The following is a 115,343-nucleotide window of genomic DNA, read 5'->3' as shown; positions in this document are numbered from 1 at the left end:
AAGAAAAAACCATAAGTGGGGCGTTTAAAACGCCCTTTAAAACGGTATGGCAAGTAGAGAAAAACGACAATCCAATAGGTGTGTTTCGTTCTAAAATAGGTTTTAAACCCACATTGCTTTTTGAAAGTAGTAAAGGTGATACATTAAAATTTCAATCGAGACTTTTTTCTAGAAGCGTAAAAGTGACAGATGGACATGATGAATTAATGCAAACAAAGTCTGTACACTTTAAATTAGCATCACGACACGACATATATATTGAAGGTGAAACGTATCATCCGGCAATGTTAATTATGTTGTTTCAAGTATTTTACGAATTTCAAGAACAACAACGAAAAAACTCAAACTAGAACTTATTATATTTATTCCGACAGTGATTTTCATTGCCGGTATTTTTATCTGTTTTTAGTGATTTTAAGTGTAAATATATATATATATTTACATATGTCAACTTGTGGTAAACTATAGAGACAGTGTAATCAACATGATTTTGGGGGTGAGTATTTGAGCGTATTTTGGAAATTAGGATGGTTTTTTAAACAACAAAAAAGAAGTTATATTGTCGGTTTATTTACGTTGTTATTAATCGCATTAATTGAAATTGTACCACCGCAAATCATTGGTAAAACAATAGATCAAATGACAACAAATAAGTTAACCCCTAAATTATTAATAACTTATCTTATTATCCTAACTATAGTAGCGATATTAACGTATGTATTAAGATATGTATGGAGATTATCTATTTTTGGAACGAGCCAAAAGTTAGGGCAGATCTTGAGAACCTATTTGTATGAAAAATATACAGCTATGAGTGCGATGTTTTTCCAAAATAGACGCACGGGTGATTTAATGGCACATGCAACTAACGATATAAGAGCAGTGCAAAATGTTGCAGGTGCGGGTATTCTCATGATTGCTGATTCATTGATTAGTGGAGGTACCGTTGTGATTACTATGGCTACGACGGTAAGTTGGAAACTGACCTTAATTGCACTCATGCCATTACCTTTTATGGTTTTATTAACAAGTTACTATGGTTCACTTTTAAGTAAAGGATTTAAAAAAGCACAAGCTGCATTTAGTAAATTGAATGATAAAACGCAGGAAAGTGTTGCAGGTATTAAAGTGACTAAAACCTTTGGTTATGAAACAAGTGATCAAGCTGATTTTAATACACTCAGTGATGATGTTGTAGCGAAAAATTTAAAAGTATCGAAAATAGATGCTTTATTTGATCCTACGATAACATTGGTAATTGGTACAAGTTACTTCTTAGCAATTGCATTTGGTGCACAAATGGTATTTCAAAATGAGATAACGCTAGGACAACTTATCACCTTTACTACGTATTTAGGCATGCTCGTGTGGCCATTATTAGCACTAGGTTTATTTTTTAATATTGTGCAGAGAGCCAAAGCTTCTTATGAACGTATTGATGAAATTGAAAACTTACCAAACGATATAGAAACCACTTATAAAATCGACGCGCCTCCAACTGGTGACATTATATTTAATATAGCGCAGTTTAATTTCCCGGGTAATGATGAACAAGGACTTTATGATGTTCATTTTTCAGTTGAGCAGGGAACGACACTTGGTATTGTAGGACGTACAGGTTCTGGAAAAAGTGCGTTAATACGCTTACTATTGAGAGAATTTGATACTAAAAGACCACAAGATATCACTTATGGAGGCTATCCAGTACGAGATTATAATGTGAAGCATTTAAGAGCTCAATTTGGCTATGTGCCACAAGAACACTTCTTATTCTCTACTACAATACGTAACAATATCGCATTTAGTAATGAGGCAGTTGATGATGAAACAGTTTATGAAGCGAGCCGGTTAAGTCATATTCATGATGATATCATGGATTTCCCCAATAGCTATCATACTGTAGTTGGTGAACGCGGTGTTTCTTTATCTGGTGGTCAAAAACAACGTGTGTCAATTGCACGGGCGTTGTTAGTAGACCCAGAAGTCCTTATATTGGATGATTCATTATCAGCTGTGGATGCGCAGACAGAAGAAGCTATTTTAGCTAATTTAGAAAGTGTTAGAAATGGTAAAACAAATATCATTACTGCACATCGCATGAGTGCTGTAAAACATGCAGACTTCATTATTGTATTGGATGAAGGAACAATCGTTGAAAGTGGGACACATACTTCACTAATAGAGAAAAAAGGTTGGTATTATGAAACGTATCAAGCCCAAGCTTTACAAGATAAGTTATCACGTAACTTAGAGGATCTTACGAAAAGGGGCGATGAAAATGACTGAACGTACTAACTTAACTGCAAAGGACCAAGGGAGTGCATTAATTCGGTTGTTTAAATATACGTTACCTTATAAAGGTACGATCACGTTAGCCTTTATCATGCTTATCTTATCCACTGTGGCAAGTATGATGACGCCATATATGGTTAAGATATTTATTGATGATTATTTAACGTCACGCCATTTTCCAAAAGATACTATGATTTGGTTGATTGTTATATTTTTAGGTATACAAATCATAGGTGCTATCACACTTTACTTTAGTCAGTATATGTTTCAATATTTGGCTTTTAAGGTAATACAACAATTGCGTATTGACGCTTTTAATAAATTAGGAAAATTAGGAATGAAGTATTTCGATAAAGTGCCTGGGGGCAGTATTGTATCAAGATTAACGAATGATACAGAAACAATTGTGGATATGATCATTGGCGTGTTTTCTACTTTTATCATGGCATTGTTTATGATGATTGCAAGTTATATCATGATGTTTATTTTGGACGTAAAATTGGCATTAATTGCACTTGTGTTTTTACCTATTATTTTTATAATATTAGCAACGTATAGAAAATATTCTGCTTTTCTTTTTACAAAAACGAGACAAAGATTATCTGATTTGAATTCTAAATTAGCAGAATCTATTGAAGGTATGAGAATTATTCAAGCATTTAATCAAGAGAAACGATTAAATAAAGAGTTCAACAAAATTAATGATGAACATTATGATTATATGTTGAAGACAGTAAAGCTTGATAGTTTATTATTACGTCCTGCAATCAGTTCTATATCGGTTTTTGCAGTGGTTATGATTCTTGGTTATTTTGGTGTTATTAGTTTTACTACCGGCATCACGGCGGGGGTTGTATTTGCATTTGTACAATATATGGAACGCTTTTTTGAACCTATTAATCAAGTGAGCCAGAATTTAAATATCTTACAACAAGCACTTGTATCAGCTAGCAGAGTATTTGCACTTATTGATGATGACACATATGAACCACAACAGCATGAAATTAATACACGCAAAATTAAGGAAGGGAAAATTGCATTTAAACATGTTAGCTTTAGTTACGATGGTGAAACAGATGTATTGAAAGATATCACATTTACTGCCAATCCAGGTGAGATGGTGGCGTTGGTTGGCCATACCGGCTCTGGAAAGAGTTCTATCATTAACTTGTTTATGCGTTTTTATGAATTTAATCGAGGTGACATAGAAGTGGATGGCAATTCGATTAAGACCATACCTAAATCTGAATTAAAAGAGAAGATAGGTTTAGTTTTACAAGATGCATTTATATTTTACGGTACAATCACATCTAATATTAAGTTATACCATCCTACAATGACATTTGAACAAGTGAAAACTGCAGCAGAATTTGTACATGCTAATCACTTTATTGAGAAATTGCCTGAGCAATATAATCATAAGGTGATAGAAAAAGGGAGTGCCTTTTCTAGCGGTGAAAGGCAATTAATTGCCTTCGCGAGAACAATTGCTACGAATCCTAAAATATTAATCTTAGATGAAGCAACTGCAAATATAGATTCAGAAACAGAAGAACAAATACAAAAATCATTAAATGAAATGCGTAAAGGGCGAACAACTTTAGCAATTGCACATAGATTATCTACAATACAAGATGCTGATCAAATTCTTGTATTAAATCGTGGAGAAATAGTAGAAAGTGGCACGCATAATCAATTGATTGCGCAACACGGTATATATCATAATATGTATTTACTACAAAATGGATGAGAAAGGGGCGGGAGTATGAAATCAAATTTTGATTTCATACTCCCGCCCCTACAAGGTTGACTAGAAAAAGGACGACGAGAACTGAAGCTCATCCATAAAGAACTACTAGCCTTCATAAATGAAGAAGTAGTTCCTTAATAACTTGAAATAAGTGTATTTAAATGTCAGCCAGCTACTGTGAAATATCTAATTGAAAGTTTTTTATGCTTAACCTGCATAAACATCTTGATAATCTGAATTTTTTTCAATTACTGCTTTAGCAAATGGACAAGATGCAGTCACTTTTAAATTATTATCACGTGCATAATCTATAACTGCTTTAACTAATTTTGAACCAATACCTTGTCCGCCAAATTCTTCTGGAACACCAGTATGATCGATATCAATTTGATTATCACCCTGTTGTTGAAAAGTAATTTGCGCTTGTGGATTATTTTCGTCATCACCAATATAAAATTTGTTTGTACCTTGTTTAATATCAGCCATTTTTATCACTCCTATTATAAATGTATTACTTACTAAATATCACGTTTTACCAAATGTTAAACAATTTACAGTATTAATTAACATATAAGTGATAAAGTTAAATATAGAAATATATAATGATTAAGCGAAAACCATTGAAAAATAGGTAAAATAAGTTTATAGTTTTAACGGAACAATTTCGATTTGGAGGAGCGTTTTTTTGAAAAAAAGTATACTGTTGATACTAACATGTGTATGCACTGTGTTACTCAGTGCGTGCGGTGATATTAATAAAGAAGAAAAAAAAGACGTCAGTTCTAATAATAAACTGAAAGTATATACGACTGCATTTGCATTCAAAAGTTTTACCGAACAAATCGGTGGCAAATATGTGGAAGCAAAATCTATTTATCCGCCCGGTGCTGATATGCACTCATTTGAGCCTACGCAAAAAGAAATGATTAATATTGCCAAAGGTGATTTATTTATTTATTCAAGTGAAGCTATGGACCCAGTCGCAAAAACAATTACGCGTTCTATCAATAATGACAATTTAAAATTGCCCTTAGCAAAAAATTTGAGCGAAGATGACTTTAATGCTAATCATGATCATGAAGAAAAAGCGCATAAACACGGGGAAGTAGATCATGAACATGACCATGAAGAAAAAGCGCACGAACACGAAGATCATGACCATGGCAAGAATGATCCTCATGTATGGCTTGATCCAGAGATGAACAAAAAATTCGCAAAAGAAATCAGAGATGATTTAGCGAAAAAAGATCCTAAACACCAAGATTATTATGACAAAAATTATCAAAAATTAGTTGAAGATATTGAAGATATTGATAAGCGAATGAAATCTATTACCAAAGATATGAAACGGAATAAAGTAGTGATTTCACATGATTCTATCGGTTATTTAGCTAACAGATATGGTTTTGAACAAGTGGGTGTCAGCGGGATGAACAATGAAGAACCAAGCCAAAGAGATTTAATGGATATTGTTAAAAATATTAATGCTACAGGACAACCCTACGTTTTATATGAACAAAATATTTCTTCTAAAGTAACGGATGTCATTCAGAAGGAATCTGATACGACGCCGTTAAGTTTCCATAATATGGCAACCTTATCTAAATCCGAAGCGGATAAAGATCATATGTCATATCAATCATTAATGAGGAAAAACATAAAATCATTGGATAAAGCTTTAAACGAGTAAAAAATCAAAGTTCAAAAGCCACGAAAGAATGCTGTTTAATCGCATTTTTTCATGGCTTTTTTAATATTATTATTTAAGTCTGAATAATAATATTAATCATATCTTATATAAGATACAGTGGTATTATAATATTCATCAAGGCCATGAATACCATCAGCGCCACCTATACCAGATTCTCTCCATCCTGCATGGAAACCATTGACGACTTCTTCAGCTTCACAGTTAGCATAAACTTCACCAAATTTAAGTCGCTCTGTAGCAGTCATAATTTCTTTTAAATCTTCAGAAAAAATAAATGACGATAATCCGGCATTTGTATCGTTTGCTTGTTCAATGGCGTCTTCAAATTCATTATATGTCACAATCGGTATAACAGGACCGAAAATTTCTTCTTTAAATGCACTATCTTCTGGATTAACTTTATCTAAAATAGTTGGTTCATAAAAATAGCCAGCGCCATCAACTTTATGTCCGCCTGTAATTAAGTCAGCACCATTTTTTATAGCATCTTGTACTTTGTCATTAATGCTATCAAGTTGTTGCTGATTAATAATAGCACCATAGTCCGTGTCCGCATTGAATGGGTCGCCAACTTTAAGTTGTTCCATCTTAACTTTTAATTTATTGATAAATGTATCATGGATCGCTTCGTGTACAAAAATACGTTCTGGACATGTACACACTTGACCAGCATTGTTTACTCTTGCTGTAACGATATAGTCAACAGCTTTATCTAAATTAGCATTTGCAGTGACGAGTGCAGGGGCATTACCACCAAGTTCTAAATTAACTTTTTTAACAGTACTAGCACTTTCAGTATAAACAGATTTACCCGCACGCATACTACCAGTAAGAGAGATTAATTGAATGTCAGGATGTTGTGCCAATTGAGTACCAACTGTTTCGCCTTTACCTGGTAGGATTTGTACAAGGCCCGCAGGTATTGTAGATTCGCGAATAAGTTCTGCAAGTTTAAGTGTAATTAAAGAAGTTGCTTCACTTGGCTTAATCACTACCGAACAGCCAGTAACGATAGCTGGTATGACTTTTCTCATTAATACCATAATTGGCGCATTCCAAGGGACAATCCCAGCAGTAACACCGATTGGCTTTTTCGTTAGTAAAATAGTTTCGTTTTCACGACTGTTTTGTAAAACCTCACCTTTATTACTCATACTTAAACTTGTCATATAATCGATGAACTGAATAGCTTTATCAATTTCACCCTTAGCTGATGCAAGTGTTTTACCTTGTTCTTTAACGTATAATTCTGCCAACGTGTCTTTATTTTGTTCCAATAATGGAATTAATAATTTTACATGATCAGCACGCGTGGGTTCAGGTACTTTTTCCCATTCTAACTGAGCGTGTTTTGATTTTTCTACTGCATCATTAACTTCTGACTCTGTTGCAAATGAGATTGTATCTATTAATTCTTCCGTAGCAGGGTTAATTACGGCCGCTGTGTCAGTTGATTTACTTTCGATAAATTCATTATTAATAAATAATTTGTTCAATTATGACACCTCCATATAATACCTTCTACCACTAAATAGTTGTTAAAAACGAAAACAAGAGAAATAATATTGTTTTGTATAAGCATTAACGTGATATTTTAATTTACTTTTGGAGTGAAATTAAGCGTTAAAATTAAATCGGAAAATAGGCCTTTTATATATCAGTATATTTTTTATACTTATTTGTTGACTATGTAAACGAGAGGTGGTATATTTATCTCGAATTCGAAATAAAATGAAAGTTGGTGACGTAATGGACCGTACAAAATCATCATTAAATGCATTCATTGGATTAAACCGAACAGTAGACTTTTTGGAACAAATTGTAAGAACAGACGTCCAACGTTATGGCTTAAATCTGACAGAATTTGAAGTAATGGAATTATTGTATAACAAAGGTGATCAACCGATACAACGTATCGGACAGAGAGTATTAATTGCTAGCAGCAGTATCACATATGTTGTAGATAAATTAGAAGAAAAAGGTTTTGTAATCAGAATACGTAATGAACGAGATAAACGTGTTATCAATGCTTCGCTCACCGATCAAGGACGTGCAATGATGGATGATATATTTCCAGAACATGCAACAACGTTAACATCAACATTCTCGGTACTTACGGATGAAGAAATGGCAATGTTACAACAAGCTTTGAAAAAAATAAGTGCTCAATCCACAGTAGTGTAGTAGCACTTTTAAATTTTATTTAAAATTACTACGAAATCGAGATAATATATAAATAAGGAGTTTTATTATGACAAACAATCAATTATTAGGTATCCACCATGTAACTGCAATCACAGATGATGCAGAAAGAAACTATAAATTTTTCACAGAAGTATTAGGTATGAGACTTGTTAAAAAAACAGTAAATCAAGATGACATATATACGTATCACACATTTTTTGCAGATGATGTAGGTTCACCAGGAACAGATATGACATTTTTCGATTTTCCTAATGTACCAAAAGGTACTGGTGGAACAAATTCAATTTCACGCGCATCATTTAGAGTGCCGAATGATGCAGCGCTTGAATATTATGAACAACGCTTTAATGATTTTGAAATAAAACATGATGGCATACAAACACTATTTGGTACAAAAGTATTACCCTTTGAAGAAGTGGATGGCCAAAGATACCAACTTGTATCAGATGAAAATAATTCAGGTGTTGCACCGGGTACGCCATGGAAAAATGGTCCAGTACCAACAGACAAAGCTATTTATGGATTGGGACCAATTGAAATGACAGTAAGTTATTTTGAAGATTTCATCAAAATATTAGGACAAGTCTTTGGCATGAAAGTCAAACATGAAGAACATAACGTTGCAATATTAGAAGTTGGAGAAGGTGGCAATGGTGGACAAGTAATCTTAAGAAAAGATGCTGAAGGACCAGCATCGCGTCAAGGCTATGGTGAAGTACATCACGTGTCATTTAGATTAAAAAATCATGAAGCAATTGAGCAGTGGATGGAAAAATATAAAGAATTAGGTATAGGTAATTCTGGCTTAGTAGATAGATTCTATTTTGAAGCTTTATACGCACGTATTGGTCATATATTAATTGAAGTATCTACAGATGGGCCAGGTTTCATGGGAGATGAGCCATATGAAACACTTGGAGAAAGTCTAGCATTGCCACCATTTTTAGAAGAACAACGTGAATATATTGAATCAGAAATCAAACCATTTAACACAAAACGATAAACCACTCGCATTAAAACGTGTATAGGTAAATAAGAAGGGGGAGAAAATATGGAAGCAATTCAACACATTCACCATATTTCAGCAATTGTAGGTAATCCAGAAGAAAATATTCAGTTTTATAGAGACATCTTAAATTTAAAATTAATTAAAAAGACAGTGAATTTTGATGATCCATCTACGTATCATTTATATTTCTCAAATGGTAACGTCGATAATGGAACGATATTAACATTTTTCAATTGGCCAAATGCACATAAAGGTCGCATTGGAGCAGGACAAGTAGAAAGAATTGCGTTTAGAATTCCAAAAGATGCTATCGCAGCTTGGGAACAACATTTGCAAGAAAATGATATAAACGTACAAAGAACACAGTTATTCGATAAAGAAACGTTAGAGTTTGATGATATACATGGTTTGCCATTAGCTCTTGTAGAAGGCGAAGCAAGTGTAGGCAATGACCAAGATATTATGGGGTTTCATGGTGTGACGATGTTGTCGATAGATCCAACGGCTACTGCACGCACTTTAACAAATGATATGGGATTGTCTAAAGTAAGTGAAAACGATGATTATGTCCATATTGAAACAGCTGGTGATTGGCAACATCATGTCATGATTAAGAAAGTCCCTCCGGAAGAAAATGTACGTTGGGGTGTTAGCATTGTACATCACATTGCTTGGTCTGTACCTACAGACAAAGACCATCGTGGTTGGCAAGTGAAGATGATAGGTAAAGGCTATCATGTAACAGATGTTAAAGATCGCAATTATTTTAATGCAGTTTACATGAAAGAACATGGTGGCATCATTTTTGAATTTGCGACAGAGGGCCCAGGGTTCACTGTTGATGAACGATTTGAGGAACTTGGTACAGATTTGATGTTACCACCTCAGTATAAAGATAAAAGAGAAGAACTTTTACGCCATTTACCTCCAATAAGAATATAGTAACTTAGGATAGTGGTAATTTTGACAAAGTTGAATGAATATAATACACCAATTAAAGGAGATGTCGATATATGGAACACATTTTTAAAGAAGGCGAAGCAAACGCACCTACATTTATTTTATTACATGGTACAGGCGGAGATGAAAAAGATTTGTTACCTTTAGGGGAAGTCTTAAATTCTAATTATAATGTATTAAGTATTAGAGGAGAAGTTTCTGAGAATGGTATGAATCGTTACTTTAAACGTCTTGGAGAAGGAAAATACGATATCGAAGATTTAGAATATAGAACAGAGCGCTTAATTACATTTTTAAAAGAAGCGGCTGATAAATATAACTTTGATTTAGCTGAGGCAGTACCAGTAGGATTTTCAAATGGGTCAAATATTGCGATTAGCATGATGTTACATGATGCTATTACATTTAAAAAAGCATTGTTATATGCACCACTTTATCCAGTAGATTTAGTGAACAATAAAGATTTAAGCGGTGTAGATGTATTACTTTCTATGGGGGAAAACGATCCAATCGTTTCTGTAGAGGCTAGTAAGAATGTAATTGATATTTTTGAAAGCCGTGGGGCAAATGTAACGCAAGTTTGGGTGAACAGTCACGAATTGACTCAATCAGGCATTCAAGCAGGTCAAACAGTATTAAATCAATAATATAGAATAGTAAAAGCTGTTCAACATTAAAATAACAACAAGTATTAGAAGACATAAACTTCATGTGTGCAATACGATGCATGTGACTGTTTATGTCTTATTTTATCTGTTGATAAAAGTAAGTATGTTAAAAAATATAAAAAAGAAGAGGGTGGGACAGAGAATTTCGACTTTATTGGTATTTTTTGTGCACGTTTTTCATGGGTACAAGCTCAGCCTATAGTCTTCCAAGCGCAATATTTCCGCTAGAGTCGGCACAAATCACTGCTCTTATTTTAAGCTATTATGTGTTAAAAGACTATTTGAACACATAATATTAAACACAAAAAACAAAGTAAACGTTATAACGTTTACTTTGTTTACGTTCTGAAATGAAATGATTTTCTTTCGGAATATAGATAACCAATTATGCGTTATTCGGGTTTGTTTTTAAGTATTCCTTTAATAAATATTGGAATTAATAGAATGAAGCCGAAAATACCCATGATAGGGAATACTTTGCCTATCAATTCGATAAAGCCAATAAAAGTTGTAGCAAAAGTAATGATTGCCATTATAATAATTAAAATGTAATACGGTTTACTATAAGGCTCAGTAAATCGTGAGGCGAATGCATACATTAACCCTACAACTGTGTTATAAATAACTAAAATCATAACGATAGCCATAAACACACCAATAAAAGGAGAAATATGATTTGCTAATAATAATGATGGAAGTGCAACGCCTGTAATTTGAGCAAATTCTGTAACCATACCAAGGTTGAGCATTAGCAATAAGAAAGTGATGATAATACCACCAAAAATACCGCCCCAAATAGTTGATTTCTCAAATTTTAATCGTCCTCCCATTACTGAAAGGAAACTAAAAGCAGCAGCAATTTGTAAACTACCGTAATTGATTGCATCGAACCACCACCAGTTGTCTGTGCGGCCTTCACTGTTTGCATAGTCATGAGCAGCCTCAAAATTAAATTGGCCTGTTGAAAAATAATATATTGCAATAATCGTTACAATTAAGACTAAGAAGGGGGTAACCATACCTAATACAGTAATTAAGCGATCAAATTTTAAAAATAACGTTAATAAAATAACTAAAATTAATAAAAATGAGCTAAGACTATATGGAATATCAAAGCTTTCGTTAATTGTAGATACGCCACCTGCAGTCATAATCATTGCTAATGCAAATAAAAATAATGTTAATATGATATCAAATATCGTAGCAATTGTGCGAGGTAAGTAAAATTTAATCGGTTCTGTATGATTATGTGAACGTAGACGATAACCTGTGTTTAGTACAAAAACACCGCCAACAGTAACAATCAAGCCAGTAATAAAAACACCATAAACACTAAAATTACCGTTACTTGTAAAAAATTGAAAAATTTCTTGCCCTGTAGCAAAGCCAGCACCAACTACAACACCGACAAATGCAAAAGCAACAATAATAATTTCTTTTAATTTATTCATATTGTTTTAAATCCTTTCATGACAATTCATTACCTGAATGAGGTTATGTTATATAAAAAACATCACAATAGTTCATTCTACCTTAAAGGAGAAGAGAAATAAATAGGGAGGTTTATTTGGTGTAGACATATGTGTGTCCGGAATGTACTCATTGAGAGATTTCGGAATAAAGATACGAAGAAAGTGAAATAGGTGTGGGTATATAGTGAAGTTCATTTTAGTGCGTTAGACTAAAAATTTTGATAGTATGTTTTTCTATTAATGAATTTTGAAAAAAGTACAAAAATTGTTTGATATTAAAAATAGAGAGAGGGAGTTATGTGACTTTACTAAACTTACCGTTAATGTTGCTCATCGTTATATTTTTAGCGCTTGGGATTTTCAGTCAGTGGTTTGCTACCAAAATTAAATGGCCATCGATTGTTGTCATGGCTATCGTAGGGTTACTTGTAGGACCAATATTTGGTCTGATTAATCCGCAAGAAAGTTTAGGACAAGAAGTGTTCAGTCCGTTGGTATCATTAGCTGTAGCGATTATTTTATTCGAAGGAAGTAGTAATTTAGACTTTCGTGAATTAAAAGGTATTTCCAAGGCAGTGATGCGTATCATTACTATGGGAGCTATGATTGCTTGGATCTTAGGTTCAATTGCCTTACATTATGTATTGGGATTCTCATGGGCAATTTCACTCGTCTTAGGTGGTTTGTTTTTAATAACGGGGCCTACTGTAATTCAACCGTTATTAAAACAAGCTAAAGTTCGGAAAAGTGTAGATTCAATATTAAGATGGGAAAGTATCATACTTGATCCTATTGGACCTATGTTAGCGCTCGGTGCATTTTATGTGTTTCAAATATTTGAACAGGGCTTTGAATTGCAAATTATATTGAGTTTTGTCTTACGCTTCTTAGTAGCTGTGGTCATCGGTTTTGGCGCATCATACTTATTTATGTGGCTGATTAAACGTGATTTAATCCCTCAAAATCTCATGCCACCGATTCAATTAGTTTTTATTTTATTAATATTTGCTATTTGTGACGAAATTTTACCGGAATCTGGATTACTAGCAGTTACAATTTTCGGTTTAATGATGGCACGAATGAAACGCCACGATTTAATATTCAAAGAATCTGATCATTTTATTGAGAACACATCATCAATCATGATTTCAACTGTCTTTATTTTAATTACATCTTCTTTAACATTAGAAGTATTAAAAAGTGTCATGTCGTGGAAATTATTTATTTTCTGCGCAATTATGATTATTTTAATTAGACCAATTTCAATCATACTGGCTACTATAAATACAGAAATTTCAAAACGTGAACGCGCTATGGTATCTATGATGGCACCCCGTGGTATTGTAGTACTTACTGTTGCTCAGTTTTTTGGTGGTTTATTTGTAGAGAAAGGTACACCGATGGCTGAATTCATCACTCCAGTTACATTTGGATTAGTCTTTATTACCGTAGTGATTTATGGTTTTAGTTTCTTGCCATTGAGTAAAGTTATGAGACTTTCAAGTACAGAACCTCCTGGTGTAATCATTGTAGGGGAAAGTGAATTTTCTTTTCATCTCGGTGCAAAATTGAGAGAACATAACATCCCAGTTATGGCATTTAATTTATTTAGAAATACGTCCCAACGATCACAAGATTTAGATTTTGAAATTTTTGAAGGCAATTTACTGTCTAGTAATGATCGTATTTATGCAGATATGACCCGTTACAATAAATGTTTGCTTATGACGCAGTCATTTGTATTTAATAGTCTAGCATTTAATGAATTAGTTCCAGAATTTGGTTTGAAAAATGTAGATATGATGCCCGTATCATTTAGTGATGAACATGCACGAAGTAATGTGGATGGGCCAATCAAAAATCATATTCTTTTTGATTGGAATTTTACATCACGTTGGTTTAACCGTTTTATTAAAGATCACAATATTATAGAAATACCAGTATCTTGTAAAGGTGAGTTAACTGAAAATGACATGCTACTTTATCATATTAGTGATGACAAAGTCGTAACATTTAAACGTGGTAATAATAATCCTGTAGAATCAGAAAAAGGGATGATTGGTTATTTGAAAGACGCTTATTTATATCAAAATATATAGAAAAAATCCATTTGCGCAATGATTTATTGTTAGCAAATGGATTTTTTATGCATTTATTTAATTGTTTTAATTTACGAAGCGGTCATGCATTAACTCTTTCAAGATATCAATTTTTTCTTGAATGGTTTGGCCTGAATTTGTGTCACGAATCTTTTTACGCTGTAATTCCTTATCTACAACGCGACGAATCGAAAGTTCGTCAGCACCGTTAAGCAAAACATGCTTTTTCGAATTAAAATGTTTATGGGCCACAAGTTGCATACCGAATGAGTTATAAAGTAAGGTATAGCCCGCGATGCCAGTTGTTGATTGATAAGCTTTTGAGAAGCCGCCGTCGATTACAATCATTTTACCTTCTGCTTTAATTGGATTTTCACCATCAATTTCTTTTACAGGGGTATGTCCGTTGATAATATGGCCTTGTTCTGGATCTAATCCAAAGTCTTTCAGCATTTTTTTACACATATTTACATCTTCACGTAAATAATAATAATGGTTTTTAGCTTCTTTATGTGCTGATTTATCACTAATAAAGTAACGTTCGAAAGTTGTCATTGCCCGTTTACCAAATAATGAAGAATATTTACCAGTCCATAAATACCAAACGAGATCAGTTGCTAAGTCATCTTCGATTTCTTTATTATCGAATGCTTTTCTGACATGAGTTTCAAAGTAGTCTAATAGATTTCGACCATAACGCTTTTCACCGTCTATAGTCATAGATTCCATTTCACCATTTTCATCTACAGGAATGCAACCATGGATAAGTAAATTGCCGTTATATGGCAAATAGAGCTTACCTTTTTGCATTAAGAAAGTCATATGACGTTTTAATTTTTCTGATTGTTGAACAGATAATAATAAATTGTTCATCACTTCTTCTTCTTCTTCAAGTAGTTTATTAGGGTCTTCGGGATCGATTGTTTGGAAACAAGTGTTTTCTAACGTGTAAGTATTGCCGTACAATGTAGCTTCATTTTTTGCATAGTCGATACTTTCTAACACTAAACGCGCTTCCATTTCGAATGCTGGGCGACGTTTAATAATAGGCGCTTCTAATTTAAACTGTAAGATTGCGATAGCTTGGTGTATTTTCGTAATTTGTTCTAATTCTGCTTGGGTTAAATCTTGAGGATTTTTAGGTTGAAACGCCGTATTATTACCGTCGTAGTACTTTTCAGCAAGTGTTAATAATGGACGCAAATTAATACCATAGGCATCTTCAACGATATCTAAGTTATTGTAACGTGCGCAAATACGTAGTAAATTGGCTAAACAAACCTTAGAACCAGCATATGCTCCAATCCATAAAACGTCATGATTACCCCATTGAATATCTACTGAAGGATAATCAATAAGTGTTTCCAAAATTTTATCTGGTTGAGGTCCGCGGTCATAAATATCACCCACAACATGTAAATGATTAACTACTAAATGTTGGATGGTAAATGATAAACCAATGATTAAATCATCAGATTGTTCAAGCTCTATGATTTGATTGATCAATGTTTCGTAATAGGAATGTTTATTATTGTATTTATTACTTTTATACAGTAATTCTTCAATAATAAAGACGTAGTTTTTAGGCAGTGATTTACGCAATTTTGTACGTGTGTATTTTGATGATGCATATGTAATCAATTTAATTAAACGATTAATTGTCGTTACATACCACTCATCTAATTCGGCTTTAGAAGAAAAATTATTTTTTACTAATTTTAATTTTTCTTCTGGGTAGTATACGAGAGAAGAAAACTCATTAATTTCTTTACGTGTTAAAGTATCTTGAAAAATGTCATTAATCTTTGAGAGTACATTCCCTGAGCCATTGCGTAACACATGTTGGAAAGCATGGAACTCACCATGCAAGTCACTGACGAAGTGTTCTGTACCTTTAGGAAGCTCTAAAATAGATTCTAAATTAATGATTTCCGTAGCTAATTCTTCTTTTGAATTGAATTGCTCTGAAAGTAAATCTAAATATCTGTCTTTAACGCTTTTATCCGTTGTTTTACACATGATTTATGTCACTCCAGTTGTATGATTTTCGTAATGTTTTGTATTATAATTATGTAAAACGCTTTCATTATATAGTTTTTATTGTAGCATTAATTTGAATTATTATGTCCATTTCTTATTATATTATTAACTGTACATAAATTCTAAAGAACGGCTTAATAAAGTATAAATGATAGCAAATATATACATGATTTTATTAATAGAAAAGGGCGGTTATCAAGAGGAATAATGTAAAAAAACATGTTACTCAAATATAGTAAAAATGATATTTATATAAAAGTTGTGGAAAACATACATTTTTGTGAATTGTAAAAGAAGATTAAAATCACTAAAAGAGAAAAAGTACACTTTAAATTTAAATCGTTTAAAATGCTTATATACCAGCATTCAAAGTGTCATAAAGCCCTTTTAATAAAAAAACAGCAAAAAAAGTTTCTAATAAGTGGTTTAAAATCCCTCTAATTTTTGTATAATGAATGCATGTGACAAAATCATATAACAAAAGGGAGTTTGTTCAATGTTTACATTGGGAGCATCATTACAGAGTCAAGTAGACCCGAACTGGCAAACGTATATTATGCTGATTGCTTATTTCATTGTTTTATTAGGCATAGGTTACTATGGATTTAAACAATCGACAGGCAATGTTAGTGAATATATGTTGGGCGGCAGAAACATTGGTCCATATGTAACAGCATTATCCGCAGGTGCATCCGACATGAGTGGTTGGATGATTATGGGACTACCTGGGGAAGTTTATACTACTGGGCTATCAGCAGCGTGGTTAGCGATTGGTCTAACTATAGGCGCATACATAAACTATATTGTTGTAGCACCACGTCTCCGTGTATATACAGAGAAAGCTGGGGATGCGATTACGCTACCAGATTTCTTTAAAAATAGATTAGATGATAAATCTAACTCTATTAAAATAATTGCTGGGGCAATTATTGTCGTATTCTTTACGCTTTATACTCATTCTGGAATGGTTTCAGGTGGGGTATTATTTGAAAGTGCATTTGGTATGAACTATCACTTAGGTATGCTAATAGTAGCAGTTATTGTTATTGCATATACATTCTTCGGTGGTTATTTAGCCGTATCATTAACAGACTTTTTCCAAGGGGTCGTTATGATTATCGCTATGGTAATGGTACCAATTGTAGCTATGATGCAATTAAGTGGACTTGATACAATATCACAAGCAGCAACATTAAAACCTACGAACTTGGATTTATTTAAAGGAACAACAGCAGTAGGTATTATTTCATTCTTTGCTTGGGGCTTAGGTTATTTCGGTCAGCCTCACATTATTGTACGTTTTATGTCTATCAAATCAATCAAACAATTACCAACTGCAAGACGTTTTGGCATCGGTTGGATGGCAATCAGCTTATTAGGTGCTGTAGGCGTCGGCCTTACAGGTATCACATTTATCAATCAAAGTGGTACTGAAATACAAGATCCTGAAACACTATTCATTTTAATGGGACAAATTTTATTCCATCCGCTTGTTGGCGGGTTCTTACTCGCTGCTATTTTAGCCGCAATTATGAGTACAATATCTTCACAGTTGTTAGTGACATCTAGTTCGTTAACAGAAGATTTTTATAAATTATTCCGTGGTGAGAAAGCAGCTAAGGAACATCAAAAAGAATTTGTTATGGTGGGACGTTTATCAGTAATCGTTGTAGCACTTATATCACTTTGGATTGCTTGGACACCAAATGACACAATTTTAGGTCTTGTAGGTAATGCATGGGCAGGTTTTGGTGCAGCATTTGGACCACTTGTACTATTGTCATTATATTGGAAAGGCTTAAGTCGTACTGGTGCAGTAAGTGGTATGTTATCAGGGGCAATTGTAGTAGTTATATGGATTGCGTTTGTTAAACCACTTGGTGAAATTAATGATTTCTTTAATTTATATGAAATCGTTCCAGGTTTCTTAACAAGTTTAATTGTAACGGTTGTAGTAAGTAAATTCACTAAAAAACCTGACATTGATATTGAAGCTGATTTAGCAGATGTACGTCAAACTGTTAACGATGCTAAAAAGAAAAAATAAGACATAATTTAAATAAGGGGTTTAAATTATGACAGTAAAATTAAACAAATAAACTAATGCTTTTATAGTGATTATGAAATCATTCATTTAGTTTAAAGCGGGAGAAATTATAAATTATAAAAGACTAACTTCAAAGGGGGAGTTAGTCTTTTTTTGTTGATTCATTTGGTTTTAAAATAGGATGAATTAAATTTTAAAAAATAAGTATCTTATCTTTTTATGAAAATGATATTTAGCTATGCTAATGAACACTATTTTTTTGGAATAATCTATATAAAATGTAAATAGCTGCGATGAAGATGATAACGTACATCACATACGAGTAAGTATGTAAACCACTCATTAGAGTGTCCCAACTGCCACTTAAAGCTTTACCTAAGTATATTAAGGCAAAGTTCCAAATTGTCGTACCGATTAAAGAAAGAATCGTAAATGATGCAACATTCATTCGATTGATGCCAGCAGGGATTGTGATAAGTACACGCAATACAGGTATAAATCGACACACAAATACGGCAATCGCACCATATTTTTTAAACCAATCATTCGCGCGTTCGATATCTTTTCCTTTAAGTTTAATCCACTTACCATATTTGTCTACGAATTTGTATAGTCGTGTTTCCGACACAAGTCTACTTATGTAATAAAGTATGAGTAAACCAATGAGTGATGCTATAGTAGAAATCGTAAATAATAGAGGCAGTGATAATTCAGATTTAACAGACATTAAACCTGCGAACGTTAAAATGATTTCTGATGGTATAAAAGGAAGTACGTTTTCTAATAATATTAAAATTGCAATGGCGGTGTATCCCCAAGTACTAATGAAATTTGTAAGTATTTGTTCCATAATTGAAAATCTAGCTCCTTTATAAGTAGACTTGCTATAACTATAAACGGATAATAATACTTTTTTATTATAAGCTAATTGTGATAAATGTACATAAAAAAGGTATAGGACTTTTGGATGAACTCATGGAGGATATCGACGAACTACTAAGTCCGTTATTAGCAAGCGTGATAATCGACATAGTTGAAAAAGAAAAGTATAATGTTTAGGATATTTAGTTTTAGGAAATTAATAAAGACAATGACTACCCAGGAGGAGAAAATATGGTTACCATAAATGCAATTATGAAAGTTGATCCATCGAAGCGTGAGCAGTATTTAGCACTAGTAGAACCGCTTGTATTAGGAGCTAATAAAGAAGAGGGTTCATTGTATTATGAGCATTTTGAACGCACAGATGAGCCTAATACATTTGCCTTTATAGAACAATATGAGAATGAAGAAGCTGTAGAAGTACACAATAATACAGAACATTTTAAAAATTTTTTCAAAGAAGTTACGCAATACTTGATTACAAAACCAGATATTAATGTTTTACAAACTAAATAAAGCACCATTTCAAAATAAAAATCTAAACTCACATAATTTGGTGAGTTTAGATTTTTATTATTTTTTATGAGATTAATGAAAACAGTGCGCTGTTTTCACATCGTATAATGGTGTATAATTTTATATTGAAAGCAACTATAATAAAATTACCCCTATTTTTAAAAGTGCATAATATATATTTTTGTAAGGAGAGAAGCAATAATGTTGTACCAACACGGAACCCTAGGTACGCTGATGGCAGGCTTGTTAGAAGGTACTGCTACGATTGACGAGATTTTAGAACATGGTGATTTAGGTATAGGAACACTAACTGGTTCTGATGGTGAAGTTATTATATTAGACGGTATCGCATATCATGCCAATGAATATGGTGAGTTTAAACAATTAGATGGTCACGAAATGACACCATTCTCTACTGTTACACCATTCAAAGTGGATAAACAATTTGATGTTCGATATATCACTGACTCTGAAGCGGTGTTGAATGAAGTTCAACACCAAGCGGCAAGTAATAATATATTTATAGCTGTTAAAATTACCGGCAAATTTGAAATGGTCCATGTCAGAATGATGCCGAAACAAGAAAGACCTTATACAAAATTAATAGAATCAGCTAAAAGACAACCTGAATATACGCAAGAACAATTGCATGGTACGATTGTAGGATTTTACTCTCCACAATTATTTCATGGCGTAGCTGCAGGAGGATTTCATTTACATTTTGTTGATAGTAATAAAACGTTTGGTGGTCATGTCTTAGACTTTGAACTTAATAGTGGTTCAGTAGAACTTAGCAATATAGCAACACTAGAACAACACTTTCCTGTGAATAATGATGAATTTTTAGAAACAGATATCGATTATTCAAGCGTTCATGAAGACATTAAAGAAGCAGAATAAAGTACTGGAGGTTATAAACCCTTTCATCATACAAACAATGAAAGGGTTTATAATAAATTGACTTTGATATTGTTTAATCAAATACGCCAAAATATTTTTAGAAAAGTGTTAAAATGGTAAAGTGATGTTTTAAGTTGAACATATGTAATTTTTACGATAAAAAATATTGAATTAAATATTGAATTGTTAGTAAGCTGAGATTAATAGGCTGCATGTGTTTACGACCTAATACGTTATTATTTAATAACGTATTTTTATATGTGCTTTTTGAATACTTAATTTGTAAAGGCCACACTTATTAAAATAAAAAAATAAAATATTAAAGGAGATGAATACCAACATTGATTAAATATTTAAAGTCACTTGTTCGATTTAATTCCATGAAAATCGATGTTGCTAAAGGATTAAGACAAGCTATATTAATGTTTATCCCACTCATTATTGGTTATTTAATGGGTCATCTTGCTACAGGATTATTAATATCTACTGGTACTTTAGCACACATATATGTATTTGGTGGATCATCTAAATCAAAACTTCGTATAGTATTTTTCTCATCAATAGGATTATCCATAGCAATGATATTAGGTACGCTCACGGTAAATCAACCACTTATTTTTGGCGTATTACTACTTATTGTTGCAGTGGTCCCGTATTATATATTCAGTTCATTAAACATCCCAGGGCCTTCATCAACATTCTTTATTGTCGCATTCAGTTTACCAATCAACTTGCCTGTAGCGCCAGAAGAAGCTTTATATAGAGGGGGAGCTATGTTTGTTGGTGGTTTATTAGCAACATTAATTGTTACTATTATTATAATAACCTCTAAAGAATCTGCAGAGTCAAAAGCTATCAAAAATGATTATAATATCATTAAACAACTTATCTATAATTTTGATGACTCGAAAGCATTCGCTAAAGCTTCACAATTCGCAGTGACTGCTTTTAGAAATTCAGACACTCAGCTGATTACTTCCAGTACTGCCAAATCTAAAGAGTCACCCGAATTTCAACGTTTGCTGTTACTTCATAATACGGCACAAGGTATTCATTCAGAATTATTAGAGCTGAATGAAAAAAATACACGTCCATTACCTAAAGAAATCAAAGAAATGGCAGATTTTGTAATTAAACTTGTATACTCAGAAGGTAATTTTAAAAAACAATGGACAAAAATAGTGGAAATTGACGACCAATATCAAAATCTAATTGATAATATATTCAAAGTAGATGCAATTATGAATGCAGGTAACGAACGAGTGGAACATGAAATTGATATTCGTGTTCCTATATACGGACACCGCATGTTAAGGAATTTAACGCTGGATTCATTTGTTTTTAGAAATACATTACGCTATACAGTTATTATGGCTATTTCAATTTTTATAGCGCTTATGTTTGGTTTTGAAAAAGCATATTGGATTCCTTTAAGTACACATACAGTACTATTAGGTTCAACAACGCTACATAGTTTTGAGCGTGCTGGGTCTAGGAGTCTTGGTACAATTATAGGCGTGCTTGTATTATCTCTTGTTTTATTATCTACGCCACCGTTGCCAATTGCGATTCTCTTGTTAGCTGCAGCAGCAGGTGTGACAGAGGTATTTGTGGGTGCTAACTATTCATTTGCAGTTATTTTTATAACGATTCAAGTGATCTTGTTGAATGGTATAGCAGCAAACCACTTAACAATTTTAATTGCATTGCCACGTGTGATTGATGTAATTGTTGGTATTGCAATTGCAGTTATTTGTTTACTAGTAATAGGCAGAAAGACAGCTTCATCTATGCTACCAGCAACACTTGCAGACGTTGCAAGAGACGAGGCCATATTATTCCATTACTTGTTTGCAAGTAGTAAATATTCATCACGAGAACAAGATAAACAAGAAATGCTTCAGTTAAGTGTGAAACTCAATAACATGAAGCAAGTATATAACAGTGCAAATGGGGAACTGTTTAGTAATAAGATGGTCATACAGTATTATTATCCGAGTATTTATGCTCTAGAAGAAATTAGCTTTATGCTTACGAGGGCTTTGAGTAATGAAGCAAGGTATCATATAGATGATGAAACAATGGGCGAATACTTACTTATTTTTGAAAATATAGCTAAACATTTTGAAAGAGGTTCGCATATTAAAGTTCAAGAAGTCCCAGAACTACCACAGTATATGCACATTAAAACATCATTGATGAGTATTCAAAATAATTGTATGAATGCTAGGCAAAAAGTAAAGTTAGCACAAGTTTAAAAAGCAAGCCAACCTTAGATGTATGAAATTACAGGTTGGCTTGCTTTTTTTATTTGTTTTAAGGCGTCAAACAAGCTTTTTAAGTGAGATCGGGAGTCTGACGTTTGTCTGAGGTGAGACTATCCCTAGTGATTTTATTTAGTTTCGCCTTCTTGTTTTGCTTTCTTTTCTTCTTCTTGTTTTTTCTCTTCAATATCTTTCTTAGCTTCAGTTCTTTTCTGCTCTTGCTGTTTTTCTTGATCTACCATTTTTTTATAACGTTCTTTTTGTCTAAAACCATAGGTACTTTCTAATATGAGTTCTTCATTGTTCAAACCAGCGCCAATTGCACCGGCAACTGTTGATATAGAAGTAGCAAACCAAGCCAGATTTATATAAGTGATTAACGTTGCGGAACCACCCATTTGTAAAGTTTGGCCTAAATAGCCTGAAGGTAATACTACAAGAGTAGCAATTAAGAATAAAAAGAATAATATTATATAATAAATTATAAGTGAAACAGTTAACGTTAGTACTGTCGTCAAATTATATAACATTGTAACTCTTTTATTTCTACTTTCTTTTTTTGATTCCCATAAATGGTGAGCTACAATAATCCAAAACATCATACCCAAAATGGCGACTACCATCATAAGTAACATGCGCCAAGATGAATAAACATAACTTAAATTCCACATCGTAGTAAAAACGATACCGAAAGCGCCAGTAGTGAATGCGATTGCTACGACATTACTTAAGCTACTCAACATATTTAATGGGTTATTTGCAAATGTCATACCACTGATTAAACGAAAAGAACCTTTTGTATTAGATGAAACAAAATAATGTGTATGTTTGGAATTGGTGTCTTCCAAATATTCTGTTCGCGATTTTAAAGTTGAAAGTGGAAATTGTGATTTTAATTTTTCTTGACTAGGTTTATCGTTGTTATTATTTTTTTGTAAGTCTTGGGAATGCGCCATGCTCACAGTTTCGATAATTCCAACAATAGATTTTTGTATACGTTTTTGAACTGGTCGCCAGCCATAGGAGGGAATGGAAATTAAACTAGCACCATTACTTTTATTAATATCAAAAGCGATAACATTATTATCTTTAATAATCGGGAGGTCAGTAAGTCCTATGGTGTATTGCCAATTATTATTATTTTGGTAGTTAGCGATTTTCTCGAATATTTCTTTGGCAGTTTCTGCAGAACCGGTAAGGGGATCAACGACTGTGTTAATTTTCCATTCGGTATCTTTATCAAAATAATTTGTTAATATGTCTGGCAAGTTATTTTCAAGATTGTGAGCGATTTTTTCTGTTATTCCTGGTGCCGCTACTAATCCGATTTCAATCGTTCTATTTGTCATTAGAATCCTCCTCACTGTGTGACAGTTTTTTGCCATTATTGTAATCTGACGCTTGATTAGAACTATTAGTCCTATCGTCGTCTTGTTCTAATTCTTTATATCTATAATATTGTCTGAATGAATATGTTACACGTTTGATTTTTTCTGCATTTTCAACCGTTGAACCCATGGCACCAGCTAAAATACCCAATGAAGTTATAAACCAAATAAGGTTAATATAGTTGACGAAAGTTGGCTGTTTTTCATTCAAAGAGGTCCAGCTAGAAAAGATTTCTGGTGGTACAAATAATAATGTGCTTATTGTGAGTAATATAAATAACGCAGCAAAATTAAAAATTGTAATAGCGAATAATGTCGTCAATGTCGTCAAATTGTAAATGAAACGATATGATTGTTGTGTCTTTGGATTTGGATATTCCCATAAATTATATGAATATATTAACCATCCTACCATGCCAGTTATAGATAATAACATGAGTAGAATAAAGCGCCAATAGTCATAGTCTAAGCTTAAATCCCAGGGTGTTGAGAAAATCGCGATATATGTTCCGGTTGCAAAGGAAACTGAAATAATCTTTTTGAAATCTAAAATAGCAGACCAAGGTTCATTAGAAAAAGTCATGCCTAAGATTAAATGAAACCAACCTAAAAAGGGTGATTTAGAAACGATACGTTTTCTATTATCTTGTTTGTTATCTTCATTTGGTATAACTTCATTGAATTTAGTTAATTTAAAATACTTTGATTTCAAAAGGTTTTTATCTGAACCCGAAGTGAAAAAATATTGAACAATAAATGTTATGAAATGGCGTAGCTTGCGTTTTAAATTGACAGCACCTAATGCTGGAACAGATAATAATGCTGTTTTGTCGTCTAGGTTTATATCACAAATCACAGTTTTATTATTAGATAAACTTGGTAAATCAGTTATACAAATTGTGTAATCCCAATTCTTTTGCTTTTTTATATTTGATGCGATATCTAGTGTTTTATCCATATGTTCAGCAGTTCCAACCATTGAAGCTACATGTGTTTCAAGCTCCCAATGCGTTTTATCATCTACATGGTTTTGGATATCATCAGTTAGATAATCGGAAATCTTATTGATAAGTTTATGTGGCATGTCAGGTGAAGGAATTAAACCTATCGCTATATTTGTCATTATACCCCTCCTTTATATAGTGTATGAAATGTTTAGATTCATACTTTAATTCCCGTTCGTTAAGGAAATTAATCATTATTATCTAGCTTGAGTTTTTAATTGAAAGTGTATATTGCTTTGTTTGTAATTTTTTAGTAGTGGTAAACAATAATTAAGACGAATCATAAATTATAGCGTAGGAGGTTGAAGTTGATGCCTTGGACAATGAAGGATTATCCACAAAGTTGGAAAAATATGGAAAAATTAGAACTTAAAAAAGCAATAGATATTGGAAATGCGATGATTAAAGACGGATATAAGGAAGATAGAGCTATACCAATTGCGACGAAACAAGCTGAATCTTGGTATAAAGACGCTTCTAAAAAAGAATTAGACGAATTGAAAAACAAGAAAATAACTAAACATGAAAAAGATGATTCAGCGAATCCTGAATTAAATAATAAAGATGTTCACGTTTATTATAAAGACAATAAGTGGAAGGTTAAAACAAATGGAGCTAAGCAAGCTTCCGATAGTTTTGACAAGAAAGAAGATGCGATGAAACGTGCGCGTAATATTGCTGATAACAGATCGACAGAAGTGAGAGAGCACAAGAAAGATGAATAGCATTCAAATATTCAGTAGTCCCATGAAATAATAGAACATAGAGTAATGTAGTTTTGGACATAATTGCTAATCACCAAGCGTACTATCCCATTAAGCATAATGGGATAGTACTTTTTATAAATATAACTTTAAGTTTTATATCAAAATAACGGTCATTAAAAAAAGTGTAGTTTATCACATTTGAAACATCCTTTTACTTAGATAATAAATAGAAAGTAGCTATAATATAATTTAAGCAGATTTTTGGGAGGAACGAAATATGTATATTGAACGTAAACCTTCGTTAAATATGGACAATTTGAAGGAAGAATTTAGAGCGAGTATAAAAAATATCAATAATCAAGAAGATGCATTTGATATGGTAATAGGTTTTGTTGCTTTGGAACAGTTATACTCGTCAGCGCTTAAGGAAATTAGTACTAAGTTAGATATATTAGATGACAATTTCCAACAAATGTATAAACACAATCCAATTCATCATATGGAACGGCGTGTTAAAGAAATGAGAAGCTTAATTAAAAAGTTAAATCGTAAAGGATTAGAGATAAGTACAGAGTCAGCTAAAGAAAATATATTGGATATCGCAGGTATTAGAGTGATATGTAATTATATAGATGATATTTATGTTATAGAAGAATTATTACTTAAGCAAGAAGATGTGAAGCTCTTGAAACGTAAAGACTATATTGGAAATCCCAAAGATAATGGATACCGTAGTCTACATATCGTTGTAGCCATTCCAGTATTTTTGGCTAATTCAGTAGAAACTGTGCCTGTAGAAATTCAAATTAGAACAATTGGTATGGATATGTGGGCAGGCTTAGAGCATAAAATACGTTATAAAAACACTGAAAATACTGAGAACTATAGAAATGTATTAAAGCAATGTGCAAACGAAATAACAACGGTTGAAAGTAAAATGCAAAATATACATTCTGAAGTATTCGATAATTAAATAAGGCTACATTAAAGTTGAAACTCTAATTTGTTGCGTCTAGGGCATGGGTGTCCTGAGCTTCATCAGTCTTGATGTTTCAATTTTTTTATGAAGTAAAAATAAAAATTTTCACCGATATGACAGGTTCAAGAACTGTCATATCGGTTTTTTAATTCGAAAAAAGATGAAAACATTTATTGCAAGCGTTTGCAAATGCTAGACTTGTGTATTACTATACTTGTATACAAGTATATCGCGTTGATAAAAGAGGTGATGTTATCATGAATTATAAATATCCAGAGCAATGGTTAGAGGGTGTCTCGAAAGGTGAAATGATTGCTGCAGAGATTCGTTTAAGAATCGTTGAGGGCACAATAACGCCAGATACGCTATTAACGGAGAATCAAATTGCTAAAGAATTTAATGTTAGTCGATCGCCAGTTAGGGATGCATTTAAATTATTAAAGCAAGATCAATTGATACATTTAGAAAGAATGGGCGCAGAAGTATTGCCTTTTGATGATACTGAGAAAAAGGAACTTTATGATTTAAGAATAATGTTGGAATCATTTGCGTTTAGTAGAATCAAAACTTTGAATAATAAACAAATTGTTAAAGAATTACATAAACAATTAGAAATGATGAAAGTTGCAGTTAAATTCGAAGATGCAGAGGCATTTACTGAACATGATATGAAATTTCATGAAGTAACAATACTCGCTTCAAAGCACCAATATTTAAAAACATTTTGGAATAACTTAAGGCCGGTAATGGAAGCGCTGATATTATTGTCAATGCGTACACGCATGAACGACAATCCAGAAGACTTTGAGCGTATTCATCGTAATCATGAAGTGTTTATAGAAGCGGTTGCGAAACAAGATGCTGCAAAACTTAGAGAAGCATTCCATCTCAACTTTGATGATGTTGGTGAGGATGTTGACAGTTTCTGGTTAAATTAATATTTTAACCAAGTGAAGAATTAGGAGGAAAAATCATGAAATACATGATAGGTGTCGATATAGGCACAACGAGTACGAAGTCAGTACTATACGACGAAAAGGGTCAATTTATATTGAAACACAATATCGGTTATCCATTGCATACACCTAATGTGGAAACTTCTGAAGAAAACCCAGACGAGCTATTTGATGCAGTGTTAATGACAGTTAAATATGTAATGAGAGAAGCTAATATCGCTAAAGAGGATCTCAAATTAATCTCATTTAGTGCTCAAATGCATAGTTTAATAGCAATGGATGCGAGTAACCAACGATTAACTGAAAATTTAACTTGGGCAGATAATCGTGCAAGCCAATATGCTGAACAGATTAAAAATGAACATAATGGTAATGAAATATATCGAAGAACCGGCACACCAATTCATCCTATGTCACCATTGGCTAAAATATTTTGGATGAAGCACGAACAACAAGAAATATACAACCAAACTGCTACATTTTCAGATATTAAGACATACATTTTCTATCAATTATTTGAGCGATTTGTTATAGATCAATCTATGGCGTCATCTACAGGAATGCTTAACTTAGAAACGTTATCTTGGGATAAAGAAGCGCTAGAATTGTTAGGTATTGAAGAAACACAATTGCCAGAGGTTGTACCAACAACACATATTTTAAAAGGTATGAAACATCGCTACGCAACATTGATGGGCATAGATGAGAATACACCGATTGTGGTTGGTGCGAGTGATGGTGTACTTTCCAATTTAGGTGTGAATGCATTTAAAAAAGGTGAAGTTGCGGTGACGATAGGAACATCAGGAGCAATAAGAACGGTGATAGATCAACCACGTACAGACTATAAAGGACGTATTTTCTGTTATGTGTTAACTGAAGATCATTATGTTATAGGTGGTCCTGTAAACAATGGTGGTGTCGTATTACGTTGGCTTCGTGATGAATTATTAGCGAGTGAAGTAGAGACTGCAAAACGTTTAGGTGTTGATCCATATGACATGTTAACAAAAATTGCTAGTCGAGTTAAACCAGGTGCAGAAGGATTGATTTTCCATCCATATCTCGCTGGTGAACGCGCACCATTATGGAACGCAGATGCTAGAGGTTCATTCTTTGGATTAACACTTACGCACAAAAAAGAACATATGATTCGTGCTGCATTAGAAGGTGTACTTTATAATCTTTACACCGTATATCTTGCACTAATCGAAGTGATGAATGAAACACCATCGACAATTAAAGCAACAGGTGGTTTTGCGAAAAGTGAAGCGTGGCGCCAAATGATGGCAGATATTTTTGATACGAATTTAATTGTACCTGAAAGTTATGAAAGCTCTTGTTTAGGTGCATGTGTATTAGGAATGAAAGCACTTGGTGAAATTGATGATTTTTCTATTATTGAAGAGATGGTCGGTACTACAAATGAACATAAACCAAACCAAGATAATGTGAAAGTGTATCAACAACTCATTTCGATATTCATCAACTTAAGTCGTTCATTAGAGGATCGCTACGCAGAAATTGCAACATTCCAACGTGAACATATGACGGATGACAAACCATAGTAAGACGGTATAGACAGAACCTTTAAAGAGAAAAGTGGCAAGTAAACAAGCGACACTCACGTTACGAAAAACTTGTCACATACTCTTTAAAATTTTAATTATTAAAGAAAGCGTTATCACGATTGGTTAGTTACATGTCTGTTAAGTTCTAATTCAATCTTTAATTTGAAAGGGGAGAACGATGATGTTTGAAACAATTTGGCCATTGATTACGGTAGGAATAGGAATTATCGTATTATTATCACTTATTATTTTCTTGAAGTTAAACACATTTATTTCATTAATTATCACATCAATTGTGACAGCAATTTTACTAGATATGCCATTAGATAAAATCATTGAAACTGTAGAAAATGGTATGGGAAGTACACTAGGACACATTGCATTGATCTTTGGGTTAGGTGCTATGTTAGGGAAACTACTCTCAGATGGTGGCGGTGCAACACGCATTGCTGATACACTCATCGATAAGTTCGGACCAAAACATGTGCAATGGGCAATGCTTATAGCGTCGTTTATTGTAGGGATTGCTTTATTCTTTGAAGTAGGTTTAGTATTATTGATTCCTTTAGTATTTACAGTTGCTAAACGTGCGAATGTTTCACAGTTAAAATTAGGTTTTCCAATGGTTGTGGCGTTATCTGTAACGCACGGATTTTTACCACCACATCCAGGACCAGTAGTTATTGCTAAAGAATTACAAGCAAACTTAGGTCACGTATTACTTTACGGTATGATTATTGCGATTCCAGTTACAATTATAGCCGGACCATTGTTTAATAAAATCGCACAAAAAATCGCACCAACTGCTTATACGCGTGAAGGTGATATATCAGCTTTAGGTGCACAAAAAGATTTTTCAGAAGAAGAAATGCCTGGATTTGGCATCAGTTTATTAACTGCTATTTCTCCAGTTATCTTGATGTTGATTTCAACAATTGTACAACTCATTACAGGTCATGAAGAAGCTACAAATGGCTTCGAATCCGTAGTTTATTTTATCGGTACAGCAGCTACAGCAATGCTTATTGCAGTATTGTTTGCAATTTTTTCTATGGGTATTAAACAAGGCCGTAAAAATTCAGAAATTATGGATTCAGTATCTAATGCGATTTACCCAATTGGGATGATGATCTTAATTATTGGTGGAGGCGGTACTTTTAAAGAAGTGTTAATTGAAGGTGGCGTTGGAGATACGATTGCTAAATTGTTTGAAGGTACAGAAATGTCTCCGATATTCTTAGCCTGGCTTGTTGCTGCAGTACTTCGTATTGCATTAGGTTCATCAACAGTAGCAGCAATCTCATCTACAGGTATAGTCTTACCATTATTACAAGTATCAGATGTTAACGTTGCGCTCGTTGTTCTTGCAATAGGTGCGGGTAGTGTTATTTTATCTCACGTTAATGATGCAGGATTCTGGATGTTCAAAGAATATTTCGGTTTGACTGTTAAAGAGACTTTCTTAACGTGGTCATTACTTGAAACTGTGATTTCAGTATCTGGTTTAATCTTCATACTTATACTTAATATTTTTGTATAAAATAGAAAGACAATTTGTCGACAAGGTCTCACGATTTTGTTGGCATTTTTTTGTGCACGCTTTCCACGGTGCATATTCAGCCTGTAGTCTTTGGCTAGTACTTTATTAACTAGTCAAGAGTCGGGTCAAATAACTGCCATTTTAAACTAAAATCATATCATGATTAAGCTCATATAAAAGTGAATTCATAAAAAAATATAGCTGAAATAGCGAAAAAAGAGACTCTTCATTTCGAATAGGAAGTAAAAAATTAAATTAAATTAATGAATAAATATTTTATTAATAAATGAGTTCCTTAATAGTTAAAACCTTTTTATTTTATTTATTATGATTTTTTTAATTTTTGTTGTAATTTTACATCACTTAAATATAGATGGCATTGAGAAGAACAACATCAAATTGCTTTAAAATGATAAAATGGAATCAATATCAAATTTTCAATAGTATCAAAACGCCTATTTTAACCTTTTTGAGTGGTTAAAATGGGAGTTGTTGATGTTACACAAATACACAACTATAGAAAATTTACACAACTCATTTATAGTAAGTAAAATAGGGGGCTTAATTATGAAAAGAATATTACTGATCGCAAGCGCATTTATCGGTGTCATTGTAGGTGCCGGATTTGCATCAGGGCAAGAAGTACTTCAATACTTCACGAGCTTTGGCATTATGGGGACATTTGGTGCTATCATTACTACAGCATTATTTGCTTATGTGGGTATGATGCTTGTTTGGTTAGGAAGTAAATCTAAGACAGATTCTCATAAAGAAGTTATACATAATATCACAGGGAAATCTATATTCGGTCAAATTTTAGGATGGATTATTGATTTAGTCATTATCTTTACACTTTTTGGTGTAGGTGTCGTTATGATTGCAGGAGCTGGATCAAACCTTAATCAACAATTTGGATTGCCTTCAATTGTAGGTACTATCCTTATGACGATACTTATTTTACTTGCGGGTATGATGAAAGTAGAAGGCGTTGTTAAAGTTATTGGGAATGTTACTCCATTTTTAATTATATTCATTATAATAATCTCAGTTTATAGTTTTATGACAATAGATACATCGTTTTCACAGCTTAATACTATGTCAGATGCGAAACCATCATCATTACCCAACTGGTTTGTAGCAGGTGTAAACTATGCATCATTTAATACAGCGGTTGGTGCTTCTATGGCAATTGTTATGGGTGGTTCTGAGAAAAATACAAAAGTTGCTGCATTAGGTGGTTTGTTTGGTGGACTTGCACTAGGCGTTATGATTGTACTCAGTCATTTAGCTATCTTTACACAAATCGATATTGTTGGCGAAATGGAGATGCCGATGTTAGGTATCGTGAATCACATTTCACCTATACTGGGTGTGGTTATGGCTTTTGTCATTTTCGGTATGATTTTCAATACTGGTTTAGGTATGTTCTATGCATTTGCAACACGTTTTACGGTGGTAGATACGAAACGATTTAAACTTTTCTATACAGTTACAGTTATCATCGGTTTATGCTTGAGTTTCGTAGGTTTTACAGATTTAGTAGCAATCTTCTATCCATTAATTGGTTATTTAGGTCTTGTACTTATATTTGTATTATTCTATGCACCATTTAAACTCAAATTTGGTAAGAAAAATTCAAATGAATAAGCGCGTGAATAATCGTTTATATCGTTTGAATTAATATTTTCAATGAATTTTTTGATAATAAAAAATGAACTGCTTATAGAATTATTTGATAAGTCCAAAGAAATTTAATATAAATTTCACAACCCATTTCCAGTATTTTTAGATATAATGAAAATATAAGGAATGGGGTGTTTTTTTTATGAATGAGGAAACGCTAGAGATTTTACAGATGCATGCGCTACAATTATTGGGAATCCGGCTAGAAGGATATGATATGAGTGATATGAATGGGGTGATTAATCATATCAAGACACCGTTTACAAATACTGCACGCAAACAGTTCAAAAATGAATTGAAACATTTTGTTGTACAAATGCATAGCAATAAAATTTATAATTATACAAATCGTTTTGGTGTAAACTTTTTAATTTTCAAATTTAAAAAGTACAAACAAATTTATATTATCGGCCCATATATGGAGAAGCGGCCTAATGAACGTCGTTGTAATGAGATACTCCAAGGCCTGGATATTAAAATATCTAAACTTTCTATATTGAAGCAGTATTTACTGACGATACCTTTATGTCACCAAGTTAAAGCACAAAAAATGTGTCGTTTAGCAATTCGGTTCTTGAAAAAAAGAAATATCGTTTATGAAACTGTGAAAATTGATTTTAGTTTTCATTTAAATAAAGAAGATTTAGCAGAGTCCAAAGCACAAATGGATTATACGTTAAAAGAAATAGAGTATCGTTATAATATGGAGAATCAGCTACTTACTGCAGTTGAGAATGGCAATGCTAATGAAGCTTTATCAATTCTAAATGCAATGAATTTATCAGTGGCAGGTTTACGACGTGTAAGAGATGATATTTCAAACGAACAATATAAGGCATATTTAATTAATACGTTATGCCGCAAGGCCGGAGAAAAAGCGGGTGTAAGTTTGATTCATATTGATGAAATATCTGCAAAGTATGCGGCATTGATAGATCAAACGATGGACATAGAAACTTTAGATGAAATTACCCATTCAATTGTTAAAGCATATACAGATAGAGCGATGAAGGTAAAAGCGAATGCATATAGTCCAAAAGTAAGTAAAGTAATTCAATATATAGAAAGAAACTTAGATAATGCATTGTCATTAAATGAGCTCGCCTCATATGTTGATTTGGCACCGAGTTACTTGTCCAAAATATTTAATAAGGAAATTCATAAATCTATCTCACAATACATTATTGAATCAAGAGTTAAAAAGGGACGTGACCTGATTGCGAGAACTAAAATGACCGTCGCTGAAGTTGCAAATTATGTAGGTTTCAAAGAACAAAGTTACTTTACACAATGTTTTAAAAAGCAATACGGAACAACACCATTAAATTATCGAACGAAACATAAAGAGTTTTATTAACATAATTAAGTATAGAAAATTAGAAAATGACTTTAATACTTTCGTTTTTAGTGAATATATTATTAAAAATATTAATAAAATGACAATTATGATGTAAAATCATTGCTTAACATACAAGCTTACAACATATATTAAAAAAATGTATTGTAGACAAAGCAAAAGAAACAGCCGAGTTTGTACGTCAAAAAGAAGCTATAGTTACAGAGTTTGTGAATCGCCGATGCTTACAATGCATTAATTAAGTGAAATTCATTTTATAACAACGTTGTTATTTTAATGTTGACTGTTCTGTATTTAAAAATATAATAAAGGTAAGATTCCTATAAACAAGGGTGAGGGATATGTCACTATCGATTTCAAAAACAATTTAATTTATGGGGATAAAAATTTTTAACGATATAAGAAAACGCTTACATTATTATGTATCTTATTATCGATTGATTGTAACAATTATTAATACATACTAAGAAACGATTAAACAAAAAAGTGCAGTCAGGTACGTTTCTATAGTGGAAAGAGGTTATCGGCATGGTTACAGCAAAATTAAAACCGGCAAATAGTAAGTTAAAGAGTTTTAAAGAAATTCAATCACCAAGATTAAAATTCAAAGAAAAACTTGCATATGGGTTTGGAGATTTAGGCAATGGCTTAATGTTTGATATGGGGCAAATTTACTTACTATTATTCTATACAGATATTTTGGGCATACCGTCAGTAGTTGGGGGAGCTGTATTTCTTGTTGCGAAGTTCTTTGATGCCTTTGTAGATACTGGAGTGGGGACTTTAGTAGATAATCAAAGGAACTTTGCTAAACGTGGCAAGTTTAAGCCTTTTATTTTGTACGGTACGATACCGCTCGCCCTACTTACAGTTTTAACCTTTATGTCGCCAGATATTAGCCAAACGGGGAAAATAATATGGGCATTTGGGACATACTTGTTATTTAATGCAGCATATTCATTTGTGAATATTCCATACGGCTCATTATCAGCATCTATGACAATTAATGCAGATGATCGTACGCAATTATCGGTGTTCCGTAACTTAGGTTCACAAGGGGCTATGTTTATTTCTGGTATTGTAGTCATTCCATTAGTTGGTCTATTCTCAAGTCATGAATTGGGTTATCCAGTTGTAGTAGGTATACTTGCTGTCGCTGGTGTTATATTCCATATATTGTGTTACAGAGGCGTTAAGGAACGTCATACAGTAGAAAGACCAAAAGAAAAAGGTATCGGTCGTAAAGCATTTTTAAATTTATTGAAAAATAGACCATTTATCATTTTAGCTTTATATACATTATTAACGATTACAGCATTATTCTTACAACAGTCATCGCAACTATATTACTTTAAGTACGTGCTAGGTGAAGCTAACTTAGTCGGCTTAGTAAGTACATTAAACGTTATTATATTAATACCAGCGTTGTTCTTAACTACATTTTTAAGTAAAAGAGTAGGAAAGAAAATGACTGCCATCATTGGTGTTTCAGGTTTTATTGTATTCCAATTTATTAACTTCATGTTCTTTTCAGATAATGTGATGCTATTTTTAATTGTTAATACGATTGCACAATTATTCTTAGTTATTCCTAATACAGTGACATGGGCATTTATTGCAGACGTTGTAGAATATGGTCAATGGCAATCAGGTATTAGATCAGAAGGTATTATTTATGCAAGTTATAGCTTTACTAGAAAAATATCACAAGGGCTAGCTGGTTTCTTACCTGGTCTAGCTTTAACGCTCATCGGTTATGTACCACAAGCTGCTCAATCAGCTGAGACAATGACAGGATTAAAAGTGTTGTTCTTTATTGTACCTGCTTCACTTTGTTTAATCGCAGTAATATTGTTCTTCTTTGCATATCCATTAACTGACCATAGACATAAACAAATTGTTAAAGAATTGGCACTTAGAGAAGAATTATAATACGTTATTAATATAATCGAACAATTTTTGGGAGGAATTAAATCATGTTGTATCCAGTTGTAACTGAAAATAGAAGCATCATTGATTTAAATGGTATTTGGGATTTTAAGTTAGAGGGTGTAGACGATCAAATTGATGTGACATAATCATTAGATACGGATTTAGTTAGGCAGTACCAGAATCATATAACGACCAAGGTATTACTTCCGATATTCGTAATCACGTTGGTAACTTTTGGTATGAAAGAACATTTACAATACCTAATATGTTAAGAAGTGAACGTATTGTATTAAGATTTGGCTCTGCAACACATAAAGCAACAGTATATATTGATGGTAAAGAAGTAACAACACGTCAAGGTGGTTCCTTACCATTTGAAGTTGATATCCATTCGGAATTTGGTTCTGGTCAGCATCGTTTAACCGTTTGCGTGAATAATATTTTAGATGAAACGACTTTACCTGTTGGTGATTACAGTGAAACGATTGATAAAAATGGTGAAATAGTTAAGAAAAGTTCACCAAACTTTGACTTCTTTAATTATGCAGGTTTGTATAGACCTGTGAAAATATATACGACGCCTAAAGTATTTATACAAGATATTGAAATTGTGCCAGAAGTATTAGCAGGCCATGCTAATGTAAAATATAAAGTCACTACAAATGAAGTTACAAACGTATTAGACTTCAATTTGATGAAATGGATTGGTGCCAACTCATTTAGAACATTACATTATCCGTATTCAGAAGAAATGATGCGCTTAGCAGATGAACAAGGTATCGTCATCATTGATGAGACGACCGCGGTAGGTGTGCATCTAAACTTTAGCGCTATTTTATCTGGTACTACGACACGAGATACATTTAAGGAAATTGGTACAAAAGAAAAGCATGAAGCGGTGATTAAATATCTGATTGAACGTGATAAGAACTATGCATGTGTAATGATGTGGTCTGTCGCCAATGAACCAGCTTCTACTGAAAAAGGTGCAAAAGCGTACTTTGAACCTTTAGTAAACTTAGCCAGAGAATGTGATCCACAACAACGTCCGGTAACGATTGTGACAATTCTCACTTCACAACCAGATACATGTGAAGTACAAGATTTAGTAGATGTACTGTGCTTAAATCGTTATTACGATTGGTATACACAGTCTGGTGATTTAGAAGCAGCTAAAGAAGCATTGAAAGCAGAATTAGATGGTTGGACGGAGAAACAACCTGGTAAGCCAATTATGTTTACGGAATGCGGTGCAGATACATTAGCGGGCATGCACGCGATTAATGATGAATTATTTACGGAAGAATATCAAATCCGTTACTATGAAGCCAATCATGTAGTTATAGATAACTATCCGCAGTTTATAGGTGAACAAACATGGAACTTTGCTGACTTTGAAACATCTAGTGGAATTATTAGAGTCCAAGGAAATAAAAAAGGCATCTTCACTCGTGAGAGAAGACCGAAAGCAGTCGCGCACTATTTCAAAAAACGTTGGGACAACATTCCTGATTTTGGATATAAAAATTAACATAATTAAGATGCATATTAAAGATTAAACATCATTTTCTATTTAAAATTTTCGATTTTGAAAGTGTATGCTTGACTGGGGCATGGGAGCGGGACAGAAATCTAATCTTTCTAATAAGATTTCGTCGTCTCACCCTGGCAAAGATGATTAGAAAATGGATTACAAGAGCTGAAGCTCTTCGGTAAGAACAACTTGTCTTCATAAATGAAGTAGTAGTTCTTTAAAAGATTAGTATAAGCGCATTTCAATTCAGTCATCTACTGCCAAAATAACAATAAAGAATGAGATATTATTTATTTTACAACTTATACTATTTCCTAAGGCATCAGTCCTATACGAAATCGATATGTTTATATCAAATCTTAAACTTATAACTATATATATGATAGATAAAAAAAGGGATTTTCCATAAGTGGAGAATCCCTTTTAGTTGTTAAGTATTTATGTTCTTAAAAATGTTTCAACAGTCTCATATTTAAAACTTACTTACTATTATAATTTTGCTTGCCATTTATCAGTCCAAACTAAGTCGTTATGAGTACCTTTAAATTCACTTTCACCCATGATTTTATCTATTGTTTGCTTGATTGTTTCTGGGTTTGAATGATATGCATTAATATAAGCTTTGACCATTGTTGCATCGTGCAAATGCGTTGTGAAGTTTAAAGAGACAAATACTGTTGGCACTTCGTGTACATACCAAGGAATTTCATTACTCATGGCAGTGCCCCATTTAATGCGGTAATTATTTTCGGCAGCGTAGCCAATAATATTTGCAAAGACAAGTGCTGCATCCACTTTTTTACGATAGTCTAACGTTTTACCTTTAACTCGTGTAGAACCATCATTTAATGTCACATGGAAACCACGTGATTCTAATGCTTGAATAATATCTTCTTCTACATTATTTGCAGATTTATAGATACCATCTTTTTCACCTTCTATAATGTATAACTGAATATTTTTATGCGTTTCAGGTCGAATTGGTAATTGGTCTAAAGTGTTTTTAACTAAAGTGATGCCTAAGTCAGCTGCTTCAGTACGCATTGCTAAATGTTCACCACAACCAATGATAGCTAAATCTTCTTGAGGGCGGATCAGCGTGTCCTCTACTTGTTGCTTATGCAAGTTCATTTGAGCTTTTAGTCCTAAAATACGACGTACTGCATCATTTAAACGCTCCTCAGTGATAATACCTTTTTTATAACCCTGTAACATAAATTGATAATCTTCTTCTAAATCATTGAAGAATAAGAACATATCACAGCCAGCAGCTATAGATTGCGGTACATAATCTTCACGACGCATTGCAGCGGTCATGCCTAACATATGGCTAGCATCAGTAACAACTAATCCATTAAAGTTTAATTCTTCTTTTAACAAGCCTGTAATTAACTCGGGTGCAAGTGTAGCGGGTAAGATATCTTTATCATCCAAAGCTGGATTTAATTTTTTAGAATAAGCGGGTTGCGCAATATGACCTGCCATAATCATTTGAACGCCACGATCGATATGATGTTGATAAACTTTGCCGAAACTATCATCCCATTCTTGTGTGGATAATTCATTCACACCAAGCACGAGATGTTGGTCACGTTCCTCAGTACCATCTCCTGGAAAGTGTTTGATACAAGTTATCATGTCACGCTCAGAATTAAAACCATCAATAAAAGCGCTAGAATATTTTATAACTGTTTTGGCATCTGTACCGTATGCACGTGTATTCACTATTGTATTTCGCCAATTTTGTAAAATATCTACACACGGATCGAAATTAATATGTACGCCTAAAGCTGAAGCTTCACGTGCTGATACGAGTCCGGCATTATAAGCAACTTTTGTGTCTTGCGCCGCTTCACATTGTGCAGCACTTGCGATATAGGTACCATCTTTACAAGCCCCATTACCACCTGAATCACAGTTTGCGGCTACTAATACTGGAACTTTTGCGTATTTTTGTAAATCATTGAGTAAATTTTGAACATCTTCTTTACTGCCACCCTCATATCGTGCGCCACCAATGTGGAAACGTTCTAAGACTTCTTTATTTGTTATATCGGCATCGTGAAACTTTTTGCCGCCTTCTAAAGAAAATAAATTAAAAAAGAGCTGTCCGATTTTTTCTTCATCTGATAAATTTCCCAATGTGCGTTCTACCCATGAAATTTGTTCATCATCTAAATTATAAGGTGTTGCTTTTAAATTTACATTTACCATAAGTTTAGTTCTCTCCTTCGAAATTATTATAAAATATTGTAGTTAAAGATGATTGAATGTCTTGATTGAATCGACCTTCTTTAAATAATTTTAAATATTTATTATCAAAATCTAACCATGATTGATTTTCATGTCCTGCTAAAATAGGATAGAAGTAAATATCATGTGATTTTGCAGCATCCATGTCACCTTTAGCATCACCTAACATGATAATGTCTTCTGTATTGTAATATTGTTTCAATTGTTCTAAACAGTATTCTTTAGTACCAGCTTCTTGAGCAAACATGCCACTTAAATATGGTGTAAGGTGATATGTTTCCCATTCATAAGCAACTGCGGATAAATTTGCGGAAGATACGATTGCAATATCTGCAAACGCTGAGGCATTTTTTAACGTACGTTGCACATGGTTAAAAGGACCAATACTAGGTAAAGTCTTGATGTGATCATTTACTTTGTGCGACCAGGCTAGTGCTTTTTGTAAACCCAAATTTTTAGGAGAGGTTTGAATTGCTTGCTCTAGAGTAGGATTGGAAAAAGATGCTGTGGTTTGAACCCAACGCTTTATATCTTCATAACCTTCAATGTTTAATCCTTTTGCTACAAGTTCGCTCAACATTTTTTCGAGACCTTTAAAACGATTGATACCTCTTGTGATTTCATATAAATTAAAAGCATTCCAACGTTGTAACACATCTTCTTTGATATCATCAAGTTGCCATTCATCTACAAGAGCAGGGCCAAAAGCGCGTTCGTGTTTAATTGTCATTGAATCGATGGCACAACCATCTGAATCAACGCAAATCAGTTTCTTAAATCTAGGTTGATATTGTGATAAAGTTTCAATCATATTAAATGCTCCTTTCAAAAATAATTTTTTTATAAGTATTTAAACATTACGAATAAATAGTTAAAGAATTGTTAGTCTAAGTGTAGGTAAAAAATTATGAAGCGCTTTCATACACTATTAAAATTATCACGCTCTAAGCAAAAATGCCATGTTATTTCATGATTTAATGTGATAAATTTCACAAATTGCTCAGTTTAAGGTTGGTTTTTAATAAAAAGGTTATTTTTTTAATAAAAAATATGTTTGTGAGAAAAGGTAATGTGGAATTAATAGCTTATGTATTTCTATAAAAATAATGATATGTGGATACTTTTAACAACATTAAAATGAAAGCATCACTTCAATTAATTTGAGAAGTCAATTAATAAGCAATTTTAATAAACAGAAAAATATTAAAAGTGATAATATTGTGAAAAAAATCACATAATGCTTCTAATTTAAATCGCTATCTATTATGATGAAAGTGTAGAAGATAGATAAAGCTTAGCGAAAGTAAAAATACGGAGTGATTATAATGAGAAAAGTAATTGAAGAAGTTATTTTTTCAAATGAAAGTAGTTACGACATTTACACCCATAGCGGTGTAAACCAAGGCATTATCAATGATATTAAAGATGGATACAGAAGTATTGATTATATAGCTTACGTTGATGCAGAGAAATTATACAACTATGGACTTTCGAAAAAAGTAGCTAGTTAATGATTTATACACTGTATGCATCGAGTGATTTTGAAGTTGAGTAATACATTTCGTTATGACTGTGCAATAATGGAATGTTCAACTTCTAGCATGATTTTCTCCCCAGTATTAACTTTCATGATTTACCGTACGTCTGTTAGAAGCTTAAAAGCCTACACCTACTGTTCAATTAGTAGTGTAGGCTTTTGCTATTGTAAATAAAGTGCAAAAAGAAAAGGCATCTTAGTATAATGGAATTAAATATAGGCCTTAAAGTTATTTTTAATTTCATTGTAATCATAAACCAAATTATACAAGCGCATACGAATATGATCTTCGGTAGTGTAAGGTATGCGTAAATGGTCGTTTTGTTCTATAAATTTATGAAACTCACGTTCTAGTTGTTTACGCTGTGGTATGTTCATATTAATCCATTCTTCTTTATCAAATAATGATTCAAATCGAAAATTAAAGCTTGTTTTATCAATCGTTTCACGTAACTTAGCTAACCGTTCTTCAAAATTCATGAGCCATCCTCCTTTAAGCATCGATCATGTTGCTACTTATATTTATTATATACAACTACCTTATAACGAAATATGTAATTTGACAAGATAAGCAAAGTTCAATTATTTATTTTTCCTTATAACTGCATGATACAATGTTGAAATATAAGGAAGGATTTACATACATTATAAAGAGAGGAAGTTATAAATGGTTGAATTAAAAAATAAAGTTGCAATTGTTACAGGTGCAAGTAGTGGAATTGGTGCAAGTATTGCGCAACTACTTTCAAGTCATGGAGTGAAAGTGGTATTGTCAGGTCGTAATGAAACACGTTTAAATGATACTGCTCAACGTATTCAAACAGCGGGCAATGCAGACGTTGAGACATTAGCAGTGGATATTACAGACAAACAGGACGTTGAGCGTTTAGTCCAAACGGCAAAAGACAAATTTGGTCGTGTAGATATATTAATAAATAGTGCAGGTCAAATGCTGTCTTCAGCAATTACAGATGGTGATGTAGAAGCATGGGATGCAATGATTGATGTGAATGTTAAAGGGACACTTTACGGTATAAATGCAGTGCTACCATCGTTTTTAAATCAATCAAGTGGCCATATTATAAACATAGCTTCAATCTCAGGCTTTGAAGTAACGAAAAAAAGCACATTGTATAGTGCGTCAAAAGCAGCTGTACACGCGATAACACAAGGCTTAGAAAAAGAATTGGCTAAGACAGGCGTTAGGGCGACTAGTATTTCACCAGGAATGGTTGATACGCCTTTAAGTGGAGAAACGGATTGGGGAGAACGTAAAAAATTAGACCCTGAAGATATTGCAGAAGCAGCTATATATGCATTACAACAACCGAGCCATGTCAATGTGAACGAAGTAACTGTACGACCAGTATAGAATAATATAAGTGCAGACTCTTAACGTCAAGCTGAGTTAGGGGTCTATGATTACACTTGCAGCGATAGACTGAAAGGCGTGATTAAATGAACTATAGATATTTAAGTGAAGCTGATGCATCACAGTATCGATTACTTAGACTCAACTCACTCCAGACAGACCCTAACGACTTTGCTTCTACTTATGATAGGGAAAGTGAATTCCCGATTGGGAAATTTAAAGTGAGATTAGAAAATTCAGTTACTTATTTTACCATAGGGGCTTTTGATGAAGGAACACTGGTTTGTATTGCGACGTTTTATAGTGAGACTTTAGAAAAAATAAAGCATAAAGGTAATTTAGTTTCAGTATATTGTCACCCACAGTATAGACATCAAGGTATAGCTCGGCAGCTGATTCAACAAATCATTGATAGCCTGGTTGAACAAAATACAGTAAAAACAATCAACTTATGCGTGCTTAGTGAAAACAAACGTGCAATTAGCTTATATGAAAAGTTAGGATTTAAGCGCTATGGAACTGAGCCGAAAGCACTTTACGATGGATCTGTTTACTATGATGAAGACTTAATGTGTTTAGAACTTTAAGCGGATTATAAATCTTGTGATTAGTAAGGCAGTGGTAAATTGAAGAATGAATTTGTTAAATCGAACATATGGCATAATAACGAAGCTGTACAAAATGGCAATGTGATCTATTATTCAATGGATGAAGCCATTTATGCTGATTTGATTTCAGTAGAAAAACAAGCAGGATTTTTTAAAAAAGAACTTTTAGAAAATAGATGAAATATAAAGTGAAAGAGAGCGGTACAGAAATCAAAATTTGATTTCTGTACCGCTCTCTTTTTTTGAAATTTAAAATCGACTGACGACAATCAGCTTGCGACGTTACCAAAATTAAAATAGATTAACATCGTAGTAAAACAATTGTTGTTTTTACCAATTATCTATATCATTACGTTCGCCTTTGAAATTATTTGAGGTCTGATGACGTTGGGCTAATACAGATTCGACGTCTTCAAATTTAATATCTAAAGCATGTAATAATACGAATAGGTGATACATTAAATCTGCAGTTTCATTTGTCACTTCATTACGATCAGATTTCATCGCACCAATAACGACTTCGAACGATTCCTCGCCAAATTTTTTGGTGATTTTTTCAAGACCCTCATTTAATAAATATTGTGTATATGAGTTCTCTTTATTGGATAGTGCACTTGAAGTTACAGTTTGTTCTAATTGTTGGATATTAAAAGGAACATCGGTATTAAAGCAACTTTGGCTACCAGTATGGCAAGTTGGACCATTTGGCACAACATCGATGAGTAGTGTATCTTGATCACAGTCTAAATAAATATTTTTAACTACTTGTGTGTTGCCAGAAGATTCACCTTTGGTCCACAAACGTTCTTTAGAGCGAGAATAGAAACAAACAATGCCATCTGCTAATGTTTTGTTATATGCTGCTTCGTTCATATAGCCAAGCATGAGCACTTGTTTTGTATCAACATCTTGCAAAATTGCTGGTAAGAGTCCTTTACTAAAATTAGGTTGTTGTGTCATCTAATGGGAATACCTCCTTGTGCCATCGTTTGTTTTATTTCATCTACAGTAGTTTCTTTATCGTGTAATATACTTGCCGCGAGCCCTGCAGAGACATCTGTTTGTTTAAATAAATCAACAAAGTGATCTGGTTTTCCACCACCACCTGAAGCGATGACAGGAATATTAACAAGCTGTTCAATTTCATGTAAATGTTTCACATCAAAGCCTTGTTTCATACCATCATGTGTCATGCTTGTGATGAGTAGTTCACCTGCGCCTAATGTCTCTACTTCTTGTACCCAATCATATACACGTTTATCAGTACGTTGTTTACCACCATGCGTATAGCAATAATAGTCGTTCAGTGCATCATCATAATTGCTATCAATAGCGATACAAATGCACTGACTTCCAAATTTTTCACTCGCTTGTTTAATGAACTCTGGATTTTTAAGTGCGCTTGAATTTAGTGAAACTTTGTCTGCGCCATGATTAAGTAATTGTGATATATCATCTAAATTAGCAATACCGCCACCTACAGTAAGGGGTATAAATAATTTTTCGGCAGTTTCCTCAATGACATCAAGCACGAGATCGTGACCTGCTTCTGTTCGGGAAATATCTAAAAAGACTAGCTCATCTGCACCTTGGTCATTGTAATAAAGTGCATAGTCTACTGGATTACCAATATCGCGTAACCCTTTAAATTGAATACCTTTAACTACGCGACCATCTTTTACATCTAAACAGGGGATGATTCTCTTTTTAATCATGATAACCCCTCCCAAAAATCAGCATTATGTGCTGCTTTACCGACGATAGCAGCATAGACGCCTAGTGATTCTAATTGTGTTAAGTCTTGTTGGTTTCGTATACCACCTGAAGCAATAATTTGTTTGTCAGATGCTTCGACTAATTGTCCTGTTATTTCAAAGTTAGGTCCTTCAAGACGGCCATCTTTAGAAATATCTGTATAGATAATTCCACCAAGTGGGAAGCGTTCCATTTTGTTAACTAAATCAAATAGATCTAGTTGAGCGTCTTGTTCCCAACCATTGATTTTTACTTCACGACGATAAGCATCAACAGAGATATATATACGATGTGGATACTGATTTGCCATTTGTTCTAACCATGTTAAATCTTGAATACCTTTCGTACCAACAATACAATAGTCAATACCATCATCGAAATAAGCTTCTATTGTGTCGATACTTCTAATACCGCCGCCAACTTCCATTGGTTTGTTAGTAAGTTGTCTTAACGCTTTTATATAATTTCTTTCAATAGATGATTGCTGTTTTGCGCCGATTAAATCGACAATGTGAATACGATCAACATAGTTAAACTGGTTATAAAATTGGATGCTTTCTTCAGCGCTACGGGGCATTTTTTCTTCTGAATCATATTTACCTTCAGTTAGTCGCACACTTGTAGCATTGATTAAATCAATTGCTGGCCAAAGTTTAATCATAATAAGAAACCGCCTTTCAATGATTGGTTGAGTATAGTTAATCCATCGGCTCCACTTTTTTCTGGATGAAATTGAATGCCGATATAGTGTTTATATTGAACAATTGCTGGAATTGGATTACCGTATTCAGCGAAAGCCACGACATGTTCAGACATTTCAGCTTGATATGAATGTACGAAATATACATCTTGTGCTAATTGAGGGTGGTTGCTAATTAAATTATTCCAGCCTAAATGTGGCACAGGATAGGGTGTTTGGATTGGAACAATATTTCCTGGGAAAAGTTTTAAACCTTCGACATTTCCTTCTGCACTCCAATTATATAAGAGTTGCATGCCAAGGCAGATACCTATAATCGGTTTGTCTGTAACTGACTGTAACACAGTTGCTAAACCACGTGATTGAATTGCTTGCATTGCGTCTTTAAAATGACCAACACCAGGTAATATGATGATATCTGCAGCTTCTATTTCACTTTGCTTATCTGTCAGTATCGTTTCATAGCCCAAATGTTCCACCGCACGTTGTACATTTTTAATATTTCCTAGACCGTAATCTATGATAGCAATCATTCGATCACACCCTTAGAAGAGGGTATACCTTCTGAATCATTACTTGCTAATGCTTCTTTTAGGGCACGTGCAAATGATTTAAAAATGCCTTCAATTTCGTGATGTGTATTGCCGCCACGTAATAAATCAATATGTGTTGTTAATCGTGCGTTAATCACCAATGCGCGAAAGAATTCATCTACTAGTTCAGTATCAAATGTACCGACTTTTTCTTTACTCAAAGCTGCATTAAATGATAAATACGGACGACCACTGATATCTACAACTGATCTTGCAAGTGTTTCATCCATAGGAATATAGCTTACACCGTACCGTTGAAAGCTTTTGCGTTCTTTAACTAATTCTAGTAATAATTGACCTAGTACGATACCAATGTCTTCAGTTACGTGGTGATCATCGACTTCCGTATCACCGTTTGCTTCTATTGTAATTGACAATTTGCTGTGAAAAGTAAAGAGGGTAAGCATATGATCTAGAAAACCCACACCAGTATCAATCTTACTTGCACGATGATCATCTGCGAGTGAAATATTTAATTGTGTTTCGGCAGTATTACGTGATTTTTGATAAATCATATTGAGACCTCCAATTTTTAATGATTGCTTCTAATTCATCTAACTGTTCATCTGTAGCTATAGAATAACGAACATAATCAGCCATTTCGTTTTCGTCATAGACTCTAGGAAGGAAACCGTGCGTTTTAATAAATGCGCCTAAACTTTGTGCTGCAGTTCCCTTTGTTAAAACAAAGTTAGTCGAGGAAGGAAATACGACCATGATATCTGATACTAATTCATTAAACATATTGCGTAATTTCATAGCAAGTTGTCTTTGATGATTTATAAAATTGTTAAGCATTTCTGTATGTTCAAACATATATAAAGCAATATGCAATGTAATTGTATTTAATGGGTAAGGGTGTTCAATGCTTTTAATTTTTTGAATTGTTTCGGGCGTACTGATGAGCATGCCTAGTCTTAATCCAGCAATACCAAAGGCTTTTGAAAGTGTACGCATTTGTAAAATGTGCGGTTGCATCTCTATTTGATAAGTATTACCAAAATCTAAATAAGCCTCATCTATGATGAAATAGCCACCTAATGTTTCCATCTTATCCCCAATTGCTTTTAAGAACGTCAGGCTATATTGCTTGCCTGATGGATTATGTGGATTACTCATGATAAAGAACGCAGGCTGAATTTCGTCTATACGTTGCAAAATACACTCCAAATCGAAGGATAAATCTGACTCAGCATTCACAAATTCAATTGGACGATTAACTTGATAGGCATAGGCTTGATACATAAAAAAATCTGGATTCAATGTAAGTACTGGACCTTCTGGCATAATCAGCATTAATTTTTGAATTAATTCATCAGAACCATTACCTGCAATAATTTGTTTAGCTGAAAGGTTATAATAATTTGCATAAGCCGCTTTAAAACGCTCATATTCGTCATCTGGATAGAAATTAAATGGTGCTTCTTGAATAATCGTTGCCAATTGTGAATCGGATAATGGACGGAGTGGACTTTCATTTTTGTTAATTCTAATCATTACGTGGCTCCTTTGATGATCTCATTTCTATAGATTGTTCATGGTTATAAAGTTGTTCAATATGAGCAAGCTTACGTGCAGAACCTTCAATTTTTTCAAAGGTAGACTCAGATAGATCAATCACAGAATGACGTGTTAAAAAATCATTAACGGATAAACCATTGGTAAATCTTGCAGTTTGATTGGTCGGTAATACATGACTCGGTCCCGCTACATAATCACCTATAACTTCTGGAGAATAATGTCCTAAGAATAGCGCACCTACATAACGCACATGATTTAGGTAATTACGTGGTGAAGCTGTTTGAATTGATGCATGTTCTGGCGCGATTTGATTCATTAAATCACATGCTTCATTAAAGTTATCTACTGAAATTAAAAAATGATTGTTTGCTAAGCTTGCTTGAACGATAGGTTGACGTTCAATTTGGCTTAAAGTTTGTTGGATTTTTTGTTCGAGTTGTTGTAATAAGTCTTTATTTTCACTAATCACAAACGTTCTCGCAAGCTCATCGTGCTCTGCTTGAGCAAATACGTCATAAGTTACAGCATCTAAATCAGCCGTCTCATCTATAATTAGGGCGATTTCACTTGGACCAGCAATTTGATCGATACCTACTTGACCAAAGAGATATTTTTTTGCATAGGCAACATACTGATTGCCTGGGCCTACAATTTTATCTACTTTAGGTATTGTTTCTGTACCATAAGCAAGAGCTGCGATGCTTTGTGCGCCACCAACCTGAAATACTCTATCGACACCTGCTATATAGCAAGCTGCTAAAACAATATCAGGTAATCCTTGAGTTTGCGGTGGTGTGACAACAAAAATATTTTTAACTCCAGCTACCTTAGCTAATGTGACAGTCATTAACACAGTAGAAGGATAGCTTGCTTTACCACCTGGTACGTATACGCCGACACGTTCTAATGGATGATACATTTCATAACATTCATTAGACCCTTGTTGTTCCGTAGATTTAATAGAAGTTTGATAAGCTTTGATACGTGTGTGACTTTGTTGAAGTGCATCACGTAATGCATTATCAATGCGATTATAGGCAGTTTCTAAAGCTTCATAAGGAATTTCAAGTTCTGATGTCTCTACTTGATCAAGTTGTTGGTTATAAGTTTTTAAAGCTTGGTCACCTTGAAGCTTTACCTTGTCACAAATATCCTTAACTAGAGGATATAAAGCTTCGTTTAATGCGGCTTGATTTAAATAGTCCTTTAAAAATGTAGTTTTATTTATAATCAATGAGAGACACCTCCAATGTTTGTATAAAATCATCTATCTCAGTTGATTTTTTAAAATAAGATTGTTTATTTGTAATTAATTTAGCATTAATATTTTTAATAGTATCTTTTTCAACTAAGCCATTCGATTTTAAAGTTGTACCTGTTTGAACGATATCTACAATGCCATCTACCATATCGACTAAACATGCCAACTCGATAGAACCAGAGAGTTTTACTAATTCTACGTCTAATCCTTGGGCTTCAAAATATTTTCTGGCCGTTTTAGTATATGAGGTAGCAACCTTCGTAAAAGTTGTTGTATCTGGTTTAGCCGCTAATGCAAAGTGACAAGCACCAAAAGGTAAATCAAGTAAATTATTGATTGTGTAATTACCTTCTTCTAAGATATCACTACCTACGATACCTACATCTGCAACGCCTTGTTCCACATAAATAGGTACATCGCTTCCTTTAACTAAAACAAATTGTATTCCTCCTACAGAGATGAGTAACTGACGCTCTCTTTGTTCCAATGCTCGTACAAGTTCTTGTTCATTCACCTCATTCAAATAAGCAATGAAGCTTTTTAATAATCTTCCTTTTGCTAAAGCTACAGTAAGCATGATGTTCTCTCCCTTTTAATTAAAGTATAAATCCAAGTCCAAAGCCTTCTAACTCACCTTTGTAAAAACCACCTGTAAGTTGTTGTGATTTATTATTTTTAAGATGACATCTCATAAAAGCACCTTTGTAATAAGAACGTGGCGGTTGTGGCGTGATATCTAAGTGAATATTAGTAATATCTTGAGATTTAAACCACTGTTCCCATCGAAGTAATGCTTGTATTGTTCGATGGTCATGTGGGAATAACTGACTTAATAAATCAAGTTGTTCTGTTGTCTTAGTAGTGAGCAATTGAACAACGGGATGAGCTATACCTAATTGAGATGTAAGTTCTGAAATATTGCGTTCTTGTATGAGTTTCAATACATCTTGGGTTTGTTCTTTAGGTGATAGAAGTAAATCTATCAGTTGATAATGTCCTAAAATTACAAAATCAATATCATCATTTAATGTTGCTTTGATATAGTCATAAAAAGTGGTGAAGTCATTTTGCATATCTGTAATTGTTGGATTATAATGTTCGATACCTAATTGAGTATAGACTTCATTATCACGAACAATAGGGCCGGTGTACGCGACACTTTGATATTGTGGTGGATAATTACTGTAATAACGTAATAATTGATCGGTAAAATCATTTCGTAATGCAAAGATATGATGGTCATGTTGCCAGAAACTGCGCTCAGTCATTTGCTGCAAATCGTCTGTAGTAAGTGTTTGCCATGACAGTGATTCGATAAAACTAAAATCTACGAGTTTGAATCCAGCTTGTTTAAAATGTTTTAAAAATGCTAATTCAAATTCTTTGTTATTAATAAGTGTCGTTGTATTCATGATATGACCATCCTTTATTTTTTACTTTGTTACTCTACCGAACTAAAGTGAATTGATAAAGAATACTTTAACATAGTTATTTTCTAAATTCAATAAATATTCAGAAAATAGGATTTTATTTAAATTATATAACTAAAAGTTTCTTACTTAAAGAAATGTGAGAAAGTTACTAAAAAGGAACGGTAATATGAAATTAAACTATGATTTCATATTACCGTTCTCAATAAGCTGACTAAATAACAATCAGCTATTTTTAATTAAACATATTAAATTAAACTTTGACCATAGGCGACATATTTCATCATTTCTTCTTTTGGTACCATGTTTCCACCTGTAGCCCACACGATGTGGTTGGCATTTTCAATACGAATACCTTTGTTTTTAGCGTGTTTTGTAGCTGTAGCAATGCCAGCAAAACCTGAAGCGGCAGATGGTTCGATAAAGATATCTTCTTTCTCGCTTAACATATATAAGTATCGATACATTTGCTTATCATCAATTGTAAATGCGCCATATAAAAGTGAGTTCATGATTTGACCCACTAAACGAGAAGGGCGTGACACAGCAAGTCCATCTGCATCGGTACGTCCGTCTAATCCAATATCAGTCACTGAAATTTCATCGTGCAATTGCGTCATCATTCCTAGTAACATACAAGGTGCATGTGTCGGTTCGGCAAAAATACAATAAACGTGCTCACCAAAGACTGTTTTTAATCCAAAAGCAACACCGCCAGGGCCGCCACCAACGCCACATGGCAAATAAACGAAAAGTGGGTGGTCAGCATCTACTTGAATATTTTGACTATCTAATTGTGTTCTTAGGCGCAATGCAGCTACGGTATAACCTAGGAATAAATCAGCGGAGCCTTCATCATCAACAAAGTGACAAGATGCATCATGTTCTGCACTTTTTCTACCCTCTGCAACAGCAAATTGGTAGTCAGATTGATGTTCCACGACCTCTACACCACGAGTACGTAGTAAATCTTTTTTCCATTGACGGGCATCACTGGACATGTGTACAGTAACGCTGAAACCAAGTTTGGCACTCATGATACCTATACTTAAACCTAAGTTGCCAGTTGAGCCAACTGAAACATTATATTTACTGAATAATTCTTTATAATGTGGTCCCTCTAGAATACGATAATCATCTGTCAATTTGAGATCACCATGCTCCATTGCTATCGTTTCAGCCAGCTTAAGGACTTCATAAATACCGCCTCGAGCCTTGATAGAACCTGAGATAGCAAGATGACTATCGCATTTAAGCCATAAATTCCCGTTAGCTCCATATTGTTCCGTTTGAGAAAGGTGATTGTGCATCAAGGGTATGGGCTTTAATGGTGATTCAATTAACCCATGATCTTTCTCTGTTTCGGGAAATACTTTGCGTATATAACTACTAAATCGTTCGAGACGTGATGCTGCATCTTCCATATCCTCTATTGAAAAAGGTAATGGTTCAACTTGACGAAATTTGGGATTTTCCCAAAAGATAGGTTTATATTGTTGCATATTATTAATCAAAGGGAAGCTATGTTTTAATTTTTCTAATTCAAGCATAAAAATCCTCCTATAATACGAAATCTTTCATTTATTAATTATAGCAAAAATAGTGTGTTAAAATGCGAATGAAACGAATGATATCATTTGATACATCATTTTTAAAATATCTAATTAATTACCAACTAGAGTGTAAATAGGAGCGATAACAATGAAAGTGTTTATATTTGGTGCGAATTGTCATTTAGGTAATCAATTAATTAAAAAATTACAAAAGCATCATAAAGTTTATACAAATAATAATATTGCACATTTGAATAGTGTTTTTGTGGCAACAAATGTATTCCAAACTCATGAATTGCAACGCACATTAAAACAAATGCATCATATTATATATATAACCAATAAAGCAGCGCTTCCCAACGCATATTTACAAGGGTATTTGTATAGTATGCATGTGTGGGCTATTGAAAATATATTACACGTATTACCTACATGTAGTGATAAGAGAATTCATATATTGAACGTGAAAAAAAAGTATAATAATCAATTCAAGAATATATTTGATTCGCAAAACGTCAAAGTAATCGATATGTCAGGATCTAAAGTTATAAATAGGGTAGGTAAATGTTCGAGACGTATGCAAAATAAATATAAAAAAGTCTATTCATTCCAACATATGTTACTTACAAAAGAAATTAACGCAATACAACTTGTTGACATGTATGAACAATATTTAAAAGAATGTAGTTTAGGATGGATTAGAATTAAACAAACAGAACGACGCTTTGAAATTAACTTGAAGTTTTTTCCATATCCATTAATAAAAATGGAAAAAGCATACAGCTCACCAACCAATTTTATTTTAAAAGTAACAGGTGGTTTACTAGTAAGTAAAAAAGGAGAAAAAGATGGAATGCTCGAATTTAGAACGTCAGTAACGAGTTATAGATGTGTTATTGGTTTAAATCATTATGAACCCGCATTGCCTTGGCTAGTATATTTATTATCACAAGCACCGATACACAAGTGGGTGATGTCTAAACTTTATAATTATGTATGGAAGCATTATTAATATATAAGGGAAGGTGCTATTGTATAATAAATAACGCTGAATGCGCACTTTTTAAACGAAGTATTCAGCGCTTTATATAATGTGATGGATTATTTTTTGAAGGTGCTACGTATTTTAGAGAACCAACCTTGAGGTGGGTTGGCTGATACAACTTGAGGTTGGGGTTGGGATACTTCATCTTGAAGTTGTTGACCATAATTCACCGCTTCCGTCATCAAATAGGCTTGAGAGTTTAATGGTGATAAGTTATTTTTGATGTAATGATAGCGTCCGTGTGAGTCTTGAAAACGTCCTTTTTGATTATCAGATAACTGAAGGTTCATATAATCTAATAAACGTTTGGCAATTACTTTGTCTTCAACAGGAAATAAGATTTCTACACGTTTAATCATGTTACGTGTCATGGCATCTGCAGAAGATAAATAAATTTTTTCATCTCCATTATTGTGAAAATAGTAAATACGTGAATGTTCTAAAAAGCGACCCACAATACTTACGACTTCTATATTTTCACTAATACCGGGAATACCTGGTTTGAGACAGCAAATACCACGAATAATAAGTTGAACTTTGACACCAGCGCAAGAAGCTTCAAATAATTTAAGAATAATATCTTTATCTGTTAAAGAGTTCATCTTCATTATAATCTTACCGTTACCGTGTTTGTGATGTGTTTGAATTTCATTGTCTATACGAGCTAAGAAGACATCTCTAATATCAAATGGTGCCACGATGAGTTTATTGTAAACAGGTTTGACTGAATAACCACTAAGATAATTGAAAAAGTTTAGTGCATCCTCAGCAATTGCATCGTTAGTAGTAATTAGTCCCATATCTGTATATAATTTAGCAGTTTTATCATTATAGTTTCCAGTTCCTAAATGAATAAAAGAAGTGAGTTTATTATTGATACGTTTGACTACAAGTGCAATTTTACTATGCGTTTTTAAATGGGTCATACCATATATAACGTGACAGCCAGCATCTTCTAACATTCTTGCCCAATGCACATTATTTTCTTCATCAAAACGTGCCTTTAACTCAACTAGCACGGTAACTTGTTTGCCATTCTCAGCAGCTGTTTTCAAGCTATTAATAATAGGAGAATCTTTACTTACACGATAAAGCGTTTGTTTAATAGCAATTGTATCTGAATCTTCAGCGGCTTCACGTATGAAGTCGACTATAGGTTCAAACGATTCGAAAGGATGATGGAAGAATATATCTTTTTCTAACGACAAATCAAACACATTATGATTACCTAAAGATTGTGGCATCTGTGGCATGTACTTTTTATATTTTAAGTGTTTCAATTTATTAGATAAGTGATCAACTAAATTAGATAGCATTGTTAAATCTAACGGGCCGTCTAAAAAATAAACCTCCTCATCATGTACTTCTACTTGGTTCATAATCCACACAATATCTTCATATGTAGCGAATCGCCCATCTACTTCTAAACGTACAGCAGTGCCCCGTTTACGTTCCTTTAAAAACCTTTCAATTTCAATGAGTAGGTCTTCCGCACCGTCTTCATGTATAGTCAAATCCGCATTTCTAGTAATTCTAAACGTAAAAGTGTTTAGTACTTCATATCCACTAAATAAATCATTGATAAAATGAGTAATGATGTCTTCTACCATAATTATGTATTGTATATCACCTTTATTTAATGAATAAAACCTTGGTATTAAGGAAGGTATTTGAACAATTGCAGAGTTAATTGCATCTTCAGTATCTATATCAACAAAGATATTCAGACTTTTATTATTTAGTTTTGGGAAAGGATGATAGGCATCTATACCTAATGGAGTTAACGTGGGTAATATACCGGTTTTGAATTCTGAATGTAATTGAGATAATAACGATTCAGGTAATTCAACCGGTTGAACAATTTCAACTTTATGCTGACGTAAATCTTCTAACAATTCGTTATAACGTCTATATTGTAAGTCGACATTTTGTTTGTTTTTGATATTGATTTGATTAAGTTGTTGTTTTGGTGTTAATTGGGCTTTATTTTCAGGTTTGTCATAACCCATTTTGACTTGGTCTTGTAACCCAGCTACGCGTACCATAAAGAACTCATCTAAATTTGAACTAAATATCGAAACAAAATTAAGTTGTTCAAGCAATGGATTGTTTTTATCACTTGCTTCTTGTAATACGCGATAGTTAAAATCTAACCAACTGAGTTCTCTATTATTATAGTATTGTGGTAGGTTCAAATCTTTTGCTCCCCAATTTTTATGCATAATTCTAATTACACCTCGTTGTAGTATGAATATTGTATTTTGCTAAGTATAACTTATCATATAAATTTTAAGATTTTGTAAAGATGATAGAAAGGTCATCTTTTAAGATTTTTTCAATATGTTTTTTCTGCCTCAAGGATTGATATTCTTCAGCGATAGGCTCACCGTTGTAATATACATATAAGCTGTAACCATCATCATTTTGTTGTAATTCTACTTGCTCTACAGAACTCGTATGAGACACATTAAGCGCATTGACAAACTTGATAATGCCACCTAAGAATTGGATGTTATCTAGTTCTTTACCGCGCAACCACTTTGTTTCATGACTAAAGAATTTTAATAATGACTTATTTTTAAAACTAGCAAGTAAAGCGAGTTTCACTCGATCTTCGTGTGGAAAACCATCAATCATTGAATTCGCGATAATATAATAAGTGTGTGGTGAGCTTGAATCAGCATCGATAAATCTCCCTAAGTAGTACAAGAAAGAACCCTCGGCAAATAGTTCATTTTCTTTTTGAGTGACCTCTAATTTTTTAAGGCCTATTAATTGCTCTAATAATGTTTGTGCTAACTTCACACGTTGTTTTGCACTTGTTTCCTCAATACGATATTCGTTAGCTAAATGGTATAATGCGTCTTTACGAATATTCTCTTTTCTAAATTCTTCAGGATGTCGTTCAGAAATTAATTTCATCGCATAACCTTCACGCAGTCCTTTTCGAGAAAAGGTGAATTGCTTCGCCTTAATTCTATTAAATAATGACTTGAAGACAGCTACTGCGGGTAGGATAATATCTACACGATCTCTACTTAGACCGTCTATATCTTTTAAATCATTATATGAACTTTTTTTAATGATTGAGTACACTTCATCAATATTCTCTTCAGTCATTGCATAGTTGTGAACCCCGCCGATAGGATATGAGTGCTCAGATTGATGAATGCGCGCAACGTTACGTGCAGAACCCCCAATACCAACTAAAGTGACTTCTTGATTTTTTAACCAAGAAAGTTGCTCAAATTGTTTAACTAAAAATTTTTCCATGTTTTTGATTGCTGATTTATCATTATGGTCTTTGCCCTCAAAGAATTGATGAGATAAAGTAACGACACCAAACGGAAAACTATGTGAATCTATTAGTTTTTTGTCTTTAAAGAGTGTAACTTCTGTAGAACCACCACCGATATCGATAGATACGCCGTTATTAACGTCAGTAGTATGTGTGATAGCGTAGAAACCATAAAATGCTTCTTCTTGTTCTGAAATGATCCTAATGTTGATTTTAAGTGTTTTTTTGATATGTTCGATGATTTGGTCTTGGTTAGTTGATTGTCTAATGGCTGCGGTTGCTACTGGATGTAATTCATCTATATTGAACTTGTCAGCAACCTTTTTAAAACTACGCAATGCTTTAGTTAATACTTCAATACCGTCATCATTCATAGCCAAAGAGTCAGTTAAATATTGGCTTAATCGTGCCGGTGTTTTGATATTTAATATTTCATTTAATCCTGTTTTATAATCAAATTCAAAAATAACGAGTCGAATGGTATTTGAACCAATATCTATTAATCCTATACGTTCCATAATTTCCTCCTAAGTAAATGAGGTTATTTTACTATACTTGTACTGTATTTACCCTTTTCTTACTTTTATATTACAACAATTAGAAAAATACGATCAATAATTTTAATATTACGCAATAAAAATATAACTATACGTCGCTTATTTCAAAGATTAGGGCGTTTGAAAGCAAAGACAGACACATAAACTATTTCCTTCGTGTCTGTCTCTTTTTAACAACTTATTTTACATGTAAGGGGCCACCTGGACCAAGTGGCCAACCTAATAGATACCAAACAATCATGAATAATGGCCACACGATACTCAATATAATTGTATAAGGCATTAGACTAGATAATAAGGAACCTAATTTCATGTCTTTATCATATTTTTGTGCATAAGATAATAGCAATGGCAAGTAAGGCATCATAGGTGTTATCGGGTTACTAATGGAATCACCAATTCTGTACAGCATTTGAGTCAATGCTGGATGGAAACCTACAATGATAAGCATTGGGATGAAAATAGGGGCTAAAATACCCCATTTGGCAGAGGCACTACCAATCAATAAATTTATCAGTGCACTTAATAAGATAATACCTAGGATAAGTACAACGCCATTTTGACCTTGAAGTATTGAAGCGCCTTTAACAGCAACGATAATGCCCAGGTTACTCCACTCTAAAAAGGCAAGTAATTGGGCTGCAAAAAACACAATGACAATAAAGGAACCCATAGATGACATTGAATCAGCTAACATTTTTCCTAAGTCTTTAGAACTTTTAAATTCCTTTACCATAATGCCATACACTAAGCCAGGAACTAAGAACAATACTAATATGATGAGTCCCACACCGTTAATGATAGGCGCATCATTCAGTAAACTACCTGTATTAGCATTCCTCAGAAAACTTTGTTGCGGTATAGCTATAATGATAAGCAGTATAATCAATACAAAAAAACTGATATTAGCCCAAAATACTGCACGATTTTCTTGAGGTGTGAGCTTTGAATTAGAATCATCTGCTTGAATATCTGAATTAGAATCATCATATTTACCTAATCTAGGAATAACAAAACGCATAGTAACCCAATAGACGGAAGGTAATAAGACGAGGACACTTGCTGCAATAAAGTACCAGTTCATTGCTACATTAACAGGCACACTATCAGAAACAATATTTGTAGCTGGTTTTGTAAATGCATAAAGTAATGCGTCTGACATACCAATCATGACATTTGCAGAGAATCCTCCAAGTGCAGACGCGTAAGCCATTGCTAAACCTGCAATAGGGTGGTAGCCCAATTTAATAAAGACCATAGCTGCTAATGGTGGTAACACAATCGGTGCTGCATCACCAGCAGCATTGCCTAAGATACCTATAATAATAATGACTGGCACAATGAAATGCTTTGGTGCCTTATGTACGACTTGAATCATTAATTTATCGAAGTAACCTGTTTTTTCTGCTACGCCAATACCAAGCATGACTGCGAGGACAAGTCCTAATGCTGGAAATTCTGAAAAGTTTTTTATGGCATCATTCAGAATCATCGCCAGTCCATCTTTACTTAAAATACTTTTGATTGCGATAGTATCGCCTGTGCCTGGATGTTTTACGGAAATCTGAAACAATGATACAACCCAAGTAAGTATTGCGAGCCCTACACACATTAAGAAAAATAAAATGCTAGGATCAGGTAATCTGTTTCCAACCTTTTCTACAATATTCAAAAATCTATTTATTAGTGTTGGCTTATCTTTAGTATTCGAAACCATCATAACGACCTCCCCAATAAGTTATCGGTAGTATAACAAATTAGGAATAAAAATAGAATAAATATTCTGAAAACTTTATAATTTTTAAAGTTTAAATATATATAACATATATGAACGTTCGTGTATTCGTTTAAATTATTTATTTAAAAAGTATAAAAAAGGGAGGGGATAGAAAATCAAATTTTGATTTCTATCCTACCTCCCATAAATCCTATATGAAGACGTGCGATGTTTGGTTTAATTTTACATTTGGGTACTGTAATTAAGTTAAAGCCTAGATTACCAAATGATTTGGTCAACAACATCATCATTAAGAGATTTAATGATTTCTGTAACTAAGGCTACTGAATTTTTGTAATCATCCGTGTGTAACACAGATACATTGGAATGCATATAACGTAATGCGACCCCAATAGCGACAGTTGGGGTGCCTTCATTCGCTACATGAATACTTCCTGCGTCTGTGCCACCGCCAGCAGTAGTGTCTAATTGAATTGTAATATTATGTTTTTTAGCTACTGCTTTAATATGTTTCACAAAGCCAACATGACCAATATTAGATCCATCCATTAAAATAACAACAGGACCATTACCAATTGCTGTATCACTTACTTGACCCGACATTCCTGGTGTATCATATGCGACAGCAACGTCGACAGCTATAGCTAAGTCAGGTTTGATTTTGTTGGCTGCTACTTTAGCACCACGAAGACCAACTTCTTCTTGAACATTGGCTCCTGAGACAAGATTGATGTCAATAGTGTCGTTCTTAAGTTTTTGTAATACATCGACTGCAAGGGCACAGCCATAACGGTTATCAAAAGCCTTTGCGGTTAAGTATTTATTATTCGCTAATGCTTCGAATTCACTATAAGGTGTTACCATATTGCCTAATTCGATACCGAATTGTTGTGCTTCTTTTTTACTTTTAACTCCAATATCAATAAACATTTCCTTCATATCAACGTTTTTCTTGCGTTCTTCTGGTGATAATACATGTGGCGGTTTTGAACCGATAATACCTCTGATTTTTCTACCATCATCTGTAGTTACCGTTACTTTTTGAGAGAGCATGACTTGATTCCACCAGCCACCAATTGGGGTGAATTTTAGGAAGCCGTCATTATCTATTTTAGTCACCATAAAGCCGATTTCATCTAAGTGACCAGAAACCATTAAGGTTTTATTACTTTTAGTAGCAGTCTTTTTACCAAAAATGCCGCCTAGATTGTCTTCTATGATTTCATCGCTTACTTGTGTTAAATATTCGTGCATTAAAGATTTTACTGCCATTTCGTGGCCTGCAATACCATCAACATCTGTTAGAGATTTTAATAACTTCACTGAATTGTTCATATAATGCCTCCCATTAAAATTGATAACTTTATTTTAACATGAAGTATGCGATTACATAGCATTTTGACTATATGGGAGATTAAGCAGCGAGGAATGCCATTGATTTATTTGAAAATTAAATCCATACTAAATCACTCAGACTAAAAGTGTGCATAAAAAGAATAACCATGTTTCAATATGAATATAGATAAAGTGGAGGGATTTTATATGACAGAAGTTAAACATCTTACATTAGGGTCATCAAATGCGCCTGTTAAAGTGGAATCATTTATAAATTTGGCTTGTCCATATTGTAAAAATTATTTTAAAGCCGCAGATCAATCATTAAAACCACTGATAGATCAAGGCAAAGTACAACATGTAATTAAGCATTATGATAAAACGAAGCAAGGTTTGTTAAAAGGTACGGTTGCAAATATTCATTTAGATTATCAAAATACTGATGAAACACTAGAAAAGATACGAAAATTGTATGACACTCAGAAAGAATGGACAGTTGATTTTGCTACTATAGAAACAAAAATGCAGCAAGAGTTTAACTTATCGCCTCAGAAAGAAGCTGATGAACGCGCTTTAGCGATTAATGAAGAAGCTTTTAGTCGTGGAATCAAAGGGATACCAACAGTATTTATAAATGGTGAGAAATTTGAGTTCAATCCATTAGAAGATGAACAAAGTACTATAGAAACAAAACTAACGCAACAAATAAATGAAGCAGGTCATTAGTTAAAAGCTCTATCACTTTGAAAAGCAGTTTAATTGCTTTTAAGTAATAGAGCTCTATTTATGTCATCGATGTTGATCAATCAGTTTCAATTTATAATCTCGTATAGATTGAATTCCGCCATCTTTATTTTTAATAATAAGATGGTCTTTAGATATTTGAGTAGGTGATTCAACGCCAACCGCAGCTGCTATATTAAATAACCCCTCATGTAAACTTGTTACAAAATTAGTGACACGATATTTTTTCTCATCGATAATCAAACCTTTTTCAAGTTTAGGATCCGTAGTAGCTACACCTACTGGACAAGTATTCATATGACATTGTTGACTCATAATACATCCTACACTAATCATCATGCCACGCGCCACGTTTACTAAGTCTGCGCCCAGTCCTAAAGCAATTGCGATTTTATCCGGAGTGATAAGCTTTCCGGATGCAAAAATTTTAACACGGTTACGTATACCATGCTTTTCAAGCAATGAAGTTACAATAGGCAAAGCCGTAAATAAAGGTAAACCAACACCATCTTGCAATTCTTGGAATGTTGCACCAGTGCCGCCCTCACCGCCGTCAACAGTTATGAAACTAGGATATTGATTCGTTTCAACCATAGTTTGTACAAGTTTTTCTACTTCTGAAACTTTACTTACAACAATTTTAAAGCCAACCGGTTTTTGACCTTGTTGCTTGAGCTGAGTGACCCAATTAAGTAAAGCTTCTGGACTATCAATGCTATCGAAACGGTTAGGAGAATTAATTGTTTTCCATGGTTCAACCATACGTATATTTGCAATTTCTTCAGTTACTTTATTACCTTGCATATGTCCACCACGTGTTTTAGCACCTTGAGCGAGTTTGATTTCAAAGGCTCTAATCTTATCATTATGCGCTAACTTGAGAAAGGCATCTATATCGAATACGCCTGCTTTATCTCGTACTCCGAATAATCCCGGTCCAATTTGAAAGATGAGATCCACGCCTCCAGAAAGATGGTGTTGTGATAATCCCCCTTCGCCGGTATTCATCCAAGTGCCTGCTTGAGCAAGCCCTTTAGAAAGTGCAGTGATTGCATTTCTACCTAATGCACCATAGCTCATACCAGATTGACCTACTAAGCGCCTAGGTTTGAATGGATGCTTAAGTTCTGCGCCTAAAGTGATGCGATTTTCTTCTGATATATAATAAGGATTAAGTTCAGCTTGAATTTTATGTTCATCACGATTGAACAGACGTTCATTATCAATTTCATAGATAAAAGAAGAAATCATAGGTGACTGATCAATGTGTAATTCTGATGTTTGTAAAGGAAACATTGTATTTTGTAAATAAAATCCATCTTTGTAATCTTCTTGCGTCCCAAAACTCGTCATCCTAGAATTGTATTTTCCAGCTAATACTATATTAGTAAAATCATTTCTGGAAAATGGTTTACCTTTCGTATCCGCTAAGAATAAATATTGACGGAGTTCAGGACCGATTTTTTCCCCAAAATAACGAACACGTGCAAGTAATGGGTAATTACGTAATACACTATGTTGCTTTTGGCGCTTATCTTTAAATAGTAAAAATCCCCCAATAATTAATACACTTAATAAAATTAGCACTATGATGATATTTACGATGAATTGTAATATTGTCAAAATTGCCATGTAACATCCCTCCTTATTTATATATATACTACAACAAAATGAGCTTTTTACAATATGATAACTACTATAAAGTGGGGCTGACCAATGTACTATTGCTGAGTATAGATACAGAATAAATATATTATAAAATGTATATAAGTAATTTAAAACATGGTATATTCATTGTATACAAAGATAAGGAAGGTGTCATATGGCTCAACAGTCAACTCAAGAGATAAAAAAAGATCACAATGAAAAAAACATATGGAACAATGACAGAATTGTAAAAAAAGATTTTTGGCTATTCCCCATATATATTGTTATGAATAATATAGTTCCTATTATTTTCTTTGTTTTAATCTATGGCATATATTCTATTATTGATATAAAAAATGAATCGTTTTTTACTGATGAAAATATATTAATCATGAGCGCAGTCATTGCAGAAATAATAATTATATATAGCTTTTATGCAATGCATAGAAAAGATAGGATGATATCGATTGCAATCGATAGGTTTAAAAAAGTACCTCGATATCTATTGATGATGATTGCTGCATATATATTAATTTTAATTTTAAATTCCGCTTACGCTGGGTTAATGGAATTTTTGCCTAAATCATTACAATATAATGAAACACAAAATCAAATGCTCTTAGAGGAAATGTTCGTTGATAATAGGATGTTACCATTTTTATTTATTGATATTGTTATTTTAACGCCTATTATTGAAGAATTATTATTTAGGCATTTAATCATCCATGAACTAGGGAAAAAAATTACATATGGTTTTGCCACAGTCCTTTCAATTGCACTCTTTGCAGGTGTTCATGTGATTGGCGCTACATCTCCATTTGAGATAGGATCATATATTATTATCGCGATTGGAATTGCTTTTGTTTATTTAAAGAGTGGTATGAATTTGGCGCTGGCTATAACATTACATGCTGTAAACAATTTAATTTCATTGATAGCTATTGTCTTTACGAAATAAAAAAGAAGTGAACGAAATTTGTTGAACAACATATTAATTATTAAGTGAACGCTACAACCTAAATAATTGCTTGAAAAGGCTATTAAAATAATTGATTTAGGGAATAAATAATAGGAAATGATTCATATTTTAAGGAGGACAGATGATGTTAGAAGTTAAAAATGTTTCTTACAAAATAGGTAATAGATACATCATCGATAATATCAATTTGAATATAGAAAAGGGAGATACAATTGCTATTATAGGGCCTTCAGGAAGCGGTAAAAGTACATTGTTACGATTGCTTAGTAATTTAATTAGCCCAACGCATGGTGAAATATATTTTAACGGGAAAGCATATGAACAAATCAAACCTGAATCATTACGTATGGATATTAGTTATTTATTACAAGAAAGTGATTTATTTGATCTTACAATTGGCGATAATTTGGCATTTCCTGCTATAGTTCGGGAGGACAAATTTGACCGTAAAAGAGCTAAGACATTATTAAAAGCTGTGGGACTGGGTCACTATAATTTTAATACAAATGTAGAGCATCTATCAGGTGGGGAGAGACAGCGTATTACGATCGCTAGACAATTAATGTATAAGCCTCAAATACTATTATTAGATGAAGCGACTAGTGCATTAGATACGCAAAATAGTGAGAAAGTAGAAGAACTTATTTTTAAGCTTGCTGCTGAAGGTGTTGCAATTTTGTGGATTACACATAGTACGAATCAGAGTATTAAACATTTTCAAAAAAGAATCCGAATCGTTGATGGCAAAATAGACAAGCAGGAGGACTTATAATGAGTACAACAGCTTTAGTGTTAACTGGGTTACTCCTAATCTTTCCTATGATTGTCTCTTATAAAGAAAAATTACATATTATTAAAGATTTACTGGTTGCAACGACACGGGCTGTCGTTCAACTTGTTATTTTAGGATATCTTTTGCATTTTATCTTTGATGTAAACCAAAAATGGTTGCTCCTATTATTTGTACTTATTATCATTATTAATGCTTCCTGGAATACAATCAGTAGAGCATCGCCAGTGATGCATCATGTGTTTTGGATATCTTTTACAGCGATATTTATTGGAGTTGCATTACCATTAGCAGGCGTAATTATAACTGGCGCTATTCAATTCAAGCCTAATGAAGTTATTCCGATTGCAGGTATGCTTGGGAGTAATGGACTAATTGCTATTAATTTGGCTTATCAGAATTTAGATAGAGAATTTGTTAAAGAGATGAGCAGGATTGAAGCTAAATTAGCGTTAGGTGCTACACCGAAACTTTCTTCTAAAACCACAATACGTGAAAGTGTAAAGACAGCAATCGTACCAACTATTGATTCTGTTAAAACATATGGAATTGTATCTATACCTGGTATGATGACAGGATTAATTATTGGTGGTGTTGATCCATTAGAAGCTGTTAAATTTCAATTGATGGTTGTGTTTATTCACACAACAGCAACAATCATGTCAGCCCTTATTGCCACATACTTAAGTTACAAACAATTCTTTAATCATCGAAATCAACTGATAGGGCGTCACTTACACGCTAAACAACGCTGATTTTCATAGAAGGAACTCAGTCAGGGAACATCTCAAATAGGATGTTCCCTTTATTCATTGTTATTTTAAACTTTATTAGCTAATTAATGAATACTGCAGTACTTTGTGAATTGTTAAATTATATTAATAAGTCAGAGACTACACTAAGTAAATATATTCAAACCTGTTGACGCATGGTTTATAATATAGTGGTTATGTAAAAATTACAACGAAATAAAAGAAAGGGGTGAAACGTATGTCAGCTATGCGAATTACAACCTTTATTTTAAGTATATTTATCGTAGGTATGGTTGAAATGATGGTTGCTGGGATTATGAATTTAATGAGTAATGATTTAGGTGTTTCTGAAGCAATTATTGGTCAATTAGTAACTTTATATGCAATTACATTTGCAATTGCAGGACCAATCTTGGTTAAAGTCACAAATCGTTTTTCACCAAGACCAGTATTATTATGGGCGTTAGTAATGTTTATGTTGGGGAACGTGATTATTGCAGTTGCACCTGATTTTACTATTTTAGTATTTGGACGTATCTTATCTTCAGCGGCTGCAGCTTTAATTGTAGTAAAGATACTAGCATTAACAGCTTTATTAACGGTACCTCAACATCGTGGGAAAATGATAGGTATCGTTTATTCAGGTTTTAGTGGTGCTAACGTATTCGGTGTACCTATTGGAACAATTATTGGTGACTTAATTGGTTGGAGATTTACGTTCTTATTTATAGTAGCTGTAAGTATACTTGTTGGTATTCTTATGTACTTTTATGTACCTGATCCAGAGTTCAAAGCATCTACAACAAGTACAAGTAGTCAAAAACGTGGAAGTAATTATTCTAAAATCTTAAGGCCAGCAGAAATCACAAAATATTTAGGGATTACATTCCTATTATTAGTAGCGAATTCCGTTACATTCATCTACATTAACCCATTAATGTTGTCCAGTGGTCATGATTTATCATTTGTCTCTATAGCATTATTAATCAATGGTATTGCAGGTGTAATAGGAACTTCAATGGGCGGAGTACTATCCGATAAATTAACAAGTAAGCGCTGGTTAACGATTGCAACTTCAATATTTATTCTTATGATGTTAATATTGAATGTATTCTTACCAGGTACTGGTTTGTTATTAATGGTTATCTTTATTTGGAACATCATGCAATGGAGTACAAATCCTGCAGTTCAGAGTGGTATTATCGAACACGTTGATGGGGATACAAGTCAAGTGATGAGTTGGAATATGTCGAGCTTAAATGCTGGTATTGGTATCGGTGGTATCATAGGTGGTTTAGTTGTTTCGAAAATAGATGTTTTAGCTGTAACTTACTTTAGTGGTGCCATTGCTTTAGTAGCACTCATATTGGTTATAAGTTTGAAAAATGTAGTGAAATATAATAAAGCGTAAGTAAAATTAATTCAGTATATCAAAAATAGTTGATTGATTCACAAAAATTAGTAATAAACATGCTTTATTTATAAGTAAATTAAGATTTACTTTTGAGAAGAAAGCAGAATGTTGGGAATCTAAACAGTAACGAGGACGGACACATGTCGATTGAAAAATTAATGGCATGTGTTCGTCCTCGTTTTTATTAAGTTATAGAATTATTAGAAAAGTTGGTTTGTTTGTCAGGAATTTGTTTAGAATTTAATTGTATTTCACTAATTTTTAAATTAGCTTTTTTATTTGAAAAATGAGCAATAAAAGCTGAGATAATAATATATATAAAGGTACCTATGATGTAACCTAATTTTAAATCTGAAATTAGTAAATAGGATTGGCATAACAAGACTATAATTGCACATATAGCAATTGTCACCAGAATAGGATAAGGGACTTTAAATGGGGATTGTTTATATGCTTCAGGATATTTTTTCGGCAATTGTGTCACAGCTAAGGCTGGAAATGCAAATACGATTAGAGAGATGCCTGTACCAAGTTGTGCAACAACGTCTAAAGACATACCTGTGATAATAGGCAATGCACCAATAATGTAAAAAATAAGTAATAGCCAATGAGGTGTACCAAAACGTTTGTTTACTTTACCTAAATATTTAGGCAAATAACCATCATGAATTGCCACTAATAAACTTTTTGTTACCCAAGTAAAAGTCGAATTAAGTGTTGTTGCTAAAGCAAACATTGCGCCACCGACCATGAAGAAGATAAATGCCGGGGTTGGTAATACCTCTTTTGCGACACTCGTTAAAGGTCTACCTGCTACTTCTGGAATAGGTAATACGCCTACTGCAATTGAGGCAATAAATGCATATAATAATCCGACAAATATAGTAGCAACAATAATAACAATTGGAATGTCCCTTTTAGGGTTTTTCATTTCTCCACCAAGTTCAGCAACTACTTGAGCACCTCCAGTTGCAAAAGAAACAAGGCCTACAGCAGTAAAGAATCCGGTGAAACCATCTGGCAGCATAGATTTTGTATTAAATACACCAAAGTTAACATTTGGAATACCAAATACAATAAAGCAAGACAAAGCAACGATTAAAGTGATTACCATAATATTTCCAATAATAGAGGCTGATTTAATACCAACGATATTTACGATAAATAAAATAGTTAATAGTGAGAAAGCGACAATCCTAACGGGTACTCCAGGGAAAAGGCCTTCTAAATATTGCGCGAATGACAATGCATATAATGACAACGTGATCTGTAAAAAGATAAATAATAGTAACCAAAAAATGCCTGTCTTTGGAGACAATAAACGACTAGTGTATTGATACATTCCGCCAGTAGTAGGTAATGTTGAACCTAATATTGCGATAGGGAGCATCGTAAGTAAGGTGATGATAGCAGATAAAATAAAAGCTGGCGTTATGCCACTACCAGTCATCTGTATACCAATGCCAGTCAGTGACATGACACCAGCACCTATGATTTGACCGATAGCAATACCCAAGACGTCAGTTAAACCTAGTACTTTTTTTAAATTTGTTGCTTGTTGCATTAAAATCACCTCTACATTCTATGAAATAGTCTAAATAATAAAAAAATCATAACATAATAAACATTTAACTCATAGTAAATCAATCGGAAAACTTGGTGTAATTATTAAAATGATTAAAAATAGATAAAATTAATCATTTCATAGTAGAATAAAGATAAATAAAATCATTATAAAGAGGTGTAAATTTTATGGCTAATGAACAATACCATATTAAAGTAGATGCATTTATAGATAGACTGAAACAGTGGCAAGATGAATTTAAAATAATGCGAGAAATTATTCGAGAAACTGAATTAGTAGAAGATTATAAATGGATGCATCCTTGTTACACGTTAGACAATAAGAATGTTGTGATTATTCAAGATTTCAAACATTATTGTGCTTTGCTTTTTGAAAAAGGGTCTATCATGGAAGACCCATATCAATCACTTATCCAACAAACGAAAAATGTCCAGGCTGCAAGACAGCTGCGCTTTGAAAGTATAGACGAAATTGAAAACCGAAGAGATGAAATTAAATGGTATGTTGAAGAAGCAATAAGAATTGAAAAATCAGGTCAGCAAGTGCCAATGAAAAAAACAAAAGACTATGAAATGCCGGAAGAACTACAAAAAAAATTAAATGACAGCCCTGAACTTGAAGAAGCATTTTATAATTTAACACCTGGTAGACAGAGACAGTACATGTTCCATATAGGACAAGCTAAAAGAGCGACAACACGTGAGAAACGTGTTGAAAAATATGTAGATCATATTTTAGAGGGTAAGGGCATAGATGATAAATAATATAGACTTGAAGTTGATATTAAAATAGCAAAATAAGTCTACAAAATAGCAACTTAATTTAAGTGAACTGAAAAAAATTGGAATGATTTTAAGATGTACTCATATTTATTAAAAATAAAAAGTGTATGTAGTTCACATAGCTTGTTTACTTGTCATGATTTTAATTAATAATAATAAGATACAGTTGCAACTTTGACGATTATCGTTTATAGTTTGCTCGAATATAAAAAGTGTTATGAGATACCAACTCGTAAAGTACTTTTGGAGAGAAGGTGTATTAATGCCAAGAGTTTCTAAACGGATACAATTACTAGAAGCAGCTGCATCTATCGTTAATGAACAAGGCAGTGAATATTTAACTTTAGACGCTGTTGCTAAGAAAGCAGGCGTAAGTAAAGGTGGCTTGTTGTATCATTTCAAAAACAAATTTGCATTAATTCAAGGGCTTGTCGACCATGCAGACGAAATATATCGAATTAACGTTGATAAACATGTACAAAGTGGTGACCAACAACAAGGTAAGTGGATACGCGCATTTATAGATGCTACACGCGAATATAGTTCTGAAAATGCATCTATCACTTCAGGGATGTTAGCCGCACAAGGTATAAATAGTAATTTATTATTACCTTTACAAGACACATATAAAGAATGGCAATTCAATATTGAAAATGATGGCTTAGACAAAGTTGATGCGACAATTATTCGAATGGCAGTTGATGGACTATGGTTGTCTGAAATATTTGGTTTAGCTGCAATTGATGATTCGATGCGAACTGCGGTTTTAGAAAGGTTAACAACTTATACTAAAAATGAAGAAATCGATTGAAAAGGGTCGATAATAATAGAAATTATAAAAAAATAATTAAATGTAATTTTCATGTAAAGCACTGATAATATAGGGATAGTCAATGATTCAAAATTGATTAGCCCCTTTTTTTATACCTTATAAGGTTGAAACTAAACCGTCTGGTTGGTACACTAATTGATGTATTAAAAAACTCTTTTGGAGGTTTATATTAATGAAGAAAGTTATGCTAACAGCAGCTATAACAGGTGCTGGTGATACTACAGAAAAAAATAAAAGTGTTCCTATAACACCTCAAGAGATTGCTGATTCAGCGATAAAATGTGCAAGAGCAGGAGCGACTGTGGCACATATACATGCTAGAGACCCAAAAACAGGTGGCATTAGTCATAACGTTGAATTTTTTAAAGAAGCAGTGAAATTAATTAGAGAAGCAGACGAAGATATTGTTATAAATATTACTTCTGGTGGCGGAGGAGACTTCATTCCTAATCTAGAAGACCCATATACTGGTGCAAAAGGAACAGACATGCAAACGCCCAAAGAAAGACATGAACCTGTAGGCACATTATTACCAGAAATGTGTACCCTAGACTGTGGTAGCGTCAATATGGGTGATGCACTTTACTTAAGTCCAGCAGGCTGGTTAAGAGAACAAGCACAACTTGTTAAAGGTGCTGGGGTTAAACCTGAGTTAGAGTGTTTTGATAGTGGTCATATTTCATTTGCTAAGCAACTTATAAATGAAGGTTTAATTGAAGGAGAACCAATGTTCCAATTTTGTCTCGGTATTCCTTGGGGCGCAGAAAATGACGCTGAAACGATAGAATACTTTAAGACGCGTATACCTGAAAATGCACATTGGTCAGCATTTGGTATTGGCAGAATGCAATTTCCAACAGTAGAAGAAGCGGCTAAACGTGGGGGCAATGTACGTGTGGGATTAGAAGATAATTTATATTTGGCAAAAGGTGTCAAAGCCACTAATGAACAACTCGTTGAAAAGGCTGTAGAAATATTAAAAGGTTTAGATATAGCACCAATGACGCCAGCTGAAGCGCGTGAAAAATATCAACTTAGAGATCCACAAGGAGGCATAAAATGAAATTCGCAGTTGTAGGTACAGGCGTTATTGGTAGTGGATGGATTACAAGAATGTTAGCACATGGACATGAAGTAATCGCTACTGATCCAAGTGAAGGCGCATATGAAAGAATGTTGAAACAAGTAAAACAAAATTGGCCATATGCCGAGGAACTTGGCTTAGCAGAAGGTGCTTCATTAGAAAACCTTACATTTACACCATATTTAGAAGAAGCAGTTAAAGAAGCAGATCATATACAAGAAAATGTGCCTGAAATTGAATCATTAAAAGAGCAAGTGCTTACTGAAATAGACTTTTATGCACGACCTGATGCAATAATAGGGTCAAGTACTTCAGGTATTAAACCTTCAGAGTTACAGCAAAACTTGCAACATCCAGAGCGTTTAGTTGTCGCTCATCCCTTCCATCCGGTATATATTTTACCGCTTGTAGAAATTGTTCCTGGACAATTAACTGCGGAAGCAACGACAGTAAAAGCTGAACAAGCTTATGAAAGTATTGGCATGGACGTATTACATGTAAGACATGAAATAGAAGGTCATATTGCTGATAGATTAATGGAAGCACTTTGGAGAGAAGCATTGCATATTGTAAATGATGGCATAGCTACTACAGAAGAAGTAGATAAAGCATTCACACATGCGGCAGGCTTACGTTACGCACAATATGGACCATTCATGACTTTCCATTTGGCAGGTGGAGAAGGTGGTATGCGTCACATGTTAAAACAATTTGGTCCAGCTTTGAAAAAACCATGGACTAAATTAGTAGCACCAGAATTAACGAAAGACTTATATGATGAAGTCGTTAATGGATGTGAAGCATCATCACAAGGACAAACAATGTCAGAGCTTGATCAAAAGCGCAACGAATTTTTAATCAAAGTTAAAAAATTAGCAGAAGAATATTGGCCCGGAGATACTCCATCAATGAAAAAAGCCACAAATCCATCGGTGTATTAATATGATACATTCACAGTTTGAATATACGACTAAAGTGAAAGATATTTGGGTAGATCACAATGGTCATATGAATGATGCTGAATATAATCGTGTTTTTAGTGATGCGACAGACGCTTGGATTGCCTATTTAGGATTAGATAAAGCGTGGATAGCACAAAGCCAATACACAGTGTTCACTTTAGAAAATCATGTGATGTATTTAAAAGAAATTAAAGTGGATGAATTAATCTCAGTTAATGTAAAGTTATATGATTATGATGCGAAACGTTTACATGTATTTATGACATTAACAGATACAAATCAATCTCGCTGTGCAACTTATGAAGTAATGCTCATGGGTATGAATACAGCTATAGATAAGCCCGAAGCATTTCCAAAAATGATAAAAAAAGCAATTGAAGATTATGCTACTATAAATACGATGGAAAATAAGCCCCAAGAGCTTGGTCATCTAATTGGTATTAAGCATAAATAGTATAATGAAATCAATTTGAAACGATTGATTAACTACATTTATTGAATGTTTTAAGAAACAAAACACATGAGTATAAATTGTTTATTTTTATTAATTAAGGTATCTTATTATATAGAGTAACAAAATCAAATTTTAATTTATTGTATAAGTGATTTGTTTTTTAACAACCAAAACGAATAAATTAGGGCTATTTGTAGCTATGTTGTTACTTATTTTAGAATTTGTATAACATTCACAGGTAGTCCTAAATTTATTATGAAATATTTTTAATTTAAATATGTACATAGAAAGGAATTGAACCATGTTAAGTATTAAAAACTTATCAAAAGTTTACGGTGGTGGGAAGAAAGCTGTAGATAACATATCATTAGATGTTCAATCTGGTGAATTTATTGCGTTTATAGGAACAAGTGGTAGTGGGAAAACGACTGCTTTAAGAATGATTAACAGAATGATAGAAGCTACTGAGGGACAAATAACAATCAATGGCGAAGATGTCCGCAAAATGAACCCAGTAGAATTACGTAGAAAAATTGGTTATGTAATTCAACAAATAGGACTCATGCCTCATATGACGATCAGAGAAAATATCGTTTTAGTGCCGAAATTATTAAAATGGTCTCAAGAAAAGAAAGAACGTAAAGCGAAAGAATTAATTGAACTTGTAGATTTACCTGAAGAGTTTTTAGATAGATATCCATCTCAATTATCTGGTGGACAGCAACAACGTATTGGGGTAGTGCGTGCATTAGCAGCTGAACAAGATGTCATATTAATGGATGAACCTTTTGGTGCATTAGACCCGATTACGAGAGATACTTTACAGGATTTAGTGAAAGAATTACAACAAAAATTAGGTAAAACATTTGTTTTTGTTACGCATGATATGGATGAAGCGATTAAGCTAGCAGACAAAATTTGTATTATGTCTGAAGGACAAATTATACAATTTGATACACCAGATAATATATTACGTCAACCTGCAAACGATTTCGTACGTGATTTTATTGGTCAAAATAGATTGATTCAGGATCGTCCAAACATGCGTACAGTTAAGGATGCAATGATTAAACCGGTCACTGTACATGCAGATCGTTCACTGAACGAAGTAGTTAAAGTCATGAGAGAACGTCGTGTAGATACTATTTTTGTGGTAGGTAATAACAGTAGATTACTGGGTTATTTAGATATTGAAGATATTAATCAAGGGTTACGTGCAAACAAAGAGCTTATCGATACGATGCAACGTAATATTTATAGAGTGAGAATAGATAGTAAATTGCAAGATTCAGTACGTACAATTTTAAAACGAAATGTAAGAAATGTTCCAGTAGTGGATAAAGATGGTGAAACGTTAATTGGATTAGTTACGAGAGCAAACCTAGTGGATATTGTTTATGACAGTATCTGGGGTGAAATAGATGAAAATGACAATTCGAATCAAAATGCAATAGTTGAGCCCGAAAATGTAGGAGCTGATAAATAATGAAAGATTTCATAGAGCAATATGGTGGGCAACTGATGTCAAAAACAGCTGAACACTTTTATATCTCAATGATCGCATTGTTAATCGCTATCGTAGTTGCTGTACCGTTAGGCATTATCTTATCCAAAATGAAAAGAACTTCAAATATCGTACTCACAATTGCTGGTGTACTTCAAACAATACCAACGCTTGCGGTGTTAGCTATCATGATACCGATATTTGGTGTGGGAAAATTACCGGCAATTGTAGCATTATTTATCTATGTACTTTTACCAATATTGAATAATACTGTGTTAGGCGTCAAAAATATCGACAATAATATTAAAGAAGCTGGCACAAGTATGGGAATGACCAAGTTACAACTTATGAAAGATATTGAGTTACCGTTAGCATTACCACTTATATTAGGTGGTATTCGATTATCATCTGTATATGTAATCAGTTGGGCGACGCTAGCAAGTTATGTTGGTGCAGGCGGTTTAGGTGACTTTGTATTTAACGGTTTAAATCTATATGACCCATTGATGATTGTAAGTGCAGCTATACTTGTTACAATATTAGCTTTAATTGTAGACGTATTACTTTCAATAGTCGAAAAATGGGCTGTGCCAAAAGGATTAAAAGTATCCAGATAATAAAAGGAGGACATTATGAAGAAGTTTAAACAGTATAGTATCGTGCTTGTACTATGTCTGACGGTGTTATCTGGATGTAGTTTACCTGGTTTAAGTGGTAGCAGCTCAGATGATGAAGTTAAAATTACAGCACTTGCAACGAGCGAATCACAAATTATGTCTCATATGTTGAGACTTATTATAGAACATGATACAGATGGTAAGATTAAACCATCATTAATTAACAATTTAGGTTCAAGTACTATTCAACACAATGCTTTAGTGAATGGTGATGCGAACATGTCAGGGGCAAGATATACTGGCACAGATTTAACTGGCGCCTTAAACGAGGACCCAATAAAAGATCCTGAAAAAGCGATGACAGCTATCCAAGATGGATTCCAAAAGAAATTTGATCAAACATTCTTTGATTCATATGGTTTTGCGAACACATATGCATTTATGGTTACTAAAGAAACGGCTAAAAAATATAATTTAGAAACTGTGTCAGATTTGGAAAAATATAGCAATGAGTTAAGACTTGGCGTAGACAGTTCATGGTTACACCGTGAAGGTGATGGTTATCCAGGATTTACGAAAGAATATGGATTTGACTTTGATACGGTGCGTCCAATGCAAATCGGACTTGTATATGATGCATTAGATTCAAAAAACTTAGAAGTAGCAGTTGGTTATTCAACGGATGGACGTATTGAGGGGTACGACTTAAAAGTACTTGAAGACGATAGACACTTTTTCCCACCATACGATGCGAGTGCAGTAGCAACTAATGATTTATTAGAAAAAAATCCGAAATTAAAACCAATTATTAATAAATTAAATGACAAAATATCAACAGACGAAATGCAAAAGCTTAATTATCAAGCAGATGGAGAAGGACAAGAACCAGCAATTGTAGCTAAAAATTTCTTGAAAGAGCATAACTATTTTGAAGACGATAAGAAAGGTGGTCAAAACTAATGGAAGGTAATTTATTACAACAATTAGTCGAATATTATTCAGTTAACTTTGGCTACCTATGGGACTTATTTATTAAGCATTTATTAATGTCAGTATATGGTGTTCTATTTGCAGCAATTGTAGGTATACCATTAGGTATTATTATCGCTAGATATAAAAAATTATCATGGACGATTATTACAATTGCGAATATTATACAGACTGTACCAGTTATTGCGATGCTAGCTATTTTAATGTTAGTGATGGGCCTAGGTCCAAATACAGTTGTTTTAACGGTGTTCTTATATGCATTGTTACCTATAATTAAAAATACTTTTACAGGTATTATTGGTGTTGATGCAAACATTAAAGATGCTGGTAAAGGTATGGGAATGACACGAAATCAAGTGTTACGTTTGATTGAGTTGCCGTTGTCTTTATCTGTTATTTTAGGTGGTTTAAGAATCGCACTGGTTGTAGCAATTGGTGTTGTAGCGGTTGGGTCATTTATTGGAGCACCAACTTTAGGTGACATTATTATTCGCGGTACAAACGCAACAGATGGAACGACATTTATTCTTGCAGGTGCAATTCCAATTGCATTAATCGCAATTCTAATTGACGTTGGATTGAGGTTTTTAGAAAAACGTTTAGATCCTTCAAACAAAGCACAGAAAAAAGAAAAACATAAACCACAAAGTATGAATTAATAAAGGGAAGTGATTAAAGTTGGCAATTTTATCAATTAATTATAATTCTAAAACGATAGGTATGCATCATCATTTTATGGTGATTTTACCGGAAGATGAAAGTTATTTTAATAAAGCAGCACAACCGAAACCACTGAAAACTTTATTATTACTACATGGTCTTTCAAGTGATGAAACTTCTTATATGCGTTACACAAGTATCGAACGTTATGCTAATACGCATCAATTAGCAGTCATTATGCCAAACGCGGACCACAGTGGTTACAGTAACATGGTTTATGGTCATAACTATTTTGATTATGTATTAGAAGTGTTAGATTATGCGCATCAAATTCTACCATTATCTGATAAAAGAGAAGATAACTTTATTGCTGGTCACTCTATGGGTGGCTATGGCACAATAAAATACGCTTTATCACAAGGCCATCGTTTTGCTAAAGCTTGTCCGTTATCAGCAGTGTTTAATGGTCAACACCTTATGGATTTTGATTGGTATGATTTCTCAGGTGAAGCTATAGCGGGGACAAGTAAAAGTGTTAAAGGTACTGAATTAGATCCATATCATTTAGTCGATCAAGCAATCGACCAAAAGAAAGTTATCCCGGAGTTACTTATCATGTGTGGTACGGAAGATAAATTGCATGAAGATAATCAACAATTCATCAAGTATTTAGATGAAAAGGCAGTTCCATATCAATTTGAGGGTGGTCCTGGTAAACATGATTATGCTTATTGGGATAAAAGTATTAAACGTGCAATTGAATGGTTTGTAAAAGCATAACAAAAAAAACAGCGAATAATTGTGTTTTCACACATTTGTTCGCTGTTTTTTTGTGTGCGTTTTCTTCGAGCACAGTCTCATCCTATAGCCTTCAGCTAGTTTCAAATAAAGATTGAAGTTGAAACATGTATTTATGTCCCAGCCTACTATAAAAATGAGGTTTTCTATTTTATAGTAGTTATCACTGTTTCTAAAGTGATCTATTTAACTGAAGCATTACTGCTTTTTGAATTCTTCTTGTAGTTTACCTAAATGTCTTAATGTTGGTGTTAACGCTGCAAAGAAAAAGCCTTCTTTTAATTTACGTGCTTGTGGTGCACGAGGTGAATATGCTCTAGAACCACCGTTAACCATGGATGCTTGATTAACTTCAAGTAGTAAATAACCGGCTTCTTTTTTCAAATCAATTAAGTCAGCAAATTGATTCTGTAAATCATTTGTATCTAATAAACTGTAAAATTGTTTTTTTATAGCGTTGTAAGATGTTTCAAAGTCTTGAATATCATATTCTAAATATTTGTTAATACCATTTTGTGCATTAGAGCATTTATGAATTAAATCAAGTGATGATCGCACAGAACCTAATGCAATCGGTATTTGTAACGCTACAAATTGTGGACGTATTTTAGATGCAAATGTTTTTGCGTCGTGTGTAATAATATGTGCTTCAGGTATGTGCACATCATTCATTTCAATTGAAAATGTTGCTGAACCATTCACACCTAAGAAGGTAGACATTTCATTTATATATACGCCTTCTTGATTGGCTTGAACGATAAACATTACAAGTTCATCTGATGTTTCAGATTTAGAAATAGCACCAAAATAATGATCTGCAGCAATGTTACTAATCGCAGGTAATCTACCATTTACAATGAATTGCTCATCATTATAGTGATGTGACAAGTTGAATGATTCTAAATCATTAAATGATTTCATCGGATTTGATAATCCTGTAGCACCTAGAATTTCTCCTGATAGTAATTGCTGTTGTAAGTCTTTATTTAAATGGGGTTGTTCTGCATTTTGTAAATAGGTGGAAAATGCCAGTTGGCACCATAAACAGAAGCCAGTTGTCAGACAAGATTTTGATACTTCTTCGATGACTTCTGAATTTGCTTTGACATCATTTTCTTTAAAAAAACCTTCTTTAAATAAAGTTTGAATGAAGGCTTTAGGATAGTGTGATCCGTCATCAATTTCTACTAAATATGGATCTAATTCGTTTTCAATGTGTGTTTTTAAACTCATAAATATGCTCTCCTTTATTCACCAAAACGTGTTAATATCATTTTCTCTAAATAACTAATGAGGCGATCAATTAAGAATCCAAATACCCCAATAAAGAATATGGCAGACAAAACATCTTCTAAATTCAACATATTCCGGGAATCAACAATTAAGAATCCGAGTCCAGATTGTGCACCAATCATTTCGCCAGAAACTAAGAATATCCAGCTTGTTCCCACTGCCATATGTATACCACCCATAATATGCTTAAATGCACCAGGGAAGAGGATGTTTCGGTATAATGACCATCCCTTTAAATTTAAATTAGATGCAATCTTCAAGTATTGTGGTTCAACATTTCTAATCCCTTTGATTGTATTAAAAACAATTGGAAAAAATGCTGCGATAAATATAATTGCCATTGCAGGTAAACTCCCGATACCAAACCATAAAACGACGAATGGCGACCATGCTATAGGGGACACCGGTCTAATTAATTGAAATAGCGGTTCGATTGCATCAAATAATGTATTTTTGCGTCCTAATAAAAAGCCAACAGGAATCCCTATGATAACTGCAAATCCAAATCCTACAATAAAGCGAAATAAACTAATGCCTAAGTGTGAGAATATTTCCCCGGTAATAATGAATTGCCATATACTTTCTGCTACTAGCAAAGGTCCTGGTAAAAGAATAGGCTGGTAATCTCCAATCCATATTACACATTGCCATATAAATAGGAAAATGATAAAAGTAATGATTGGTAATGTCCATTTTTTGACTAGATTAGCTTTCATTTCATTTATCCCTCCTTATATAGCGTAGGATCAACAAAATCTTTATAAGCAGGTGCTTTAAAAAGATTATGATCATTTACTAAATTTGTGATTTTACTGTAACCATCTTTTTGAATCATTAAATTGCCATATGAAGTCCATTCGGCTGATTGTTCTAAAACTTTTCTATCTTGCTTAAAATTTTTGGCCATGACGTCGACACTTTTTTCTTTATTGTTCATTTTATAACCAGCTTGTTTATAATCTGACATGAATTCTTTGGCAATCGTATGATGTTGATTAATAAGATCACTTCTAAGTACGAGTGCGCAACAATAAGCATCTGGAACGATATCGCTACCATGCTTTATAGTATCGCCTTTACCTAGTTTTTCTCCGAGTGCACCGAATGGTTCCGCGACAGAATAACCCGATATTCGCTCTTCGCTTAACGCTGCAGGCATTTCTGCTGGGGCCATTTCATGATAACTAAAGGTGTCAGATTTTAAGTTCATTTGTTTTCGCATTTCTTCTAGTAATAAATAATGTGTTGAATAACGATGCGGTATAGCAAAACTGTATTCTCCGTGATTGTGAAAATCAGAAGCTTCTTTACCTTTTTGACCCATAATTACATTGCCTTCATGATGACCCAAAGCGACTGCTTTAATATCTGACCCCTTTTGTTTTGATTTCATCGCAAGTTCAATAAGTGTAGATGCGCCATCGATCTTACCACTGTTCAAAGCATCCATCAGGTCCGGCCAATTATTAAAACGTATGAGTTCAAGTTTGTAACCAGATTTTTTAGACTTTTGTTGAATTTCTTTTGTCATCATCAAATTTGCTGAATGTGTTATTGGAAGATAGCCTATTTTTATAGTTTGTTTTTTATTTTCGTTATTTTTACCATCTTGATTTTTATTTGTGCTACAACCTGAAAGAATAAGAAGGAGTATTAAAGTAAAAACAATATATTTTTTCAATTTCCAACACTCCTTATAAATAATATTCTGGTTCTGCCATATGGTGATTCAAAGCAAATTTTTCCATAATATCATTTCTAACTTTTAATAAATGGCTATCATTGCGGTTACGAGGGTGAGATTGTTCTATATTGTATTGGCTGATAATCTCACAACCATCACCGAGTAGCACAATATTATCTGAAAGATAAATTGCTTCATCAATATCATGAGTAACTAAAATGATTGTTGCTTTTGTGCGCTCTTTTAAACGTACAAGTTGATCTTGTAATTTATAACGTGTAAAGGCATCTAAAGCGCCTAAAGGTTCATCCATGAGTATGACATTCGGTTGATGTACTTGTGCTCTACAAAGCGCAACGCGTTGTTTCATACCACCGGATAATTCTTCTGGAAATAATTTCCCTTTATGATTTAAATCTACAGTCTTTAAATGCTTATTTATGTCTTCATTGCTTATGTATTGAGATAAACCAATACGTATGTTGTCGTTTATATTTTTCCAAGGAAGTAAGTTGTGGTGTTGAAATATCATTAAACAATCAGGTGATGGAGTTTGTTTGATTTTTCCATCAATATTTACTGCACCTGAAGTAGGTGTTAAAAAACCACCAATAATATTTAATAATGTCGATTTACCACAACCACTTTTACCTATAAAAGTTACGATGTTACCTTTTTCTATATTTAATTCAAAATCATTAATGACGTGGTTATCGCCAAATTGATGTTGAACGTGGTCAATATGAATCATTACAACACCTCGATTAATCTTATCATTTTAGTATGTTTTATCCTTACACTAAAGGGCTATGCATACACATAGCCCGTGAAGTGATTGGTTTTAATGTTTTGTTTTTGAAAAAAGTGTATAAGAACTACTAATCTCAATTTCATTGAGAAAGTAGTTCTTATATTTTCTCGATATCATCGATAGGTGTATCTACAGCTTTACGTGCACGGCGAACAGCATCTTCGTCTGGTGCATCGTATAAACAGATACATTTTGACATATCCTCACATACGTAAGTACGTTGGAATTGTACTTCAGGTACTTCTTCATAATGTACTGAGTTTTTCTTTTTACGTGCTAAATACTGATCCATAGAAACGCCTTCTGGAATATTCCAAGTTACTAGGTAATCTACATGAGCATCACCTTTTTTAACGTCTTCTAATTCTTTACCAACTAAACGTACTTCTTTAACAAGATTTATATTAATTGAAGCATCTTCTAAAAATTGTTTCGCTTCAGTATCATCATTAGCTTCAACGATAAAGTATCCGTGTGTAAGGTCTTCTGTCGCCTGTACTTCGATAAGTGTTGGCACTTCTCCCGTTGTTAAATCAGCTGCTTTCTTTTCTAATTCGCTTTTATTTGATGCAAATGCTAAATCATTTGCTTCTAGTAAATATAATGTCATAAATATTAACCTCCAAGATTGATAATAAATGAATAATACAATAATTCTTATCATATTACAAGGATATAAAAATATGTAATCTTAATTTTCTGAAAATTATTAATTAATTTATAGAATATTATGATCGAACTTTTTACATTAACAGGTAAAAATATATGAATTTAACTTTTTAGATGTAATTAAACATTAGCACTCTTTTTTAAAGAAAAATTTTGAGGTAAGTGTTATTTTGATTATATTAGCTTTTAAAATAATATTGAAACAGACGATTCAATATTTATTATAAGTAAAGCCTAATAATATATTCTAGTAATCATTTTGAGATAGATATAGACTTTTTTAGGACTGGACACTGAAACTTTTAAAGGCGTGTATACCTATTTTAAGATTTACTCTAATATGTTTTCGGGGATAGAGGAGGAAAAGTATTATGGAGTCAGCTCAGTCGTTTGAAGGAGATAATAGATTGCTCCTAGGAATTTTTTTAGGAGTGATAACTTTTTGGTTGTTTGCGCAATCCCTAGTAAATATTGTACCTGATTTACAATCGTCATTTAATACAAATTATGGAACGATAAATGTAGCTGTTAGTCTCACAGCATTAATGTGTGGTTTATTTGTAGTTGGAACAGGTGGCTTAGCAGATAGATATGGCAGAGTGAAAATGACATATATTGGTTTAATATTAAGTATTGTTGGTTCACTGTTCATTATTATTCCAGGATTTATTCCATTGCTAGTGATTGGAAGAGCGATTCAAGGTTTATCAGCAGCGTGTATTATGCCATCAACGTTAGCTATTATCAATGAGTATTATATTGGTCAGCGTCGACAACGTGCCTTAAGTTATTGGTCCATTGGATCATGGGGTGGCACAGGTATCTGTTCATTATTTGGGGGTATTATGTCTACTTTTATTGGTTGGAGATCTATTTTTATTATCTCTATCATTATAGCTTTATTATCCATGTACTTAATGAAACATGCACCTGAAACCAAGGGAGTACAAACAGACGCATCACAACGTGTGAAGTTTGACATTACAGGATTAATTATATTAATTGTTGGAATGTTAAGTGTCAATTTAATTATTACACAAGCCTCTACTTATGGATTATTATCGCCGTTGATAATGTCTTTAATCGTGATATTTATTATCTCTATTATTGCATTTATTCTTTATGAAGGTAGAGTGAAAAATCCTTTAATAGATTTCAGTATTTTTAAACATAAGGGTTATAGTGGGGCGACTGTTTCTAACTTTTTATTAAATGCAGTTGCAGGAACACTTATTGTGGCAAATACGTATTTCCAATCAGGGTTACATTTTAATTCATTTCAATCAGGTGCTATGACAATTACATATTTAATTGCAGTCCTTGTCATGATTCGTGTAGGAGAAAAAATACTTCAACGAATTGGGCCTAAAAAACCGATGCTTATTGGTGCGGCACTTAACGCATTTGGTATAATACTTATTTCGCTAACATTTTTACCTACACCGATATATGTCGTTACATGTATAATAGGATATTTAATTTATGGAATAGGTTTAGGAATGTATGCGACACCTTCAACGGATACAGCTGTTTCTACAGCACCAGAAGATAAAGTAGGCGTAGCAGCAGGAGTGTATAAGATGGCGTCTTCTTTAGGTAATTCATTCGGCGTTGCGATTTCAGGAACGGTATTTAGCGTAATGTCTGTATCAGCAAACATTCATGTAGGCGCTATGTTTGGATTATGGTTCAATGCTGCATTAGCCATCATTGCATTTGTTGCTGTGCTCGTATTAGTGCCAAAAAATCAATTTAATAATTAATAGAAAGATTCAAAAAAACAAACCAAACGTAATTTAGTTTGATTTGTTTTTTTATTTGAAATTTCGTGAAATCTAAGTGACTTAATCCCTTATATAAATTAAAAGTATTAAAATGTCGATTTTATAATTAAATCTATTGCTATTGAAATCCAATACATATTATACTTTAGAAAACGCTTGCAAATGGAGGGGATTAAGTGACAAAATTACTATGGCAATCATACGAAAATCGATTAAATTTATTAAAGAGATTAGTAAATCATCAAACGATTACGAATTCTGAAGGTGAGCTAACGTTTCCAAATTTCGTCAAGCAGCTATTGTTACAACTTACATATTTTCAAGAGCACAAAAAGCATATTCAAATGACACAAACTGAAGATGATAAGAAAGCTGTCCTTGCATTTTATCAATCGGACATGTCAGCAAAAACAATTGTGTTAATTAGTCATTATGACACTGTAGGTGTAGAAGATTATGGGAATTTTCAGCCCAACGCGTTTAATCCAGATGAATTAAAGTCAATATTTTCTCAAAATCATCATTATTTAAATGCAGAAGCAATTGAAGACTTAAAGAATGACGCTTATTTATTTGGACGAGGAACAATGGATATGAAAGCAGGGCTAATGCTGCATCTTTCATTAATTGAATTAGCCAGTGTTGAAGCATGGGACATTAATTTAATTTTAGTTACAGTGCCAGATGAAGAGGTCAATTCTTCCGGGATGCGTAAAGCAGTAGAAGCAATTGCTCAGTTAAAGCAACAATATCAATTGGATATACAACTTCATTTAAATAGTGAACCTACTTTTCAACAAGCTGGTGCGGATGAAAAGCACTATATATATTCAGGATCAATTGGAAAAATTATGCCTGGTGTATTATGTTATGGCAAAGAAACTCATGTAGGTAACCCATTAGATGGTTTGAGTTCTAACTTCATGATGAGTTATATTACTCAAGCGATTGAATACAACAATGCATTTAAAGAAGTTTTTGAAAATGAAGCAACCCCCGTTCCAGTATCTCTGCATACGAGAGATAATAAATTGGCATACGATGTCCAAACACCATTTAGAACAATAGGATTATTTAATGTTTTTCTTTTTAAAAATAACCCTGATGATGTTTTCAAACAATTTATTAATTCAGTTGTACATGCTACAGAACGCTGTGAAAGTGATTGGCTCTCCATATTAGAAGAGCAAGAGAGACAATTTGATATGAAAATTAATGTACTAACATATGAGCAATTAAAGCAATATGCCATGAAACAACATGGAGTGGCATATATAAATAAGCAAATTGATAAGGCAATTCAAGAAACAGATGAGTTACATTTACAAAGTGTCAATGTTGTAGATACGTTAATGCAAACTTGTAAAGATATTGCACCAGCGGTAGTGACATTTTTTGCAACACCATATTACCCTGCTGTCAATTCGTCTTACGATAAACGTATTGAAACAACGGTTGAATTAGTGCATCAAACGATGCGTGATCAATTCCAACGTCAAAGTGAACGTGTTCACTATTTTAATGGTATAAGTGATAGTAGTTATTTGAATTTTGATGGAGATATGGAACAAATTGCTGCCTATGAAAAAAATACACCTAATTTTAATAAAACATATCAACTACCATTTGAAGCAATTAAAGCTATTAGTGCACCGATATTGTTATGTGGACCGATAGGTAAAGACGCGCATAAATTCAGTGAACGTTTGCATAAAAAAAGTGCATTTGAAGAATTACCTATTGTTTTAGAACAAATTATTAATTCTTATATCGATTCAGTAGCAGAACAAGAATAGCTTGTAATCTTTTGTTAAATAAATTTTATCATCTAAGGCTTGTTAGTCTATAGGATAGTGCGATATATTAGTGAATATATTCATTGCACAGGTATTTCCATAAGAAGAAAATGGAGTGGTAACAATATGATAGAGGCATATAAAAGTTTTTGGAAGAGATATGCTGATTTTAAAGGAAAATCAGATAGACTAGAGTTCTGGACACCAGTATTGGTTCATATCATTGGCATCTTTATCGTAGCGTTAATAGGTGCAATTAGCTTTATAACAGGCGCTTTTATTGTCGCAGCGATTTTATCTGCACTTATTGGTATATTTGTTTTAGCAATCATGGTACCTATGGTTTCAGTGACATTAAGAAGATTTTACGATGCAGGCAGGAAAAGGATTACTGGACTCATCTTAATCATTTTATCGATATTCGTTAATATCTTGTTTGATATTATACAGATTAATAGCGTTGCAGTTATATTAAATGTTGTATCAATAATTTGTACAATTATATTGATTGTTGAGACACTATTACCTTCACATGACGTTCCTGAGTCAGAATTGAAATGGTTATAAAATGTTTTTTATAGTCTAAGTTAAAGTAAATAACATTTATTTATGAAGTAAGACTCTTTCTAGTTAACCTTATAGGAGTGGTAATATGAAATCACAATTTTATTTCATATTACCACTCTTTTTTGTGGATTTTAGTAAAAGTGAGTTATCAATATAATTTTTCTGAAAATTCATTGTATTTAGGAATAATAAATTTATACTATAGTAAAAGGGAGGGGTTTTATGGAATGGTTAAAATTAATTGGAATTTTGATTATCATATTGGGATTTGTCTTTAAAGTCGACACTATTGCAGTGATTTTAATTGCCGCAGTAGTTACTGGAATTGTGTCAGGGTTGGATTTATATGCAATTCTAGATACATTAGGGAAAGCATTTGTTGATAATAGGTTGGTGACGTTGTTCATTTTAACTTTACCGATGGTTGGATTAATAGAGAGATTTGGATTGAAAAAACAAGCATCTAATTTAATAGGAAAGGTGAAGCGTGTAACGAGTGGACGATTGATGACAATTTATTTAGTGATTAGAGAGCTAGCGGGCGTGGCGTCGATTCGTATAGGGGGACATCCACAATTTGTCAGACCACTTATTAATCCTATGGTACAAGGTGCATTAAAAACACGATATAATTTAAAAGATGAAGAGGTCGATGCTACAGATATCGAGAAGATAAAAGCACAAGCATCTGCAATGGAAAATTATGGTAATTTCTTTGGACAAAATTTATTTGTTGGTGCGGCAGGTGTATTACTTATGGTTGGAACGTTTCAGTCATTAGACATTAAAGTAGATGCAGTAGATCTTGTTTTAGCATCATTACCAATTGCAATTATCGTTTTTATTATTGTATGGATTAATAATATAAGGTTTGATAAGTATTTAGAGAAAAAGTATGGCACGAAGCAGGTGAATAAAAATGAGTGAAAGCATATTAAATAATATTTTAGAGCTCTTTTACATATTAATAGGTTTACAATTACTTTATACAGCGTATCGTGTATTAAAAGCTTCATCACATCAGAAAAAGTATGGGACAGCACTATTTTGGATTTTGCTAGCAGCGACTTTTATCATAGGGCCCTATATACCAAATGTAATAAACGGTATATTTATTTTAGTAATGGGTGGATTAACATTATTTAAACAAGTGATAATTAAAAATATAATTGATGTCGATGAGGCAATAGGGGATAAAGGTGCAAAAAAATATGGTAATAAATTATTTGTTCCAGCTATTATACTAGCTGTGGCAGCCATTGCAGTATCAAATTGGACGTCCTTAGGTGGGGCAATTGGTTTAGGTGTATCCTCTGTTTTAGGTTTAATAGCAGCTTATGTTGTAATTAAACCTAATGGCAAATATGTGCTCTATGATAGTGACAGATTAACACAACAAATTGGCACTTTAGGTATATTACCTCAGTTTTTAGCAGCTTTAGGTGTGCTATTTACTGTTAGTGGTGTTGGAGATGTTATTTCTAAAGGGATATCTTCATTCTTACCGGAAGGCAATCATTTATTAGGTGCCACAGCATATATATTAGGCATGGTATTATTTACGATGCTAATGGGAAATGCTTTTGCAGCATTTACTGTTATCACGGCAAGTATTGGTATTCCATTTGTTATAGCGCAAGGTGGAGATCCTGTTATAGCTGGTGCTTTAGCTATGACAGGTGGGTTTTGTGGAACATTGTTAACACCTATGGCAGCAAACTTTAATACATTGCCAGTAGCATTATTAGAAATGAAAGATGAGTTTGGTGTTATTAAAGCACAAGCACCTATCGCATTTATATTAATTTTTGTACACATTGGTTTAATGTATTTTTGGGCTTTCTAAACCATGAGTACTGTGAGTTAATAAATTAAAATAAAGGAGGTTATTAGATGATGAATATATTAGTAACGGGATTTAATCCTTTTGGTGGAGAAACAATTAATCCTGCTCTAGAAGCTGTAAAACGTTTGCCAGATGAAATTGAAGGTCATAAGATAGATAAATTAGAAATACCTACTGTATTTCATAAAAGTAAAGAGGTCGTTGTAGAACAATTAAAACAAAAAGAATATGATATTGTTTTAGCTATTGGACAGGCAGGGGGCAGGTTTGAATTAACACCAGAACGAGTTGGAATTAATATAGATGATGCACGTATTCCAGATAATGAAGGGAATCAGCCAATTGATGAAACGATTCAAACAACAGGAGCATCTGCTTATTTTTCTAATCTACCAGTTAAACGTATGACTGAAGCAATAAAATCAAAGGGTGTACCTGCACGTTTATCAAATACTGCTGGCACATTTGTATGTAATCATATTTTATATCAACTTGGTTACTTACAGGCGACACAATTTCCAAATATTAAATTTGGTTTTATCCATGTGCCATTTATACCTGAACAAGTTATAGATAAGGTAGAAAAGCCATCGATGACTATTGAGACGATTTTTAAAGGTTTGAAAGCCGCACTTGAAGCAATCATTGAATCAGATAAAGATATCAAAGTGGCATTAGGAGAAATACACTAAAAATGTCAAGCATAATAAATAAGCGTACGTCTACTTTATGTAGGGCGTACGCTTATTTATTATGATGGTATTAATAGTCGTGTTCAGTTCTTGTGAAATTCATTCTTATTTCATGATACGTTTTTCCGAAATAGGTAGGTTTTTTTTCAGATGTTCGTTTGAAACCTATCTGTTCATAGAAATGGATGGCATTGTCATTTTCTTCTACGACCCATAGCATTACATTATCTGGATAAGATAACTCTAATGCACGTTGCGTTAGTGCAAAGCCAATCATATGATGCTGATATTCTTCTAATAAATATAATGCGAAAATTTCGCTCCAATCATCTGAAGACGTTGATGTTTGTGTTTTGCCATAGGAAATAAAACCTACAATTTCGTTATTTACAATAGCAACTAATGTTGGTACATCATGCAAGGAGGACTGCTTGATAAATTGTTCTTTATCAAGTTTTTCTAAGTAATCATTCCTAGCTATATCATCGTAAGTTTCTAGCCAGCTTTCATAATGAACCATCGCTTTACCGTGCTTATCTTTTTCGGACAAGGCTCTAATCGTAAACTCCATAGAATGTCCTCCTTTATATACTAAATTGATATTATTATAGCATCATTTATTTTTAAAAAGAAATATTTACACTTTTAATAGTAATGTAAAATAAATATATTACGGGATAATGTTGTATTATCGATTAATAGTAGTTTTATTAGTTAGAACAACTCAAAAAATTGTGCAGATTACTTAATGAACTATAAGAGAGTATGTAATAATGATAGTGTTATGAAATAGAGGAATGTGATAAAAATGAAAATAGGTATGATTTCAGATTTACATGTAGATAGACATAAGACACTGACACCTGAAGATTACCAACAAGTATTAATTAAAGTTATAAATCAGCGTGGTATAGAAATGTTGCTTATTGCAGGGGATATCTCTAATAATTATAACTTAACGCAACAATTTATTGAGCGCCTTGAAAATATAACACAAATGAAAGTGTTATTTATTCCGGGCAACCATGATTTTTGGGCTACAGATACAGGTGCTACATCAGCTGAAATTTTAGATTTTTATATGGCGATGGAGTCGTGCTTAATTGGTAAGCCTTATGACATAAATGATGAATGGGCCATTGTCGGGAACACAGGTTGGTATGATTATACGTATGCGGATCCTAAATTTTCAATAGAGCGAATTGCTCGTAGAAAGTATTACGGTGCAACTTGGCAAGATAAAGTGAAAATTGATTGGCCTATGGAAGATAGAAAACTATCTCGCATTGCAGCCAAACAAACGACAAAGGATATTGAAAAAGTTAAACATAAAAAAGTGATACTTATGACGCATATCGTAACGCACCCGAAATTTTCAGTTCCAATGCCACATCGCATATTTGATTATTTTAATGCGTTTATAGGAACATCAGATTTTGATACTTTATACCAACAATATGATATTCGCTATAGCATTATGGGGCATGTTCATTTTAGAAATGCATTTGAAGAACGCGGTGTCACATACATTTGTCCATGTTTAGGTTATCAAAGAGAATGGCGATCATCTGATATAGAACAAGAAATCAATCATGCATTATATAGTATTTCAATTTTTGAGTAATCTTGTAGAGGGCGCGAATACGAAATCAAATTAGATTTCTATCTCGTCCCATTTTTATTTCGTTAACAATATTGATGGTTGAATATAAAAACTCATGCGACCAGGTGCGTTATAACTTTGTTCTAATTTAGATTTTTTGATTTTAATCATTTGAAATTTATTGGGTATGATTGCAGGGACGATTATTATTTTGCTTAAATATGACCATAATGGATCAATATAATAATAATGATGTTCGTCATAACCAATCAGTACAGTTACATGAATATTGGACACTAACTGAGTTGGATGGTTATCTAATTTAAATGTACGTTTCGCAGGATGCTGACCCAGCACAGTGTGATAAATCACAACTGGTTGACCTTGATCAATAATGTTACATAGGTCATTTAAAGATTGCCCAGTACTGTTATTGATATATGCATCGTATTGTTTTAAATGAGGAACTAAAGCAGTCGGGAATATTGTTTGATGATGCCCCCATTTAATCCATAAATGATGGCCTACATAACCTTTATACGGATTATTTGCATGTCTAGGCCAATGTTTCATGATTTGTGTGGCTGGAATAGCGTGTTCATTAAATTGTAGTATCATGGCGGCGGATACGCCTTCACACCCCATAATCATAGGAATAGGAAAAAGCTGACTAATTGGTTTTACAGATAAAATTTTTCGACTCATACTATAACTCCTTGCTTAATTTGTAAAAAATGGACTTGTTTTGAAATTTATTTTATTATATAACCATTATTTGAAGATGCATATTAAGATGCCTGAATATCCATATAATAGTTCACGATAGAAATGGCATATGCATTTTGGTTATAATAAGCAAAAAGGGGCGGATGTGTATGGAATACAGATTAGAGACGCTATCACAGACTTCGGTTTTAGGTGTGAAAAAGGAGTATGCGACTGGTCAAAAAGCGCAAGAAGATATATTTAATTTTTGGATGGATTTTGATGATAATAGAAAAAAGCAGGAATTAATGCCACTAGGTAATCATCAATTGCAAGGTCTATTAGCTGTTTATAAGCCACTTGCTAATAGTGAAGTGCATTGCCTCATTGGCGTTACCAATGATACAGATGAAGGACAATGGCATCGAATAGAATTATCTGAGGGCAGATACATTGTCTTTGATGCTAAAGGGCCAGTGCCTGAGTCTATTAAAAAAGGTATGGAAAAGATAAATAGACATATTTTACCTACATTAGATTATGAATTTCGCGATGCCCCATTTTTTGAGTTGTATAAAGAAGGGCCAATAAGATCAGAAGAATATATTACAGAAATATGGCTTCCTATCGTTTAGATAAATAATAATAACACAAAATAAAAGGGAGCCTCCAAAAATTTGGAAGCTCCCTTTTATAATAGGACTGGCGCCCTACCTCTTTTGTATAGACTATTTATTCAATACACTTTTTCTGGTAGTGAATTTTAAGCCTAGTTCTAATGAAATGATGAGAACTGTAGTGATAACTAAAATCGTTAAATATGGCATGACACTATATCCACCCTGTAAACCAACTAACGGTGATATCATACCACCTAGAATAAATTGGAAAAGTCCAAGTAAACTAGAGGCATTGCCACTACCACCTGTACGTGATTCCATTGCTAAGGTAAAGCTTAGCGGACCAATACCTGTTACTGGGCAAACATTTAAGAAGAATGCGATAATTAAAACCCAGGTTGGTAAGTGTAATATTAGTGTGATACAAATTAACACGACGCCTGTAATTTGTATCATTGTTAGTACAATAAGTAATATATAACGATTTATATAGCCCACTAAAATAGCAGTGAGCTGACTCATGATAATTAACCCAATGCCATTAATCGCAAATAGCACACTAAATTGTTGCGGTGTCATATCATAAATTTTCTGTGTAATAAAAGGGGCTGCAGATGAAAAGCTGAATAACATCACATATGTCAGTCCTTGTAATAACATAGGAATAACAAAAGTCGGCTTTTTCAACAAATAACCAAAGTCTTTAAAAATGGTACCAAAGTTAAGTTTTGAAAGGTCAGCTGTTCTTGTTTCTTCCATTTTGAAAAGGACGAAAAAGAATATAATCATACTAACAATTGTTAAAATAAAGAAAATAGCTTGCCAGTTTGAGACGCTTAAGGCATAACCACCAATAAGTGGAGCGATAATGGTAATAATCCCGTTAACGACAAGAAGTGAAGCTAGACCTTTGGCTAAAGTTTTCCCTTTATGTAAATCTCCTATAGAGGCCTTAGCTATGACGATAGCTCCGCCTCCAGTCAAACCTTGTATCAAACGAATTGTTAATAGGGTAGACATCGAAGTTGCGAATACTGCAATAAATGAAGCAATTGCATATAATATGATAATGATCAACGCAATCTTTTTACGTCCATATGCATCTGACAAAGGTCCAAAGATAAATTGTCCTATTGCGAGTCCTATCATAGCGAAAGACAGTGTGAGTTGCGCTTGAGAAACGGTTGTATTAAAATCACTTTGTACACTTGGTAATGATGGAACGTACATATCTATTGTTAAAGGACCAAAAGTAGTCATAATACCCAACACAATAATAACAATTAGCGGTAGTTGGCGATTTGAAGTTTTGTCCATGTTAAGTACTCCTTTAAATTTCTCTCTAATACATTATTATATACAAGTTTAATTATTCTGTAACTAAGTAATTATCCCATATGAATTTAGAAATGCAATGATAATTTACATACTAAAAAACAAATAGAACGTGCGAAATAATTATAAATATGAATCAAAGGAGTAAGTTCATGAATTTAAATAAAACCCACTATGAAATTATAAAGTTCATCATTGTTGGTGGTATTAATACATTAAATTACTACATCATCTACCTTATCTTATTAAAATTAATAGATTTAAATTACTTAGTCAGTCATGTAAGTGGTTTTATGGTTAGTTTTATAATTTCATATTATTTAAACTGCCATTTTGTATATAAAGTAAAACCCACATGGCGTAAATTTATTCAATTTCCGTTAACACAGGTTGTGAATATGGGCATGCAGACATTGCTATTGTATATATTCGTACAGTGGCTTCATATTTCTTCAGTAATAGCACCTTTTGTAGGATTAATTATAACGATACCTATTACTTTTGTTTTATCAAAATATATACTTAAAGACTGATTTTTTAAAGACTTAAAAGTAAAGTTAGAACAGTGATAACTTTTGTTTTTGTACAATTTAACACCTTTATTTAGGAAAGGCTAAAAAAATAATTAGAATATTTATATTAAATAATTTTTGAATAAAAATCGTTGTAAATACGCTTGGGATAGGTCATAATAAATGTTCTATATTAATTAAGGTGGACATCAGACATGACACAAAATGAAAATTTGAAAACAGCGCAAAAGGGCGCTTATTTAAGTTTAATTGTATATATCGTTCTTTCAATTGCCAAATTTATTGTTGGCTCAATGTACGATTCAGCAGCAGTTAGAGCAGATAGTTTAAACAATATGACTGATATTGTAGTCTCGTTAGCGGTTATTATAGGACTGAAAATTTCTATTAAACCTGCAGATAAAAACCATCCTTATGGACACTTAAAATCAGAGAATATTTCAACGTTACTCGTTTCGTTTATTATAATGTTTGTAGGTATACAAGTTGTGATAGAAAGTGTTCCTGAGATTTTTTCTAATAATCACGATGCACCTAATGTAATTACGATATATGTCAGTGTTATAAGTGGCATTATTATGTTGATTGTGTTTTATATTAATCAAAAGTTAGCTAAACGTACGAATAGTAGTTCGCTAAATTCAGCGGCAAAGGATAATCTATCAGATGCGTTAGTTAGTATTGGAACAGCTGTAGGCTTAATTTTTACACAATTTGGTTTGCCAATCCTTGATACAGTACTAGCGACGATTTTAGGTTTACTTATTATATATACTGGTTTTAGAATATTTAAAGAATCAATTTTTACCTTAAGTGATGGGTTTAATGAACAAGAATTAGAAGCTTACAAAAATTATGTTTTAGAAATAGAAGATGTGATTGATGTGCAAAATATTAAAGGTCGATACCATGGTAGTAGTATCTTTGTAGATGTAACTATTGTCGTAGAATCGGATTTATCTTTAGAAGATGCCCACCATATCTGTGACAAAGTAGAACAGCATATGCATGAAAAGGGTATTTCTTCAGTTTATGTACATCCCGAACCAGCATCCATACAATAATGAAAAATAAATCATATTTAAACTAAATATACTTGTAATTGATTTCTAACTGTCGACCATTGTTGACAGTTTTTTTGTCTGCATTTTTGTAAGTATAACTTCGACTTTTCTATATGAATTTCAGACTCGGTTACTAGGGGATGTCTTTAGCCTGTAATCTTCATCTCATGCTGTATTTGTTAGTAAGAAGTCAGTGAAAATTGTGATTGCTTGATAAATAAATTAGTTAATAACATAAAAAGAGACCTAAAACTAATTTCAGGCCTACAGATTAATTATATGTTCAAGCATTACATTTTTACGTGTAATACTTGAACTCATTGTTTTGCTTACCACCAGCCATTAGCTAGACGGAAATCAATTGCTGCATCGATTGAACCGTAACGGTCCTCAGCGTAGTTAATCATACCTTTAGTTTGCTCTTCAACAGATCCAGAGCCCCAAGCTTCTTTAGTTTGTCCTAAACCTTTATAGCCTAATTCGTTTACTGCTTCAGGGTCACCGCCTGATTCAGGCATTACAATATTATCCCATAGTGCTTTAGTGCCGCCTGCTTCTATAAATTCACTGTATACGTCATTGTTAGTTTGAGTAGTTTGTTGTGTTGACGTCTCAGCTGCATCTGCTGTTGAGACGTTTGAACTTACGCCTAAACCAGTTGCTGCAATAGTAATCGATGCGAAAGATGCTAATAATAATTTTTTCATTTTTTTAATCCTCCTAATTGATTTACCTGTATACATGATAAATATCACAGGTCACATTTTTACACTTAAATACTTTAAAATTTAATGAATAATAGTTATTTATTGTTTCCTTAATTCAACGTTTATAACTGTAACATCAAAAAATGGTCAGTAGGTTACAGAAAAATAAAAAGAAAGTATCTTTTATGAATAAATGAAGACAATTATTTCAAAACTAAAGTGTAAATTGTTATAATTTTAATATAGAAAGGCGATAGTTAGTACAGGAATACGTGAGTGTCCAGCTTTGCAACTATAAGTAATAAGTATTATTGCTGTAACATTCCTGTAAATATCGTATAAAACCATATTTTATTTAATGGAAAGAAGGAAATATTATGCCAAAATTAATTTTATGTAGACATGGGCAAAGCTTATGGAATGCTGAAAACTTATTTACAGGATGGGCAGATGTAGACTTATCTGAACAGGGTAGAAATGAAGCAATTACTTCTGGTAAAAAAATAAAAAATCAAGGTGTAGAAATTGATATTGTTTACACTTCCCTGTTAAAAAGAGCTATTAAAACAACATATCATTTGTTAAATGAATCTGATCAACTATTTATACCAATTATAAAATCTTGGAGATTGAATGAACGTCATTATGGTGGATTGCAAGGTTTAAATAAAAATGATGCTCGAGAAGAATTTGGTGAAGACCAAGTTCATATATGGAGACGATCATATGATACGCCACCACCAAACCAAAGTGGAGAACAACGAAAAAGTTATTTGAATGATAGAAAATATGAGCTTATAGATAGAAGAGTTATGCCAGAATCTGAAAGTTTAAAAGATACGTTGGTCAGAGTTATACCATATTGGAATGATCAAATCTCTCAACAGTTATTAGATGGGAAAACAGTGTTAGTGTCTGCTCATGGTAATTCATTACGCGCACTAATTAAATATTTAGAGGATGTATCTGACGAAGATATTGTTGATTATGAAATAAAAACTGGCGCACCTCTTATTTATGAATTAACAAATGATTTAAAAGTTACGGATAAATATTATTTATAATAAAAGGTAAGTAATAAATTGAATGCAATATATAACAGCCTTGAATTTTTATGAAGATCAGGGCTGTTATATATTGTTGACAAAATTTTGTGACTAAACATCTTTGTCATTTAGTTATATGGAATTTAAATTATATAGAAAATATGCATAATTTAATAGAAATTGACAAACATTATTCTGGAAGGAATTTAAGATGTCATTATAATTTTGAAGATGGATTACACTATAGTATTTAAGTAGAAATATTATTTATTGCGCTTGTGTTGTTGAATCATTTTACGCGTACGTTTTCGTGTCTTTATATTAGGACTATTTAAGTTACGACGTGCTGTTTGCACATCTAATTTCATAAAATATAACCTCCTCTATCTATGCGTATTATGAAGTATCAGAAACATTTTGTAAATAGTAATTATTTCGATTTAAAAAGGTTTTTTTGTATTAAAAAATAATTACGACGATTTGTCATGTTTTTAAGTATATTTAATGTGATGTCGTTGAAATATATGTATAATGCATAAATGCAGCTATTTTATGCTTGATAGACTAATAGGAAAACAGGAGACAGAATATGAATCAAAAAACCAAAATTTTAATGATATTAATGATGTTGCTTGGCGGTTTCTTCGGACTTTTAAATGAAACGCTATTAACAACAGCATTACCAAGTATAATGAAAGATTTTCAAATAGATTACACACAAGTGCAATGGCTTACAACAGCCTTCTTATTAACAAATGGCGTAGTTGTTCCATTGTCAGCGATGGTGATTCAACGATTTTCAACTAGGAAAGTATTTTTAACAGCCATATTTATATTCTTTATAGGTACTATTATTGCAGGATTTAGCCCTAACTTTTCTATTCTTTTAGGCGGAAGAATTGTTCAAGCATTAGGATCTGGAATCATGTTACCACTGATGATGACTACAATATTAGATATCTTTGAACCTCATGAACGTGGTAAGTATATGGGGACGTTTGGTTTAGTGATTGGTTTAGCACCAGCTATAGGGCCAACGTTATCAGGTTTACTTGTTGAATACTTCGATTGGCGTTCACTATTCTTTGTTGTCGCACCAATCGCAGCATTAACATTCATCGGTGCCTTTAAGTTTGTGAAAAACGTGGGTACGAATAGAAAAGTACCAGTTGACGTATTATCCATCATATTATCCATACTAGGATTTGGTGGTTTACTCTATGGTACAAGTTCGATTTCACGTGATGGTTGGAGTGATCCAGTAGTTTTAACAACTATAATAGGCGGACTTATCTTAGTAACAATTTTCATTATTCGCCAAACAAAATTAAAGACGCCATTACTAGATTTTTCAGTGTTCAAAAACAGTCAATTTGCTGTAGGTATTACGATTATGGCATTTACAATGATATCAATGATTGGATCTGAAACAATATTACCAATGTTCGTGCAAAATATAATGAAAGACTCAGCGCTTCAATCTGGTCTTATATTATTACCAGGTGCAATCGTTATGGGTATAATGTCAGTAGCCTCAGGATTTTTATATGAGAAGCATGGTGCTAAAATATTAGCATTAATTGGTATGTCCATTGTCGTAATAACTACTTCTTACTTTGTAATAATGGATGAACATACTTCACCAGCAATTCTTGCAACGGTATATGCAATTCGTATGATAGGTATTGCACTAGGATTGATGCCATTAATGACACATACAATGAATCAATTATCACGTGAGATGAATGCACATGGTTCATCAATGACGAATACAGTACAACAAATTTCAGCTTCTATTGGTACAGCTGGCTTAATTACTGTGATGACCCAAGTTTCTAAAAACTTTACACCTGATATGAGTAATTATAAGGGTATAGGAAAACAAGAAATGGCAGTTCAAATACAACATGAAGCTTTATTAAGTGGGTATCATGGAGCATTTTGGTTTGCTGTTATTATTTCTATTATCAGTTTACTCAGTGTGTTTATGCTGAAAAGTCAGCGTAAAATACGAGCAGAACAAAAAAATTCATAGATTAATGTTACGAAGAACTATAGACAACACTGTAATTAGATTTGTAATTGTGATATTTTTAAGCATAAATATAAGAATGGAGTGTATGTATCATAGAACATTCGATGAAGTTAAATAATGAACCATTTCATTTAGTTAAAAATGGGACGAAAACAATCGAAGTAAGATTAAATGATGAAAAAAGACAAGAAGTACAAAATGGAGATACCATTATTTTTACAAATCTCGATACAGATGAAAAAGTCAACGTAGTAGTCACAGAAACAATGGATTTCCCTTCATTTCAAGCGTTGATTAATCAATATACGAATCAAGAAATTGGTGCTAAAGAGGAAGAACAGCTTTCTCAAAAATTAGCAGCTATATATCAAATATATTCGCAAACTGATGAATTAAATTATGGTGCATTAGCAATTAAAATATGCTTAGCACATTAATAATAAATTCGGCCTGACATAAATTGTCGAGCCGAATTTTTATTCGTAAAAAGCAATTATTTAAAAAGAATGAATTTAAAATCAATCTAGAACATTTAAGTTATTCATTGTATGATAATATTTATGGAGGAAGTATATTTTAAAGGTGATTCATGAGTAGTTAAACTGGATTTAGGAGTGTGCCAAATAATGAAAAAATTATTGACCATGATCGCTATATCGACGATTATTGTAGCAGGCTGTAGTAGTGGGAAGTATGCTGATAAAATAGATAAAGCAGTAAATAAACAGCAAACATACCAAAAAAACTCATCTGAAAAACAAAAAGGTGATCTTGAAGAAAAATTCGACAAAAAGAATGCGAATATATATGTTTATGAAAAAGGTGAATATGTCATGCTTGCTTATAAGCCTTTTAAAGAAGACGAAGAGGTACATTATTATACTTATAAATTTGAGAACGATAAAGCAATACATTTAAAAGATTTTAATTCGAAAGCATATACACACAAACATGAACCTGATTATAAAGAAGAAAATATGGATATTGAAGAATAATTTTATTTAGTGATATTTTAAAATTACAATTGAGGTGTGTTGGAAAGCATATGAAAAAATTATGGCTATGTTTAGGGTTGATAGCTACTATGTTATTGATAACTGCTTGTTCAAGTGATGAGGATGCACATAAAGATGACAAGCAAAATGACAATGGGAAAATTAAAATTATAGAATATGGTGATTTTAAATGTTCCTATTGTAAAAAAGTAGAAAGTAATATTATGCCTAAACTTAAAAAAGATTATATAGATAAAGATAAAGTTGATTACCAATTCGTGAATATGGCTTTTCTTGAGGATGATTCAATTATTGGATCAAGAGCTGGTCATGCAGTACAGCAAATTGCACCTCAGCAATACTTAGATTTTCAAAAATTAATGTTTGTACAACAAGGTGATGGTGAAAAAGCATGGATAACTGAGTCACTTGTAGATAAACAAATCGATAAGTTAAGTATCGACAGTAAACAAAAAGAAAAAATTAAAAAAGATTATAAAACTAAGGACAGTAAATCATGGAAAGCAGCTAAGAAAGATCAAAAACAAGCTGAAGACAAAAATATTGATACAGCACCAACAGTTTATATTGGTGGAGAAAAAGTAGAAGATCCATATGATTACGAAAATTATAAAAATTTAATAGAAAAAAATAAGTGAGTAACTGGTCTAAAGTACAAACATTGTAATAACAATGTTTGTACTTTAGACTTTTTTTACTTGAAAATAAATCGTAATAATTATTATTTAGTATTGCGTTTTGTTAATGGGCAGTTTATAATTTTAAATCGTAAGAGTTACTATTTGTAGGAGGATGTAGCATGAAAAAAACACTATACATAATATCTTTGGTTATTACATTTGCAGTTGTCATAGCAGGATGCGGCAAAGCTGATACGAACGAAACAGGAAGTGGCAAAGAAAAAATAAAAATTAATACAACAGTTTTCCCGTTAAAATCATTTGCTAAAGAAATTGGAGGAGAGCATGTTTCAGTAGAATCTATATATCCAGCAGGCACAGACTTACATAGCTATGAACCAACGCAAAAAGACATAATTAACGCGAGTAAATCAGATTTGTTTTTATACACAGGTGACAACTTAGACCCTGTTGCGAAAAAAGTAGCTTCAACGATAAAAAATGACGATAAAAAATTAGCGTTAGAAGATAAATTAGATAAATCACAACTACTTACAGATCAACATAGTCATGATGATGAAGATGGGCATGACCACGAGGAAGAGGGACATCATCATGGAGGATATGATCCACATGTTTGGCTAGATCCTAAATTCAATCAAACTTTCGCAAAAGAAATCAAAGATGAATTAATTAAAAAAGATCCAAAACACAAAAATGATTATGAAAAGAATTATAAAAAACTAGATAAAGAACTGAAAAAAACAGATGACAAAATGAAAGACATTACGAAAGATAAACAAGATAATGCTGTGTTTATTTCTCATGAATCAATGGGTTATTTATCCGAAAGATATGGCTTTGTACAAAAAGGTGTCCAAAATATGAATGCAGAAGATCCATCTCAAAAAGCTTTAACAAAAATAGTAAAGGAGATTAATGATTCAGGAGCAAAACATATTTTATATGAAGATAATGTCTCAAATAAAGTTACAGATACAATTCGTAAAGAAACAAAGGCTAAACCATTAAAATTTTATAATATGGAATCACTTAATAAAGCACAACAGCAGGATGAGGATTTAACCTATCAATCCCTTATGAATAAAAATATAGAAAATATTGATAAAGCTTTAAGTAACGATATCAAAGTAAATGATGACAAACAGCAAGGCAAACATGAAAAAGCTATTTCAGAGGGTTACTTTAAAGATGATCAAGTTAAAGATAGACCATTAGCTGATTATAAAGGTGACTGGCAATCAGTATATCCATATTTGAAAGATGGATCATTAGATGATGTGATGAAGCATAAAGCTGAAGAAGATGATGTAATGACAGCAAAAGAATATAAAGGATATTACGAAAAGGGTTATAAAACAGATATAGATAATATCAATATCACAAGCGACTCAATTACGTTTGAAAAGAAAGGCAAAAAAGCGACAGGTAAATATAAGTATGATGGCAAAGATATTTTGAAATATGAAAAAGGTAATAGAGGCGTAAGGTATACATTTAAATTAGTAGATAATGAAGGTAAGGATTTACCTAAGTATGTCCAATTTAGTGACCATAATATTGCACCTAAGAAAGCACATCATTATCATATCTTTATAGGTGATGATAAAGAAAAAGTGATGAAAGAATTAGATAATTGGCCAACATATTATCCTAAAGAATTAAATAGTAAAGAAATTAAAACAGAGATGTTGGCTCATTAACAATTGAAATTACTGTAAATTAATTCATTTTTTAAATTTGAAATGAATAAAAAAGTGAATTAAGGGAATGAAATTAAAGGAGATGAAAAGCTTAGACTTTTCACTTGATATAATAAATATATCTGGTATACTAAATGTATCAACTAAAACTAATAATACTTTGGAGGTATGTTTTTTATGACAACATTTAATTTTGATCCAGCACATTCAGTAGTAGAATTTTCAATTAAGCACTTAATGATTTCAAATATCAAAGGAAAATTTAAAGATTTCGATGTAAACTTAGAAGGTGATCTCAATGATTTAAGTTCACTTAAAGGTACAGTCGTAATTAAAGCAGAATCGGTTGATACAAACGTAGCAGACCGTGATGGTCACTTACGTACTGGAGATTTCTTTGATACTGAAAACTATCCAGATATTAAATTTGAAATTACTTCAGTAGATGAAAAATCAGTAACTGGTAATTTAACAATTAAAGATGTAACTCAAGAAGAAACTTTTGATGCTTCTTACGAAGGTACAAGCAAAAATCCATTAAACGGTGCACAAACTGCAGGGTTTATTGTAAATGGTACAATCAATCGTGAAAAATATGGAATGACATTTAACCAAAAACTTGAAACAGGTGGCGTAATGGTTGGTAAAGATGTAAAATTCCAAACAAGTTTAGAATTCGCTTTAGAAGACTAACATAAAAACAAAGGTTTAAGATCTAATCCTTATTAAAATAAATAGCTACTAGATACCTAAAATAGGCGATCTAGTAGCTATTTTTTATATAGATTAATGAGCTTATTCTTTTTCTCACGCCAATAATCAAAGAATATATAAATATTATTCTTTAATTTAGAACTGCTCTACTATAAAAGTTGTTGATAAATAATTAAACGATGAAGTGGGTATAGTGATATTAAGATAGGGGGGATAAGATGTCGACAGATTTACCAAAAATAGGGCGGCCTGCAACCCAAGCACTTAATGATATAGGTGTCGTAACGTTAGAAGAAGTTGCACAATATGAACGCACAACATTATTAGGCATACATGGTATTGGTCCTAAAGCGATTGAAATACTTTATGAAGCATTAACAGATATCGACTTAAATTTTAAAAATGAAACTGAGTCAGATTTACCATTTAAATTAACGGGGGATTTAAATTGTGATAATGCCCCCAAAAGAAAGCTAATGTTAGATTTTTTAATAGGCTCAATATTACTAGATAAAGTGCAATTATTGGAAACTGTCACAGAAGATTTTATATGGGAAGTTCCTGGCGCTTTTGAATTACATGGTTTTGAAGCGTTTTATGATGAATTAAACGCACATAAAGTCGATATTGATGCATTGGAAGTGACCCATAATATTTCTCATGGCAAATTAGGAGCGATACATGGCACTCAAATTGCTCAAAATGGAGATTCAATTTATTTTGCAGACTTCTTTGAATTTGAAAGCCATAGCAAAAATGCTAAAGTGAAAAAGATAATATCATATGTAATTATGAATAAAGGAGAATCATAAATGACTGTTCAAGTTGAAGAAAACAAAATAATTTTCACGAGAGATTTTAATACAACGGCACAAAATATGTTTAAAGCTTATACGGACCGTGCTTTATTTGAACAATGGTTTCACCCCCAAGGTGCAAAGACTGAAGTATTTAAATTTAATGTTCAGACTGATGGACATGCATTTTTCGCCATACGTACGCCTCAAGGTACAAGCTATACTGTGACTAATTATAATGAAGTGAAAGAACCGACGCTAATTGATTATTATGATTACTTTGCAGACAAAGATGGTAATATTGATGAAAAAATGGCAGGTATGCATAACATCATTCATATAGAAGAAAACAGTAAAGGTTTGACCACGATTAAATCTATAGCAGAATTGCCAGATCCTAAAGCAGCTCAACAATTGTTGGATATGGGTGTAGAAGAAGGTATGAATAGTACTTTTGATAATTTAGAGACACTTTTAACAAAATTATAAGAATAGTCAATAAGATGTTGAAAATCACGTGTTTATTCGAAGCCTCTTTTCGATATAATGGTATATGAAAAGAGGTGAGTGTATTGAATAAACGTTATGTTAAATTACTTGGACTATATTCAGTGAGTACGCTAGTACCGGCGTTATTTTTAAATGAAAAAAGTTTGAGTCATACTACATTTAAATGGTTTATACGTACATTAACAGGATACGGTATCTTTGCCTATGGTTTACATGGGTTAAGTAGGTATAAAAACTAATATTTTTATAAAAAGAGAGTAGGATAGAAATCTAATTGTTCTAATAAGATTTCTATCCTACTCTCGATATTGTCGACAAAGTCTCTGGCTTTGTCGACAGTACTATTTGTGCAAACTTAAGTAAATCATTATCTTTTATAATGGATTGCTTAGGTCATGGTCATAGGCATTAGAGGGTGACCAGTCCTCTTACCACAGGGGTCAGTGTAAATAACTATCGTTTTTTCTAATTTAATGATTCTCCATTTGTTTCAATAACATTACGATACCAATCAAAAGAATCTTTCTTTCTACGCTCTAAAGTGCCATTGCCTTGGTTATCTCTATCGACATAAATTAGACCATAACGTTTTTTCATTTCTCCTGTAGTGAAAGAAACAATATCTATAATACCCCACGGTGTATATCCCATTAAATCAACACCATCTTCGTCAACTGCTGTGATTGCTGCATTAATATGTGCTTTTAAATAATCGATACGATACGTATCATGAATTTCACCGTTTTCATCAATTTCATCCACAGCACCAAAGCCATTTTCAACAATGAAGAGCGGTATTTGATAACGATCATATAATATATTCAAAGTATAGCGTAGCCCAGTAGGATCTATGGCCCATCCCCAATCACTTTGTTGAATATGAGGATTATCGACAGAATTCGATAATCCACCATTGGTAACATTTTCTCCAGTATATGATGTTGCATCATGTTTAACAGCGGTAGACATATAGTAGCTAAAACCAATATAATCAACTTTACCTTCCGATAATATTTTGTCATCGCCTTCTTGCCAACCAATATCATATTTTTTTTGTTCTAACATTTTATTTGCATAGCTAGGGTAGCACCCTCGAACTTGAACATCTGGGAAGAAGAAGCGAAGTCGGTTGGCTTTTACTGATTCCATCATATCTTCCGGATTACAAGAATAAGGATATATTGCTACATGAGAAATCATTAAACCAATTTCGAAATCAGGATTAATTTCTCTTCCGATTTTTACAGCTTTTGCACTCGCGATTAATTCATTATGTGCGACTTGATACAATACTTCTTCTGGATTTTCATCTTCTTCGATAAGAACGCCTGAGTTTGTCCATAAGAAAATCGGATTATCTATATCCATTTGATTATTAATTTCATTAAAAGTCATCCAATATTTAACTTTATCCTTATAACGGTTGAATACAGTTTCTGCAAAATGAGCAAAGAAATCTACTATCTTTCTATTTCTAAAACCGCCATATTCTCGTGCTAAATGTAAAGGCATTTCAAAATGGGACAAAGTAATCACTGGTTCAATACCATATTTTAATAATTCATCAAAAATATTGTCGTAAAATTGTAGTCCAGCTTCATTAGGTTCTGTTTCATCTCCATTAGGAAAGATACGAGACCAAGCGATTGACGTCCGTAAACAATTTAGTCCCATTTCATTAAATAATGCAATGTCTTCTTTATAACGATTATAAAAATCTATACCTATATGATTTGGATAATATTTATTTGGGTCTACGTCTTGTGTGATTTCACGAGGCTTGCCATGTTCTCCATTAGTCATTACATCAATAACACTTAATCCTTTTCCGTCTTTATTGTAACCACCTTCAAATTGATTGGCAGCAAGAGCGCCACCCCATAAAAAGTCCTTTGATAATTTTGTCATTATTATATACTCCTTTATTCTTATTATTTCTTTATAATTGTTAGTAATTTATCATTTTGCGAAATTTGTAATGCATCCGTAGTAATTACTTCACTAAATTCAGCCGAATTAGTGACGATAATTGGAATCACAGTATCGTAGCCATTGGATTCAAGCCATTTTTGATTGAAATGCAGTAAAGGTTGTCCTTGTTTGACCTCATCATTTTCATTAACAAGTAATTCAAAACCTTCTCCTTTTAACTCTACAGTTTCTAAACCAACATGTATCAATAGTTCTACACCGTCAGAAGATGTAATACCAATTGCATGTTCACTTGCAGCAATCATACTTACGATACCTTCAAGTGGTGCATAAACTGTATTATTTCCAGGTTTTATAGCAATACCTTGACCCATCATACCTTCAGAGAAAATAGGGTCATCGACTTTAGTTAAAGGAATGATTTGCCCATCTAAAGGGCTATGAACATGTGTTTCAAGGTTACTATTTGTTGGGACTGCTTGTGGAATAGTATTTGAGTTAACTTCTGAGTCTTTTACTTCCTCTGTCGTATCATGACCATAACCCAAGAATTGAATTAATATAATAGGTAAAACGATAGCAATTAATGATCCTAATAGGATTCCCCAAATAGATGAAGGATTATCAGGACTATAGCCATTAATAATTGTTATAGGTCCAGGTAGGCCCGCGTATGCATAATATTTAGGATTAAAGAAACTTGCGACAAATGCCCCTAAGGCACCACTGATACACGCAATGATAAAGGGCTTTTTAAAGCGTAAATTAATGCCATATATTGAAGGTTCTGTAATTCCGAAAATGCCTGTAACACCTGCTGAAGAAGCGACACGTTTAATTTCTGTACGTTTAGATTTAATTAACACACCGATAACAGCACCGATTTGTGAAATAACGGCAATTGTTTGAAAGGCTTGGAAAGAATCACTTTGATGTTGCTCAAAGTTTGCTAAAACCATAGGCGTGATTCCCCAATGTACACCGAAGATTACAAAAATCTGCCATAAACCGCCAATAAGCGCGCCAGCTAACCATGGTGCAACTTCAACAAGAAAGTTGAAACCAGCGGCAATACCATGTGCCCCAAGTGTAGTGATAGGTCCAATAACGAGTAATGTAACAGGAACCATAATAACGATACTTAAAAAAGGTGTAAATAAAGGTTTTACTACATCGTGTATCCATTTGTTTAAGTATTTTTCAACATAGGATAATATCCAAACTAAGAACAACGGCGGCAATACAGATGAAGTATAACTTGTCTCTGTTAGAGGCATGCCAAATAATTTAATTGTTTCTCCATCCTGTATTCTTTCTACCATTCCTGTTAAATCGGGACTTACCAATGCTGCAGTACAAGCAATTGCAATATAAGTATTTACATTAAAATGTCGTGAAGCCGTAATTGCGATGAATATAGGCAAGAATGTGAAAGGAGCCCAGGACATGAAATTAAAAACTTCATAAGTACCGGTGTTTTCAAAAGCTGGAACAATCAGTTTTATGATTATTAATAAACCTTGTAATATACCAGCAGCAGCTAAAATGTAAATAAATGGTGCGAACACTGCAGACATTGTCGCGATGACACGATTGAGTATTGACCCTTTATTTTTAGATTGTTCATTATCATCGGTTTGTTGTTCACTTGTTAAAGTTTCGAAAAATTTAAAAACTTCACCGACGTTATTTCCTATGACAACTTGAAATTGACCATTATTTTCCACAACAGTCACGACCCCATCTATTTCCGATACTTTTTTCTTAGCATTTGGAATAGATCTTTTTAATACTAATCGTAATCTAGTTGCACAGTGCGTGCTATTAACAAGGTTTTCTTCACCGCCAACTGCCTCTAATATATTTTGTGCGAGTATTTTCTTTTTGTCCGCCACATTTCCCAACTCCTTTAATAAGTTAATAAACACAATTTGTGGAAGCGTTTCCTACATTTTAATTGTACCGGTACAATTTGTAAAGACCTTAACAAATTAAAAGTGCGGTAGTTTAAATTGGCATTCATGTTATAATTGGGTGAATTTTAATATAAAAGGGGTAAGTGTATGCTCAAGTATGAACAAATTGCTCAACAAATGAATGAATATATAGAAAGCGGTCAATTTCAAGCAGGAGATAAATTACCGAGTGTTGAGGCATTAAAAATAAAATATAATGTGAGTAAAAGTACAATTATTAAAGCTTTGGAAATATTAGAAAAACAAGGATATATTTATCAAGCACGCGGTAGTGGGATCTATGTACGTAATAAAAAAAGAGATGGATACCTTAATCTCTTTTCAACTGGTGGCTTTAGTGACGAGTTTAAAGGGCTAAATGTAACGAATAAGGTGTTGCGCGTTGAGGAAGTCATCCCACCAGAAAGCGTTCGACAAAAATTAAAGTTAGATAATGATACATTAGTCTATGTTTTAGAGCGTATCGTATATGTAAACGGCGAAATATTTTGTTTCGAGCAGTCGTATTTTAATAAAGATATCGTGCTATTTTTAAATGAATCTATAGCAGAAAAATCTATATTTAAATATTTAGAACAAAATTTAAAAGTAAAAATTGGATTTTCAGATATTTATTTTAATGTAGATAAATTGGAAGAAGACGAAGCTGAATTACTAGAATTAGATGAGGGTAATCCTTGCTTAAATTATGAACAAGTATTTTATACAACAACTGGCGTACCGTTTGATTGTTCACATCTAATATACCATTATAAGAACGCTCATTTTTATATTCCTTCACAAAAATAAAACGCTTGATTATCTTGTTTTAACTTAATGAAAATTAAGCACATAGCAAGATAATCAAGCGTTATTTGTTTAAAAGCAATCGATGACACTTTTAATCGTATAGGTGTTAAGTTTATTTATAAGCGTATCGTCTACATCACTATATATTTCGTCAAGTGCGTGCGTAATATTTTTCCCGACAGGACAATCAGTGTTCGTATGACAATGAATTTTTGCGAAGTGGGTTGTGTTAGAAAAAATCAGCTTATATAAATCACCTAATCTAATATCATGGGGTGAATGAGTTAAACTGTAACCTGCGATACCTTGGCTACTCTGTATAAAATTACCGTCTCTTAAATAGCGGCATAATTTTCTCACTAAAGTGGCGTTACTATTAATACTGTCAGCGATATATTGACTTGAAACAGGTTCGTTTTTTATAGCTAACAGGGAGAGAATATGGATTGAAACAGAGAATTGTGTATTCAAGTATATACCTCCTTTAGGTTTTACTTGTGTTTATTTCTAGTACAAGTGAATTTTACGTTATTTTAGGCTAACGTGCAATATATTAATTTTTAAAATAAAAAAACTTATTTTTTGACTATTAAATATCTACTGAAACGAATATAATAACATTATTGGTATAGAGTAATTATCATTTTTTTGAAATGAAAAGGGGGCGTATTTCTTGGTAGATAATAATAAATCTGTTAAGGATACATACATGTCGAGAGAAACGATTGATAATATTAATAATCAAGTACAAATGAAGGAAGTATTGTTTGATCAGACACCTGGTCGTTATACGCTTAAATCAATCATGTCAGGGTTTTTACTAGCAATCGTAACTGTATTTATGCTAGCTATAAAAACACAATTTGCAGGTGCAAATGAAGGTTTAATTAATTTAATGGGAGCTATTTCATTCAGTTTAGCCTTGATTTTAATTGTACTTTCACATTCAGAATTATTAACGAGTAACTTTATGTTTTTAACGGTCGGTTGGTATTATAAAGTTATTGGTATGAATAAAGCATTGGGTATTATGATGGTATGTTTTCTTTTTAATATAATAGGTGGATTTATCTTATTTGGTTTAATGAAATTCACCCCAATCATGACTTCAGACATGGTTACAAGCTTAACGAAGCTTGTTAATGGTAAGACGATAGATGCCACATGGTATGACATTTTAGGTAAAGCCATTTTTTGTAATTTCTTTATTAATATTGGTATTTATTTATCAATTCAATTTAAAGATGGTCTAACTAAAGCGTTTTTCATTGCTAGTGGAGTCATTGTCTTTGTATTTATGGGTTATGAGCATGTTGTATTTAATGCAGGACTTTATGCAGGTATGATTTTTTATAATTTTGATGTAGTGTCATGGTTACACGTATTGAAAAATATTGTGTTCGCCTTTATAGGTAACTACATTGGTGGAGGTATTTTCGTTGGTCTAGTTTATGCGTATTTAAATGGTAAACGAAATAGCTTACATGATTAATGGCATTCATAATAATAACAAGCACGATCATAATTTATTTTGTGATGGTGCTTTTTTCATTTTTAAAACATAATAATTGACTCAATAATTAAGAAACCATATTGTATTGATATGATTGTAAATGGTTTATGATTTTTTTAGGGATGTTATCCATGAATTAATAAGCTATAAATTGAGAAGGAGTGACAAAATGTCTGATTATAATATAAGAGTTGCTGTGGAGTCTGACGCGGAGGCATTACACAAATTGATGTATGAATCTTTTACACCGTTAAGAGAATTAGGTATAGATTGGCCATCAGTTAATGCGAATGTTGAGTTAGTTAAAAAGAATATTAAAACAAGTACGATGTTTGTACTAGAAGACGAGCATGACATAATTTCAACGCTCACAGTACGTTATCCTTGGGAAGGAAAACAACGTCTATCAATATATCCATTTGTTTGGTGGTTCGCTACGAAGCCATCATACGATGGTAAAGGTATAGGAAGTCAATTGTTAAAATATGTTGAGGAGACTTATTTAAGAGATACGCTTAAAGCACCAGCAGTAACACTTGGCACATCTGCACGTTTACATCCTTGGTTACTAGATATTTATAAAAAACGTGGTTATGAAATATACGCTGAGCATGAGAGTAACGATGGAGATTTAGGGGTTATCATGAGAAAAGTCCTTATTCCAGAAAGTTTTGATGAAGAAGTGTTAGGCATGCCACCATTTTGATAAATTGAATAAAATGCATAGGGAATCCCATAGTAGTTAGATAAGGGATTCCCTATTTTTAGCATTCTTTGGTTTTATTGGCCTTATTACCATGCTACATGTCGTAAAAACAGAAAAATTGAGACGGATTTCTTACAATAGGCAGAAATTAAAATTAAGATAACAAATAGCGCTACATTACCATATGTTGGAAATGTAGCGCTATTTATTATCTACAAATGTTTAGTCTATTTTGATGTTAGACTTTGGTTGTTCTTTTTGCTCTTTTTTAGGCAACGTTACAGTGAGTAGGCCATTTTCATAAGAAGCTTTGATACTAGAATCATCAACATTTTCAAATGGGAATTGGCGGCTCAAATCACTATGGTTACGTTCTTGGTGTATTGCATGTTTATTGTCGTTTTCATCTTGAACTTCGACAGTTTGTTTACCTTCAATCGTTAGCAAATTATTTTCAAATTCTAAACTAATATTTTCTTTTTTAATACCTGGAAGTTCAGCTTCGACAATATAGGCGTTGTCTAATTCTTTAATATCTGATTTAATACGCTCATTGCCAGGAAAATGTTCGAAAATTTGTTTTCCAAAATCTTTGAATAAATCACCTGGATTTACATCGATAAACGGATTGTTAAAATTTTTATTTTCAAAAGTCATGCTACATCTCTCCTCAACGTAGTTTAATTGCTATATTTAATCGAATGGAATTGAAGTTTAAGTTATAAAAAATATAAAATCAAGGTGAAAACTTAGTTTACTTACAAATATATTATAATAAAATAGTCAAAGAAAATCAAAGTCAAACTATTAAACGTTGTATTCATATTATTTTAGCATGAAAGTTGAAACATTTAAAATGCATCGATAGTATGTAGAACCTGTTTTACAATAAGTGTTTTGATAGTTTAGTTATAGGCGTAAAGTAAAGCAAGTGGGTATTGTAGTAAGTAGAATTAAAAAGAGGTGAGTCGAAGATAAAAATGTTATGTATGTATTACATTGTCCCATTTAACCTCAACAAACCCCATATGAATTAAATATCTTTCGTGAAATGTTTATTAACAAATTTTTGCAATGTATCTTTTAAATCTATAGCTTCATCTATGTCCATGTCGAATTCACCAAAGACTTTTTTTGAAACTTTTGAAAGTGGTTCTTGCACGTTTGTCCCTTTATCAGTAAGTGCAATTTGTAAGTTACGTTCGTCATCAATCTCACGAGTTCTTGTTACGTAACCTTTTTTCTCAAGTTTTTTTAACAAAGGTGTAAGTGTTCCAGAATCTAAAAAGACACGCTCTCCAAGCGTCTTAATATTAATTTTTTCGTCCACCTTAATTGCGAGTAAAACGATATAACCTGTATATGTTAAATCATACTCTTTTAAATGAGAAGTATACTTTTTAATTATTTCTTTAGAAGAAACATAAAATAGAAAGCATAGTTGCTTTTCTAGGTAGTTGTCCTTTTCCTCCATTTAATCACCCCTTTTGAAATTTAACCATATTATGAACATCATTCATTGTCAAGGAACGGTTGCGCACCTTTAGATATAGCTTTTTATACTATTTTTTAACTATTATCTTATTATATAGGTGGAAATTTAATATTATAACATTCTACACGTCTTAATTACCTTGAAATCATATATATATTCTAAGCTTTAAATCAATACGACTAACCTTGAAATTATGATTGATGCATTAAATGATATTAAGAAATATTAACTTGAGGCTTGGAATGTACTGAAATATAAGGAGATTTTGTTACAAAACAGTTATAACGCTTTATAATTGCTTTATAATCAGTCATACTATTATTATTATGAATTTAAATGAGCGAGCACTAATGATTTGAGTAAGATATGACTTACATATTAGGTTAATGACTTACTTTACTATAGAAAGATATCGCGTTAACTAGAGGAGATTATAAATGAAGACATTTTTTAAAATTATGGGTGTATTAGTTTTAGCGCTTATAATTTCAATTGTATTTTTCTTTGCTATGAGAACATACCAAGGGCATAAACACTTAGAATTAGTTGATCATTATATGAAAGACCAAAATTTGACAGAGAAAATTAAATCTGAAGAAACGCTGTACAGTGCTAAAAAAGGGTTGTTTTATAAAGAAGTTAAATTTAAAGATGATCCAAAACATACTTATGTAGTTCAACCAATCAGTATGACTACAGGAATTGTAGTTCAAGGTTTTGATCCAGAAACAAATAAAGATATCAAAGGCGCCAAACATAATGCATTTGAAAAAGATTATAAAATTAAAGACTAACTATAGAAATAATAATAAGTTTTAAAATAAAAGCGTAGCTACAAATATTGTAGCTACGCTTTTTGGTATGAATTAGTAAAGTGAAAACAAACCATCAATAATCGCTTGTTGTAAAATCTTAAGTTACTCAAATATAAAAAATAAGGGAAATACATAAAAAGGAAGGTCGATAGAAGCATTTATATATGGGATTAAATTTTTATACTTATTGGTACTGTAGTATTAGGACGTTTTTATGAAAATTATAAACCGATTATGTTACTTAAATATTAATTAATTTTGTATAAAGACATTTAAAGTATAAAATGACATTTTTAGTAGAAAATTTTGTAATTACAGGGAAAGCTATTCTGATATAATTAAGCGATGTCAGAAGAAGGAGCGTATATCATGGCAATTATTAGAAGAATTAGTTTACCAATGCAGGTAATTATTGCATTAGTATTAGGTGTGGTCGTAGGTTTATTACTCTATGGGCACGATGAAGTCGCGAACTATATTCAACCATTTGGCGATATCTTCTTGAATTTAATAAAAATGATCGTAATACCAGTTGTTTTCTGTTCATTAGCTTTATCTATATCAAATGTAGGTGAATCTAAAACTGTTGGTCGTTATGGCTTTAAAACAATCTTGTATTTTGAAATTATAACAACAATAGCAATCGGATTAGGACTAGTTTTTGCAAATGTATTTAAACCAGGTAGTGGACTAGATCCAGATAAATTACCAAAAGGTGACATTTCAAATTATGAAACTTCAGCAAAAGCTGCTGAGGAGTCTACATATGGAAATCATATTATCGATACAATCGTTGGGATAGTACCAACGAACTTTTTTGAAGCTTTAACTGCAGGAGAGCTCTTACCTATTATTTTCTTTGCTGTGTTTTTTGGTGTTGCATTATCAGCGATTGGAGAGAAAGCAAAACCAGTTAAAGATTTTTTGAGTGGTTCGTTAGAAGCTATATTTTGGATGATTAATAAAATTCTTAAATTAGCACCAATAGGTGTTTTTGCATTCATTTGTACTACAATTATGACATTCGGTGCTTCAGCATTGTTACCTTTATTAAAATTATTACTTGTTGTAATTGGTGCAATGATTTTCTTCATTGTTGTCATTTTAGGCATTGTAGCAAAAATGTGTGGTATTAGTATTTTCTCTATAATGAAAATATTAAAAAATGAATTACTGTTAGCATTTTCAACGTCAAGCTCTGAATCCGTACTTCCAATCATTATGCAAAAAATGGAGAGATTCGGTTCACCAAAGGACGTTACGTCATTTGTAGTGCCAATCGGTTATACATTTAACTTAGATGGTTCTGCATTATATCAATCAATTGCTGCATTATTCGTTGCGCAAATGTATGGTATTGATATGTCAATAGGCCAGCAACTTATGCTTATGCTTACTTTAATGGTTGCTTCAAAAGGTATGGCAGGCGTCCCCGGAGTTTCAATTGTCGTTCTAATCACAACATTAACTTCTATGGGCTTACCAGCAGAAGGGTTAGCACTTATTATTGGTGTGGACCGTTTGTTAGATATGTTAAGAACATGTGTAAACGTTATGGGCAATGCCTTATCAACAATTGTAATTGCAAAATGGGAAAATGTTTATGATAAAGAAAAAGGCGAAGCATATTTGAAATCTATATAATGAATTAAAATCTGACATTTAAGACACTAAGTAGAGAAATAATTACTACTTAGTGTTTTTGTATAGATTAATAAATTTAATAAAAGGATTTGTAAAATTAAGTAATAAAAAAGCAGTTAAATTTCCGTTTAAGAAAATTTAACTGCTTTTTTGGCGTAAAAGACTTAATTATTTACATAATTCTCTGGGTTACATGCCTTTCATCTCACCCATGTCATGAATTTTCATCATTAAGCCATGTGGCATATCATCATGATCGATTACTTCCATTTCACTGTAAGTATCGTCACCTTCAGCTTTTACTAATTTAACAAAATCTCCGCTCTTAGGTGAAAATCCAGATTCAGAAGGTAACTTCACATCTTTTTCTATCTTTTTATCTTTTTCGCTGATTACTTTTTCAGCTGTTGTACTGTTTTCCATATAACCATAATAAGTCTCTTTTGGACCGCTAGACATCATCATAATGACTAAAACAATAGCAACAATTAACATCACTGAACTAATAACAATTGCAAATATTTTTTTGTTTTTCAAAGTTGAAATCTCCTTTATATCCGTTTCTTCTTTTATATCTGAAATGCTAAAATAATGCAATTATAAAGTGGGTGACTTTACTCGTTTTATAATAAATGGTACTATTTTAGACTTATTTATAAAGAAAAGTTAATTTAAGTATAACATTGTTTTCTACTTAGGATGGTGAGATACGTATATACTTTAGCTCGTCGTAATGAAGCTCAAACTCTAAGGGATTAGCTGTTCTTATAAATTGTTTTATCTCGGCTTTTGGCGTATTCGCTTGTTCTATATGACCCAAGAGCGTGCGTTCGATATGCGTTTCATTTAATAAAGGTGGAAGGGCATAATCAATAAAACCATGCTCTCTATTAAGTGTTTGTATAAATAGCATTGCCTGGGTAGGTAATACATGAGGTCTTAGAATAAATTTATGTACTTCTTGTGGTGAAAAGCGATGTTTCAATGAATTAAATAATAATATGTGTATATATTGAAAATCTTTAAAAACGATATAATTTTCATGAATTGATAAAGGTTTGCCAATAAAAGGTTTCACAATTTGATATAGATACATTAAAGGCTCATATATTCCGTGACGATTCATTAATGCAATATCCATGCTATCTTTAGTCATTAATTCGTAACCTACGCCACTTCCGCGATTGAGCATAATTAATATATGACACATTAAGTCGGCAGTTTCTAAGGGTGTGTTTTCTTTATATAATTTAAAGCATTTTTTGGTGAGTTTGGTATAAACAAATTTGGATGTGTGGATTTGTGATGATTCAATGAGTTGATTATAATAGTCAAAATAGCCCATTGAATTATTAAATATATGACTTTTCTTATTAAGCAATGATTGGACATATTTTTGTTCAATATCAATAAAGTGATAATCAAAGTTAAATCTGTGTAATATATCAAATGCACTTTTTAAGGAATGCGTTTGTTTTATTACACCTTCTACTGTTATACCTAGTTTTATACGTATATTTAAATTTTTAACTTTAATATATAAACGGTTAATTTCTTTTAATGATAAATGTTCAGCATCAAAAAGCATTATAAAATTATAATTAGATTGTTGATGATGATAATCATTTTTATATTTTAAAAATTGTATGATGATAATCATTTTTATATTTTAAAAATTGTATGATG

Annotated in this window: 109 protein-coding genes and 1 pseudogene (1 of these 110 cut by a window edge); 67 read left to right on the top strand and 43 right to left on the bottom strand. The window is 32.8% G+C overall.

Annotation, left to right across the window (positions count from 1 at the left end; all coding sequences use genetic code 11):
• The 3 genes from ACA31_RS11175 to ACA31_RS11165 all read left to right on the top strand — a co-directional run.
• On the top strand, positions 1–350 hold the 3' portion of the coding sequence (locus tag ACA31_RS11175; RefSeq protein ID WP_367576198.1) for a hypothetical protein. Its footprint begins 139 nt before the window's first position; only the last 350 of its 489 coding nucleotides appear in the window; its start codon lies beyond the left edge, outside the window; its stop codon occupies positions 348–350.
• Positions 351–504: 154 nt separating this feature from the next.
• Positions 505–2,286, top strand: a complete 1,782-nt coding sequence (locus ACA31_RS11170) for an ABC transporter ATP-binding protein (RefSeq protein WP_057513393.1) — start codon at positions 505–507, stop codon at positions 2,284–2,286.
• Positions 2,279–4,042: an ABC transporter ATP-binding protein gene (locus ACA31_RS11165; RefSeq protein WP_057513392.1), complete on the top strand. Its 1,764-nt coding sequence runs from the start codon at positions 2,279–2,281 to the stop codon at positions 4,040–4,042. The genes ACA31_RS11170 and ACA31_RS11165 overlap by 8 nt, the downstream gene beginning before the upstream one ends.
• A 207-nt stretch (positions 4,043–4,249) precedes the next feature.
• Here the strand turns inward: ACA31_RS11165 and ACA31_RS11160 are convergent, their stop codons facing one another.
• Positions 4,250–4,528 (bottom strand): GNAT family N-acetyltransferase, encoded by a 279-nt coding sequence (locus ACA31_RS11160; protein ID WP_057513391.1) that lies wholly within the window; start codon positions 4,526–4,528, stop codon positions 4,250–4,252.
• Between the two features lie 199 nt (positions 4,529–4,727).
• Between ACA31_RS11160 and ACA31_RS11155 the strand changes: the two genes are divergently transcribed.
• Positions 4,728–5,732, top strand: coding sequence for a metal ABC transporter solute-binding protein, Zn/Mn family (locus tag ACA31_RS11155; protein WP_057513390.1), 1,005 nt, complete (start codon positions 4,728–4,730; stop codon positions 5,730–5,732).
• Between the two features lie 92 nt (positions 5,733–5,824).
• Here ACA31_RS11155 and aldA read toward each other — a convergent pair whose 3' ends face one another.
• Positions 5,825–7,249 carry an aldehyde dehydrogenase gene (gene aldA / locus ACA31_RS11150; protein ID WP_057513389.1) on the bottom strand — a complete coding sequence of 475 codons (1,425 nt, stop codon included), beginning with the start codon at positions 7,247–7,249 and terminating at the stop codon, positions 5,825–5,827.
• 253 nt (positions 7,250–7,502) lie between these two features.
• Here aldA and ACA31_RS11145 point away from each other — a divergent pair, with 253 nt between their 5' ends.
• The 4 genes from ACA31_RS11145 to mhqD all read left to right on the top strand — a co-directional run bounded on the left by ACA31_RS11145 (position 7,503) and on the right by mhqD (position 10,574).
• Positions 7,503–7,937, top strand: coding sequence for a MarR family winged helix-turn-helix transcriptional regulator (locus ACA31_RS11145; RefSeq protein WP_057513734.1), 435 nt, complete (start codon positions 7,503–7,505; stop codon positions 7,935–7,937).
• A gap of 67 nt (positions 7,938–8,004) precedes the next feature.
• Entirely contained in the window at positions 8,005–8,961 is a 957-nt protein-coding gene (mhqE, locus tag ACA31_RS11140; protein WP_057513388.1) for a ring-cleaving dioxygenase MhqE, read from the top strand.
• Positions 8,962–9,009: 48 nt separating this feature from the next.
• Positions 9,010–9,909 carry a VOC family protein gene (locus ACA31_RS11135; protein WP_057513387.1) on the top strand — a complete coding sequence of 300 codons (900 nt, stop codon included), beginning with the start codon at positions 9,010–9,012 and terminating at the stop codon, positions 9,907–9,909.
• Positions 9,910–9,980: 71 nt separating this feature from the next.
• Positions 9,981–10,574 carry a methylhydroquinone degradation carboxylesterase MhqD gene (gene mhqD, locus ACA31_RS11130; RefSeq protein ID WP_057513386.1) on the top strand — a complete coding sequence of 198 codons (594 nt, stop codon included), beginning with the start codon at positions 9,981–9,983 and terminating at the stop codon, positions 10,572–10,574.
• Between the two features lie 413 nt (positions 10,575–10,987).
• On the opposite strand, the gene ACA31_RS11125 is transcribed toward mhqD, so the two are convergent.
• A complete protein-coding gene (locus ACA31_RS11125; RefSeq protein WP_057513385.1) occupies positions 10,988–12,046 on the bottom strand; it encodes a YkvI family membrane protein in 1,059 nt (352 codons plus the stop codon).
• Positions 12,047–12,390: 344 nt separating this feature from the next.
• Between ACA31_RS11125 and ACA31_RS11120 the strand changes: the two genes are divergently transcribed.
• Complete coding sequence (locus tag ACA31_RS11120) at positions 12,391–14,166, top strand: cation:proton antiporter (protein WP_057513733.1); 1,776 nt, start codon at positions 12,391–12,393, stop codon at positions 14,164–14,166.
• Positions 14,167–14,232: 66 nt separating this feature from the next.
• On the opposite strand, the gene ACA31_RS11115 is transcribed toward ACA31_RS11120, so the two are convergent.
• On the bottom strand, positions 14,233–16,185 hold the full coding sequence (locus ACA31_RS11115) for a fructose-1,6-bisphosphatase (RefSeq protein ID WP_057513384.1): 1,953 nt from the start codon (positions 16,183–16,185) through the stop codon (positions 14,233–14,235).
• Positions 16,186–16,702: 517 nt separating this feature from the next.
• Here ACA31_RS11115 and putP point away from each other — a divergent pair.
• Entirely contained in the window at positions 16,703–18,253 is a 1,551-nt protein-coding gene (putP, locus tag ACA31_RS11110; protein WP_057513383.1) for a sodium/proline symporter PutP, read from the top strand.
• Positions 18,254–18,494: 241 nt separating this feature from the next.
• Here the strand turns inward: putP and ACA31_RS11105 are convergent, their stop codons facing one another.
• Positions 18,495–19,103 (bottom strand): DedA family protein, encoded by a 609-nt coding sequence (locus ACA31_RS11105; RefSeq protein ID WP_057513382.1) that lies wholly within the window; start codon positions 19,101–19,103, stop codon positions 18,495–18,497.
• A 263-nt stretch (positions 19,104–19,366) separates the two neighbouring features.
• Between ACA31_RS11105 and ACA31_RS11100 the strand changes: the two genes are divergently transcribed.
• The 3 genes from ACA31_RS11100 (at position 19,367) to ACA31_RS11090 (ending at position 22,809) form a co-directional block, all read left to right on the top strand.
• Positions 19,367–19,651, top strand: a complete 285-nt coding sequence (locus tag ACA31_RS11100; RefSeq protein ID WP_057513381.1) for a putative quinol monooxygenase — start codon at positions 19,367–19,369, stop codon at positions 19,649–19,651.
• A 201-nt stretch (positions 19,652–19,852) separates the two neighbouring features.
• Positions 19,853–20,551, top strand: a complete 699-nt coding sequence (gene budA / locus ACA31_RS11095; protein ID WP_057513380.1) for an acetolactate decarboxylase — start codon at positions 19,853–19,855, stop codon at positions 20,549–20,551.
• 341 nt (positions 20,552–20,892) lie between these two features.
• Positions 20,893–22,809, top strand: a complete 1,917-nt coding sequence (locus tag ACA31_RS11090; protein ID WP_156393459.1) for an FUSC family protein — start codon at positions 20,893–20,895, stop codon at positions 22,807–22,809.
• A 134-nt stretch (positions 22,810–22,943) separates the two neighbouring features.
• On the opposite strand, the gene ACA31_RS11085 is transcribed toward ACA31_RS11090, so the two are convergent.
• Both ACA31_RS11085 and ACA31_RS11080 read right to left on the bottom strand, forming a co-directional pair.
• On the bottom strand, positions 22,944–24,164 hold the full coding sequence (locus ACA31_RS11085) for a hypothetical protein (protein ID WP_057513379.1): 1,221 nt from the start codon (positions 24,162–24,164) through the stop codon (positions 22,944–22,946).
• On the bottom strand, positions 24,154–25,326 hold the full coding sequence (locus ACA31_RS11080) for a hypothetical protein (protein ID WP_057513378.1): 1,173 nt from the start codon (positions 25,324–25,326) through the stop codon (positions 24,154–24,156). Before ACA31_RS11080 ends, ACA31_RS11085 begins: the two co-directional genes overlap by 11 nt.
• Positions 25,327–25,518: 192 nt before the next feature.
• On the opposite strand from ACA31_RS11080, the gene ACA31_RS11075 reads away from it, so the two are divergent.
• The 9 genes and pseudogenes from ACA31_RS11075 to ACA31_RS11035 form a co-directional block, all read left to right on the top strand.
• Positions 25,519–25,932, top strand: a complete 414-nt coding sequence (locus ACA31_RS11075; protein WP_057513377.1) for a DUF2188 domain-containing protein — start codon at positions 25,519–25,521, stop codon at positions 25,930–25,932.
• Positions 25,933–26,191: 259 nt separating this feature from the next.
• Positions 26,192–26,887, top strand: coding sequence for a GTP pyrophosphokinase (locus ACA31_RS11070; protein ID WP_057513376.1), 696 nt, complete (start codon positions 26,192–26,194; stop codon positions 26,885–26,887).
• 263 nt (positions 26,888–27,150) lie between these two features.
• Positions 27,151–27,831: a GntR family transcriptional regulator gene (locus tag ACA31_RS11065; protein WP_057513375.1), complete on the top strand. Its 681-nt coding sequence runs from the start codon at positions 27,151–27,153 to the stop codon at positions 27,829–27,831.
• Between the two features lie 35 nt (positions 27,832–27,866).
• A complete protein-coding gene (gene gntK / locus ACA31_RS11060) occupies positions 27,867–29,417 on the top strand; it encodes a gluconokinase (protein WP_057513374.1) in 1,551 nt (516 codons plus the stop codon).
• A 184-nt stretch (positions 29,418–29,601) separates the two neighbouring features.
• Positions 29,602–30,960: a gluconate:H+ symporter gene (locus tag ACA31_RS11055; protein WP_057513373.1), complete on the top strand. Its 1,359-nt coding sequence runs from the start codon at positions 29,602–29,604 to the stop codon at positions 30,958–30,960.
• A gap of 567 nt (positions 30,961–31,527) precedes the next feature.
• The gene (locus tag ACA31_RS11050) at positions 31,528–32,607 is read left to right on the top strand and encodes a YkvI family membrane protein (protein ID WP_057513372.1); all 1,080 of its coding nucleotides are present in this window, start codon (positions 31,528–31,530) and stop codon (positions 32,605–32,607) included.
• Positions 32,608–32,785: 178 nt separating this feature from the next.
• Entirely contained in the window at positions 32,786–34,000 is a 1,215-nt protein-coding gene (locus tag ACA31_RS11045) for a helix-turn-helix domain-containing protein (protein WP_057513371.1), read from the top strand.
• 528 nt (positions 34,001–34,528) lie between these two features.
• Positions 34,529–35,932 (top strand): MFS transporter, encoded by a 1,404-nt coding sequence (locus tag ACA31_RS11040; protein WP_057513370.1) that lies wholly within the window; start codon positions 34,529–34,531, stop codon positions 35,930–35,932.
• 190 nt (positions 35,933–36,122) lie between these two features.
• Positions 36,123–37,463: pseudogene (locus ACA31_RS11035) on the top strand (glycoside hydrolase family 2 TIM barrel-domain containing protein); the annotation flags it as partial.
• A 492-nt stretch (positions 37,464–37,955) separates the two neighbouring features.
• On the opposite strand, the gene ACA31_RS11030 reads toward ACA31_RS11035, so the two are convergent.
• Entirely contained in the window at positions 37,956–39,680 is a 1,725-nt protein-coding gene (locus tag ACA31_RS11030; protein WP_057513369.1) for a glycoside hydrolase family 3 protein, read from the bottom strand.
• 4 nt (positions 39,681–39,684) lie between these two features.
• Positions 39,685–40,530 carry an HAD hydrolase-like protein gene (locus ACA31_RS11025; protein WP_057513368.1) on the bottom strand — a complete coding sequence of 282 codons (846 nt, stop codon included), beginning with the start codon at positions 40,528–40,530 and terminating at the stop codon, positions 39,685–39,687.
• A gap of 514 nt (positions 40,531–41,044) precedes the next feature.
• On the opposite strand from ACA31_RS11025, the gene ACA31_RS11020 reads away from it, so the two are divergent.
• Positions 41,045–41,230: a hypothetical protein gene (locus ACA31_RS11020; RefSeq protein ID WP_057513367.1), complete on the top strand. Its 186-nt coding sequence runs from the start codon at positions 41,045–41,047 to the stop codon at positions 41,228–41,230.
• A gap of 236 nt (positions 41,231–41,466) precedes the next feature.
• Here ACA31_RS11020 and ACA31_RS11015 read toward each other — a convergent pair whose 3' ends face one another.
• Complete coding sequence (locus ACA31_RS11015) at positions 41,467–41,736, bottom strand: DUF1413 domain-containing protein (protein ID WP_057513366.1); 270 nt, start codon at positions 41,734–41,736, stop codon at positions 41,467–41,469.
• 187 nt (positions 41,737–41,923) lie between these two features.
• Between ACA31_RS11015 and ACA31_RS11010 the strand changes: the two genes are divergently transcribed.
• From ACA31_RS11010 to ACA31_RS13315, 3 genes are all read left to right on the top strand, one after another.
• Positions 41,924–42,628, top strand: a complete 705-nt coding sequence (locus ACA31_RS11010) for an SDR family oxidoreductase (protein ID WP_057513365.1) — start codon at positions 41,924–41,926, stop codon at positions 42,626–42,628.
• Positions 42,629–42,714: 86 nt separating this feature from the next.
• Complete coding sequence (locus ACA31_RS11005) at positions 42,715–43,215, top strand: GNAT family N-acetyltransferase (RefSeq protein WP_057513364.1); 501 nt, start codon at positions 42,715–42,717, stop codon at positions 43,213–43,215.
• Positions 43,216–43,254: 39 nt separating this feature from the next.
• Positions 43,255–43,416, top strand: a complete 162-nt coding sequence (locus ACA31_RS13315; protein WP_216634273.1) for a hypothetical protein — start codon at positions 43,255–43,257, stop codon at positions 43,414–43,416.
• A gap of 150 nt (positions 43,417–43,566) precedes the next feature.
• Here ACA31_RS13315 and hisIE read toward each other — a convergent pair whose 3' ends face one another.
• The 10 genes from hisIE to ACA31_RS10955 all read right to left on the bottom strand — a co-directional run bounded on the left by hisIE (position 43,567) and on the right by ACA31_RS10955 (position 52,046).
• Positions 43,567–44,196: a bifunctional phosphoribosyl-AMP cyclohydrolase/phosphoribosyl-ATP diphosphatase HisIE gene (gene hisIE / locus ACA31_RS11000; protein WP_057513363.1), complete on the bottom strand. Its 630-nt coding sequence runs from the start codon at positions 44,194–44,196 to the stop codon at positions 43,567–43,569.
• Positions 44,193–44,951 carry an imidazole glycerol phosphate synthase subunit HisF gene (hisF, locus tag ACA31_RS10995; protein WP_057513362.1) on the bottom strand — a complete coding sequence of 253 codons (759 nt, stop codon included), beginning with the start codon at positions 44,949–44,951 and terminating at the stop codon, positions 44,193–44,195. Before hisF ends, hisIE begins: the two co-directional genes overlap by 4 nt.
• Positions 44,948–45,652, bottom strand: a complete 705-nt coding sequence (gene hisA / locus ACA31_RS10990; protein ID WP_057513361.1) for a 1-(5-phosphoribosyl)-5-((5-phosphoribosylamino)methylideneamino)imidazole-4-carboxamide isomerase — start codon at positions 45,650–45,652, stop codon at positions 44,948–44,950. The genes hisF and hisA overlap by 4 nt, the downstream gene beginning before the upstream one ends.
• A complete protein-coding gene (gene hisH, locus ACA31_RS10985; RefSeq protein WP_057513360.1) occupies positions 45,649–46,224 on the bottom strand; it encodes an imidazole glycerol phosphate synthase subunit HisH in 576 nt (191 codons plus the stop codon). Before hisH ends, hisA begins: the two co-directional genes overlap by 4 nt.
• Positions 46,221–46,799 (bottom strand): imidazoleglycerol-phosphate dehydratase HisB, encoded by a 579-nt coding sequence (gene hisB, locus ACA31_RS10980; protein WP_057513359.1) that lies wholly within the window; start codon positions 46,797–46,799, stop codon positions 46,221–46,223. Before hisB ends, hisH begins: the two co-directional genes overlap by 4 nt.
• On the bottom strand, positions 46,777–47,781 hold the full coding sequence (locus ACA31_RS10975; RefSeq protein ID WP_057513358.1) for a pyridoxal phosphate-dependent aminotransferase: 1,005 nt from the start codon (positions 47,779–47,781) through the stop codon (positions 46,777–46,779). The genes hisB and ACA31_RS10975 overlap by 23 nt, the downstream gene beginning before the upstream one ends.
• Positions 47,774–49,036 (bottom strand): histidinol dehydrogenase, encoded by a 1,263-nt coding sequence (hisD, locus tag ACA31_RS10970; protein WP_057513731.1) that lies wholly within the window; start codon positions 49,034–49,036, stop codon positions 47,774–47,776. Before hisD ends, ACA31_RS10975 begins: the two co-directional genes overlap by 8 nt.
• Positions 49,026–49,643, bottom strand: a complete 618-nt coding sequence (gene hisG / locus ACA31_RS10965) for an ATP phosphoribosyltransferase (protein WP_057513357.1) — start codon at positions 49,641–49,643, stop codon at positions 49,026–49,028. Before hisG ends, hisD begins: the two co-directional genes overlap by 11 nt.
• Positions 49,644–49,662: 19 nt before the next feature.
• Positions 49,663–50,478 (bottom strand): ATP phosphoribosyltransferase regulatory subunit, encoded by an 816-nt coding sequence (locus ACA31_RS10960; protein ID WP_057513356.1) that lies wholly within the window; start codon positions 50,476–50,478, stop codon positions 49,663–49,665.
• Between the two features lie 266 nt (positions 50,479–50,744).
• Positions 50,745–52,046, bottom strand: coding sequence for a D-serine ammonia-lyase (locus ACA31_RS10955; protein ID WP_057513355.1), 1,302 nt, complete (start codon positions 52,044–52,046; stop codon positions 50,745–50,747).
• Between the two features lie 151 nt (positions 52,047–52,197).
• On the opposite strand from ACA31_RS10955, the gene ACA31_RS10950 reads away from it, so the two are divergent.
• The gene (locus ACA31_RS10950; protein WP_057513354.1) at positions 52,198–53,061 is read left to right on the top strand and encodes a hypothetical protein; all 864 of its coding nucleotides are present in this window, start codon (positions 52,198–52,200) and stop codon (positions 53,059–53,061) included.
• Positions 53,062–53,150: 89 nt separating this feature from the next.
• Here the strand turns inward: ACA31_RS10950 and ACA31_RS10945 are convergent, their stop codons facing one another.
• The 4 genes from ACA31_RS10945 to ACA31_RS10930 all read right to left on the bottom strand — a co-directional run bounded on the left by ACA31_RS10945 (position 53,151) and on the right by ACA31_RS10930 (position 60,022).
• Positions 53,151–55,316 carry an RNA degradosome polyphosphate kinase gene (locus ACA31_RS10945; RefSeq protein WP_057513353.1) on the bottom strand — a complete coding sequence of 722 codons (2,166 nt, stop codon included), beginning with the start codon at positions 55,314–55,316 and terminating at the stop codon, positions 53,151–53,153.
• A gap of 67 nt (positions 55,317–55,383) precedes the next feature.
• A complete protein-coding gene (gene ppx / locus ACA31_RS10940) occupies positions 55,384–56,913 on the bottom strand; it encodes an exopolyphosphatase (protein ID WP_057513352.1) in 1,530 nt (509 codons plus the stop codon).
• 214 nt (positions 56,914–57,127) lie between these two features.
• Positions 57,128–58,666 carry an AbgT family transporter gene (locus ACA31_RS10935; protein ID WP_057513351.1) on the bottom strand — a complete coding sequence of 513 codons (1,539 nt, stop codon included), beginning with the start codon at positions 58,664–58,666 and terminating at the stop codon, positions 57,128–57,130.
• Between the two features lie 279 nt (positions 58,667–58,945).
• On the bottom strand, positions 58,946–60,022 hold the full coding sequence (locus tag ACA31_RS10930; protein WP_057513350.1) for a M42 family metallopeptidase: 1,077 nt from the start codon (positions 60,020–60,022) through the stop codon (positions 58,946–58,948).
• A gap of 207 nt (positions 60,023–60,229) precedes the next feature.
• On the opposite strand from ACA31_RS10930, the gene ACA31_RS10925 reads away from it, so the two are divergent.
• Positions 60,230–60,748, top strand: a complete 519-nt coding sequence (locus ACA31_RS10925) for a thioredoxin domain-containing protein (protein WP_057513349.1) — start codon at positions 60,230–60,232, stop codon at positions 60,746–60,748.
• A gap of 63 nt (positions 60,749–60,811) precedes the next feature.
• Here the strand turns inward: ACA31_RS10925 and ACA31_RS10920 are convergent, their stop codons facing one another.
• Complete coding sequence (locus ACA31_RS10920) at positions 60,812–62,398, bottom strand: FMN-binding glutamate synthase family protein (protein WP_057513348.1); 1,587 nt, start codon at positions 62,396–62,398, stop codon at positions 60,812–60,814.
• A gap of 190 nt (positions 62,399–62,588) precedes the next feature.
• On the opposite strand from ACA31_RS10920, the gene ACA31_RS10915 reads away from it, so the two are divergent.
• The 4 genes from ACA31_RS10915 to ACA31_RS10900 all read left to right on the top strand — a co-directional run bounded on the left by ACA31_RS10915 (position 62,589) and on the right by ACA31_RS10900 (position 66,345).
• Positions 62,589–63,371 carry a CPBP family intramembrane glutamic endopeptidase gene (locus ACA31_RS10915; RefSeq protein ID WP_057513347.1) on the top strand — a complete coding sequence of 261 codons (783 nt, stop codon included), beginning with the start codon at positions 62,589–62,591 and terminating at the stop codon, positions 63,369–63,371.
• Positions 63,372–63,513: 142 nt separating this feature from the next.
• Complete coding sequence (locus ACA31_RS10910) at positions 63,514–64,164, top strand: ABC transporter ATP-binding protein (protein WP_253721392.1); 651 nt, start codon at positions 63,514–63,516, stop codon at positions 64,162–64,164.
• Positions 64,164–64,937: an ABC transporter permease gene (locus ACA31_RS10905; protein ID WP_057513345.1), complete on the top strand. Its 774-nt coding sequence runs from the start codon at positions 64,164–64,166 to the stop codon at positions 64,935–64,937. The genes ACA31_RS10910 and ACA31_RS10905 overlap by 1 nt, the downstream gene beginning before the upstream one ends.
• A gap of 235 nt (positions 64,938–65,172) precedes the next feature.
• Positions 65,173–66,345, top strand: a complete 1,173-nt coding sequence (locus ACA31_RS10900; RefSeq protein ID WP_057513344.1) for an MFS transporter — start codon at positions 65,173–65,175, stop codon at positions 66,343–66,345.
• Between the two features lie 187 nt (positions 66,346–66,532).
• On the opposite strand, the gene ACA31_RS10895 is transcribed toward ACA31_RS10900, so the two are convergent.
• On the bottom strand, positions 66,533–67,912 hold the full coding sequence (locus ACA31_RS10895) for an APC family permease (protein WP_057513343.1): 1,380 nt from the start codon (positions 67,910–67,912) through the stop codon (positions 66,533–66,535).
• 188 nt (positions 67,913–68,100) lie between these two features.
• On the opposite strand from ACA31_RS10895, the gene ACA31_RS10890 reads away from it, so the two are divergent.
• From ACA31_RS10890 to ACA31_RS10845, 10 genes are all read left to right on the top strand, one after another.
• Positions 68,101–68,697 carry a YdeI/OmpD-associated family protein gene (locus tag ACA31_RS10890; RefSeq protein WP_057513342.1) on the top strand — a complete coding sequence of 199 codons (597 nt, stop codon included), beginning with the start codon at positions 68,101–68,103 and terminating at the stop codon, positions 68,695–68,697.
• Between the two features lie 280 nt (positions 68,698–68,977).
• Positions 68,978–69,526 (top strand): TetR/AcrR family transcriptional regulator, encoded by a 549-nt coding sequence (locus tag ACA31_RS10885; RefSeq protein WP_057513341.1) that lies wholly within the window; start codon positions 68,978–68,980, stop codon positions 69,524–69,526.
• A 193-nt stretch (positions 69,527–69,719) separates the two neighbouring features.
• Complete coding sequence (locus ACA31_RS10880; protein ID WP_057513340.1) at positions 69,720–70,610, top strand: 3-keto-5-aminohexanoate cleavage protein; 891 nt, start codon at positions 69,720–69,722, stop codon at positions 70,608–70,610.
• A complete protein-coding gene (locus ACA31_RS10875; RefSeq protein WP_057513339.1) occupies positions 70,607–71,572 on the top strand; it encodes a 3-hydroxyacyl-CoA dehydrogenase NAD-binding domain-containing protein in 966 nt (321 codons plus the stop codon). The genes ACA31_RS10880 and ACA31_RS10875 overlap by 4 nt, the downstream gene beginning before the upstream one ends.
• A gap of 1 nt (position 71,573) precedes the next feature.
• Positions 71,574–72,047, top strand: coding sequence for a thioesterase family protein (locus ACA31_RS10870; protein WP_057513338.1), 474 nt, complete (start codon positions 71,574–71,576; stop codon positions 72,045–72,047).
• A gap of 301 nt (positions 72,048–72,348) precedes the next feature.
• Positions 72,349–73,533, top strand: a complete 1,185-nt coding sequence (locus ACA31_RS10865; RefSeq protein WP_057513337.1) for a betaine/proline/choline family ABC transporter ATP-binding protein — start codon at positions 72,349–72,351, stop codon at positions 73,531–73,533.
• A complete protein-coding gene (locus ACA31_RS10860; RefSeq protein WP_057513336.1) occupies positions 73,533–74,168 on the top strand; it encodes an ABC transporter permease in 636 nt (211 codons plus the stop codon). The genes ACA31_RS10865 and ACA31_RS10860 overlap by 1 nt, the downstream gene beginning before the upstream one ends.
• A gap of 15 nt (positions 74,169–74,183) precedes the next feature.
• Entirely contained in the window at positions 74,184–75,128 is a 945-nt protein-coding gene (locus tag ACA31_RS10855) for an osmoprotectant ABC transporter substrate-binding protein (protein ID WP_057513335.1), read from the top strand.
• Positions 75,128–75,817 (top strand): ABC transporter permease, encoded by a 690-nt coding sequence (locus tag ACA31_RS10850; protein ID WP_057513334.1) that lies wholly within the window; start codon positions 75,128–75,130, stop codon positions 75,815–75,817. Before ACA31_RS10855 ends, ACA31_RS10850 begins: the two co-directional genes overlap by 1 nt.
• Positions 75,818–75,836: 19 nt before the next feature.
• Positions 75,837–76,598 (top strand): alpha/beta hydrolase, encoded by a 762-nt coding sequence (locus ACA31_RS10845; RefSeq protein WP_057513333.1) that lies wholly within the window; start codon positions 75,837–75,839, stop codon positions 76,596–76,598.
• A gap of 216 nt (positions 76,599–76,814) precedes the next feature.
• Here the strand turns inward: ACA31_RS10845 and ACA31_RS10840 are convergent, their stop codons facing one another.
• The 5 genes from ACA31_RS10840 to ACA31_RS10820 form a co-directional block, all read right to left on the bottom strand.
• On the bottom strand, positions 76,815–77,849 hold the full coding sequence (locus ACA31_RS10840; protein WP_057513332.1) for an acyl-CoA dehydrogenase family protein: 1,035 nt from the start codon (positions 77,847–77,849) through the stop codon (positions 76,815–76,817).
• Positions 77,850–77,863: 14 nt separating this feature from the next.
• Complete coding sequence (locus ACA31_RS10835; RefSeq protein WP_057513331.1) at positions 77,864–78,625, bottom strand: ABC transporter permease; 762 nt, start codon at positions 78,623–78,625, stop codon at positions 77,864–77,866.
• Positions 78,626–78,630: 5 nt separating this feature from the next.
• Positions 78,631–79,590 carry an ABC transporter substrate-binding protein gene (locus ACA31_RS10830; RefSeq protein WP_057513330.1) on the bottom strand — a complete coding sequence of 320 codons (960 nt, stop codon included), beginning with the start codon at positions 79,588–79,590 and terminating at the stop codon, positions 78,631–78,633.
• Between the two features lie 13 nt (positions 79,591–79,603).
• Positions 79,604–80,344: an ABC transporter ATP-binding protein gene (locus ACA31_RS10825; protein ID WP_057513329.1), complete on the bottom strand. Its 741-nt coding sequence runs from the start codon at positions 80,342–80,344 to the stop codon at positions 79,604–79,606.
• A 157-nt stretch (positions 80,345–80,501) separates the two neighbouring features.
• On the bottom strand, positions 80,502–81,014 hold the full coding sequence (locus ACA31_RS10820; RefSeq protein WP_057513328.1) for a DUF4242 domain-containing protein: 513 nt from the start codon (positions 81,012–81,014) through the stop codon (positions 80,502–80,504).
• A gap of 430 nt (positions 81,015–81,444) precedes the next feature.
• Between ACA31_RS10820 and ACA31_RS10815 the strand changes: the two genes are divergently transcribed.
• The 6 genes from ACA31_RS10815 (at position 81,445) to pcp (ending at position 87,758) form a co-directional block, all read left to right on the top strand.
• Entirely contained in the window at positions 81,445–82,836 is a 1,392-nt protein-coding gene (locus ACA31_RS10815; protein ID WP_057513327.1) for an MFS transporter, read from the top strand.
• Positions 82,837–83,033: 197 nt separating this feature from the next.
• Positions 83,034–84,653, top strand: a complete 1,620-nt coding sequence (locus ACA31_RS10810; RefSeq protein ID WP_057513326.1) for a M20/M25/M40 family metallo-hydrolase — start codon at positions 83,034–83,036, stop codon at positions 84,651–84,653.
• Positions 84,654–84,779: 126 nt separating this feature from the next.
• Positions 84,780–85,220: a DUF805 domain-containing protein gene (locus ACA31_RS10805; protein WP_057513325.1), complete on the top strand. Its 441-nt coding sequence runs from the start codon at positions 84,780–84,782 to the stop codon at positions 85,218–85,220.
• A 222-nt stretch (positions 85,221–85,442) separates the two neighbouring features.
• Positions 85,443–86,147, top strand: coding sequence for a DUF969 domain-containing protein (locus ACA31_RS10800; RefSeq protein WP_057513324.1), 705 nt, complete (start codon positions 85,443–85,445; stop codon positions 86,145–86,147).
• Positions 86,140–87,066 carry a DUF979 domain-containing protein gene (locus ACA31_RS10795; RefSeq protein ID WP_057513323.1) on the top strand — a complete coding sequence of 309 codons (927 nt, stop codon included), beginning with the start codon at positions 86,140–86,142 and terminating at the stop codon, positions 87,064–87,066. The genes ACA31_RS10800 and ACA31_RS10795 overlap by 8 nt, the downstream gene beginning before the upstream one ends.
• A 50-nt stretch (positions 87,067–87,116) precedes the next feature.
• Complete coding sequence (gene pcp, locus ACA31_RS10790) at positions 87,117–87,758, top strand: pyroglutamyl-peptidase I (RefSeq protein WP_057513730.1); 642 nt, start codon at positions 87,117–87,119, stop codon at positions 87,756–87,758.
• 70 nt (positions 87,759–87,828) lie between these two features.
• On the opposite strand, the gene ACA31_RS10785 is transcribed toward pcp, so the two are convergent.
• Positions 87,829–88,329 carry a GNAT family N-acetyltransferase gene (locus ACA31_RS10785; protein ID WP_057513322.1) on the bottom strand — a complete coding sequence of 167 codons (501 nt, stop codon included), beginning with the start codon at positions 88,327–88,329 and terminating at the stop codon, positions 87,829–87,831.
• A gap of 237 nt (positions 88,330–88,566) precedes the next feature.
• Between ACA31_RS10785 and ACA31_RS10780 the strand changes: the two genes are divergently transcribed.
• On the top strand, positions 88,567–89,382 hold the full coding sequence (locus ACA31_RS10780; protein ID WP_057513321.1) for a metallophosphoesterase: 816 nt from the start codon (positions 88,567–88,569) through the stop codon (positions 89,380–89,382).
• 54 nt (positions 89,383–89,436) lie between these two features.
• Here ACA31_RS10780 and ACA31_RS10775 read toward each other — a convergent pair whose 3' ends face one another.
• Complete coding sequence (locus tag ACA31_RS10775; RefSeq protein ID WP_057513320.1) at positions 89,437–90,066, bottom strand: C39 family peptidase; 630 nt, start codon at positions 90,064–90,066, stop codon at positions 89,437–89,439.
• 170 nt (positions 90,067–90,236) lie between these two features.
• On the opposite strand from ACA31_RS10775, the gene ACA31_RS10770 reads away from it, so the two are divergent.
• Complete coding sequence (locus ACA31_RS10770) at positions 90,237–90,701, top strand: GyrI-like domain-containing protein (protein WP_057513319.1); 465 nt, start codon at positions 90,237–90,239, stop codon at positions 90,699–90,701.
• Between the two features lie 93 nt (positions 90,702–90,794).
• Here ACA31_RS10770 and ACA31_RS10765 read toward each other — a convergent pair whose 3' ends face one another.
• Positions 90,795–92,003, bottom strand: coding sequence for a multidrug effflux MFS transporter (locus tag ACA31_RS10765; protein ID WP_057513318.1), 1,209 nt, complete (start codon positions 92,001–92,003; stop codon positions 90,795–90,797).
• Positions 92,004–92,173: 170 nt separating this feature from the next.
• Between ACA31_RS10765 and ACA31_RS10760 the strand changes: the two genes are divergently transcribed.
• Together ACA31_RS10760 and ACA31_RS10755 are read left to right on the top strand one after the other, a co-directional pair.
• Complete coding sequence (locus ACA31_RS10760; RefSeq protein ID WP_057513317.1) at positions 92,174–92,554, top strand: GtrA family protein; 381 nt, start codon at positions 92,174–92,176, stop codon at positions 92,552–92,554.
• 194 nt (positions 92,555–92,748) lie between these two features.
• Positions 92,749–93,618 (top strand): cation diffusion facilitator family transporter, encoded by an 870-nt coding sequence (locus ACA31_RS10755; protein ID WP_057513316.1) that lies wholly within the window; start codon positions 92,749–92,751, stop codon positions 93,616–93,618.
• Positions 93,619–93,947: 329 nt separating this feature from the next.
• Here ACA31_RS10755 and ACA31_RS10750 read toward each other — a convergent pair whose 3' ends face one another.
• A complete protein-coding gene (locus ACA31_RS10750) occupies positions 93,948–94,325 on the bottom strand; it encodes a hypothetical protein (protein ID WP_057513315.1) in 378 nt (125 codons plus the stop codon).
• 377 nt (positions 94,326–94,702) lie between these two features.
• Between ACA31_RS10750 and ACA31_RS10745 the strand changes: the two genes are divergently transcribed.
• Positions 94,703–95,389 carry a 2,3-diphosphoglycerate-dependent phosphoglycerate mutase gene (locus ACA31_RS10745; protein ID WP_057513314.1) on the top strand — a complete coding sequence of 229 codons (687 nt, stop codon included), beginning with the start codon at positions 94,703–94,705 and terminating at the stop codon, positions 95,387–95,389.
• A 245-nt stretch (positions 95,390–95,634) separates the two neighbouring features.
• On the opposite strand, the gene ACA31_RS13310 is transcribed toward ACA31_RS10745, so the two are convergent.
• Complete coding sequence (locus ACA31_RS13310) at positions 95,635–95,739, bottom strand: putative metal homeostasis protein (RefSeq protein ID WP_156393458.1); 105 nt, start codon at positions 95,737–95,739, stop codon at positions 95,635–95,637.
• 221 nt (positions 95,740–95,960) lie between these two features.
• On the opposite strand from ACA31_RS13310, the gene ACA31_RS10740 reads away from it, so the two are divergent.
• The 9 genes from ACA31_RS10740 to ACA31_RS13380 all read left to right on the top strand — a co-directional run bounded on the left by ACA31_RS10740 (position 95,961) and on the right by ACA31_RS13380 (position 103,026).
• Entirely contained in the window at positions 95,961–97,406 is a 1,446-nt protein-coding gene (locus ACA31_RS10740; protein WP_057513313.1) for an MDR family MFS transporter, read from the top strand.
• 104 nt (positions 97,407–97,510) lie between these two features.
• Positions 97,511–97,843 carry an ASCH domain-containing protein gene (locus ACA31_RS10735; protein WP_082587072.1) on the top strand — a complete coding sequence of 111 codons (333 nt, stop codon included), beginning with the start codon at positions 97,511–97,513 and terminating at the stop codon, positions 97,841–97,843.
• 189 nt (positions 97,844–98,032) lie between these two features.
• Positions 98,033–98,401, top strand: coding sequence for a cystatin-like fold lipoprotein (locus ACA31_RS10730; RefSeq protein WP_057513311.1), 369 nt, complete (start codon positions 98,033–98,035; stop codon positions 98,399–98,401).
• A 50-nt stretch (positions 98,402–98,451) separates the two neighbouring features.
• Positions 98,452–99,060, top strand: coding sequence for a DsbA family protein (locus ACA31_RS10725; RefSeq protein WP_057513310.1), 609 nt, complete (start codon positions 98,452–98,454; stop codon positions 99,058–99,060).
• A 161-nt stretch (positions 99,061–99,221) separates the two neighbouring features.
• Entirely contained in the window at positions 99,222–100,766 is a 1,545-nt protein-coding gene (gene adcA, locus ACA31_RS10720) for a zinc ABC transporter substrate-binding lipoprotein AdcA (protein WP_057513309.1), read from the top strand.
• Between the two features lie 177 nt (positions 100,767–100,943).
• On the top strand, positions 100,944–101,459 hold the full coding sequence (locus tag ACA31_RS10715; RefSeq protein WP_057513308.1) for a YceI family protein: 516 nt from the start codon (positions 100,944–100,946) through the stop codon (positions 101,457–101,459).
• A gap of 239 nt (positions 101,460–101,698) precedes the next feature.
• Positions 101,699–102,292 (top strand): DNA-binding protein, encoded by a 594-nt coding sequence (locus tag ACA31_RS10710; RefSeq protein ID WP_057513307.1) that lies wholly within the window; start codon positions 101,699–101,701, stop codon positions 102,290–102,292.
• On the top strand, positions 102,293–102,766 hold the full coding sequence (locus ACA31_RS10705; RefSeq protein ID WP_057513306.1) for an SRPBCC family protein: 474 nt from the start codon (positions 102,293–102,295) through the stop codon (positions 102,764–102,766).
• An 83-nt stretch (positions 102,767–102,849) separates the two neighbouring features.
• Positions 102,850–103,026, top strand: coding sequence for a hypothetical protein (locus ACA31_RS13380; protein ID WP_172793173.1), 177 nt, complete (start codon positions 102,850–102,852; stop codon positions 103,024–103,026).
• 226 nt (positions 103,027–103,252) lie between these two features.
• Here the strand turns inward: ACA31_RS13380 and ACA31_RS10700 are convergent, their stop codons facing one another.
• Together ACA31_RS10700 and ACA31_RS10695 are read right to left on the bottom strand one after the other, a co-directional pair.
• Complete coding sequence (locus ACA31_RS10700) at positions 103,253–104,695, bottom strand: 6-phospho-beta-glucosidase (RefSeq protein ID WP_057513305.1); 1,443 nt, start codon at positions 104,693–104,695, stop codon at positions 103,253–103,255.
• 23 nt (positions 104,696–104,718) lie between these two features.
• The gene (locus ACA31_RS10695; protein WP_057513304.1) at positions 104,719–106,614 is read right to left on the bottom strand and encodes a beta-glucoside-specific PTS transporter subunit IIABC; all 1,896 of its coding nucleotides are present in this window, start codon (positions 106,612–106,614) and stop codon (positions 104,719–104,721) included.
• A 168-nt stretch (positions 106,615–106,782) separates the two neighbouring features.
• Between ACA31_RS10695 and ACA31_RS10690 the strand changes: the two genes are divergently transcribed.
• Complete coding sequence (locus tag ACA31_RS10690) at positions 106,783–107,484, top strand: GntR family transcriptional regulator (RefSeq protein WP_057513303.1); 702 nt, start codon at positions 106,783–106,785, stop codon at positions 107,482–107,484.
• 69 nt (positions 107,485–107,553) lie between these two features.
• Here ACA31_RS10690 and ACA31_RS10685 read toward each other — a convergent pair whose 3' ends face one another.
• Complete coding sequence (locus ACA31_RS10685; RefSeq protein WP_057513302.1) at positions 107,554–107,955, bottom strand: Rrf2 family transcriptional regulator; 402 nt, start codon at positions 107,953–107,955, stop codon at positions 107,554–107,556.
• A 202-nt stretch (positions 107,956–108,157) separates the two neighbouring features.
• On the opposite strand from ACA31_RS10685, the gene ACA31_RS10680 reads away from it, so the two are divergent.
• Both ACA31_RS10680 and ACA31_RS10675 read left to right on the top strand, forming a co-directional pair.
• A complete protein-coding gene (locus tag ACA31_RS10680; RefSeq protein WP_057513301.1) occupies positions 108,158–108,976 on the top strand; it encodes a formate/nitrite transporter family protein in 819 nt (272 codons plus the stop codon).
• 190 nt (positions 108,977–109,166) lie between these two features.
• The gene (locus ACA31_RS10675; RefSeq protein WP_057513300.1) at positions 109,167–109,703 is read left to right on the top strand and encodes a GNAT family N-acetyltransferase; all 537 of its coding nucleotides are present in this window, start codon (positions 109,167–109,169) and stop codon (positions 109,701–109,703) included.
• Between the two features lie 222 nt (positions 109,704–109,925).
• Here ACA31_RS10675 and ACA31_RS10670 read toward each other — a convergent pair whose 3' ends face one another.
• Both ACA31_RS10670 and ACA31_RS10665 read right to left on the bottom strand, forming a co-directional pair.
• The gene (locus tag ACA31_RS10670) at positions 109,926–110,360 is read right to left on the bottom strand and encodes an Hsp20/alpha crystallin family protein (RefSeq protein WP_057513299.1); all 435 of its coding nucleotides are present in this window, start codon (positions 110,358–110,360) and stop codon (positions 109,926–109,928) included.
• A 376-nt stretch (positions 110,361–110,736) separates the two neighbouring features.
• Complete coding sequence (locus ACA31_RS10665; protein ID WP_057513298.1) at positions 110,737–111,177, bottom strand: MarR family winged helix-turn-helix transcriptional regulator; 441 nt, start codon at positions 111,175–111,177, stop codon at positions 110,737–110,739.
• Positions 111,178–111,635: 458 nt separating this feature from the next.
• On the opposite strand from ACA31_RS10665, the gene ACA31_RS10660 reads away from it, so the two are divergent.
• Together ACA31_RS10660 and ACA31_RS10655 are read left to right on the top strand one after the other, a co-directional pair.
• A complete protein-coding gene (locus ACA31_RS10660) occupies positions 111,636–111,992 on the top strand; it encodes a DUF3139 domain-containing protein (protein ID WP_057513297.1) in 357 nt (118 codons plus the stop codon).
• 390 nt (positions 111,993–112,382) lie between these two features.
• Positions 112,383–113,657, top strand: a complete 1,275-nt coding sequence (locus ACA31_RS10655) for a cation:dicarboxylate symporter family transporter (RefSeq protein ID WP_057513296.1) — start codon at positions 112,383–112,385, stop codon at positions 113,655–113,657.
• 189 nt (positions 113,658–113,846) lie between these two features.
• Here the strand turns inward: ACA31_RS10655 and ACA31_RS10650 are convergent, their stop codons facing one another.
• Both ACA31_RS10650 and ACA31_RS10645 read right to left on the bottom strand, forming a co-directional pair.
• Positions 113,847–114,194, bottom strand: coding sequence for a DUF4889 domain-containing protein (locus ACA31_RS10650; RefSeq protein ID WP_057513295.1), 348 nt, complete (start codon positions 114,192–114,194; stop codon positions 113,847–113,849).
• A gap of 157 nt (positions 114,195–114,351) precedes the next feature.
• Complete coding sequence (locus ACA31_RS10645; RefSeq protein ID WP_253721391.1) at positions 114,352–115,317, bottom strand: hypothetical protein; 966 nt, start codon at positions 115,315–115,317, stop codon at positions 114,352–114,354.
• Positions 115,318–115,343: the final 26 nt, after the last annotated feature.

The sequence above is a fragment of the Staphylococcus sp. NAM3COL9 genome (assembly GCF_001431205.1).
Taxonomy (GTDB): Bacteria; Bacillota; Bacilli; order Staphylococcales; family Staphylococcaceae; genus Staphylococcus.
Note: the sequence above shows the minus strand (reverse complement) of the source record. Positions and strands in the feature narration are given on the sequence as shown.

Excerpts from the sequence above, each read along its gene's own strand:
- ACA31_RS11085 (WP_057513379.1), bottom strand. The coding sequence starts at position 24,164 with ATGACAAATAGAACGATTGAAATCGGATTAGTAGCGGCACCAGGAATA.
- ACA31_RS10780 (WP_057513321.1), top strand. The coding sequence starts at position 88,567 with ATGAAAATAGGTATGATTTCAGATTTACATGTAGATAGACATAAGACA.
- ACA31_RS11120 (WP_057513733.1), top strand. The coding sequence starts at position 12,391 with ATGTTGCTCATCGTTATATTTTTAGCGCTTGGGATTTTCAGTCAGTGG.
- ACA31_RS10760 (WP_057513317.1), top strand. The coding sequence starts at position 92,174 with ATGAATTTAAATAAAACCCACTATGAAATTATAAAGTTCATCATTGTT.
- ACA31_RS10750 (WP_057513315.1), bottom strand. The coding sequence starts at position 94,325 with ATGAAAAAATTATTATTAGCATCTTTCGCATCGATTACTATTGCAGCA.
- ACA31_RS10855 (WP_057513335.1), top strand. The coding sequence starts at position 74,184 with ATGAAGAAGTTTAAACAGTATAGTATCGTGCTTGTACTATGTCTGACG.
- ACA31_RS11100 (WP_057513381.1), top strand. The coding sequence starts at position 19,367 with ATGGTTACCATAAATGCAATTATGAAAGTTGATCCATCGAAGCGTGAG.
- ACA31_RS11125 (WP_057513385.1), bottom strand. The coding sequence starts at position 12,046 with ATGAATAAATTAAAAGAAATTATTATTGTTGCTTTTGCATTTGTCGGT.
- mhqD (WP_057513386.1), top strand. The coding sequence starts at position 9,981 with ATGGAACACATTTTTAAAGAAGGCGAAGCAAACGCACCTACATTTATT.
- ACA31_RS10945 (WP_057513353.1), bottom strand. The coding sequence starts at position 55,316 with ATGCATAAAAATTGGGGAGCAAAAGATTTGAACCTACCACAATACTAT.
- ACA31_RS11065 (WP_057513375.1), top strand. The coding sequence starts at position 27,151 with ATGAATTATAAATATCCAGAGCAATGGTTAGAGGGTGTCTCGAAAGGT.
- ACA31_RS10775 (WP_057513320.1), bottom strand. The coding sequence starts at position 90,066 with ATGAGTCGAAAAATTTTATCTGTAAAACCAATTAGTCAGCTTTTTCCT.
- ACA31_RS11080 (WP_057513378.1), bottom strand. The coding sequence starts at position 25,326 with ATGACAAATATAGCGATAGGTTTAATTCCTTCACCTGACATGCCACAT.
- ACA31_RS13310 (WP_156393458.1), bottom strand. The coding sequence starts at position 95,739 with ATGAAATTAGATGTGCAAACAGCACGTCGTAACTTAAATAGTCCTAAT.
- ACA31_RS11045 (WP_057513371.1), top strand. The coding sequence starts at position 32,786 with ATGAATGAGGAAACGCTAGAGATTTTACAGATGCATGCGCTACAATTA.
- adcA (WP_057513309.1), top strand. The coding sequence starts at position 99,222 with ATGAAAAAAACACTATACATAATATCTTTGGTTATTACATTTGCAGTT.
- ACA31_RS11020 (WP_057513367.1), top strand. The coding sequence starts at position 41,045 with ATGAGAAAAGTAATTGAAGAAGTTATTTTTTCAAATGAAAGTAGTTAC.
- ACA31_RS11070 (WP_057513376.1), top strand. The coding sequence starts at position 26,192 with ATGTATATTGAACGTAAACCTTCGTTAAATATGGACAATTTGAAGGAA.
- ACA31_RS10930 (WP_057513350.1), bottom strand. The coding sequence starts at position 60,022 with ATGAACAATTCAGTGAAGTTATTAAAATCTCTAACAGATGTTGATGGT.
- ACA31_RS11160 (WP_057513391.1), bottom strand. The coding sequence starts at position 4,528 with ATGGCTGATATTAAACAAGGTACAAACAAATTTTATATTGGTGATGAC.
- ACA31_RS10840 (WP_057513332.1), bottom strand. The coding sequence starts at position 77,849 with ATGAGTTTAAAAACACACATTGAAAACGAATTAGATCCATATTTAGTA.
- budA (WP_057513380.1), top strand. The coding sequence starts at position 19,853 with ATGTTGTACCAACACGGAACCCTAGGTACGCTGATGGCAGGCTTGTTA.
- ACA31_RS10645 (WP_253721391.1), bottom strand. The coding sequence starts at position 115,317 with ATGATTATCATCATACAATTTTTAAAATATAAAAATGATTATCATCAT.
- ACA31_RS10820 (WP_057513328.1), bottom strand. The coding sequence starts at position 81,014 with ATGACATTATATTTACTAGAAGCAAATGATTTAGCATTTGCATCAAAT.
- ACA31_RS10730 (WP_057513311.1), top strand. The coding sequence starts at position 98,033 with ATGAAAAAATTATTGACCATGATCGCTATATCGACGATTATTGTAGCA.
- ACA31_RS11005 (WP_057513364.1), top strand. The coding sequence starts at position 42,715 with ATGAACTATAGATATTTAAGTGAAGCTGATGCATCACAGTATCGATTA.
- ACA31_RS10955 (WP_057513355.1), bottom strand. The coding sequence starts at position 52,046 with ATGCTTGAATTAGAAAAATTAAAACATAGCTTCCCTTTGATTAATAAT.
- hisG (WP_057513357.1), bottom strand. The coding sequence starts at position 49,643 with ATGCTTACTGTAGCTTTAGCAAAAGGAAGATTATTAAAAAGCTTCATT.
- ACA31_RS10665 (WP_057513298.1), bottom strand. The coding sequence starts at position 111,177 with ATGGAGGAAAAGGACAACTACCTAGAAAAGCAACTATGCTTTCTATTT.
- ACA31_RS10765 (WP_057513318.1), bottom strand. The coding sequence starts at position 92,003 with ATGGACAAAACTTCAAATCGCCAACTACCGCTAATTGTTATTATTGTG.
- ACA31_RS10865 (WP_057513337.1), top strand. The coding sequence starts at position 72,349 with ATGTTAAGTATTAAAAACTTATCAAAAGTTTACGGTGGTGGGAAGAAA.
- ACA31_RS11050 (WP_057513372.1), top strand. The coding sequence starts at position 31,528 with ATGAAAAGAATATTACTGATCGCAAGCGCATTTATCGGTGTCATTGTA.
- ACA31_RS10905 (WP_057513345.1), top strand. The coding sequence starts at position 64,164 with ATGAGTACAACAGCTTTAGTGTTAACTGGGTTACTCCTAATCTTTCCT.
- ACA31_RS10755 (WP_057513316.1), top strand. The coding sequence starts at position 92,749 with ATGACACAAAATGAAAATTTGAAAACAGCGCAAAAGGGCGCTTATTTA.
- hisA (WP_057513361.1), bottom strand. The coding sequence starts at position 45,652 with ATGATTAAACTTTGGCCAGCAATTGATTTAATCAATGCTACAAGTGTG.
- ACA31_RS10795 (WP_057513323.1), top strand. The coding sequence starts at position 86,140 with ATGAGTGAAAGCATATTAAATAATATTTTAGAGCTCTTTTACATATTA.
- ACA31_RS10835 (WP_057513331.1), bottom strand. The coding sequence starts at position 78,625 with ATGAAAGCTAATCTAGTCAAAAAATGGACATTACCAATCATTACTTTT.
- hisF (WP_057513362.1), bottom strand. The coding sequence starts at position 44,951 with ATGATTAAAAAGAGAATCATCCCCTGTTTAGATGTAAAAGATGGTCGC.
- pcp (WP_057513730.1), top strand. The coding sequence starts at position 87,117 with ATGAATATATTAGTAACGGGATTTAATCCTTTTGGTGGAGAAACAATT.
- ACA31_RS11055 (WP_057513373.1), top strand. The coding sequence starts at position 29,602 with ATGTTTGAAACAATTTGGCCATTGATTACGGTAGGAATAGGAATTATC.
- ACA31_RS10925 (WP_057513349.1), top strand. The coding sequence starts at position 60,230 with ATGACAGAAGTTAAACATCTTACATTAGGGTCATCAAATGCGCCTGTT.
- ACA31_RS11105 (WP_057513382.1), bottom strand. The coding sequence starts at position 19,103 with ATGGAACAAATACTTACAAATTTCATTAGTACTTGGGGATACACCGCC.
- ACA31_RS11015 (WP_057513366.1), bottom strand. The coding sequence starts at position 41,736 with ATGAATTTTGAAGAACGGTTAGCTAAGTTACGTGAAACGATTGATAAA.
- ACA31_RS10915 (WP_057513347.1), top strand. The coding sequence starts at position 62,589 with ATGGCTCAACAGTCAACTCAAGAGATAAAAAAAGATCACAATGAAAAA.
- ACA31_RS10655 (WP_057513296.1), top strand. The coding sequence starts at position 112,383 with ATGGCAATTATTAGAAGAATTAGTTTACCAATGCAGGTAATTATTGCA.
- ACA31_RS10785 (WP_057513322.1), bottom strand. The coding sequence starts at position 88,329 with ATGGAGTTTACGATTAGAGCCTTGTCCGAAAAAGATAAGCACGGTAAA.
- ACA31_RS10700 (WP_057513305.1), bottom strand. The coding sequence starts at position 104,695 with ATGACAAAATTATCAAAGGACTTTTTATGGGGTGGCGCTCTTGCTGCC.
- ACA31_RS11010 (WP_057513365.1), top strand. The coding sequence starts at position 41,924 with ATGGTTGAATTAAAAAATAAAGTTGCAATTGTTACAGGTGCAAGTAGT.
- ACA31_RS10660 (WP_057513297.1), top strand. The coding sequence starts at position 111,636 with ATGAAGACATTTTTTAAAATTATGGGTGTATTAGTTTTAGCGCTTATA.
- ACA31_RS10825 (WP_057513329.1), bottom strand. The coding sequence starts at position 80,344 with ATGATTCATATTGACCACGTTCAACATCAATTTGGCGATAACCACGTC.
- ACA31_RS11135 (WP_057513387.1), top strand. The coding sequence starts at position 9,010 with ATGGAAGCAATTCAACACATTCACCATATTTCAGCAATTGTAGGTAAT.
- ACA31_RS10670 (WP_057513299.1), bottom strand. The coding sequence starts at position 110,360 with ATGACTTTTGAAAATAAAAATTTTAACAATCCGTTTATCGATGTAAAT.
- ACA31_RS10745 (WP_057513314.1), top strand. The coding sequence starts at position 94,703 with ATGCCAAAATTAATTTTATGTAGACATGGGCAAAGCTTATGGAATGCT.
- hisIE (WP_057513363.1), bottom strand. The coding sequence starts at position 44,196 with ATGACACAACAACCTAATTTTAGTAAAGGACTCTTACCAGCAATTTTG.
- ACA31_RS10900 (WP_057513344.1), top strand. The coding sequence starts at position 65,173 with ATGTCAGCTATGCGAATTACAACCTTTATTTTAAGTATATTTATCGTA.
- ACA31_RS10950 (WP_057513354.1), top strand. The coding sequence starts at position 52,198 with ATGAAAGTGTTTATATTTGGTGCGAATTGTCATTTAGGTAATCAATTA.
- ACA31_RS10870 (WP_057513338.1), top strand. The coding sequence starts at position 71,574 with ATGATACATTCACAGTTTGAATATACGACTAAAGTGAAAGATATTTGG.
- ACA31_RS10725 (WP_057513310.1), top strand. The coding sequence starts at position 98,452 with ATGAAAAAATTATGGCTATGTTTAGGGTTGATAGCTACTATGTTATTG.
- hisH (WP_057513360.1), bottom strand. The coding sequence starts at position 46,224 with ATGATTGCTATCATAGATTACGGTCTAGGAAATATTAAAAATGTACAA.
- ACA31_RS10935 (WP_057513351.1), bottom strand. The coding sequence starts at position 58,666 with ATGGTTTCGAATACTAAAGATAAGCCAACACTAATAAATAGATTTTTG.
- ACA31_RS11165 (WP_057513392.1), top strand. The coding sequence starts at position 2,279 with ATGACTGAACGTACTAACTTAACTGCAAAGGACCAAGGGAGTGCATTA.
- ACA31_RS10895 (WP_057513343.1), bottom strand. The coding sequence starts at position 67,912 with ATGCAACAAGCAACAAATTTAAAAAAAGTACTAGGTTTAACTGACGTC.
- ACA31_RS10880 (WP_057513340.1), top strand. The coding sequence starts at position 69,720 with ATGAAGAAAGTTATGCTAACAGCAGCTATAACAGGTGCTGGTGATACT.
- ACA31_RS11025 (WP_057513368.1), bottom strand. The coding sequence starts at position 40,530 with ATGATTGAAACTTTATCACAATATCAACCTAGATTTAAGAAACTGATT.
- ACA31_RS10805 (WP_057513325.1), top strand. The coding sequence starts at position 84,780 with ATGATAGAGGCATATAAAAGTTTTTGGAAGAGATATGCTGATTTTAAA.
- ACA31_RS10920 (WP_057513348.1), bottom strand. The coding sequence starts at position 62,398 with ATGGCAATTTTGACAATATTACAATTCATCGTAAATATCATCATAGTG.
- ACA31_RS10735 (WP_082587072.1), top strand. The coding sequence starts at position 97,511 with ATGAAGTTAAATAATGAACCATTTCATTTAGTTAAAAATGGGACGAAA.
- ACA31_RS10690 (WP_057513303.1), top strand. The coding sequence starts at position 106,783 with ATGCTCAAGTATGAACAAATTGCTCAACAAATGAATGAATATATAGAA.
- gntK (WP_057513374.1), top strand. The coding sequence starts at position 27,867 with ATGAAATACATGATAGGTGTCGATATAGGCACAACGAGTACGAAGTCA.
- hisB (WP_057513359.1), bottom strand. The coding sequence starts at position 46,799 with ATGATTTATCAAAAATCACGTAATACTGCCGAAACACAATTAAATATT.
- ACA31_RS10850 (WP_057513334.1), top strand. The coding sequence starts at position 75,128 with ATGGAAGGTAATTTATTACAACAATTAGTCGAATATTATTCAGTTAAC.
- ACA31_RS11030 (WP_057513369.1), bottom strand. The coding sequence starts at position 39,680 with ATGGTAAATGTAAATTTAAAAGCAACACCTTATAATTTAGATGATGAA.
- ACA31_RS10770 (WP_057513319.1), top strand. The coding sequence starts at position 90,237 with ATGGAATACAGATTAGAGACGCTATCACAGACTTCGGTTTTAGGTGTG.
- ACA31_RS11145 (WP_057513734.1), top strand. The coding sequence starts at position 7,503 with ATGGACCGTACAAAATCATCATTAAATGCATTCATTGGATTAAACCGA.
- ACA31_RS10710 (WP_057513307.1), top strand. The coding sequence starts at position 101,699 with ATGTCGACAGATTTACCAAAAATAGGGCGGCCTGCAACCCAAGCACTT.
- ACA31_RS11075 (WP_057513377.1), top strand. The coding sequence starts at position 25,519 with ATGCCTTGGACAATGAAGGATTATCCACAAAGTTGGAAAAATATGGAA.
- ACA31_RS10860 (WP_057513336.1), top strand. The coding sequence starts at position 73,533 with ATGAAAGATTTCATAGAGCAATATGGTGGGCAACTGATGTCAAAAACA.
- ACA31_RS11040 (WP_057513370.1), top strand. The coding sequence starts at position 34,529 with ATGGTTACAGCAAAATTAAAACCGGCAAATAGTAAGTTAAAGAGTTTT.
- ACA31_RS10890 (WP_057513342.1), top strand. The coding sequence starts at position 68,101 with ATGGCTAATGAACAATACCATATTAAAGTAGATGCATTTATAGATAGA.
- ACA31_RS10800 (WP_057513324.1), top strand. The coding sequence starts at position 85,443 with ATGGAATGGTTAAAATTAATTGGAATTTTGATTATCATATTGGGATTT.
- ACA31_RS10815 (WP_057513327.1), top strand. The coding sequence starts at position 81,445 with ATGGAGTCAGCTCAGTCGTTTGAAGGAGATAATAGATTGCTCCTAGGA.
- putP (WP_057513383.1), top strand. The coding sequence starts at position 16,703 with ATGTTTACATTGGGAGCATCATTACAGAGTCAAGTAGACCCGAACTGG.
- ACA31_RS10875 (WP_057513339.1), top strand. The coding sequence starts at position 70,607 with ATGAAATTCGCAGTTGTAGGTACAGGCGTTATTGGTAGTGGATGGATT.
- ACA31_RS10705 (WP_057513306.1), top strand. The coding sequence starts at position 102,293 with ATGACTGTTCAAGTTGAAGAAAACAAAATAATTTTCACGAGAGATTTT.
- ACA31_RS10740 (WP_057513313.1), top strand. The coding sequence starts at position 95,961 with ATGAATCAAAAAACCAAAATTTTAATGATATTAATGATGTTGCTTGGC.
- ACA31_RS10960 (WP_057513356.1), bottom strand. The coding sequence starts at position 50,478 with ATGAATACAACGACACTTATTAATAACAAAGAATTTGAATTAGCATTT.
- mhqE (WP_057513388.1), top strand. The coding sequence starts at position 8,005 with ATGACAAACAATCAATTATTAGGTATCCACCATGTAACTGCAATCACA.
- ACA31_RS10910 (WP_253721392.1), top strand. The coding sequence starts at position 63,514 with ATGATGTTAGAAGTTAAAAATGTTTCTTACAAAATAGGTAATAGATAC.
- ACA31_RS10715 (WP_057513308.1), top strand. The coding sequence starts at position 100,944 with ATGACAACATTTAATTTTGATCCAGCACATTCAGTAGTAGAATTTTCA.
- ACA31_RS10885 (WP_057513341.1), top strand. The coding sequence starts at position 68,978 with ATGCCAAGAGTTTCTAAACGGATACAATTACTAGAAGCAGCTGCATCT.
- ACA31_RS10975 (WP_057513358.1), bottom strand. The coding sequence starts at position 47,781 with ATGATTAGAATTAACAAAAATGAAAGTCCACTCCGTCCATTATCCGAT.
- ACA31_RS11115 (WP_057513384.1), bottom strand. The coding sequence starts at position 16,185 with ATGTGTAAAACAACGGATAAAAGCGTTAAAGACAGATATTTAGATTTA.
- ACA31_RS10675 (WP_057513300.1), top strand. The coding sequence starts at position 109,167 with ATGTCTGATTATAATATAAGAGTTGCTGTGGAGTCTGACGCGGAGGCA.